Genomic DNA, 115,343 nt, shown 5'->3' on the forward strand with positions numbered 1-115,343 from the left:
ATTGCTGGTTGTTTATGACTTTTCTTACGACATGACCACCATGCTCACACGCGCTGAGCGAGAGGCAATGCGAAAAGCGGTAACCAATGATCGCAAGCAATGGGCTGAAAATACATTCAGTCACTATGACGGATGCCCGGTAAAAGTGTCTGTCGTCTGGAATGACAAAAGATACGAAGCCATTATTCGCTTTGCGGTAGAACAAAATATTGATCTTGTAGTTAAGTCAACCCGGCAGCATCACGAACTCAGCACCGTCATTTTCACACCCACAGATTGGAACTTACTCCGTAAGTGCCCCACCCCAGTGTTGCTGGTAAAAGACCATGTGTGGCCAGAAAATGGCACTGTGGTTGCAGCAGTCAATGTAGGTACTGAAGATAAAGAACATGCCGAACTGAATAACAAGATTACGGTTGTCGCCACCGACTATGCCAACATGCTAAGTGGTCAGGTGCATTTGGCAAATGCTTACCCGTCTACACCGTTGAATATTGCCATTGAAATCCCGGATTTTAACGCCCAAACCTATCAAAATTCCGTTAGGGATCATCATCTTAAAGAAATGGAAGCCCACAGTGCAAAATACGGTATTGGTATTGCCAACTGTCACGTTATTGAAGGCCTGCCAGAAAAAGCGGTATCACGCATCAGTGAACAGTTAAATGCTGAGCTGGTGGTTATTGGCACGGTTGGCCGCACCGGATTATCTGCAGCGTTCATTGGCAACACGGCTGAACACGTACTCGACAGCTTAAATTGTGATGTCCTCGCTATTAAGCCCGACGGATTTGTCTCGCCTATCAGGTAAGGTATTCACGCTGCCGCACGACTCTCTATGGCGGCAGCGCCCTTCGTTTTGTATAATGCCACTTTTATTTTTCCCATCGTCAATTCTGAAGTGTCATGAATCAATTAACATCAGCCGAATCCGGTACATCGAGCCACAGCGCCGAAAGCAAACAGAAGTACAATTTCAATAAGTTGCAGAAGCGCTTGCGTCGTAACGTGGGTAAAGCCATTGATGACTTCAAGATGATTGAAGACGGAGATAAAGTCATGGTGTGTCTGTCAGGGGGTAAAGACAGCTACACCATGTTAGACATTCTCCTTTTTTTACGAAAAATTGCGCCGATCCACTTTGATATCGTGGCGGTGAATCTTGACCAAAAGCAACCCGGCTTTCCTGAGCACGTTTTACCGGAATACCTGGCATCACTGGGCATCGATTATAAAATCGTAGAAGAAGACACCTACTCCATTGTGAAAGATAAGATCCCTGAGGGTAAAACGACCTGTTCTCTGTGCTCGCGGCTGCGCCGTGGCATACTCTATCGCACTGCCAAAGAATTAGGCGCAACCAAAATCGCATTGGGGCATCATCGTGACGACATGTTGGAAACTTTGTTTTTGAATATGTTCCATGGTGGAAAACTCAAAGCCATGCCACCGAAGCTTGTTAGCGATAATGGCGAACATATTGTTATCCGTCCTCTTGCCTATTGCAGTGAAAAAGACATTCAGAAATACTCAGACGCAGCATCATTCCCAATCATTCCCTGTAATCTCTGTGGTTCGCAAGAAAACCTACAAAGACAGAACATTAAAATGATGCTTCAAGACTGGAATAAACGTTTTCCTGGCAGAATTGAATCCATGTTCAGGGCGATTCAGAACGTTGCGCCGTCTCACCTGGCCGATAAAAACCTGTATGATTTCGCAGCTATTCAGACAACAGGTGCGCCTGTTGCCGATGGTGATACCGCATTTGATGCGCCTGAATTTAAAGACGAGCTGGCAGAAGAAAATCGTTCAGACGTGCAAATTGTCAACCTGGCGGATTAACACATGAAAATAGGACTTGCCCTGGGTGCTGGCGCGGCCAGAGGATGGACACACATTGGCATCATTCAAGCGCTGGAAAAGCTGGGTGTAAAGATTGATGTGGTTGCAGGATGCTCCATCGGTGCCTATGTGGGCGCGGCCTATGCCAGTGGTAAACTAGAGCCACTCAAAGAATGGGCTTGCTCGCTGACTGAATGGCAGATTTTAGCCTTAATGGGAGTTGGCATTCGAAAAGGTGGTATTGCCAGCGGTGAAAAGGTATTTACCAAACTCGCTGACGAATTTTGTGCCCCGACCTTTGAAGAAATGCAAAAACCGTTCGCGTGTGTCGCGACGGATTTATATTCCGGTCGTGAGGTTATGTTCTCTCAAGGGCCGTTAGATAAATGCGTACAGGCGTCGTGTGCCATCCCGGCTTTGTTCAGTCCGGTGTCTTATCAGGATCGCTGGCTGGTGGATGGTGCTGTAGTGAATCCGGTTCCAGTAAATCTTTGTCGACAGTTGGGCGCTGATTTTGTTATCGCGGTCAATCTGAACGCAGACTTTAAACCACAACGGCTCGATAAGCCTGCCGAAGAACATGAGAAACTGCAGAAGAAAAATGATGATTTCTTCTCTAAAAGTACCAGCATGGTGAAGCAGTGGTTTTCTCACGACGAGAAAGAGACTGCGCCTCAGCCACCAAGTATTTTGGGTGTGATGACCAGTTCTCTTGAGATCTTACAGGCAAGAGTGACCCGCTCACGCCTCGCTGGCGATCCACCCGATGTTCTCATCGAACCTTATCTTTCCGATGTGGGATTGATGGAGTTTCATCGTGCAGAAGAGTTGTGTCAGGAAGGCGAACGAACTGTTGCCCGGCTTGCAGAGCAGATAAAGTATCAGCTTGTCATTGAAAGCAAAGAAATCGAAGTAGAAGATCTTGATAATATTGAGAACGCCGAACAATAAGGTTTGGCGTTATTAATACTGCTTATTTTGTTGCTTTTGCCGTAATTCGAAACGGCTTTTCGGGCAGAACTAATCCTTTACTGCTCTCAATCCATTCGGCTGACAGCATTTGTGTTCCCATATTGATGTTCGGTGCATCTTTCACCGGCATACTAATATTGTCATCAGCGAACTGGATATTTAGTCCATCTACAGTTGGCATCATAAAAGACAAGAAACTGCCCATTTCATTGAAAAAAGAACGGTATTGTTCAAGCAAATACGTCAACTCTTCTTTGCTATAGCGCGTCTTCAAATATGCGGTCTTTGTTTCAAGCTGTACAGACATATCACATAAATTGGCGGCCTCAGCCAAATCGATTTCGACAAAGGCTTCAGCCATTTTTAACACTTTTTCCGATGGTACCGTGAAACGATATTCCTCAGAAACCTCAAGTGGCAGTGTCTGTTTATCGGTAACAATCTTCGCGTTATTTATTTCGCACAAGCGCCCTTCACCCACACGCTGAAAACCAAATGCAAACTGCAATGCTTGCGTGTCTTCGCCGTCGAGCTTTTTAACATGACTATAAAACCGACTATATTCAACCTGAATGACTTCGGCGTAAACATTACCTGCAAAGAGCAGCACTAATGCTGCAGACAACACCATTTTCACTACATGTAATCCCTGTTGTAACGAATCATAGCCTGTAGCTCCTCTACGTAAGCTATGCCCCGCTCTGAGTAATTCATCAGCCCTTCGGCTAACGCGACACCTGTCACTGGTAATTGATTCGATCTGAGTGTACTTCGAATAGTACGCAGCTCTTTATAGGCATTGTGACGATTAATATTGCGCATGTAGGTATAGGTAGCCTTTGATAAATTAGGGAACTTGGCTACCTCGTGATCAGCCCCTTCAGTACGGCGTGCCGGGACAAATCCACAGCCTTTACGAAAACACCAGAGACCAAAAAAATTATAACCTTTGCGTGCAAAACGGCTGGTTCCCCAAGCCGATTCATTCGCTGCCTGAGCCAGTACCAGCGACACCGGTAATATATCAACCCGACGCAAGAGCGTCTGTAATTGATCATCAATTTCAGCATCTTCATCAACTTTATACTCATTAACCAACCAGGCAACCCGTTCTTGATCGTCTTCAGTTAACGTTTCGCCCAATGAAATTTGACGCTGGAGAGTTTGAATGTAGTGACGTAACGAAAGTAGGTACTCGTTTTGCTTTTCTACTTCAGGACGAAGATAATTGAAAAAGGCTTCTTTCTTTTCCTGTACGTTTTCGATATCTATGAAGTCAGGTACAGGCTCATCGGCCTGTTCGGTGATAGGAATATCAAGAATATCAGGCTCTCTAGACGACATGATCCAGGCGTTAATCACGATAACCAGTAAAATGGCAACGGTAATTAACACAATATTCATGGTTTCTCTTTTATGCATCGAAAGTCGACTCCTGTCTATCACCCGTCAATGCCTGTTGGTCTTCTGCTGTATCAAAAATGGTTGTGTAAAGCAGTCCGGTTACCACGAAGTACAGTGGCATGATCACCAAAAAACCCAGGCCAAAAGTAAAAATACTCAGCAGAAACAATACGAGAAAAATCACAAAAAGAACAATAAATGATAACAAATATTGATTAACTGCCCGGCAGGAAGCCATTACAGCCTGAAGCACGCCCATCTTTTTATCGGCAATAAGAGGCAGTGTGAACGTAGAGGCAACAAAAACGTAAAGCCCGGGAATGATTAATACGGCCAAACCGAGCTGTACCAGTACAGAAATAAGCAGTTGAGCGAGTGCTAAGGGCAATACCCAGGATACAAATTTAAAGATATCCGTCATGGTGACTTTTTGCCGTCTAGCGATGTTAATTCCCATCACCGAAAGTCCCGCTGATAGCGGCGCCACAATAATGATCATCGCAATATCAAGAATACCTTGCTGCTGTGCAGGCATCCCCGTGAGTTCTTCTAGGGGAAAACTATTGGCAATGAGTAAGGCAAACGCGAGCACAGTAAAAACGATCACCGAACTGGCAGAGATGAGCGGCCAGATGTTCGCTTTTAACAAAGCAATGGCAACCCGGGAAATCTGTTTGAAATCGAACTGCCCTTTTTCTTTAATGATTTTATAGCGATCGTTTAAAGCAGTATTAAATGGAGGTTTGTTTGATGCAGACACGAGACACTTCTTAATATTTTGATGGGCGGATTATACCGCAAGAGGCCGATTTGCCTACTAAAGCAGGACAAGTTTCATGGCCAAGCCGACGAGCAGTACGCCCATGGTACGGTCGAGCCAATAGCCCTTTTCACCGATAATTCTGGCAACACGACTGGTACTTAACAACCATGACAGCATACAAAACCACGCTGCCGTTGCCGCAGACAAATAAATGCCATATCCCAGTTTTATCATAACGGGGGTTTGAGGATTAATAATGACGGTGAAGAGCGAAAGAAAAAACAAGGTCGCTTTCGGATTCAGCCCGTTTGTCAAAAACCCGATTCGAAACGCTTTTGCTGCGGAAATATCTGGCGATGCAGCTTTATTCCTAGGATTCCCCGTTGGCGACGTTTTATCAGGCGGGCCGCTACGAAGAGCGCCTATAGCCAAATACAACAAATACGCTGCAGCTAAATAAGTAAAGGCACGATACAGCCAGGGTGTTGTGGTTAATAATACGCTTACGCCAATTAGGGAATAGGCAACATGAACAAGAATGGCAAGCCCTATTCCCACACTGGTAACCATGGCAATACGGCGACCATAAGTAACACTATGCCGAACAACAACCGCAAAATCCGGACCCGGACTTGCTACCGCGACTAAGTGTACCAGCGCGATAGTGATAAATTCTTCTAGATAGGGAAACATAAACTACAGGGTGGCGGCTAGAGATAACTCTTCAAGCAAACTCTCAACAAAATTCGGAACCACTTTAGACGCTGGACCATGATAGGACTCGTCGAACATATCGAAGCCGTCGCTCGGTTCAAGGTTTAACTCTACCGTGCGTGCACCGCTGTCTTTTGCTACCTGAACGAACCCCGCTGCCGGATAAACCTGCCCCGATGTACCAATAGAAATAAACAAATCGGCTTTTGTGAGAGCGAGGATGATGTCGTCCATTTTAAGCGGCATTTCGCCAAACCAAACGATATCGGGCCGTAATACGCCAGAGGGCTTGCAGCATGGGCACGGTGTCGTTTCGTCGAAGGATGCTTCCCAACGGTGACTTTCACCAGAGTTAATACACCTGGCTGACAATAATTTCCCATGCATGTGGATCATGCGCTGACTACCCGCCCGTTCATGTAAGTCATCAACGTTCTGGGTTACCAACAGAAAATCTTTGCCAATTTGCTTTTCTAACCGTGCAAGTGCTTCATGAGCTGCATTGGGAACAACGGAAGGCTCCTGAAGTTGTGCTCTGCGTGCATTGTAAAACTTGTAGACCAGTTCCGGATTCGCTGCGTAAGCTTCAGGCGTGGCAACATCTTCAACCTTATGGTTTTCCCAAAGGCCATTGCTGTCACGGAAGGTTCGTAATCCTGACTCAGCAGAGATACCTGCACCGGTTAACACTACAACCCGTGGCTTATTACCCATCCTTATACCTCCACAGGAAAGTGTGAATTTGCGCCCCATTCTGACCAGGCGCCATCGTAAACACGAACATCAGTGGCACCACATAGTAATGCAGCCACACCAATAACGCATGCGGTTACACCTGAACCGCAGCTACAAATAATTGGTTTATCAAGGCTAATCTGAGTTTCAGCAAACAGTGCTTCTAACGCCGACACCTCTTTAAATTTACCATTCTCAAGTACAGACTGGAATGGCAGATTATATGAACCGGGAATATGCCCACGTCGAACGCCAGCTCTGGGTTCGTCGACGTTGCCATGAAAACGTACTGCACTGCGCGCATCAACAATTTGTGTTTCAGTGTTAATTGCCGCAAAAACGTGTTCTGCATTCGCAAACCAGGCTTTGGCTGGCACAATGGCTTGATAATTACTCGTACTGTGCTGGGGCGAAACATGCTTTGATTCTGAGAACCCGGAGGCTTCCCAGGCAGGCCAGCCGCCATTGAGTAGTCTCACGTTCTGATGGCCCAACGCTTTCATCATCCACCACAATCTTGGCGCGCTAAAAATACCCCGGTTGTCATAAATGACTACGTCGGAATTATTGTTTAACCCCAACTGACTCAACAAACTCGAAAAAGCGTCTGCCGATAAATTTGTATGTGGTAGTCCGCTGCTGTGGTCGCTCCCTTCGGCATCGATATCGACATCAATGGTGCCGGGAAGAAGTTGGGAGTCTCTGATATCTGCCGTTCCGTTAATCGGATCGGACATCAACGCGCGGAGTATAGTAATTGGTTGTTCAGATAACTGCTGCTGTAAATTTGCTGCCGACACCAATATTTGATTCATTCAGACCCTTCTCAGAACGGCTGTACACAAAACTGCACGATTTCCACACTATACGAAGATTCATCCTAAAAATACAGCCAATTATCGTCAAAAAAGCGAAAAATATAGCGGATGTTGCTTGTAAGACACTGAAAATATGATTTTTCCCATGACTTAAACAAGTGTAAAATATGTACAGAAATATCAGGATTAGATTTAGGTAAGATAAATGGTGCCCGGGGCCGGACTTGAACCGGCACGCTGTTACCAGCGAGGGATTTTAAATCCCTTGTGTCTACCAATTTCACCACCCGGGCATTGGGTTGTCGCTAGGACAGGTACAGGTTGGACCCTGCTGTTGCGTGAGCAACGAATAATGGAGGCGGAACCCGGAGTCGAACCGAGATCCACGGATTTGCAATCCGCTGCATAGCCATTCTGCCATTCCGCCATTTTGGAGCGGGAAACGAGATTCGAACTCGCGACCCCGACCTTGGCAAGGTCGTGCTCTACCAACTGAGCTATTCCCGCTAAGTCTGTATGATGCTATTTCTAGCTTCATCAGCGTTTTACTGAGGTGCTCCGTAAAACGTGGGGTGCATTCTACCTACCCGGATAAAACTGTCAACAGCAAAAACCATCAAAATACACCTAAATACCTAATTTCCTGTCTGTTTGCTTTTTTTTTGCCCGCATTGTGCAAGAGACAAACAAACGTAATCAGCCCTGACGTCCAGCAAGGTGCTTCCAGGCCGCGGAGGTGTATACCAGCATAGACCAAATTGACAGCACTGCGGCAATATAAAGCAGGATGTAACCTAGTGTAACCCAATAAATTGGAAAGCCCATGAAAGTTTCAAGACCAGATAATAGCCCTATCAGTGCTAACATCTGCGCCATGGTTTTCGCTTTTCCAATAAAACTGACTTTTACTGTATCACTATAGCCACGCTGGGCCATCCACTCGCGCAAGGCTGAAATATAGATTTCACGTACCATCAGCACAATCGCCGGAATCGTGATCCATAACGTTCCATATGTATGGGTAATCATGATCAGCGCCGTAGCGACGATAAGTTTGTCTGCTACCGGGTCTAAAAACGCGCCAAATGGCGTGCTCTGCTTCAGTTTACGAGCAAGATAACCATCGAACCAATCGGTTATGGCCGCCAGCCAGAAAACAAATGCGCCGGCCTCTTTTGCCCACTTCCAGTCAAGAAAATACACCGCGACAAACACTGGAATAAGCACAACACGAAAAATCGTGATGATATTAGGTACCGTCCACATAAATTACTTCTCGTTTAAAAATAATGACATCACGTAATGGAGGCATGTTACCACGCCTGCGATTTTACACATCCTCAAAGATGCAGGTGATCGTATATTGTTTCAGCCAGCTCCTGGCTAATACCAGGCACATTGGCAATTTCATCTTTGCTGGCTTTTTTAAGCCCTTGCAAGCCACCCATGTATTTGAGCAAACTCTGACGACGCTTGGCGCCTATTCCTGGAATATCTTCCAGGCTAGAGGTGTTTTTCACCTTTTGTCGGCGATTCCTGTGGCCGGTAATGGCGAAACGGTGTGACTCGTCACGTATGTGCTGAATCAAATGCAGGGCCGGCGAGTGACTTTCCATAGGCAAAGTTTCATGGGAACCAGCAAGAATGAGCGTTTCAAGACCCGGTTTCCGCGTTGTCCCTTTCGCTACCCCTACCAGTAACGGCTTTTTATCGACAGGCCAGTCTTCAATAAATGCTTCTGCCTGTCCCAACTGTCCTTTACCCCCGTCGATAAACAGAATGTCTGGGATCTTACTCACTTCCTGTACATTCTTATATCGGCGTTTCAGGGCCTGAGCCATGGCAGCATAATCATCGCCAGGGGTGATCCCTTCGATATTGTATCGACGGTAATCACTTTTCAGCGGGCCTTCGCGATTGAACACCACGCAAGAGGCCACGGTTTGCTGTCCCGACGTATGGCTAATATCAAAGCATTCCATGCGTTGGATGGGTTCATCCCGATCAAGTATGTCTTCTAAGGCCAGATATCGAGCATGCACGGATTTCTGCTGGCTGTATTGGGCATCTAACGCATTTTCAGCATTAGTTTGCGCCAAACTCAGGTAGCGACGTTTTTCTTCCCTCGCCCCTTTGAACAACTTAATCTTGCGTTTGGCTTCTTCACTCAACACTTCGAGTATGCTGTGTTCTTCAGATAACGTACGAGGGATAACAATCTGCTTGGGAATGATCTTATTGCCAGACAAATAAAACTGGAGGAAGAAAGACTCAAAGATCTCATCTTCGGTTGCCGCAGCAGGCACCTTGGGGAAATACGATTTGCTCCCCAGTAACTGGCTGTCACGGATAAACATCACTTGAATACAAGCCATATTGCCACGTACCGCAAAACCAAATACGTCCATTTCGTCCTGGGTACCCGCAACCCATTGTCGCTCTTGCACTTTGCGTAAAACGTTAATTTGGTCTCGATAGCGAGCCGCAGCTTCAAAATTCAACTGCTCACTGGCCTTTTCCATTTTATTAACCAGTGTGCCAATGACCTGTTGATTTTTGCCATTAAGAAAGAGTCGGGCAAGCTGCACCTGCTCTTGATATTCCTCGTCGCTGACATAACCTTGTACGCACGGGGCGCTACAACGCTGCATCTGATATTGCAGACACGGACGACTTCGTGCGCGGTAATAACTGTCTTCACACTGACGAACGGGGAAAATCTTCTGCATGGTTCGCAGGCTTTCCCGTACCGCCCAGGCGCTAGGATAAGGACCAAAATATTCGCCCTTTTTCTTCTGCGGACCACGGTGAAATGATAAACGTGGGTGTTTATGATCAGACAAAAATATAAACGGGTAAGATTTATCATCCCGCATCACCACGTTATATCGCGGCTTATATTTCTTAATAAAATTGTTTTCTAGCAGGAATGCTTCGGTTTCACTATTCACCACCGTTACATCCATGCTGGCGATGTTCGCTACCAGCGACCGGGTCTTGGAATTATCTACATTTTTTCGAAAATAACTGGAGACCCGATTTTTAAGGTTTTTAGCCTTACCAACGTATATCACCTCGCCTTCGGCGTTGTACATGCGGTACACGCCAGGCTGGCTAGTAAGGTTTTTCAGGAAATCATTGTGGTCGAATTGTGACATTCAGCAAATCAAAGCATATTGGGATCGATGAGTTTGTGCCTGAGTGCCAAGTGCGTCAGCTCAACGTCGGTTTTTACGTCGAGTTTTTCGAACATACGATAGCGATAAGTATTGACTGTTTTGGCGTTGATACTGAGCTCGTTAGCAATTTCAGGCACCTTCTGTCCTTTTGTAAGGCGCATCGCGATATTTAGTTCACGACTGGACAAATTATCGAAAGGGTTATCAGCATCTGGCGCTAACTTACTTATAGCAATACTTTGCGCAATTTCAGGCGGGAGGAACTTTTGACCTGAATGCACCTTGTAAATCGCACGGATCATTTCATCGGGATCGGCATCTTTAGTCAGAAAACCAAAGGCACCAATTTGCATAACCTGCGAAGGAATAGGGTGTTCTTTATGCATGGATAAACAAATAACACGCGTGTTTTCGGACATGCGAACGATTTTTTTTGTGGCTTCCAATCCGCCCATGCCGGGCATATTGACGTCCATTAAAACGATATCCGGGGCATTTTGTCTGCAATATTTAACTGCATCTTCCCCGTTTTTTGCTTCCGCTACGACTGAAAAGTCGGAGACATCGTCCAGGATGCGTCGAATCCCTGTTCTGACCAACTCATGGTCATCTGCCAGGATAATCTTTATCACGTTTGTGCTCACTGAATAATCGTTATTATAAGTATTGAACGCAGCCACTAAACTGCGGAGGTCATAATACCATTTATTCAGTGAGAGTGAAGATAGTCTTACTACAAACACTTTTAAAGCTGTGGCAAATCAAACCAGAGCGCTTCGGTATCGTCGTGTGCATGTATTTGCAGGGTGTCGTCCTGGTAAACACCAAGTCCATCACCAGCTTCAAACGATTGGCTGTCGATACTAATCTCCCCCTTTATTACGTGCAAATAACCCATGCGTTTTTCAGTCGCGATAGAAATCGATTCATTTTCTGACAAGCGCAGGCGCGATAGGGTCATATCCTGATGCACTTTTACAGTGCCTGCTCGTCCGTCTGGTGTAACCATTGGCGTAAGCGCCCCTTTCTGCTGAATTGTTTTTTGCTCATAACCTGGCGTTAACGCGTTTTGGGCCGGTAGTACCCATATTTGTAGAAAATGGACTTCATCTTTATCAGAACCGTTAAACTCGCTGTGCATGATACCGCGCCCTGCCGTCATGCGCTGAATATCACCCGCCGGGATCACATCGCTGTTTCCCGTACTGTCTTTGTGTGCCAATTGACCTTCTATTACATATGACAAGATTTCCATATCTTTATGGCCATGAGTTTCGAACCCTCTTCCAGGCGCGACGCGGTCATCGTTAATAACCCGAAGTATAGAAATTCCCATATGTTCAGTGTCATAATAGCGACCGAACGAAAACGAATGATGGGAATTGAGCCAGCCAAAATTGGCGTGCCCGCGCTCACTGGCCTTTCTGATATAACGCATGTTTTTCTCCTGCAAAGGTAATGTGCGTATTTTAATCCTGTAGAGACGGATTAATACTTCAGAAACTAGCGTTGACTGTTCTATTTCTTAGAATCTATTAATGGCGTAACGCGCACCATCTTGGTGGCGTCGCAGTGCGATGAAGGAAATGATTAGAAAACAAAACAGCAAGCCGGAGGCCCGGCTTGCTTTCACATTATAATAAAGCTAAACGTGAAACATGAAGGAAATAAACTATTTCACACGTTCAAATACGTTAAATTCTGATAATGAATGCTGAAATTTACGTTTCGTTTCACGAATGACAAAAGGCAGCTCCTGTGGCGCTGCAACGCGGGCAAAATGGTCACCAAGTGCCTGTTCAAGGGCAGCGGTAGAGGTAAGGGTTTCACCGTTTTCATCTTTGTATCCACCCAACCAGTTTTCTCTGGCGGTATATTCTTCCAACCATGTAAACGGCGATGCCACCACCAGAATGCCACCAACATTTAATCGCTCTCTTATTTCATTAAGCAGTTTTTTCGGCTCGTAAACCCGGTCGATCAGGTTACTCATTAAAATAAAGTCGTAGCCGGTGAATTGGGGTTTGAGGTTGCATGCATCCCCCTGAGCAAATTGGCACTTGTCTGCCGTTTCACTCAATCCTAAATCTGCCAGGCGCACCACCTTAAATGTCGTGAGATCACCTTCGTCAATCAGGTTATAACGTACTTCTCCGTGTTGCTGCATGGCATACGCCGTTTTAATAAAACGCGCAGAAAAATCGATGCCGTCAACCACATCGAAGTATCTTGCCAGTTCAAAGCTTGCCCGACCAACAGCACAGCCTAAATCCAATGCTTTTGCAGTGGGTTTGTCTTTCACAAACTGCATTGCGTAAGCCACGGAAGCAGAAGCAAAGTTCGGCACGCCGTGGTAGTTCGCTCCATAGTGGAACTCACTGTACTGAGAAACCTGTGTATCACTCTCGTAATCGAGATCGTTCACTTTAATTACCTCGTCAGACTCAACATAACGGAAGCCTGCATGTTGAAAGAAGTGACGGCGAAATGCATATCGACTGTGTTTCATGGCTTCGTTGCCAGTCGATACCCATGAGCCCCCTTTAAACAGATTATGTTTGTTATCGAAAGTTGGCGTGGTGAAATCATCGTACAAGGGGTGCACCTGAAAACCATCAAAAGGATAAATCGGGGTTTCGGTCCATTGCCATACATTACCTACAACGTCATAAAAGCCATTTCGTTGAAATCGATTAACGGGTACCGACGACGCGGGCCCATTCAGACCAATATTCCAGCTATCGTTATACAGGGTTTCATCTACACCGGCCTCATCACGCAAGCGACACCATTCATCTTCAGTGGGTAATTGAATATTTTTCCCAGTTTTACTGCCAAGCCAATTACAAAAGGCCTTTGCTTCGTGATAGTTCACATCAACAGGCCAGTCCATAGGAAGCGGCATCTCCTGGGTCATTGCGCGATAAATATAGCTATTGCCTTCTTTTCGCCAAAATACGGGATGGGCAGCCTTGGTGTAAGCCAGCCACTGCTTGCCTTCTTCTTCCCAGTATTTTGGCGAAGCATAACCGCCATCGGTGACAAAGCGAAGAAATTCGCCATTACTTACAAGAAACTGCGACGCTGAGAAAGGTTTTACTTCAGCATGATGTTCACCATATTCATTGTCCCAACCGTAATAGGCCGCGCTGAAAGGTTTACCGGCGGTTATCTCGCCGCCTTCAACAGGTAAAAGTGTATTTGCAGGTGCATCGCCGCTCTCTGCACAAGGAGACCAATCAAGCTGTTGTTGGACAAACGGGAGCGGTAACTGGCGGATTAACACGGAGGACGTTTCCAGATGAATGCCTTCGTGCTCAATGCCCATGATAATTGGCCACATGGGGCTTTCCCAGTCAATGGGTAAACGGAAATCAAGCGTGGCAATTAAATCGCTAACTAATCGGCGAACCTGGGCACGATACGCTCTGACTTCAGAAACCGCTGGCCACGCATAATTGTCGTCGTTGAGGTCATCCCAACTCATTTCATCAACGCCAATGGCGAACAGCGACTCAAAATGCGGATTGATGCGGTCGTTTATTAACTTGGCTAACACTAACTTATTTATAAAGAACGTTGCCGTATGCCCAAAATAGAAAATGAGTGGATGACGTAACTTTTCAGGGCGTTGATAAAACGCTTCGTCATTTTTTAATACCGAAAACAGGCTTTCGTAACGATCAAAAGACTGATGAAAATACGCCAAGATCTCTTTTCTTTTTTCATCTACGGTGCCTTCTTGCAGATGTGGTGTGTGCAGGACGTCCATAGCAACCCTTTTTTACTTTTTAAAATGCTCAATTGAGGAGAATAATGCGGATGGCAGATAACTGATGAACTATCTGGTTATATTAGGAAATATGACCTGCCCCGACTAAATTATCTTTCATAACGAAATATAATCAATTTTCTACGTGAACAGATTAAGTCAGATCAATGAAGGAAATGTAATGTTAACTGAGAACGGCACAAAAAAAACACCGCCTGAGAGGCGGTGTTTTCTAGAATGTGGCGGAGAGAGAGGGATTCGAACCCCCGGAAGGTTTGACCCTTCGCCTGATTTCAAGTCAGGTGCATTCAGCCGGACTCTGCCATCTCTCCGTAAGTGCTGCGTATAATAATGATTTTTTTCGCTGTGAAAAGTCTTTTTTCTCACAAAATCAATCGAATGCGCAATCAATAAACAATGTGTGCAAATTTTGCCATATTGGCTGATAAAGCGACCAATATGCCACCAGTTTGCTGTCGTCTATCGTCACCGCTAAATCTAATTTTAAAGAAGCGATGACAAACAACATGCTATGGCTATTTGGAAGCGATCAATCTGCACAAACAAAAACACCGCCTGGGAGGCGGTGTTTTGTAGAATATGGCGGAGAGAGAGGGATTCGAACCCCCGGAAGGTTTGACCCTTCGCCTGATTTCAAGTCAGGTGCATTCAGCCGGACTCTGCCATCTCTCCGTAAGTGCTGCGTATCTTAATGATATTTTTATGGCTGTAAAGGGATAATTTTAAAAAACTGTTCAAGCGCTTATGTTTTAAACAAACTGGTCTGGATTTACCCCAACTTGCGTATTAATTAAACGTAAGATGTTACAAGGGGTGTCTTTGATGTGGAAAGCACTTGAAATATTGAACCAAAACCCATACAAATGACCTAAGATTACATCACCATATTTTTTTGGTTTTTAACGATATCCTTCTGGAGGAAACAATGGATCAACGTTCGATGTATGCAGGTGCATCTCAACAGTCAGTATTGCAAACCAATAAGGTGCTTCGCAATACTTATATGCTGCTTGCCATGACCCTGGCTTTCAGTGCTGTTTGTGCCGGCATTGCCATGGCAGTAGGTATTTCACCTATTATGTCTCTGGTAATGACCATCGGCGCTTTCATCACTTTATTCGTAGTTCAGAAAAAAGCGGATTCAGCTTCCGGTATTTACTGGGTATTTGCTTTCACCGGCTTGATGGGTGCATCTTTGGGTTATACATTGCAGTTTTATCTCGCAATGGGTGGTCCGGGCCTTATTATGCAGGCTTTAGGTGCAACAGCACTGGTATTCTTCGCGCTTTCTGGTTATGCACTCACCACTAAGAAAGACTTCTCATTCCTGGGCGGTTTTCTGATTGTTGGTTTGGTTGTAGCCATTGTTGCTGGTATCGCTAACATATTCTTTATGGTACCTGCGGTTTCACTGGCAATTAGTGCAGCAATTGTTTTCATAATGTCTGGTTTCATTCTGTTCGATACCAGCCGTATCGTTAACGGTGGCGAAACTAACTACATTCGTGCAACAGTATCGATGTACCTGAACATCTACAATCTGTTCACAGCGATTCTGCATCTGTTAGGTGCGTTCGGTAGCGACGACTAATCGTTACCCGTGAGTCTGGAGAAAACACCCCAAACGGGGTGTTTTTTTTATTTCTATGTCTAATTACACCGTCCTTGTTACATCAGCGCCTTATGACGATCAGGGAGCGTCTACTGCCCTTGCCTTCTGTCATCAGCTCTTGGCTGATGGGCATCATATTGACCAAATATTTTTTTATCAGCGTGGGATTTATAATGCGATGCCCGCAATGGCCCCGCCGAATGATGAAACCAATTATTTCGCGGCATGGAAAACACTGAAGCAAAAACATAATGTAACCTTACGGGTTTGTATGACCGCTGGCGAAAAGCGCGGTATAAATGCAAATGACATTGTACCGTTTGAACAGACGGGGCTGGGTGAATTTTTTGCCGATTTACACAACAGCAAACATCTGGTGCAATTCTAATGGCTAAACTATTGATTAGATTGACCAGCGCACCTTATGGTACCAGCGATGCATCTGACGGATTGGATTTTGCACTTGCCGCTACGAACTACGGTCATGAGGTAGTGATAATATTCGAAGGGAATGGTCTGTATCAGCTATTGCCGCAAAAGAAAGTCAACGGGGTTAAAGATCAAAGCAAGCGACTTAAATCATTACCGTTTTTCGATATTGAGGAATGCTATTACGCGCAAAGCGATATAGAACGCCAGGGCATGGGCGCACAAAACTATTCGTTAGATATCGTATCAGACTTAGCTGAGCCTCTCGACGATGCAGGAATTATTATGCTTATCGAACAAGCCGATCACGTGGTGACATTTTAATGATAGTAACGATTAATACGGCCACAGAAACCCCGCAAATGTATCGCTACCTCGCTGCGGCGAATGTGGCAGGATCACCGGTGATATTGTTAGAAGATGGCGTGTATCAGATATATAAACTAGCCAGTTTGTGCTCAACACTGAAAGTACGTCAACTCGACGCCGAACAACGTGGTGTGCAGGTAGAAGACGCAGCCTTGTTAACAGACAGTGAAATTGTAGCGCTCATAGAGCAATACGGTAAACAGGTAGTAGTGAAATGAGTGACACCCATTTTTTAGAATATAACGGCGCGCAAATAGCGGTAGACAAAAACGGCTATCTTTTGGACCACACACAATGGGACGAAGGCATGGTGCCGCTATTAGCTGAACAAGAAAACATTGAACTGACGGATGCGCATTGGGAAGTGGTGCGATTCGTTCGCGCGTTTTATCTGGAATACGACACCAGTCCAGCTATTCGCGCACTGGTGAAAGCCATTGCTGCTGAGCACGGACCAGAAAAAGGCAATAGCCGCTATCTTCAGCGCCTCTTTAAGAAAGGACCCGCAAAGCAGGCTACGAAGCTGGCGGGACTGCCGAAACCGGCAAAGTGTTTATAATTTTCTACCAGACACAAAAAAGCGGAGTTAACATCTCCGCTTTTTTTACAGCTGCCAGAAATTATCAGGAAGGTTTAATTTCTGTTACGCCAGCCATGTAAGGAATCAATACTTCCGGCACTTTCACACTGCCGTCAGCTTGCTGGTAGTTTTCAAGAACCGCTACCAATGTACGCCCTACCGCTAAGCCAGAACCGTTTAATGTGTGCAGTAATTCTGGTTTATTAGTTTCAGGGTTACGGTAACGTGCTTGCATTCTGCGCGCCTGGAAATCCAGCATGTTTGAGCAAGATGAAATCTCGCGATAAGTATCCTGCGCCGGTAGCCACACTTCCAGATCATAGGTTTTGCACGAACCAAAGCCCATATCGCCGGTACACAACAGAACTTTACGGTATGGCAGGCCCAATTTCTGCAGAATAACTTCAGCATGACCGGTTAGTTCTTCCAGCGCATTGAAGGAATCTTCAGGCTTCACCAGTTGCACTAGCTCAACCTTCTCGAATTGATGCTGACGAATTAGGCCACGGGTATCGCGACCATACGAACCGGCTTCACTGCGGAAACAAGGTGTATGTGCGGTCATTTTTACCGGCAATTGCTTCGCATCAAAGATTTCGTCACGGGCAATATTAGTCAATGGTACTTCGGCAGTTGGGATTAAAGAAAGCCCCTGACCTTCTTCCGTGGCGGGTTTGGTGTGGAAAAGATCTTCACCGAATTTTGGCAGTTGCCCAGTACCGTACAAGCTGTCATGGTTTACCAGGTAAGGCACATACATTTCCTGATAGCCGTGTTCGCCGGTGTGGGTGTCTAACATGAATTGCGCGAGTGCACGGTGTAAACGCGCCACCTGGCCACGCATTACCACAAAGCGGCTTCCAGTGAGTTTAGTTGCCACTTCGAAGTCGGCGCCCTTACCCAAACCTTCCGCGACATCAACATGGTCTTTTACTTCAAAATCGAAAGAAGCAGGTGTGCCCCACTTAGTAATTTCAACATTGTCGTTTTCGTCTTTACCCGCAGGAACAGAAGCATCCGGTAAGTTAGGAATACCCTGTGTCAATGCACTGATCTCGCTAAGTAATGCATCAAGTTCGGCTTTTGCGGCATCCAGATCATCGCCTAACTGCCCGACTTCAGCCAACAGTGGTGCGATGTCTTGACCCTGTGCTTTCGCTTTACCGATAGATTTACTACGAACATTACGCTCGTTTTGCAATTCCTGCGTTTTGGTCTGTAAACCCTTACGCTTATCTTCCAGTGCGTTAAATGCATCTACGTCCAGCGTGAAACCACGCTCTGCAAGACGCTTCGCGGTGTTATCGATGTCTGCGCGAAGTAACTTTGGATCTAACATGTAATTCTTTTTATCCTTTCATCATTGCTATGGCTGCCCAGCCTGCTAACAGGCAAAGGCAGACATTCAGTAACACATTGGCAACAGCTTTCATGATCAGGCCGTTTTCCAGTAGTGTCAGCGTTTCAATTGAAAACGTGGAGAAGGTGGTAAAGGCGCCTAATAAGCCCACACCGATAAGCGCCCGATACGGTGATTCCACCAGTTCGTTCCGCTCTATGAATCCATATAAAAGTGCCAGGCTGAAAGAGCCAACCACATTGACGGTGAGTGTACCAAACGGTAACGCTTTTCCAAACCAGGAATCGATGTTTGAACTAACAAAATAGCGCAAGCAGGCCCCCATGGCACCGCCAGCGGCAATATAACAGTAAAGTACAATCCCTGTTGGCATTGTGTTATCCCTTTTTATTCCATGCTTGTTGATTGAGTGCGTCGAGAAAATCCCGCTTCGCTTTTAGTTTTTGTTCCAGCCCACGCTCGGAAGGCTCGTAGAACCGATTCCCAGCAAGTTCAGGTGGCAGATACACTTCACCCGCCGCAAAAGCGTTTGGCTCGTTATGGGCATACCGGTACTCATCACCATGGCCGAGCTCTTTAAGCAGTGCAGTTGGGGCGTTACGCAGGTGAATGGGAACAGGATAATCAGGTGCTTTCGCGGCCAACTGCTTCGCCTGCGAAAACGCCATATAAACCGCATTGCTCTTTGGCGCCAGGGCACAATACACCGCGGCTTGAGCAATAGCCCGTTCACCTTCTGCGGGACCAACACGATGATAACAGTCCCATGCAGTTACGCAAAGGTGCAAGGCTCTGGGATCAGCGTTACCGATATCTTCAGACGCAATCGCCAGCAACCGCCTTGCTACATACAGTGCATCGCCGCCACCATTAAGTATTCTGGCGTACCAATACAATGCGGCATCAGGATCAGAGCCCCTTACCGATTTATGGAAGGCAGAGATGAGATCATAAAACGCATCACCGCCTTTATCATAGGCTGCGACTTTTTCGCCTACAGCCTGTTCAATATCGGCTAGGACAATTTCATGACCTTCAGCAAAATCACTGGCTAATTCGAGGTACGTAAGCAATCTACGTCCATCGCCAGCACATAACCCAATCAGTGCACTGCGCGCTTCATCAGTAAGCGACAAACCACGACTGCCAAGACCTTTCTCGGTGTCGTGCAATGCCCGTTCGAGCAAACGATTCAGCGCCTCGTCGTCAAGCGCTTTGAGTACGTATACCCGGGTCCGAGACAGTAAAGCATTATTCAGTTCAAACGATGGGTTTTCGGTGGTAGCACCGATGAAAGTCACCACACCAGATTCAACAAAAGGCAAAAAGGCATCTTGTTGGCTCTTATTGAAGCGATGTACTTCATCGACAAACAACAGGGTTCGCTGACCATGACGTTTATCTATCTCTGCCTGTTCCATGGCCGCACGTACATCTTTCACACCCGCCGTTACTGCTGACAACCGGACGACTTTTGCATGAGTATATTGTGCAATCATTTCCGCCAAGGTGGTTTTGCCGGTGCCGGGTGGTCCCCACAAGATCATCGAGTGACACTGTCCCGCCTCGAGCATTTTTCTCAGCGGTTTACCCTCGCCTAATAAATGCTGCTGGCCTGCATATTCATCAATGCTGACAGGGCGCATCCGCGCCGCAAGCGGCGCGTAATCATCCTGAGAAAATAAACTCACCGCTGGTCATCAACTATGTAAGAATCAGAAAAAGAAGGCGTAAAGGCATCGGCTGCCAGAGGGAATTGGGTCTCAACGGCACTGAATTTTAGACTGCTAATTTGCTCCTGTGCATCTAGTGTGGTTAAGCCAACTAAGGCGTCATCACTGAAAATAAGGGTAAGTTCACGAATCTGTCCATCCTGGTTCACCGGCGTAACAAAGTACTCGTCGCTAACCGCATCCGCTTTTCTCACCACGAACTTCGCCCAGGTCTCATCGTCCGTAGCAGTGATCAACATAATAGGGTTATCTTTAACCGCTTTTTTCTGATCGATAATCGTGACTTGCTCGACGAAAGGGTCGATATTCCAAACGGTTTCACCATCGGCCACCAAGGTATTTTCGTCTGGTGATACCGTTTCCCAGCGTAATTTATCTGGACGAGCAAGCATAATATTTCCATTGGTTTCATGAACCACATTACCTTCGGTGTCAGTAATGGTTTGTTTGAACCTCGCTTTATACTGACTGATATGAGAGAGCAAGGTGCGCAGTTCTGTGGTGGCCTGATCACCAGCCATCGCTACAGATGAAAAACTAAGAGAACATACCATTGCCGATAATGCTAAAACCTGACGCATACTAATTACTCCTTCGGTGCAGGTGGTGCCAGAACTTCCCGGTTACCGTTGTGGCCCGGTGAAGATACGACACCGTTTGCTTCCATTTGTTCTACCAGGCGGGCAGCGCGATTGTAACCAATTCTGAATTTGCGCTGCACTGAGGATACACTGGCCCGTCGTGTTTCCGTAACAAATGCCACGGCTTCATCGAAGAAAGCATCGTATTCCTCGTCGGTATTCTCTGACGCCTCACCGGGTAACAGAATTTCGGCTGACGATTCACCGTTTAGAATTTCATCGATGTAATTGGGTTTACCGCGCTTCTGCCAGTCGCTAACCACCGCGTGTACTTCATGATCGTCAACAAATGCACCATGCACCCGGGTAGGAACAGGGCTGCCTGGCGGCAAATAAAGCATATCACCCATGCCGAGAAGGGCTTCTGCGCCCTGTTGGTCAAGGATAGTGCGGGAATCAATTTTACTGGATACCTGGAACGCAATACGGGTGGGAATATTGGCCTTAATCAGACCCGTGATAACGTCTACCGATGGGCGTTGAGTCGCGAGGATAAGATGTATTCCCGCAGCACGGGCTTTCTGTGCAATCCGGGCAATCAGTTCTTCTACTTTTTTGCCGACGATCATCATCATATCAGCGAATTCGTCCACCACCACGACAATCGCAGGCAATTTCTCGAGGTCAGGCGCTTCCTGTTCCATACTGTCTTCGGTACGCCACAGTGGATCTTTAATCGGCTCGCCGTCTTCAATGGCTTGCAGCACTTTGGCGTTATAACCTTTGAGGTTACGTACGCCCAGCGCAGACATTAGCTTATAACGACGCTCCATTTCGCCCACACACCAACGCAAGGCATTGGCGGCTTCTTTCATGTCAGTTACCACTTCAGCAAGCAAATGCGGAATGCCTTCATATACCGAGAGCTCGAGCATTTTCGGGTCAATCATTATCATGCGTACATCTTCTGGCTTAGACTTATACAGCAAGCTCAGAATCATTACGTTTACGCCTACCGATTTACCTGAACCTGTGGTACCGGCTACCAACAAATGTGGCATTTTCGCAAGATCAACCACCACAGGTTTTCCGCTGATATCCGCACCTAATACCATGGTTAGCGCCGATTTATTACTCTGGAAAGCGTCGCAGGTGATCACTTCTTTTAAACTTACCATCTCGCGCTTTTTGTTCGGTAACTCAAGACCAATAACCGACTTACCAGGAATAACTTCCACCACGCGTACTGACATTGCAGACATAGCACGTGCTAGGTCTTTTGAAAGACCAGTAATCTTACTGACTTTCACACCAGGGGCTAAATCAAGTTCGAATCGGGTAATCACCGGGCCTGGATAAACACCTACCACGTTCGCTTCAATGTTGAAGTCTTTCAATTTGTCTTCAACCAGGCGGGAAAGCATATCCATTTCCTCCTGGGTGATGGGGTTTTCTTTCCGATTCGGGCGATCCAACAGTTCAAATGAAGGCATGGGACCAAGTGCAGCAATTTCAGCTTTTTCTGCTTCTTTTGCAGCCACGGCCTCTGCCAACGTGGTAGGCGCTTTCGACTTTTGCGAAGCTGCAGGCGCAGTGCCCGACGTTTCAGGCTGTTGGGCAGCCGTTGGTTCTTCTGTCCACGGTGGCGTATTGATTCCACTTTCCGTACTTGTGTTGTCGGTTTCTGAGACATCATCAAACGCAGAGAAAGTAGGTTCCGATTTTTCTACTTCGGGCTCTGATGGGGCTTTCTCTTTTGTTGGCATGACTTTTTCTTTTAAGCTGCTAAAAGAAAATCCTGAAGATTTGCTATCAACTTTGTCGCTGCTGCCTTCATTCAGGGTATATTCGGGTTCTTCTTCGTCAGCAAACACTTCATCTGGAATACTAAAAGAAGGTTCGTCCCTGTTTGAACTGCCATATGTACGGCCAGTGGACGTCTTCGTGGGCTTTTCATCATCTGCAGGAGGGGCAGCCCTCAACGTTGTCACATCGAGAGAATCGTCACTCCCCTGCCCCGCTGATTTTTCCGGAGAAGAAAGCGCAAGACGTGGCATTTCAAGACCAATGAGTTGCTGTGGTACCGTAATCGTTTTGCGTCCAAACCATATGGTGGCACTTCCCAGACCATCAATTATGTCCAACCAGCTGATGCCGGTTAGCAAGGTGAAACCGGTGCAGGAAAAACAAAGCAGCAGCAGAATGGTTCCGGCAGTATTAAAATACGGAATGAGCGCTGAACTGATGACATCACCGACAAAGCCGCCGGCAGAAAAGTTATACAAATCGTTGAAATTAATGCTGGCGATGCCTGTTACGCCCAACGCAATCAGCAAGCCGCCGATGATACGCAATCCGATAGTAAGATAATCGAACTCATCAAGATCTTTCACATGCTGGAAAAGAAACCAGCCAATGAAGGCAAAACAGAAAGGTAATAAATAGGCCAGCCAACCAAAGCTAAACAATAACAAATCGGCAACCCATGCCCCGGTAGCGCCAACCCAGTTATGTACATCGAGTTGCAGCCCGGCCTGACTCCACCCCGGATCGCCGGGATGGAAGGAAGCTAATGCCAGTAGAATGAAGAAAGCGAACACACTGGCGACAATCATGCCGGCCTCGAGTAATCGCTGAACACCTGTTAAACGCGCCATAAACCCTAATCACTAATATCAGCCAGGCGTTTGTGTAAAGGCATTTCCCTGCACACGGAAGACAACGCCGGCCTGTTTGAAACATTCATTATTATTTGCAACCCTGCTGAATCATGGCTGAATACAACCTGAAATTCCCTCGTTTCAACAGGTGTTTTTATAGCAAAAGCCTACCATAAAGGTAGCTTAGTTACCTATTTTAATCTGCCTACGGTACATCTGCATGACGACTTTCTAATCGAAATTGACCGACTCACAGCTCATTTGAGGTTTATACGTAAAGAGGTAGTACTTTTTACTTCCTCCATCACCACGTAAGTACGAGATTCACTCACGCCAGGAAGCCGTAATAATGTATCGCCAAGTAACTTTCGATAACTCGACATGTCAGCCACTCTGGCTTTCAACAAAAAATCAAAATCGCCAGAAACAAGGTGACATTCTTGAATGTCTTCCTGATCTTGAACGGCAGCAGAAAATTCTGCAAATATATCCACTGAAGTCTTTGTTAAGGTAATCTCAACAAACACCAACATAGCTGCGCCTAGCTTCTCAGGTTCGAGTGTTGCGTGATAGCCCTTTACGTATCCCTGCGCCTCTAGCCGCTTGACTCTTTCCAAACACGGACTCGGACTCAACCCCACTGATTTTGCCAATTCAACGTTAGAAATTCTGCCGTCTTTCTGAAGTTGAATGAGTATATTCCTGTCTATTCGGTCAAGGTGTTTCGGGGTTTTTACCAGCATATTATATTCCGCAATTTGGCTATAACTCAGAATATAACATGGCATCTCAGAAATCTTCAGCACAAACTTCGTTTTTTCATCACGTATACTGCGGCACTTCAAAACACAATAAAACAGCAATGATTGAGGGTTCTATGTTAGTAGGTGTACCAAAAGAAATTAAAAACCATGAGTACCGTGTTGGCCTGACGCCAGCCGCAGTGAAGGAGTTTGTCACAAACGGTCATAGTGTCGTTGTGGAAACCAACGCAGGTACAGCGATTGGATTTACTGATGATATGTATATCGCTGCTGGTGCACATATCGCTGCAACAGCGGAAGAAATTTTTGCCGAAGCAGAAATGATCGTTAAAGTGAAAGAGCCACAGCCAAACGAATGTAAGATGCTGAGAAAAGGCCAAACCCTGTACACTTACCTTCACCTTGCCCCAGACCCAGTGCAAACAGAGCTTCTCATTGCCTCAGGCGCAACGTGTATTGCTTACGAAACAGTGACAGATGACCGTGGTGGTCTACCTCTGCTAGCACCAATGAGTGAAGTTGCAGGTCGTATGTCTGTTCAAGCAGGTGCGCACTACCTTGAGAAAGCGCATGGCGGCAGTGGTACGTTACTCGGCGGTGTACCAGGCGTAGCACCAGGAAAAGTATTAGTAATCGGCGGCGGCGTGGTAGGCATTAACGCGGCGAAAATGGCTGTGGGTATGGGGGCAGATGTCACTATTCTGGATCGCTCTCTACCTCGTTTACGTCAGATTGACGATATCTTTAATGGTCAGGTAAAAACAGTATTCTCAACAGTAGATGCTATCGAGCAATATTCTTCAAAAGCTGATTTAGTGGTTGGCGCGGTACTTATTCCGGGTGCGGCTGCTCCTAAACTGCTGAACGAAGAACACATCAAAGCGATGAAGCCAGGCTCAGTCGTGGTTGACGTTGCAATTGACCAGGGCGGTTGTTTTGCGACCTCTAAGGCCACCACTCACCAAGATCCTGTATACATTATTGATGACGTAGTTCATTACTGTGTAGCAAATATGCCGGGCGGTGTTGCTCGTACATCAACCATGGCGCTGAACAATGCAACGCTGCCGTTTGGTCTGGCATTGGCCAACAAAGGGCCTAAGAAAGCCATGCTCGATGACAAACATTTGTTGAACGGACTGAACGTTCACGAAGGTAAAGTGACTTACAAAGCCGTAGTTGATGCTTTAGGTGAAAAGCTGGGCCTCACCTACACACCAGCAGAAGAAGCGTTGAAATAATCAGTAGTAGTTACTGAAAAAGCCCCGCGGTGTGCGAACACAGCGGGGCTTTTGTTTTATAAACCACAATATATTTAAAGTGATGCGTTTACTTCTTTTAATACGGTAATGGGCTCGTCTGCCTGGGTAATAGGACGGCCCATCACAAGGTAACTCACGCCGGCTTCCATCGCATCGACGGGTGTCATCACACGTTTTTGGTCGCCAACATCACTGCCAGCAGGACGAATACCAGGCGTGACCAACAAGAAAGGTGCCTTCATGGTTTTCCGTAGAAGCACGGCTTCTTGTGCCGAACAAACAACACCATCCAGGCCCGCTTCAAAAGTGAGCGCCGCAAGCTTCTCAACCTGTTGGGCAGGTGTTACACCAGGAACAACACGTTGAAGTTGTGCTTCATCCATACTGGTTAATACTGTTACGGCGATCAGTTTGGTTTGTGGATGAGAGCTGGATTCAATGGCCAGTTTCGCTGCTTTCATCATTTCCAGGCCGCCACTTGCATGGACATTTACCATCCACACGCCCATTTCTGCTGCCGCTTTACATGCTTTGGCAACCGTGTTCGGAATGTCGTGGAATTTGAGATCAAGAAAGATATCAAAGCCTTTATTCTGAAGCTTTTTAACCAGTTCTGGGCCGAATAAGGTAAACATTTCCTTACCGATTTTCAGCCGGCACAGGCTTGGGTCTAGCTGGTCAACAAATGCCAGGGCATTGTCTGCATTGTCGTAATCGAGAGCGACGATGACTTTAGGATCTTGCATGAGAGATTTATTCTCCGTCTAAGCCTTTGATGGGTTTTACTACATTCCATTTCTTACAGGATGGGCATAGCCAATACAGTTTTCTTCCAGAAAACCCGCAACTTGCACAGCGGTACTTGGGACGCTGCTTGATCTGTTCTTCAACTAAACCTTTCAACAAACGTAAACTATCTGCGGATTCAGTATCGTTGATTTGGTCTATATAAAGCCCCATGAGGGTTTTGAACCCTTTCATGGTAGGACGCTTGCGCAATTGATCAAGCAAATATTGGGCAGCTTCGGATGTTTTACCTTGGTGAATTTTAATATCGACCATGGCGAGATAAGACGTTGCACATTCTTGCCAATGCGAAGCCAATGCTTTCTCGAAACCATCCCAATCTCCGGTTTCGTTAGCGATGACTTCTAAACTTGGAACCGCTTCACTAAACCAGTTCAGGTCGTGTTCTGCAACTTGAATAAAATAGGCATTCGCGTCGGAATATCGTTTTTGGTCTAACGCAATATGTCCCAGCATAAGCCAGGGACGTACAGCATGCTCATCAGCGTTTACCGCTTTTTGAAGCAATATCAGTGCGTCGCCCTGCTGACCATTGCTCTGTTCTATTTGTGCCTGCTCGCAATAAAAATGGGCAAGCCGTTCACTCACATCATCTGTATCGCCATGGCACTCCACCATACGCTCAGCAAGCTCGATGGCGCGCTCCCATTCTTTGGTTGTCTGATAAATGCTGAATAATTGTTGTTGAGCGACCTGATAGTGCCTATCGCTATTCAATAATTGCAGATAAGCACCTTCAGCACGTTCCAGAAACCCGGCCTGCATGTAATCTTTGCCTAACTCTTTGAGCGCGTTTTCTTGCTGTGTTCCCTGAATTTCCTCTTTTGAAACCAGGTTTTGATGAATTTTGATGGCGCGATCTATTTCTCCGCGATGTCGGAAAAAGTTCCCCATGGCGATGTGAGTCTCCACCGTATCGCTATTGAGGTTGATCATCTTGATGAGTGTATCGACAGCTTTATCAGGCTGGTCGGATAAAAGAAAATTGAGGCCTTTATAATAATGACGGGATAAAATGCTCGATTGTTTCCGCTGCGCTTGACGCACACTGTTGCGGCCCATTATCCAACCGTAGCCGGCCGCAACAGGCAAAAGAAGAAACAACAATTCCAGCATATTTTATTCTTTCGTCGCCTTGCGTAACCGGCCCCGCACCGCAACGAGCTGAACACGCAAGCTCAGCCAGCTAAGAAGCATCATGAGTAATCCTATAAGGATACCAATGGATAACGTAATAGCGATTAGCGTAGACATCCGGAGTTCAGACTGCGCTATCAAATAATTAACGGTCACTAGCGTTTCGTTCTGCGAGCCAATGGCGAATGCCATCACTAACAGGAAAACGATAACAAGAAGTGTGATTATTCCTTTCAACGTAAAAACCTTTGTTTTTCAACTAAGCAAAAGGATAGCAAATTGAAGGAAAACATAATATCAGAATCAGTAAAAATCTACGTTATGCTGTCGCTGCAGCCTGCTTTTGCTCAGCTTTAGCTTTGACCGGACGCAATTTTGCGCGCATCACTGCGCTGTGAAGAGCAGATTCGCTAGTCAAATACAATACATGACTATAAGAGGTCTGCATTACGCTGAAGCGATCGTACATGGGTTTATCGATACGAGAAAGCTGAGCCAGGCGCTTTTTAGACATAGTTGTTTCGTGATTTTGGCATCGGCTTACGTCAACCTTGGTTACGCATAACTCAATTTTGTTTTCAGTCAAATGGTTATGCACCTGCTTTCTTAACACACCGAAGAAATACTCTTGTTCTGGAAGGTAAACCAGCTTGCTATCGCTTTTACGCACGCAATGCACGACATTCGCGGAGGTTACTTTTCCCTCGAACATTTCCGATAGCAAACGAGACTTAGGCTTATCCGCGTTTTTATCGGCGAAAAAGCCATGCATAGGCACCACATTTTCGATAACAGAAAATGGATATAAATCACTGCATTCACTGGCCTGATAAAGTGTTTTCAGACGGTTGATTAAATAACGGTTATTAATACACAAAATGCTGGCAGAGGGATGATGACGAACAGCCAGTTCCCAGGCAAATCGGTGGCTTCTTCGCTGAATTACCGTTAAATCGCGAGATTTAAAGTAACTGATATTTTTATTTACTAACTGATTAATGCTTGCACAAACTGTCTCTCGTTTTGCAAACAGCTTTAGCCGTATTACCTTCTTGCAAGACGAAACACCGACAACGCGGTAACGCTGAGACTTGAGTTTGAACTCGGGTACGGAAACCTTCAGTTCTTTCTCAGCCGACGATAGTGGTTCAGGCAGCTCAATACACATGCCATTGGGCGAGATGTCTTTTACGAACACCTGTTGTGATTTTAACAACCCCGTTTTAATTGCCCCTTCCTTCTCCAGCAAATATCGGGTTTCGGCACGCCGGTTAAGTTGCTCATCAAAAAGCAGCGAAATTTTCGCTTTCGCGGTGTCTTGCAAGAATTCATCGGGGATTGCTGGCATCGGCAGTCGCTGACTCAGAGCCAAGCCAGTCAAACTTTCCGTCGCATTTCGATAAAACATGACATGGGAAATCTGCATTAGCTGCTCGTTCTCGTTCGAGACAATGTCATGAATGGCAAACGCTTTTTGCTTATCTACGTTACCAACCTGCTGCAAGCGACAGTGTGCGCAGTACATCGAGTTATTCGCATTGAGCAAGTGAACAACCTGAGCGATTATGCCAGCTTTCTCGAGCTCACGAATTGTCGCGGCAATTCTTACCTCGCCCTGCTTTGTTTGTATTAACCCTGTTATGACAAACGACTCAGAGTACGTCGTCATCTCAGCCATGACTCGTGCGATAAGCTTTGGGCGAGTGAGATCATGAGTGGCAGGAATTCCGCCACTAAACTGTTCGTTAGCGGCCGTGAAAAGCACCGAGAGCGGTGTTACACCTTGCTTATTCACTTGCAAAAATACCGGAACCCACGGGCTATTATCGAGAATACGATCACGCTCAAGATCTTGCATGGCTCGTTCACTTTCCAGTTCACGCTGCAAAGGCTGTTGAAACGAAGCCATGTTCACATATTTTTTTAGTGCTGCCACTATTTTTGGGTCGGTAGTCGGGTGAAGTCGAAAGTGCGTTTCGTATTTTTCGGTGTGCTTATTGAATTTAATCGCACTTACCATGTATCTAACAGCCTGCTCTTTGGGTATGCCTGGTATCTCGGGTAAATGAAAACTAAATACCTCTTTCGAGCTTACTTTCGGCGGGCGCTTGCTCTCAAGCGACATACTGTTACTGGCAAACGAAGATACCGTACAGCTACGCCCTTTTTCGAACTCAAGTGAAGACACGGGAAAATGGGGTGTAATTGCCAGTTCATCACCAAAATTAATGTCGTCTAACGTTTGGCTTTCGATTGTGAACGCATCAACGATTTTTTTATGATTTTCCTTCTTAAGGTGTTCTTTATAAAAATCAGAATTAGTGATGGTTTCAAAAACACCAACCGTATAACGCTCTCGATAAAGTTCGGACTCTTTTTGCAGTATTTGCGCCCCCACTTTATCGAGCCGCATTTCGACCCCAAAATGGGAAAATTTGAAAACAGGAAATTGTGCAAAGGAGGAATTGTCCGCTGGCGCGTCAGTCAGTGACGTGAGCCTGATGACTTCTTCTTTAATTGTTTTGCGAATAGAAGCCGAAACACGACCCGTGAACTTGTTCAGGCCTTCGAGCAGTCTATTATCTTGCTCGTAAGGAATAAGCGCTCTAATGAGCGGCTGATACTGTTTTATGACCTGTTGTTCTTCGGAAGCTGGCATTATTTTTATTATTACAGCAAAAAAGTATTAATTAGCACCTTTCTAATATATCGATTATGAGATCGTGGTCAAGTTTTAATCTTATAAATTAGACTTATTGATAAAGATGGTCTACCGCGTTCTTATTATGCTTCTTACGGAATGGGGATACGTAGTTATGCGATTGCAGAAATAACAAAGAGCAGAAATAAAAAAAGCCGCAGAATGCGGCTTTTTAGAATTAAGCGCTGATGGCGCTATCTACCCGTTCACGTAATTCTTTACCGGGTTTAAAGTGTGGAACATATTTACCATCAAGTTTAACGGTATCTCCGGTTTTAGGGTTACGCCCAACACGCGGAGCGCGGTAATGCAGTGAAAAACTACCAAAACCACGAATTTCGATACGCTCACCCTTTTGCAGAGTTTGCGCCATCTGTTCCAGAATTTCTTTAATCGCCAGCTCTAAATCTTTTGCCGGGATATGTCGCGCCTGGTCCGCGAGCCGTTCAATCAGTTCCGACTTGGTCATCTAAAACCTCTCTCGTAAAAACATTATGGTACAGCTACTACGGAACGGGTGTGGGTTTAGCACACCCGTATTTGCATTATTCGCCTTTAGCAGCTTTAAATGCTTCTGCCATCGCGTTTGCGAAGCCAGCGTCTTCCTGCTGGTTAACTTTGTCGATAGCTTCTTTTTCGTCAGCCTGATCTTTCGCTTTAACAGACAGGTTAACAGTGCGGTTTTTACGGTCTACGCCCATAAATTTCGCTTCGATGCTTTCGCCTACGCTAACAACTTCAGAAGCGTCTTCTACACGGTCACGAGACAAGTCAGCAACACGGATGTAGCCGTCAACTTCTTCAGACAGGTTAACTGTAACGCCTTTCGCGTCAACAGCAGTAACTGTACCGTTAACGATAGCACCTTTCTTGTTATCTGTCAGATACTTGTTGAAAGGATCTTCTTCGATTTGCTTAACGCCAAGAGAGATACGCTCACGCTCTGGGTCGACTTGCAGAACAACGGCAGAGATTTCGTCGCCTTTCTTGAATTCACGAACTGCGTCTTCGCCAGTTTTGTTCCAGCTGATGTCAGACAGGTGAACCAGACCATCGATGCCGCCGTCAAGGCCGATGAAGATACCGAAGTCAGTGATTGACTTGATCTTACCAGACACTTTGTCGCCTTTCTCGTGAGACTTCGCGAACTCTTCCCAAGGGTTAGCAATACACTGCTTCAGACCCAGAGAAATACGACGACGCTCTTCGTCGATTTCCAGAACCATAACTTCTACAGTGTCGCCTAAGCTAACAACTTTAGATGGGTGGATGTTCTTGTTAGTCCAATCCATTTCAGAAACGTGAACCAGACCTTCTACGCCGTCTTCGATTTCTACGAAGCAACCATAGTCAGTCAGGTTAGTTACCTGACCAGAGATCTTAGTGCTTTCTGGGTAACGCTGAGAAATGTCGTGCCATGGATCGTTGCCCATTTGCTTCATGCCCAGAGATACACGTTGCTTGTCTTTGTCGAACTTCAGAACTTTAACGTTGATTTCGTCACCAACGTTTACGATTTCACTTGGGTGCTTAACGCGCTTCCAAGCCATATCGGTGATGTGCAGAAGACCATCTACGCCACCCAGATCTACGAACGCACCGTAATCAGTCAGGTTCTTAACAATACCCTTGATTTCGTGACCTTCTTCCAGGTTAGCCAGCAGAGTTTCACGTTCTGCGCTGCTTTCTGCTTCGATAACTGCACGACGAGAAACAACTACGTTGTTACGCTTCGCATCAAGCTTGATTACTTTAAATTCAAGCTCTTTACCTTCCAGGTGAGTGGTGTCGCGTACTGGACGTACGTCAACCAGAGAACCTGGCAGGAACGCGCGTACACTGTTAACTTCAACAGTGAAACCGCCTTTAACTTTACCGTTGATAACGCCTTTGATAGTGGCTTTATCTTCGTAAGCTTTTTCCAGCTCAACCCAAGCTTCATGGCGCTTAGCTTTCTCACGAGACAGGATAGTTTCACCGAAACCGTCTTCTACTGCGTCGAGTGCTACGTCTACAGAATCGCCAACAGCGATTTCTAATTCGCCTTCAGCATTTTTGAATTGATCAGCTGGGATAGCACTTTCTGATTTCAGGCCTGCATCAACAAGAACGATGTCTTTGTCGATAGAAACTACGGTACCTTTAACAATCGAACCAGGGCGTGTTTCTAATTCCTGGAGGCTTTCTTCAAAAAGTTGTGCAAAATTTTCAGTCATAAGTTCAGTTAATTTATTCAGTTTAAAACCACATTACAGTCCGGCTAACGTGGGGTTACTAACAAAAGTCGTCACATCCTGTGTCGACATATCACAAAAAACGGAAATACAAATAAAGGTAACGCTGTTAATCAACGTACCTTTGTTCTTACAATTTCCATCGCTTTTTCAAACACCTGGGTAATATCCAGATGCGTGGAATCTATTACTACAGCATCTTCTGCCGGTACCAATGGCGCTACTGCGCGTTGGGTGTCTCGTTCGTCCCGAGCTTTGATATCGGTTAAAAGGCGCGCAATGTTAACATCCATGCCCTTATCTTTCAACTGACTATATCTACGCTCCGCGCGGGCTTCGGCGCTGGCAGTCAGAAAAAGTTTTACCTGTGCATCAGGAAATACAACAGTACCCATATCGCGACCATCTGCGACCAATCCAGGTTCTTGCTGAAACGCTCGTTGACGTCGAAGCAATGCCTCGCGTACACGAGGTAATGCTGCTACCTGTGAGGCAACCGCCCCAACCTGCTCGGTACGGATATCGTCTGTGACATCCTCGCCCTCAAGGATGATGCGACTGCTTTCGCCGTCGGTCTCGAAACTCACATCAAGACCTGTTGCCAACGGCACAATAGAAGGCTCATCGTCTACCGGGATGTCATGATGAAGTGCGGCTACAGCCAGCACGCGATATATAGCACCACTGTCGAGAAAGTGCCATTGAAGTTCTTTTGCAAGCAAACTGCTCAGGGTTCCTTTACCAGCTCCACTCGGTCCGTCAACCGTGACGACGGGGATCAGTTGCATAGCTGCTCCAGTTATAAGTTATAAAAAGGTTATAAAATCGCGCGCAATTATACCCGCCCTGAGTAGATTAGCAATGCCGCCTTCCAGGAAGATGGCATTGCGTTTCAGGGCGTTTAGTTAGAATGACAGAAGATGTGGAACACTTAGTGACAGATTGTTGCGAATCTGTCGAAGTAGTCAGGGAACGTTTTTGCTGTGCAGCCAGGATCGTTGATTGTCACAGGCGTATCACTCAGCGCAACGAGTGAGAAACACATGGCAACGCGGTGATCGTTGTAAGTATCAATGGCTGCGTGCTTCAGCGTCGTTGTTGGCCATACCGTTATGTAATTATGGCCCTCTTCTACCTTTGCACCTAACTTTTCAAGTTCTGTTGCCATCGCATTCAGACGATCCGTTTCTTTTACCCGCCAGTTATAGATGTTACGAATGGACGTCGGCCCTTCTGCGAAAAGCGCGGTAGTAGCAATGGTCATCGCTGCATCTGGGATATGGTTCATATCGAGGTCGACACCTTTCAGCGGTGCACCAGTCACAGTGATAGATTCATCATCCCACTCCACCTTAGCGCCCATAGCCTCAAGCACATCAGCAAAACGAATGTCACCCTGTATACTTTTGCTACCAATACCCGTGACTTTTACCGTCCCGCCCTTAATCGCGCCTGCAGCAAGGAAGTAAGACGCTGACGACGCATCGCCCTCAACCATAAAACGTCCTGGCGCTTTATAAGTTTGATTGCCCTTCACTTCAAAACTCGCGTAATCGTTGTTAACCACGTCGATACCAAATTTCGCCATGGTATCTAAGGTAATATCGATATACGGCTTAGAAACAAGTTCACCTTTAATTTTGATTAACGTATCAGATGCAAAGAGCGGCGCAGCCATCAGAATCGCGGTAAGAAACTGACTGGAAACACTCCCGTCCACCGACACTTCATCTGCCGATAAACTACCGCCGGCAATACGCAGAGGTGGGTACCCCTTGTTTTTCAGATAGGTAACATCTGCACCGGCTTCAAGTAATGCATCGACAAGATCGCCAATCGGGCGTTCTTCCATGCGCGGCTCACCAGTAAGGGTAACCAACACATCACTGGCTGCCAGTACCGCACAAAGCGGACGCATCGCGGTACCTGCGTTACCTAAAAATAACTCTGTTTCGCCGGTCACTTTAAATTTACCGCCGATACCCTGCACTTTGCATTCGGTTTTACTGTCGCTCAGTTCATAACGCACACCTAGCTTTTCCAGTGCCACGAGCATATGACGAATATCGTCGCTGTCTAGCAAATTGGTGAGTGTCGTTTCACCATCAGCCAAAGCAGCAAGTAACAAAGCGCGATTAGACAGGCTTTTAGAACCAGGGACGTTAACTTCACCGTCAATACGGGAAATCGGTTGTAAGGTTAACTGCTCCATAACTTACCCGTTTTCCTTTTCAAACTGTTTCATAAATTCAACCAGCGCAGCAACACCTTCCACTGACATGGCGTTATAAATACTGGCACGCATACCACCTACAGAACGGTGGCCTTTCAGTGCTTTCAGGCCAGCAGCATCAGATTGTTCAAGGAACTTCTGGTTCAGCGAGTCATCAGCTAAGTGAAATGGCACGTTCATGATAGAGCGGTTATCAGGATGTACTGGGTTGCTGTAGAAGTCACTACCATCGATGGCTCCATATAACAGCGCCGCTTTTTCTTCGTTGCGCTGCTGCATGGCAGTTAAACCACCATTGCTTTTCAGCCATTTGAATACAAGACCAGCCAAATACCAGGAGAATGTCGGCGGCGTGTTATACATGGAGTCATGTTTCGCCATCAATTCATAATCGAAAATTGATGGTGTTTCCTTACGGGCTTTACCAATCAGATCGTCACGCACAATTAACACTGACAAACCTGATGGACCGATATTTTTTTGTGCGCCAGCATAGATGATACCGTGTGCAGACACATCGAGAGGTTTTGACAAAATGCAAGAAGACATGTCTGAAACCAGTGGTACGTTTCCAGATTCTGGTAACCAGTCAAAGGCAACACCATCTACTGTTTCGTTAGGGCAAAAATGCAGATAGGCAGCTGATTGGTCAACGTTAGCTTCCGTCACTTTCGCCACAGCCTGTAGGCCGTCTACTTCAACGGTTTCCCCAATGACTTTGGCGTTGTTGTATTTGGCAGCTTCGGCAACGGCACCTTTAGACCATGAACCAGTAACCATGTGTAAAGACGTGTCTGAAGAAGTCGAAATGTTAAGCGGTACAGAGGCAAACTGTCCACGGCCACCGCCGTGTGCGAATAACACTTTATAATTTTCAGGTACATTGAGAAGATCGCGCAGATCTTGCTCTGCCGTAGCGGCAACCTCGATAAAGTCTTTACCGCGGTGGCTCACTTCCATTACTGAACAGCCTGAATCGCGCCAGTTAAGGAATTCCGCCTGTGCTTGTTGCATGACCTCTGCAGGCAGCATGGCTGGACCTGCACTGAAGTTAAATACGTTACTCATAGATTTTTTCAACACCTGTAAACACAACAAGCGGCAAAAGCCGCTTGTTGAATAAGAGTTAAAACGCGTTTTTTACAAAGCGCGTAGACTTATTCTTCTGTCGTTGGCTTATCGCTGTCAGAAACAGCGGCATCATCGGTTGCTGATGCTTCAGCGTCTGCGGTGTTCTCTTCACCGTCTTCAAGATCGATGTCTTCGTCGATCACTTCTTCAATGCGTTGCAGCCCTACGACTTTTTCTTCATCAGCTGTACGAATAAGACGTACACCCTGGGTGTTACGGCCTACCGTTGAGACTTCACTCACACGCGTACGTACAAGCGTACCCATGTTGCTGATCAACATGATTTCGTCAGACTCATCTACCTGAACTGCACCAACCACTTTACCGTTACGCTCGGACACCTTAATAGATACCACGCCCTGAGTCGCACGACTCTTCGCTGGGTAATCTTCAAGCGGTGTGCGTTTACCGTAACCGTTTTCTGTGGCTGTCAGAATAGCGCCATCACCCTGTGGCACAATCAGTGATACAACGCGCTGGCCTTCTTGCAGTTTGATACCGCGAACACCCGTTGCAGTTCGGCCCATTGGACGTAGTGCCTGGAGTTCTTCACCGGTTTCAGGATCACGCTTGATTTCGCCAGTTTCTGAATCGCGAAGTTTTTCGTTAAAACGAACCACTTTACCTTCATCAGAGAACAGCATGATGTCGTCATCACCATGGGTGATTGCGACACCAATCAATTCGTCACCTTCGTTCAGGTTAACGGCAATAATACCACTGGATCGCGGACGGGAATACAGGCTAAGGTCAGTCTTTTTCACGGTACCGTTAGCGGTAGCCATGAGTACGAATTTACCTTCCTCGAATTCTTTAATCGGCAGAATGGCTGTAATACGCTCGTCATTCTCCAGCGGAAGAATATTAACGATAGGTTTACCGCGAGCATTACGGCTGGCGAACGGCAATTGATATACCTTCAACCAGTACAGGCGGCCGCGGGTAGAGAAACATAGAATGTGGTCATGGGTATTGGCTACCAGTAGACGCTCGATGAAATCTTCATCTTTCATCTTGGTCGCTGACTTACCTTTTCCACCACGGCGCTGCGCTTCGTATTCACTGAGTTTTTGATATTTCACATAACCTTCACGGGAAAGCGTCACTACCACGTCTTCCTGTTCGATGAGATCTTCAATATCGATGTCGTGACTGGCTGCGGTGATTTCTGTACGACGTTCATCACCGAATTCATCACGGATTTTTTCAAGTTCTTCGCGAATCACTTCCATCAGGCGCTCAGGGCTTCGCAGAATATGCAGAAGCTCAGCAATGACCGCCAGGAGTTCTTTGTATTCGTCGAGAATTTTCTCGTGTTCCAGACCTGTCAGCTTGTGCAGACGCAGGTCAAGAATGGCCTGGGCTTGTTGCTCGGTGAGGAAGTATTTGCCGTCGCGGATACCGAATTCTGGTGTTAACCAGTCAGGACGCGCTGCATCATCACCCGCACGTTCCAGCATGTCTGCAACATCGCCAAGGTTCCAACCCTGTGCAACCAAGGCTTTCTTGGCTTCAGACGGACTCGGCGAGGCTTTAATAAGCTCAATGATCGGATCGATGTTGGTCAGCGCAATGGCAAGACCTTCAAGAATGTGCGCACGGTCACGGGCTTTACGCAGCTCGTAAACGGTACGGCGAGTTACCACTTCACGACGGTGAAGGATAAACGCCTCAAGCATTTCCTTGAGGTTGAAAACTTTAGGCTGGCCGTTATCCAGCGCCACCATGTTTATACCGAATACCGTTTGCAATTGGGTATTAGCATAAAGGTGGTTAAGGAGTACTTCTGCAGATTCGTTGCGTTTCACTTCCACAACAATACGCATACCGTCTTTATCAGACTCGTCGCGCAGTGCTGAAATACCTTCAATGCGTTTTTCTTTAACCAGCTCGGCAATTTTTTCAATCAGACGGGCTTTGTTAACCTGATACGGAATTTCGTTGACAATAATCGTTTCTTTGCCACTACTGTCCGTTTCGATTTCCGCTTTAGCACGCAGATAGATTTTGCCGCGACCGGTGCGGTAAGCGTCATCAATGCCCTTACGGCCACTGATCATTGCCGCGGTTGGGAAATCTGGTCCAGGGATGAATTGCATCAGATCTTCGATTGTTACCGACGGATTTTCAATTAATGCAATACAGCCGTTGATAACTTCAGTCAGGTTGTGTGGCGGAATGTTAGTCGCCATACCAACCGCAATACCAGAAGAACCGTTAACCAGCAGGTTAGGTACCTTTGTTGGCAGTACATCAGGAATTTGTTCTGTACCATCATAGTTAGGTACAAAATCAACAGTTTCTTTATCCAGATCCGCCAGCAATTCGTGGGCGATCTTGGCCATGCGCACTTCGGTATACCGCATTGCAGCGGCTGAGTCGCCGTCTACCGAACCGAAGTTCCCTTGCCCGTCGACGAGCATGTAACGCAGCGAGAATGGCTGTGCCATACGTACAATGGTGTCGTATACCGCACTGTCACCGTGAGGGTGATATTTACCGATGACATCACCGACCACACGGGCCGATTTTTTGTATGGTTTATTGAAGTCGTTTTTGAGTTCGTTCATCGCGAAGAGTACACGACGGTGAACCGGCTTGAGGCCGTCTCTTACGTCAGGCAATGCACGCCCAACAATAACGCTCATCGCATAATCGAGATAAGAGTTCTTCAGCTCTTCCTCAATATTTATGGGCAGAATTTCTTTAGCGTTATCAGTCATAAACTGCTATGTCCCTTGATTCAAGTTCAAGCGTATCCAATATCACGCACCACCAAGTGTTGAAACCTGGTAATAAATGCAGCTAAGAACAGCGCTTTCTTATTATGGGTTTATCTTGAGGAGCCGGTTGACCCGCTCATAACCTCCTCAGGTAATCATTGAGTGTATCACTGGATGACAGATTTATGTAGCGCTTAATCAGTGCAATCAGGACAGTAGTGCCTGAGCGTCTACTTTTCGTTCAGTTAACGATGTTTCACTGACAAAACATGCCTTTTCACTAACGGTTGATGTAACCTATTACGCTGATTGTTTTCTTTCTTTTATATTCTTTAATAACGGTATAGAGCGTTTTCATGAGCAACGTCGACGAGCAAGAAATTGCCAAATTCAGTGAACTGGCCTCGCGCTGGTGGGACACAGAGAGTGAGTTCAAACCACTGCATCTAATTAACCCTTTACGTTTGGACTTCGTTCAGCAACATTGTGACGGCCTGTTTGGTAAAAAGGTGGTCGATGTGGGCTGCGGTGGAGGTATTCTTGCAGAATCCATGGCAAAACTAGGTGCCGAAGTCTCTGGTATTGATTTGGCTCAGGCGTCTCTTGAAGTGGCGAAACTTCACGGTCTCGAATCTGGTGTGTGTGTGGATTATCAATGTATCAGTGCAGAAGAGTTCGCCGCCCAGCATCAAGGTGAATTTGATGTAGTGACTTGTATGGAAATGCTTGAACACGTACCGGACCCCGTCTCTATTGTTGCAGCGTGTGCGCGCCTGGTTAAACCAGGAGGCCATGTTTTTCTGTCCACATTAAACCGTAACGTCAAATCTTGGTTAATGGGTATCGTGGGTGCAGAATACATTTTAAATCTGGTACCGAAAGGCACACATCAGCACGCCCGCTTTATTAAGCCTTCAGAATTAATGGCGATGACCGATAAGGTAGATCTGCTACCACGAAACACCACAGGCTTGCATATGGATCCCTTAAGCCGTCAATTTTATCTTTCAGATAAAAACGTCGACGTTAACTACATCGTTCATACGCAAAAAGCTGACTAGAAAACACAACATGTAGTGCTGATGAACATAATCTGCGCTACATGTCGTATTTGTGAGCAGTCATAATAGTAGCAGTTAAAATTTTTTAATTGCAGATCAAAAAAGTAAAAAACGGTTGCATTTGGCTGATTTGCCATTTGATTGCCTGTACTTGGTTAGTCTTCACTAACCATTTTTATTGCATAGTTTGATCGCTGGATTTACCACCAGATATTGGGTTGCATTAACGCGTAAACCTCACTATCTTGTGTCTTGTCCGACGGGTGTTTTATAACGAAAAGTGAGCAACAAAACACAGGATCCCGCCAGGCAGTAGGGATCTCTGCTGGATCAGGCTTTCAGAGCCAAATTACGTCAAATAATTACAGTGAAAATGGGTATTCATCCCGTCATTCATGCGCTAACAAACTAACGGCCAGTACAAATGAACAATAACTTGTATGTCACTAAACGCAATGGCGAAAAAGAAGCTATTGAGTTAGATAAGATCCACAAAGTCATTACGTGGGCAGCAGAAGGACTCAACAATGTTTCTGTTTCCCAGGTAGAACTCAAAGCCCAGATCCAGTTTTACGACGGTATTAAAACCGGCGAGATCCACGAAACCCTGATCAAATCAGCGGCAGATCTTATCTCTACTGATGCACCTGATTACCAATATCTTGCTGCGCGACTCGCTATTTTCCACTTACGTAAAAAAGCATACGGCCAGTTTGAGCCGCCAAAACTTTTCGACCATGTGAAGAAAATGGTTGAGCAAGGTAAGTACGACGAGCACCTGCTGTCTGACTACACCCAGGCCGAATTCGAAGCGATGGACGATTTCATCGACCACTGGCGCGATATGACCTTCAGCTATGCGGCGGTTAAGCAACTGGAAGGCAAATACCTGGTACAGAACCGTGTGACCGGTGACATTTACGAAAGTGCCCAGTTCCTTTACGTACTGGTTGCGGCATGCCTGTTCGCTGAATACCCGAAAGAGACGCGTCTTGATTATGTCCGTCGTTTCTACGATGCAACATCAACATTTAAGATTTCTCTGCCAACACCTATTATGTCTGGTGTGCGTACGCCTACCCGCCAGTTCAGCTCATGCGTACTGATTGAAACCGGTGATAGCCTGGATTCTATCAATGCCACAGCCAGTGCTATTGTAAAATACGTAAGCCAACGTGCCGGTATTGGTGTGAACGCGGGTCGTATCCGCGCATTGGGAAGCCCAATTCGCGGTGGTGAAGCATTCCATACTGGTTGTATTCCATTCTACAAGTATTTCCAAACGGCAGTGAAAAGCTGCTCTCAGGGTGGTGTTCGTGGTGGCGCAGCTACCCTGTTCTACCCACTCTGGCACATGGAAGTAGAATCTCTGCTGGTACTTAAAAATAACCGTGGTGTCGAAGAAAACCGTGTACGACACCTCGACTATGGTGTTCAGTTCAACAAGCTGATGTATCAGCGCATGATGAAAGATGGCTACATTACTTTGTTCAGCCCGTCTGACGTGCCGGGCCTTTATGATGCTTTCTTCGCTGATCAGAACAAATTCGAAGAACTGTACGTTAAATACGAACAGGACGACTCCATCCGCAAGAAGCAAATTAAAGCCATGGAACTGTTTAGCCTGTTCATGCAAGAACGTGCTTCTACGGGTCGTATTTACCTGCAAAACGTTGACCATTGTAATACGCATAGCCCATTTGATCCGGCTGTTGCTCCAGTGCGTCAAAGTAACCTGTGTCTTGAAATCGCCCTGCCGACCAAGCCACTGGAACACGTGAACGATGAAAACGGTGAAATTGCCCTGTGTACGCTGTCTGCGTTTAACTTAGGTGCAATTAAATCGGTAGATGAATTTGAAGAACTGTCTGACCTTGCCGTACGTGCCCTCGACAGTTTGCTGGATTACCAGGACTATCCTGTTCCGGCGGCATATCACGCAACAATGAATCGTCGTACGCTGGGTATAGGCGTAATTAATTTTGCTTACTATCTGGCGAAAAATGGCGTTAAGTACTCTGACTTCAGTGCAAATCCGTTGATTCACCGCACATTCGAAGCCATGCAGTATCACCTGCTCAAAGCCTCTGTGAATCTGGCAAAAGAGAAAGGTGCGTGTCCGAAATTTAACGAAACCACGTACGCAAAAGGTATTCTGCCTATCGATACCTACAAGAAGGATCTCGACGCCATTTGTAACGAACCGTTGCATATGGATTGGGAAGGCCTGCGTGCAGAAATGATGGAGCACGGTCTGCGTAACTCTACCCTGTCTGCGCTGATGCCGTCTGAGACGTCTTCTCAGATTTCTAACGCGACGAACGGTATTGAACCACCACGTGGTCACATCTCAATTAAGTCAAGCAAAGACGGTGTGCTTAAGCAGGTTGTACCTGAATATGAAAACCTGAAAGATGCTTATGAGCTGCTGTGGGATATTCCTTCGAACGACGGTTACCTGCAACTGGTAGGTATCATGCAGAAGTTTATCGACCAGACAATCTCTGCCAATACCAGCTATGACCCGGGCAAATACGAAAGCGGTAAAGTACCGATGAAGCTGTTGCTGAAAGATCTATTGACAGCCTACAAGCTGGGCGTAAAAACCTTGTACTACCACAATACCCGAGATGGCAACACAGACACCAGTTCTATGGAAGTGAAGCAGAGCCAGGCTCAGCCTAAGAACCAGCAGGCCCAGACAGCCGTTATCGAAGAAGATGACGACTGTGCCGGCGGTGCATGTAAAATCTAACGGTATTAGCCAGGGCGCCCGCCCTGGCATTCGCTTTCTAACCGGTAATAAATCGAGCTAAATTGCAGTTATGAAATATACAACGTTTAATCAACAAAGCGTCAATCCTCTTGTAGAACCTATGTTTTTCGGTAACCCTGTTAATGTGGCCCGTTACGATCAACAAAAACACAGCATCTTTGAGAAATTGATTGAAAAGCAAATCAGTTTCTTCTGGCGTCCTGAAGAAGTCGATGTAACTCGTGACCGCGTGGACTTTCAAAAGCTGACTGAACCAGAGCAACATATCTTTATTTCAAATTTGAAATATCAAACACTGCTCGACTCAGTGCAGGGCCGCAGTCCTAATATTGCATTTCTGCCCATCGTTTCATTACCGGAACTGGAAACCTGGATCGAAACCTGGTCTTTCTTTGAGACTATTCACTCCCGGTCTTACACGCACATTCTACGTAACCTGTTTTCTGATCCCAGTTCAATATTTGAAGATATTGTGGTTAATGAGCAAATCAAACGCCGTGCCGCAGATATCTCCCGTTATTACGACGACCTCATCTTCCACACCCAGCTTTGGCAAACCCAGGGCGAAGGCGTTCATACTGTCGACGGTGAAGTGTACGAAGTGAATATGCGCGTACTGAAGAAGAAAATGTACTTATGTATGAACTCGGTTAACGCGTTGGAAGCTGTGCGTTTCTATGTATCATTTGCATGTACCTTTGCGTTTGCTGAACGAGAGTTAATGGAAGGTAACGCGAAAATCATCCGTCTAATTGCCCGTGATGAGAACCTGCATTTGTCCTCCACGCAGCATATACTTAATCTGTGGGCCCGAGGCAAAGATGATCCTGAAATGGCTGAAATTGCCGCAGAGTGTCATGAAGAAGCACGTCAAATCTTCATCAGTGCTGTAGAGCAGGAAAAGGAATGGGCCGATTACCTGTTCAAGAACGGCTCCATGATTGGCATGAATAAGGAAATTTTGTGTCAGTACGTGGAATACATTGCGAATCAGCGAATGACTGCCATTGGCTTTGAAGCGCCGTATGAGATAAAAAGTAATCCACTACCCTGGATGAACAATTATCTCAATTCGGATAACGTTCAGGTAGCACCTCAGGAATCTGAAATCAGTTCCTATCTGGTAGGACAAATCGACTCTTCCGTAGGTGAAGACGATTTCGCCGATTTCGAACTGTAAGCTTCCCATCGCGAATGGGAAAACCCGACACCACACTTCGCATCGACGTTGTCGATGTGGGGTGTGTTGATGCCATTTCCGATAAAACTCTGCTTGAATGTTTAGAACATGCTGGCGTGGAATGTCACTTTAATTGTCGTGATGGATTTTGTGGTGCCTGCCGCACAAAGCTAATAAGTGGTGAAGTCAGTTATACTGTCGATCCCCTCGCCTTCATCGATGACGATGAAATTCTTCCCTGTTGCTGCAAGCCTCTGACCAATTTGAAAATTGACGTACCACTATAGTCAAAAAAAAAGCCCGCAATTGGATGACAAATGCGGGCTTTTTTCATTAATGGCAGCAAAGATTATTAGCAATCCTTGTCTTCTAAGTCCATTTTCTCTTTCATTTTTTCGCAATTGTCTTCAATGGCGTTGCCTGCGTCATCAGCCCAGTCTTCTGCCTTATCCGCCGCATCTTCAGCAAAATCTTCAGTTTTATCCGCTAAGTCTGACGCGGCATTTTTTGCGTCATCCATCATATCACTGGCTGCACCTTTCATTTTGCTCATTGAATCTTCAGTTTGCTCTTGCTTCTCTTCACTACAAGCACCCAGTACACAGGTAAACAAACCAATACAGGCAATCGTTGATAACTGTTTTACTATTTTCACAGAAATTTCCTTTTACTCGTTAAAATTAAGCAGAAACCGTTCGTGGATCCTGCCGTTAAGATACGTATGGTTAAAATGATTACTTATCAGCCCGACTCTGAAACTTACGTTCTTCGGTATTGATCTTAATCCACTCACCAGTACTGATGTACTCAGGGACTTGCACGACTAAGCCCGTAGAAAGTTTGGCCGGCTTGGTACGCGATGTAGCTGATGCACCTTTAATTGACGGATCGGTTTCAACCACTTCCAACTCCACACTCATTGGTAAGTCCAACGCTACTGGCACTTCACTGACAACCAATACTTGAATACCGTCTGTTTCTTCATTAATAAATAATGCTTCATCAGCGATGCTGTCTTTATTCAGATGGTAAGGCGTGTAATCTTCCTTATCCATAAACACATATTCTTCGCCATCGATATACGAAAACATGGCTGGGCGTCGAACTAAATCAGCCATTTCCAGCATGTCTGAGTCCTTAAAGGTCTCATCGTACTTGGCACCGCTCACTACGTCGTACATGCGCATACGATAGATACTGCCGCCGGCGCGGCCCTGTGGTACGGAACGCTCGATGTCACGAACAATGCAGGTCTTTCCATCGAAAATAATCGTATTATTCTTTTTTATTTCACTTGCCTTAGGCATGGCGATTTCCTGTAAATGAGAGTCAGGCGCAAATACCTGATAACAATTCCAGTTGGTATTTTCCGCCATTTCGCTTTGCTTAGAAAGCAGTTTTATTATTATCAATCCTTAATACTGTTTTAACCACATTGGATTTTCAATATTACACATTGATAGCAGAAATTAATCAGAAATATTTTTGCCTGAATGGTCAAATTCTGGCATCGTCTACGCCCGTTAATTAAGGAAATCTGTTTATGACCTGGGCCGTCTTGTCCGTTTTTATCCCAACATTCTTCTTTGTGTCTATTACACCGGGTATGTGTATGACAATGGCCATGACATTGGGAATGAGTATTGGTGTTAAGCGTGCACTGTGGATGATGCTCGGCGAATTAATTGGGGTTGGTTTAGTCGCCACACTTTCTGCTATCGGTGTAGCAGCATTATTATTAAATTACCCTACTGTATTTTCTGTTCTCAAACTCATTGGTGCCGCCTATTTGGCTTATACCGGTATTCAAATGTGGCTGTCCCGCGGAAAAATGGCCCTTACATCAGAAGAAACCCAGCCCGCAAGTCGTACAGCGTTAATCTCTCAAGGGTTTATCACGGCCATCGCCAACCCCAAGGGGTGGGCATTTTTTGTCGCATTATTGCCTCCGTTTCTTAAATCGGAGCAGCCGTTAGCCGAGCAACTCATAACGTTAGTCGCCATAATCCTCACTTTAGAATTTAGCTGTTTATTAATTTACGCGTCAGGCGGCCGCTCGCTACGAACGTTACTGCTGCAAAGCGGTAACGTACGTGTGATGAACAGAATTGCCGGCAGCCTAATGATTGGCGTAGGTGCCTGGTTAGCGCTTAGCTGATTTCTTTATCTAACTGATAAATCGACTTAATTATGTGTGCGGATACTTGTAAACGTGTCTGCATAACTGTCACACCGGTTTTCAGATTGCTCACAGAAAAACATTAATCTACGATTAAAGCTCCTGAATTATTACGAAAATATCATTTTGAAAACAAATCGTTATGCCCAGGGCTTTACCCTCATAGAACTCATTATTGTCATTATTATTCTTGGTGTTCTTGCCGTTACTGCAGCGCCTCGCTTCATTGACTTATCTGACGATGCCAATGATGCTGTAACGAATTCAATGATGGCGGGTTTCAAATCTGGCCTAACCTTAATGAATGCGAAATATATAATCAGACGCACATCGCCCATTATAATCAATGGCCAGTCTGTAACGTTCTCTGATAATGGCTGGCCTAAAGGCTCGACAAACGACAGCGCGGGTTGTGCTGAATTATGGTCAAACGTGTTTGCTGATCCGCAGCCTGTAAACGTAATGAATGATTTCGGTTCAGCAATGACAGCAGGTTGGAATACGGTTTATTATGCTGATTCCAGTGCTGAAGTGTGCGCGTACTTGAAAAGTAGTTCAGGGGGAACGCTTTCTGGCTATTCCGACCCTTATTTCGTTTACTTTATAAGCGATACTAATTATGCCGCGTATGGCTATGAAGGTAGTCCCGGCCAGGTGCAAATGTACAACTTATAACCCCACTTGCTCAGAAAGCATGAATCAAAGCATGTCAATTTACGCTTCTTTTGCTTTTAATGACTAGCACGATACCACCGATTATCGCCAAACTGGCAAGAACTATGCGCATTGTGATGGTTTCGCTAAGGAACAGCCATCCCATGAATGTGGCGATTACCGGTACACTGAGCTGCAACGTAGCTGCATTTGTGGCTTCTAGCTCGGGCAATACAAAGTACCACAACGCATAGCCCAAGCCCGAGGCAATGGCGCCCGAAAGAACGCCATAAATGATGCCTGGATCTGACATGGAAAAAGGTTCAGCCATCACTAAAAATAAGACAACTGCAAAAGGTGTCGTACGCAAGAAATTCCCTGCTGTCATCAAAAGCGGCGCAGCAACCCCCTTACCCAAAATAGAATACACGCCCCAACTCACGCCCGCCAGGATCATAAGTGATGCAGATACGAGCGGTGGCGCAGTAACACCTGGCAATACCAGATATACCAGCCCGCAAAATGCGATGAGAAAGCCTGCTGATTGCGCCATTGAAAACCGTTCACCGCGGAAGAAGCCAATTCCAATCATGCTAATTTGTACCGCACCAAATAGCAGCAGTGCTCCCGTGCCCGTCGTTACATGTTGGTAGGCGAATGAAAAACCCGCTGCATAGCAAAACAGTGCAATAGCGCCTACCCAGCTACCCTGCCTTGCCGGCTTATGCCCTTTGAAGTGGATAAGTAGACTGAGAATAAGTGCACCGCTGAGCAGCCTGACAAATGTGAATGTAGCGGGACCAATATCGGTCTCGACCAGCGCCATACGACAGAGTAAAGAATTAGCGGCGAACGCTATCATGGCAAGACAGGCAAACATGTATGTGGATACTGGCATGTAAATCTCCCTAATATTTTACTCACCATCCCACGAAGAAATAATAATGACAATGCTACTAAGGCACTGTTTGCTAAAAAATTGTAAAAATAAAAAAGCACCCGAAGGTGCTTTTTTCAAAATTGCTTTTATTAAAGTTTCAGGCCTAAACGCTCAGCAACTTCGATATAGGTTTCAACAACTGAACCTAACCCTTGACGGAAACGGTCTTTGTCCATTTTCTTACGGGTTTCTTTATCCCATAAGCGACAACCATCCGGGCTGAATTCGTCGCCGAGAATAATGTTGCCATCGGCGTCGAGACCAAATTCAAGTTTGTAGTCGACCAGAATCATACCGCCTTCATCGAACAATGCTTTAAGCACATCGTTCACAGCGAATGTTAAGCGCTTCATTTCAGCGATTTGCGCTTCAGTGGCCCAACCGAATGCTGTGATATGGTAATCGTTGACCATAGGGTCATGCAAAGCATCATTTTTGAGGAAGAACTCAAAAATTGGCTTATCATTCAGCATTAACCCTTCTTCAACACCCAGACGGCGAACCAGTGAACCCGCTGCAACGTTTCGTACAACACATTCAACCGGAATCATATCCAGTTTCTTAACCAAAGAGTCGGTGTCAGACAGCAGTGCTTCTACCTGGGTAGAGATACCCGCTTCTTCCAGCTTGGTCATGATGAAGTGATTAAATTTGTTGTTCACCTCGCCCTTACGGTCGAGTTGCTCAATCTTTTCACCGTCAAATGCCGATGTGTCATTTCTGAACTCAAGGATCAGTTTTTCACTGTCGTCAGTGAGGTATACCGTTTTCGCTTTACCGCGGTACAGTTCTTCGCGCTTTTCCATCATCAATCTCGAAATTTAGATATCCAGGTTATCTTCTGTCATTACACGAGCAAATTGGTCGTATAAGTCAGCAACCTGATTAGGTTCAAACGGTTCACTCTCATCGTTCATGAAAGTAATGCTCGTTTTGTTTTCGCCAATGGCCTGAACTTTCAAACGATACTCACCCTCTTCAAGCAAATCTTTATCGTCAGAAAATAATCCACTCCACCAACCGCTGTCTTCATCATTATAGGAAACAAACAGCAGTCCAGTTGATTTGTCTAAATCTTTAACGTCGAAGCCCATCTTACGTAAAACGAGTAACATTCTGGGCCACGCAATATCGTATTGTGCATCAACAACGTAAGCTGGCGCGCCATCGCCGTCGAAGCCCATTTCAATGTTTAAACCGCTGCGGATTTGCGCAATACGTTTGCTTTCGTCTAATTTAATCTGATACTCGTAGTGACCAAGCACTTCATTAAGAATACCAATCTCTTCACGGCGTTCTGTCATTTCGTTGATCGACGCGAGTGTTTCGGCATCACCAGACGAAGACTTCATTTTGTAGTCATCTAAGCTAGCGCTTAACGCTGCAGAGCGACCATGCGCTTTTACGTCGAGTTGGAAAACAAATCGGCGAGAAACTTCCGATGTTTTAGCATCAGAAAAATCGTACCAGGAGTCATCAGAAACGATACGCTCTACCGTCCAGTCGGTCACCAGTTTTCCTGCTGCTTTATCGAAGCTTTCGACACCTATTTGCTTTTCTTCTAAAAAGCTAAGTACGGTGTCCCAGATAGCATCTTCTAACGGCTTGCTGTCGTCGACCTGATCAAAAACCACGACGGCTGAATCGCTGCCTTCTTCAACACGTGAACCAGCAACGAGGGGCAAAACCAGTGCGGGTGATTGCACTGAAAGACTACGTCCAATCAAATTGTTGTCTGCACCGTCACCGACATTGGGTAACTCATACTGCTGACTAAATTCAGGTGAATCGAGCCCTTCCGGCACCTTTACAGAAGCGCGTTGGGATACGTCAAGATAGTCATAACTGCCTGAAGCCGTTTGATAATCTTGTTGGCTTGAACAACCAGCTAGGGCCAATACAGACAGGCCACTTAGCAAAGCCAGTGTGTTTTTCATCGGAATTCCTTCTTAACCAGAAATCAATGCGTGTTTTTTTAGTAGTTCTTCGAGTGCTTTTTGGCTCGCAAGTTCCGGTAAAACCATCGGTAATCGTAATTCGGCGCTATTTATTAGCCCCATTTTGTATAAAGCCCACTTTGGCATGACAGGATTTGGCTCGATAAACATGCCGTTATGGAGCGATGCAATACTAGCATTAATTGCGCGACATTCCTCTGCATTTCCTGCCAGACCTGCTTCACACATTTTTGAAATGGCGCCAGGCACCACGTTGGCTGTCACCGAAATAACACCGTGGCCGCCCTGACATAAAAATTCTGCACTGGTACCATCGTCGCCGCTTAACAGCACAAAGTCATCGGGTACCAACGCCTGAGTAGCTTTAAGACGCTCTAAATTGCCGGTGGCATCTTTCAGACCAACAATTTTCTTGTGAGAGGCCAGTTCTGCAACAGTTTCAGGCAGCATATCGGCAACGGTACGACCAGGTACATTATAAAGCAGTACCGGTAAGTCAGTCGCATCGGCAATCGCATTAAAGTGCGCCACCATGCCACGTTGCTGTGGTTTGTTGTAGTAAGGTACAACGCTGAGGAAGCCGTCAATTCCCAGACCCGCCATTTGTTCACTAAGGAAAATAGCTTCGTCGGTGGCGTTTGCACCACTGCCTGCTATCACCGGGATACGACCCGCGGTAACAGCAACTGTTTGTTTGACTACTTCAATATGTTCTTTAAATGGCAACGTCGCAGATTCACCGGTAGTACCCACTGAAACAATACCATGTGTGCCCTGCTCGATATGAAACTCTACAAGTTTCTCAAGCGCAGGATAATCTATCTCACCAGTCTGAGTCATTGGTGTGATTAGCGCAACGTAACTGCCTTTAAACATATTATCTCCCACATTTTGTGAGCGCACATGGTAATGAGGTAAAGGGGTAAAAACAAGTTATCGGGCGGGCTTTTTAGCAGGAAATCGCCATCGTTATCCTAAATACTGAATATTTTATGAAAGCCGCATTGTAAAACCCTTACTATTGACGGTTTTCTGGGCAAGCGTTCGACAATGACTCTTAATCGCCGCGGATAAGAAACTGGCATCGAAATTTTAGGATGTGTTACCATTCAAAAGGTTAACAGAATAATAAGCCACCACATGAATCATCAACTCATTGTCACTATTCTTGGTACAGATCGCAGCGGTATTCTCAGTGAAATAGCCGATACGGTTTCCGATGCTCACTGTAATATCCTCGATAGTCGGCAAGCTATTTATGGCAAAGAATTTTCACTGACGATGATAATTGAAGGGTCGCATCAAGCTATTACCCGCGCCGAACTGGCTATTCCGCCGGTTTGCCAACGTCTTGATTTGCTCTCGATGATGAAGCGTACAAGTCATCATGAAAAACAGAATCTCGACCACCTTTATGACGTGGAATACAGTGGTGTAGACAGTCACGGACTTTTACGGTCTGTTACCCGCTTTTTTGCAGAAAGAAATGTGTCTATCAGCGCATTCAGACAGCGTACATTCACCAATAAACAAAGCGGTCAGGAAATGATGCGCTGTAAGTTTATTGTCAACACACCAGATACTCTTGATATTGCCCTTTTGAGACAAGAAGCTGACGAACTGTTTTCTTCCATTGGTCTCACCGGCAGTATTACCAGGAAAGATTAATCCGCTAGATTTAAGGAGCGTTATGAATACCTTGGCGGCCGGCGATAAAGCGCCAGCATTTAGTTTACCCGATCAAGACAATAACCCGGTAAATCTCACTGACTTTGTCGGAAAAAAAGTTTTAGTTTATTTTTACCCCAAAGCGATGACACCCGGTTGTACCGTCCAAGCGCAAAATCTGCGTGATAGCAAATCCGCGCTGGATGATAAAAACGTGGTGGTATTAGGAATAAGCCCTGATGCGGTTAAACGTTTGCCAAAATTTATTGAAAAAGAAGGCCTTAACTTTACCTTATTGTCTGATGAAGACCACGCCGTTGCAGATGCGTTTGGCGTATGGGGGCCGAAGAAGTTTATGGGCAAGGAATATGATGGCATTCACCGTTTAAGCTTCCTCATTGATGAACATGGTACGGTTGAACATGTTTTCAATAAGTTTAAGACAAAAGATCACCATCAGGTCGTGTTGGATTACCTCGGAGGTTGAACTTCACTTAACCGTAGTCACATAACAAAAATCCCCCGAGTTCGGGGGATTTTTTTATGCTTTTATTGCTCTGGCAATATCACTTCCGGGCCTGACCAGGCAGTAATGACGGCTTTCACTAGCGTTGCCAGAGGTATGGCGAAAAACACGCCCCAGAACCCCCACAGACCACCAAAGAAAAGCACCGCTACAATAATGTAAAGAGGATGCAGGCTCACCGCTTCAGAGAACAATAACGGCACTAACAAATTACCGTCCAGTGCCTGAATAATACCGTAAGCGATCATCAGGTAATAAAAGTCCGGGGTTAGCCCCCACTGAAATAAAGCAACGACGGCCACAGGGATGGTTACCACGGCTGCACCAATGTATGGGATTAGTACAGACAAGCCGACTAAAACCCCAAGCAGAATTGAATAGCGTAAATCCATTAACGCAAAGGTGACACAAGACACCGCGCCGACAATAACAATTTCAATTACCTTACCGCGTATGTAGTTAGCAATCTGTGTGTTCATTTCATGTCCCACCTGGGTGATGAGACGCCGCTCCGCCGGGAGCAGATTGGAGATACTGTCAAGAAAGAACATTTTGTCTTTGAGCATGAAAAATACCATTAACGGTACCAGTATCATGTATACCAAGAGTGCGGCCACATTGCCCAGCGAACTTACCGATGCAGACAAGACTGTCTGACCGAACTCCACCATGTGATCGTTAAACCCTTCCATCATCTGTTGAATTTGATACACCTGAACGTAATCAGGATAGCGATCGGGTAACCGCAATATCCACTCCTGCGCGTTTTGCCAAATGAGCGGCGTTTCCTGAATCAAATTCACGCTTTGCTTACTGATAGTCGGCACTAATCCAACCAATAACAAAATGGTAATCGCCACAAAAGCGATCATTACCAAACTACATGCCAAGGTTCTGCCCACACCCACGTTTACCAACCGTGTAACGGGCCAATCAAGCAGATAGGCAATCACAGCCGCCACTAAAACAGGCATTATTAGGCCACCCCAGACAACCAAAACGGTGGCAGATAATAGGATCAAGATGAGCAACATTGCTGCATCAGGATCAGAGAATTTTCGGCGGTACCAGCGGCCGAATACACTGAATAAACTCATAAATTCTGCTCAACAGGAACAAAAAGGAATCGCATCATAGGAGATATCAACCGTCGCCCGCAAGGGCAAACCATTGATGTCGCACACTAACTACGGGATTTATCGCTATATTATACATACCGATTTATAGCATTAACCGGTATTGTACGGCACAATAGTTAAATATTGCGATGGATAATTGAAACTTATCTATCCGGTCACCACTCTATGTGTTAACGCTTTGGTGGTACTCTACAGTAAAAGGTTCGATGAGATATTTAGCGCGCAACGGAATGAAGTTAGGTCTGTTTCTTCTGGCAATGAGTTTTTCAGTTATTGCACAGGAGAGTAAATTCAATGATCGTAATGCCCTGCCTGAAATTGGCGTGGTAGCCTCTGACGTTCTTTCTTTAGATAAAGAGATGCTGATTGGCGATGCCGTTATGCGACAAATGCGTGGCGGCGCCCCTGTTATAGGCGATCCTGTACTCGACGAATATCTACAGGATTTAGGGAATCGTCTGGTCGTTGAAGCCGAGAACACGAAATTTCCATTTGAATTCTTTTGGGTGAATAACGACGCCATCAACGCTTTTGCATTTTACGGTGGTCACATCGGTGTACATACCGGCCTCATTCACAATGCGAAAAACGAAAGCGAACTGGCCTCTGTTTTGGCCCACGAAATTTCACACGTTACCCAACGTCACCTTGCCAGACATATTCAAGCCCAACAACGGGCCGCGCCAATCGCCATCGCGAGTATGCTTGGTGGTGTGTTGTTAGCCATGGCCGACCCGCAAGCAGGCATGGCAGCAATTTCCGCTGGGCAAGCTACGTCAGCGCAAATGTCTATCGACTATACCCGTTCTAACGAGCAGGAAGCTGACCGTATTGGTATCGGAATGTTAGCCCGCGCAGGTTTTGATCCGGAAGCAGCGGCGACATTTTTCCAAACCCTGACAGCGCAATACCGCATGGTATCCAGACCGCCTGCACGATTAATGTCTCACCCACTGACCGAAACCCGGGTTGCCGATGCGCGAGCCCGAGCAAGAGACTTTCCGCGAGTGCACATACGCGAGAGCCTCTCATTTCATTTAGCCAAAGCGCGCGTTATGTCTCGCTACACGTTCGATAAAAATTACAGCTTGGATTACTACCAGGACGTATTGCGAAAGAAAGACTACGTGATGAAAGAAGCCGCTGAATATGGCCTTGCACTCGCTTATCTGCGGAATGAAAAGGTGGTTGAAGCGAAAGAAATTATCGATGCGCTACTGGCAGGTAACCCGGAAAATCTGTTTTATCTTGATGCGGCAACGGATATTTCGCTGGCACAACACAATGCCGACGAGGCCGTGGCAAGGTTAAAACCTCATCTTGCACGCACGCCGCGGAATCAGGTACTCGCTCTAAATCAAGCGAATGCAATGATTGCCGCCGGTGATAATACTGACGCCATTATTATTTTAAAAGACTTCCTGCTGGTACACCCAGACTACGAAATTGCGTATCAATTGCTTACAGAAGCTTATAAAAATGAGAAAGATTTTCAAGGCATGCATCAAAGTAAAGCTGAGTTAATGGTATTAAATGGCGCTTATAAGCCGGCCATTGATGAATTGCAGTTTGCTTACAATTTTACTGCTGATAAACACCTTGCAAAGCAACGGATACGCGCTCGTATCAAACAGCTTCGAGAACAACAAGAACGACTAGAGCGTTTGTAGCTTAGTGCTCATCTGCTTAGTGCGCGCCGGCTACTTCTTGCTTTAAGTGATTCAGCCGCTCGCGCAGAGCCGTCTCGGTTTGCTCCCCGTAAAGCGTTTGGGCGACCTCACCCGAAGGCGATATGAGGTAGGTAGCAGGTAAATAGCCAGGGAAAGCCATAGGTAGCGTAATGTCGTCGCTAGTATTTAGCACGTCGAATTCAACGTTTAAATCAATCACCAATTGCTGCAGTACTTGCAAACTTCCCCCATCATAACTCACACCAATAATCTGTACGTCATTCTCAAGGGAACGATGCAATCTATTGAGTGCCGGTATTTCGCGTAAACAAGGCGCACACCAGGGCGCAAAGAAATTCACCACTTTCCAATTTTCGCTTTGCCAACGGATCGGCTTTCCCGTTAGCGTTGTGGCATCAGCCTGCATAAAATGACTGACCGCAATACCCGCCGTCATCGCCAACAGGCAAAGGAAGGCAACCATAAATAAAAAAACCGTTTTTTTTACGCTATTTTTGTTTTCGGTCATGTGAATATCCAACCTATCCTTGCTAGAATTCCTGATAACGAAACTATAACACAAACAAAGTGATGCCAATGTCTACCATTCAGATCCTCCACAATCCGCGCTGTTCTAAAAGCCGTCAAACACTGTCTTTATTACAGGAGAATGGCGTTGAGCCCGAGGTCATTGAGTACCTCAAAAATCCACTCAGCAAAACTGAACTTGAAGCGTTGGCAGAAAAACTAGGCGTAAATTCTCCCCTTGAAATGATGCGCACCAATGAAACTGAATTCAAAGAACAGGGTCTCAAAGCAAAAGATATCACAGCGGACCAGCTATTTTCCGCGATGGCAGATACGCCTAAGTTGTTAGAACGGCCGGTTGTGATCAATGGCAATAAAGCCCGCATTGGCCGTCCCCCTGAATCCGTGCTGGAAATTATCTAATGACAAAAATTCTGGTGCTGTATTATTCCCGGACCGGTAGCACTAAACTGCTCGCCAACCAGATAGCAAAAGGAGTAGAAAGCACGGGGGCCGAGGCCATGCTACGCACCGTTCCGCCAATGCCTGATTATTTGTCGACCCAACCCGCAGTACCAGAATCTGGTGCACCTTATGTTGGTCAGCAGGATCTCAGCGACTGTGATGGGTTAGCATTGGGCAGCCCTACCCGATTTGGCAATATGGCTGCACCGTTAAAACACTTTCTCGACAGTACCAGTCAGGCATGGCTGAAAGGCACGCTAATTAATAAGCCCGCCAGTGTTTTTACCTCCACCGGCAGCATGCACGGGGGACAGGAAACCACGCTACTTACCATGATGCTGCCTTTGCTGCATCACGGCATGGTGCTGTGTGGTTTACCCTACTCTGAAGCCGCACTCCATGACACAGAAACCGGTGGCTCTCCCTACGGCGTTTCGCATGTAGCAACGAATCACCAACAGGCCTTGTCAGAACATGAAAAACAACTGGCATTTGCCCAGGGTAAAAGACTAGCCCTACTTGCGAATCAATTGAAAGGAAGTTAGCCATGGCACCCATGTCATCGAAAACCCGGACATTTCGCTACCTTGCGTTAACCTGCCACTTATTGCTGCTGGCTTGGGTAACACTGTGGCAGTTTTCATTGGTTAATGAGCGGGTATACAGCACAACATTTATTGCCGTAGTTTACATTCTGCCTTTATTGCTGCCGCTGCGCGGTATAGTTGCGGGCAAACCTTACACCCATGCCTGGGCTAACTTCATTGTCCTATTCTATGTCATTCATGGGTTCACCGCAGGTTACGCGGCACCAGATGAGCTCGCCTACGCGATTATTGAACTCATACTCGCCACCGGTATGTTTATTGGGTGCAGTGCCTTTGCCCGAATGCGAGGCCGCGAATTAGGAATGGGTTTAAAGAAATTAAAAGATGTTATGCAGGAAGAAAAAGACCGTTTCGAAAACCACTCTTAATTATCTATTCCCAGCTCTCGTTTTATCATCGCCACCGAGAGCTTTTTCTGCTCCTGCAATGAGCGGGTATCTAACCTCGCCAGCAAATTCATCAACGTAGGTAAATCACGCTCACAATGGTTCATTAAGAACATTAACGCTTGATCTGAGAAGCCCATTCCTCGTTGTGCAGCACGATGTTTCAAAATGGCCAAACGATTGTCGTCACTCAGTGCGTGGAGTTGATACGTTATACCCCAGCTTAATCTCGAACGTAAATCAGGTAGTTGAAAGGCAGGATGATTCGGGCCCATGGACGAAGCCCACAATAAGACCGATGTGTGATGATCGACCACCCGGTTGATAAAGTGAAATAACGCCTCTTCCCATTCCGCAATACCCGCAATGGTATCGATATTATCGAGACACACATAAGGTAATCGCTCTAAGCCATCGAAGATAATTGGCGTCCACTCTTTGTGATCACGGAGGTTAAGATAGATATGCGATGTGTTGCGTGCAGCAAGCTGATGACAAACCGCATAAAGCAAGTGGCTTTTTCCTTTACCTGGCGCACCAATTATACCTACCGCAGCGAGAGGACTTTTATCAAGTGAGCTGAAAGCCGGGTTACTGCGCCATTCACTACCGCTTTGACTCAAGGCACTAAGAAAATCTGCCAAATCCTGATTATCACCGCCGACATAACTTCCGAACGTTTCATCTACGGGCAGAGAGACTGGAAGCGGTAACTGCATAGCGGACTTATTCGTTCCAGTAGAAGTTCTGCCCTTCCAGTCTATTTCCTGCCGCATCTGTAACAGGTTTTAGTCTGGAGTCGAGCTTGATGACTTTGTAAAAGTCTTCTGGCCGAGACAGTAAAGTTAATGAGAATGTGGCAACAGACCCTTCTTGTTCAATCAAAGAGACGGCTTTCACCATACTCATTTGTGTCATGTACTCTCGTGCATGCACATACTTTTCTAATGAGTCCACATTGGCAACAGAAATGGTCATCAGATCTTCGGTAATGTTCTCTTCAGTGGTGTTTACCGAAAAATGCTTGCCGAGAAAATCGCTGTAATCTTCGAGAAAAAGCGCGGCCAGTTCTGCCGGATCATCCGCGTAAACGCTGCCAAAATTGATATCAGTATTGTCGATAACTACCCAATCCAATGCGTAAGCGCCATCCTGACTCTGATTACCCATTTCCTCAAATTCGCTGCGGGAAAATGCTGGCGCTTTTACTGCCTGTACCAGATCGTCGACCAAATACGTATTTAAATCTTGTAAACCATTATTGGAAAATGCGGGTCGGTAGCTGTCATATTTGAGCTTTCTGACCTGTTCCTGGGTCTTTTTCGCCTCTTCGATATCGGGAACGGCATTTTCTTCTACTTTATAAAGACGCGCCCCTACAATGTAATCTGGCTGATAGCGCGTTGATGCTTCCTTGAGACTAACGGCAAACCGCCCCCATACGTCGTAAACACTAATACTTAAGCTATCATCCAGGTCCATTAACGGGAACACCACCGGCACACCGCGCTCCATGGCGACTTTACGTAATGCTTCAGTGATGTCGTTGGCAGTACCGTCACTGATAATCTCGCGATTTGAATTATCATCCTGGGTAGCCAACCACATAAGGGTATCTGGGCGACGCTGGCCCCATATGGGTAATCCTGCCTCACGCAATTCCTGAATAACGGTTTGCGAATCAAATTCGCCCACATAAAACAGTTCGCCGTTATTCATTTCGAATCGATAGGCCCGCAAGTAGCGTTGCGGCTCGGATAGCATAGCCCTCACCGATGCCTGTTTTAGCGCATCCCTTTGTCCTGTAATTTTCACAACCACTTGTTCAAGGGCGGTTCTCGTTGCAGCACGCTGCGTGCGGGAAGACTGATTTTCCACTGCCACACTGGCTTCGTTAACGGATACGGTTGTACTGGCAATAACACTCACACAGGCAACTGAGGTAAAGACCAATACACAAGCTGGAATAAAGCGAAGAATAATACGTTGAAAAAACATGAAGATTTAGCGTCGCTCCGGGAAAGTGAAAGCTGATGAACTAAAGAAATCGTATTGTGAGTTATTTGACAGAATTTTTCACCACTAAAATGTAAAACTTTGACAGCAACTGGTTTTGCCACAACAATTTCGTAACCCGTCGCTGTTGGACTTACCGCAACTTGCTGGTAGAATCCGCGTCTTTCAAACCACCGCACCAGGGCCATACTCGTGAGCGAAAATAAACAGTCACTTAGCTATAAAGATGCAGGCGTAGATATCGATGCCGGAAATCAATTGGTTGAACGAATCAAATCCGTTACCAAACGGACTAGCCGTCCTGAAGTTCGTGGCGGTTTAGGTGGCTTTGGCGCCCTGTGCGAATTACCAGCAAAATATAAGCGCCCGTTACTGGTTTCTGGTACCGATGGTGTGGGCACTAAATTACGTGTAGCGATGGATGCCAAGCGTCATGACGGCGTGGGTATCGACCTGGTAGCCATGTGCGTTAATGACCTGATTGTACAAGGTGCTGAACCCTTGTTCTTCCTCGATTACTATGCAACAGGTAAGTTAGATGTTGATGTTGCTGCTGACGTGGTTACCGGTATCGGTGAAGGTTGTGTGCAAGCCGGCTGCGCATTGATTGGTGGTGAAACCGCTGAAATGCCTGGCATGTACCACGACGGCGACTACGACATTGCGGGTTTCTGTGTGGGCGTGGTGGAAGCCGATAACGTTATCGACGGCACAGGTGTAAAACCCGGTCAGAAAATTATTGCGTTGGGCTCTTCTGGTCCGCACTCCAATGGCTATTCGTTAATCAGAAAAATTATTGAAGTAAGTGGTGCAGACGTCAATGCAGATCTCGACGGCAAGCCGTTAATTGATCACCTTCTTGCCCCTACCCGCATTTACGTAAAAGCCGTATTGGCGCTGCTTGAAAAAGTAAAAGTAGAAGCGATTTCACATATTACCGGTGGTGGTTTCTGGGAAAACATTCCGCGCGTTTTACCTGACGATGCCAAAGTGGTTGTCGAGGAAAACAGCTGGGAATGGCCAGTAGTGTTTGACTGGCTGCAGGAAAACGGCAATGTCACCCGTCATGAAATGTATCGTACCTTTAACTGCGGTGTAGGTCTGATTATCGTGGTTGACGAGAAAGACGTAGACGAAACCATTGAGATCCTGACCGCTGGTGGCGAAAAAGCCTGGTTACTGGGTCACATTGAACAACGTAATGACGGTGAGCAGGTAGAGATCAACTAATGTCTGCAGCAAAACCACGCATTTGCGTACTAATTTCCGGAAACGGTTCTAACCTTCAGGCAATGATAGATGCTGTTGAAGGTGGCCAGTTAAATGCCGAAATTGTGGCGGTTATTTCAAACCGCCCTGGCGTTTTCGGCCTGGAGCGCGCTGAGAAAGCAGGTATACCTGCACATTGTCTCGACCACAAAGACTACCCGGTACGTGATGAATTTGACGCAAAACTGCAATCACTGATTGATAGTGTAAAACCTGATGCTGTTGTACTGGCAGGATTTATGCGCATTCTGACTGCAGAATTTGTCGAACATTTTTCCGGTAAACTATTGAACATTCATCCATCTTTGTTGCCAAAGTACAAAGGGTTAAATACCCATCAACGTGCTATAGATAACGGCGACAGCGAACACGGTGTCAGCGTTCATTTTGTTACCCCGGAACTCGATGGTGGTCCGGTCATCATCCAAAGCCGAGTACCGGTGTTTGAAGATGACGCCGCCAGCGATTTGGCTGAACGGGTGCAGGAGCAGGAACGCCGCATTTATCCACTCGTATTACAGTGGTTTGTAGCCGGTAGACTGACGATGAAGGACAATAAGGCTGTACTTGATGATCACATTCTTCCGCCACAAGGCTACGCCAGCGAATAATTATATTTCTTTCACTGTATCGTTGTTTATGCTGCTGATGACATCATCAGCAGCATTTGCTGACGATGGTCCGGTCATCCCACCGTTTGAAGCAGAGTATACCGCTTATAAATGGGGTGGGGATGTAGGCAATGTCTCTATCAAACTTGAATATCTGAAAGATGAGCAGTATGTCCTCACCTATCATTCAGATGTGTCAAAGTTTTTCCTCTCTGACGAACGTTTCGAACACTCCGTTTTCTTCGCCTCTGAACAATTCATTCACCCGTTTTCTTACTACTATAAACGAACAGGAACCGGTCCGGATAAAGAGCTTGAAGTAAAGTTTGCCAGCTATCCGGAAAAGCAAATTGAGATTAAAGGGAGCGAGACTCTGCCTTGGAATGGCGAAACTGATAACCAACTCTACCGTATCGACTTAGCCCGAAAATTGGCCGCCGGTGAAACTGAAGTCAGTTATGACTTCGTCAACTATCGCGGCGAACTCAAAAATTACGACATTAAAGTCACTGGCAATGAAACCCTCGATTTACCTTACGGCAAACTCGAGACCATTAAAGTTAAATTACTTCGCGACCACAGCAGTTCTCGGGAAACCTTTGCTTGGTTTGCCCCCTCGTTGGATTATAACCTTGTTCGCTTGCAGCAATTTAAAGATGGTGACGAACAGGGCGATATTCGTCTAAAAAGCTACCGTCATCTTTAATTGACTGACTTCTTTTATTATTCATCTCTCGTTCCTTGACCTTTTTTCATTGAGGGATTAGCTTAAGGTTATTGGTCTGGTCTGACCTCATAGTGATGCTTCCTAAAAGCATTACATTCTCATACGGTAAAGGAGCTTAATATGGGTGAACTCGTCTGGTTATTGGTTTTCCTGCTGACAGCCAGTATCGCAGCATATAAACGGATGACGTTGTCTAACACTGTTTCACTTTTAGCCGGCGTGATGGTACTCGGAACCTTATTCGGTAGTATTGGTTTTTTCAGTTGGTTGGTTTTTCTGGTTGTCGCCGTACCACTTTCAATCCCGGATATTCGTCGACCTTATATCACTAAACCCATACTGGCTTTCTATAAAAAAGTCAGTCCTGAGATGTCAGCCACTGAGCAGGAAGCCATCGATGCAGGTACCGTGTGGTGGGATGGTGAGCTGTTTTCTGGTAAACCCAATTGGGACAAGCTTCACGCAATTCCTAAAGGACGACTAACACCAGAGGAACGGGCGTTCCTTGATGGGCCAGTAGATCGGGTCTGTCACATGGTTAACGAATGGCAAATTAACCATCAGAATGCGGATTTGCCACCAGAGATTTGGGCCTACCTGAAAGAGCACAAATTCTTCGCCATGATCATTAAGAAGAAATACGGTGGCCTGGAATTTTCTGCTTTTGCCCAATCAAGAGTAATTCAGAAGTTAGCAGGCTGCTCAGCCGTGCTATCAAGCACTGTAGGCGTACCCAATTCACTGGGTCCGGGCGAGTTATTACAGCACTATGGTACGCCAGAGCAACAAGATCATTACCTGCCGCGGCTGGCAAACGGAGATGAAATTCCCTGTTTTGCATTAACCGGCCCGGAAGCCGGCTCCGACGCCGGTGCGATTCCAGACGTAGGTATCGTTTGCAAAGGAGAATGGGAAGGCAAAGAAGTGCTTGGTATGCGCCTGACATTTAACAAACGCTACATTACCCTGGCACCGGTTGCCACCGTGGTAGGCTTGGCGTTTAAATTAGAAGACCCTGATGGTTTGTTAGAGCACGATGCCTCAGGTATCACCTGCGCCTTGATCCCACGAGATACCAAAGGGCTCGAAATTGGGCGCCGTCACTTTCCATTGAATACCCCTTTCCAGAATGGTCCCGTCAAAGGCAATGACATCTTTGTGCCGCTTGATTTTATAATCGGTGGTCCGCGAATGGCTGGTAAAGGTTGGCGAATGCTCATGGAATGCTTGTCTGTAGGACGTTGCATCACGTTACCCTCTACCGGTGCAGGTGGCGCGAAATCTGTGGCCCTTGCTACCGGAGCGTATGCCCGTATTCGTCGTCAGTTCCGCATTCCTGTTGGGAAAATGGAAGGCGTTGAAGAAATGCTGGCGAGGATCGGAGGTAACGCTTACCTCATGGATGCAGTAACACGCTTTTCCACTGTTGGCGTTGATTTAGGCGAAAAGCCCTCCGTCATCTCAGCCATTGCCAAATATCACTTAACCGAAAAGATGCGCCAGGTGATTAATGACGCCATGGATGTTCACGGTGGTAAAGGCATCATGCTCGGCCCGAACAACTACCTTGGTCGTGGTTACCAGGGGGCGCCTATTTCCATTACGGTTGAAGGGGCCAACATTCTTACCCGCAATATGATGATATTTGGTCAGGGGGCTATGCGTTGTCACCCTTATGTGCTGGCCGAAATCCAAGCCGCAGGCTTAGAAGATAAACGCGAGCAGTTACGCGCCTTTGATAAAGCCGTTTTTGGCCATATTGGCTTTGCTATTGCTAACAAGGTGCGTAGCTTCTGGTTCTCTATAACTGGGGGTATTTTCCATCGTGCCCCATTTAACGATGACACCGCGCGCTACTATCAACTGTTACAAGGCTACAGTGCTAACCTTGCCTTTCTGACCGACATTTCAATGGGAATGCTCGGTGGCGACCTGAAACGTCGAGAACGACTCTCTGCCCGCCTTGGTGATATTCTCAGTGGATTGTATCTGGCCAGTGCCACGCTCAAGCGTTTCGACGAAGACGGCCGCTTGTTTGAAGATGCGCCAATGATGCATTGGGCGATGCAGAATACACTGTTTGATATCGAAGAAGCCCTCGATAACTTTATCGCAAACTTCCCCAGTAAACCCATGTCTGTGGCAATGCGGCTTCTGGTATTGCCTTTCGGACGTCGTTGTAAGCGACCTGATGACAAACTGGAACACAAGATTGCCACTGTACTACAAACCCCTGGTACAGCGCGTAGTCGACTAGGTGACGGACAATATTTAACACGAGAAGAAGGCAACCTGTTTGGCGACCTCGAACAAACTCTTGACGACATTCTCGAAGCGGAACCTATTGTTGAACGCATTAGTAAGCAGAAAAAAGCCCGTCTCTCTTTCACCAACCTCGATGCGCTGGCGAATGAAGCCTTGGCTGCAGACTGGATTGATGAAGAAGAAGCTGCGCTATTGAAACGCGCTGAAGCGGGTCGATTACGCACGATAAATGTGGATGACTTCGACAACGAAGAATTGGTGGCGAAAATCAATACATTGTAATGTCGATTTCCAGATACAAAAATGCCGCTTTAATATGAAGCGGCATTTTTTTGTACAGCAGTAAAGGTTAACTAAACTGAAGTTTATCCATCAGCAGTACGGCTTGAGTACGGGTGTTAATCTCAAGCTTTCGTAGAATGGCACTAATATGCGCCTTAATGGTGGCTTCAGTTACATTCATTTCATGGGCAATTTGTTTGTTCATCAAGCCTGCCCGTAAGAAGCTTAAAACCTGAATCTGCTTTGGCGTGAGTTCGCGGAATCGTTTCAGGAGAATGGTCAACTCCTCATCTACGTTCTGCAAATCTTCTTTCATTTCTTCAGGCACCCAATTCTCACCGCTTTTAATAGCGACAATTGCAGATGCAATTTCTTTCGTCGGTGAGGATTTAGGGATAAAGCCTTCCGCCCCAAGCCCCATAACCTGTGCAACCACATCAATAGATTCGTTTGCCGAGATAACTGCAACGGGTAAATCTGGATATTCATCTTTAACAGTGATCAATCCATTGAAATATTCACCACCAGGCATGTTTAAATCTAATAACAATAAATCAATCTGCCTGTTTGCAGCCAGTACAGACATCATTGCTTCAAGACTGCCAGCTTCGAGAATTTCAGCATCTTTAAAGTACGGCTCAAGGGCTGCGCTAAGTGCTTCTCTAAACAGTGGATGATCGTCTGCGACTAAAATACGGGTCATAAATGCGTGCTCGATCTTTTATAGAAATTTGCTAATCTGTATAGCCTAATACTTTAGGCTAAGGATATAAAGTCAATTTAGCGCACACGGCTTGATTATTCATAATATTTTTCCTTTTATGTGAAAAAATTCTGCCAATCCTTTAAAATCGCCGCCTGTTTTTTTCAATTTTTCCATCCGGACAGCTTCTGTGCAAAAATCAGACACTATATTTGCGAATCACATGACCCAGGTCAGTGACTTCCGTTTCGATGAACATGTTGCCGATGTTTTCCCAGACATGATTCAGCGCTCGGTACCGGGCTATCAAACCATTCTTCATACTATTGGCGAACTAGCCCGGGAACGGGTAACGAATAACAGCAACGTGTATGATTTGGGTTGTTCATTAGGCGCTGCCAGTTTATCTGTGGCCAGAAGCACCGAGCACGTTAAGTGCAATATCATCGGTATTGATAATTCCCAGGCCATGGTTGAGCGATGCGAACGTGTGGTCTCCAGCTTTAACTTGCCTAATCCGGTTTCCATTCGTTGTGAATCAGCATTGGAAACTACCATTGAAAACGCCTCAATGGTGATCATGAACTTCACTCTCCAGTTTATTCCGCCTGCCGAACGAGAAGGGTTACTTGCGACTATTTTCGCAGGGCTCAATCCCGGCGGTATTTTGGTGCTATCAGAAAAAATTCAGCATCCTAGTGAAGCCGGGAATCATCTGCTTATCGATTTGCACCATCAATTTAAACGCAATAATGGTTACAGCGAATTAGAAGTGAGCCAAAAGCGAGCTGCTTTAGAAAACGTCATGCTTACCGACACCTTTAAAGTTCACGAAGACCGCCTCAAAGGCGTAGGCTTTACTGATGTTGTAATGTGGTTCAAGTGTTTTAACTTTACTTCCTTGGTGGCGATTAAAGCCCCACAGGAGTCTGGCAATGAATAAGCTTGCCGATAGCTGGTTCAAAGATTGTTACGAGCAGGTATTACACTCGCCGCTGTCACATTGGCTGGAAACATTACCTGCCCAAATTACTCACTGGCAGAAAAACGATTTACATGGTGAGTTCAATAAATGGTGTAAGTTGCTGGAAAAGTTACCTGATGTACCTGCTAGTAATGTTGACTTACTCGACTCGGTAACGATTGGCGATGCCAACAGCGTAACAGACTATCAACAAAAGCAAATTGAAGGGTTGCTAAAGCAATTCATGCCATGGCGAAAAGGCCCCTTTCATCTGCACGGTATTCATATCGACACTGAGTGGCGTTCAGATTGGAAATGGGATCGCGTGCTACCGCACATTAGTCCATTACAAAATCGCTACGTACTCGATGTGGGTTGTGGCAGTGGTTATCATATGTGGCGGATGCTCGGTCAAGGCGCGACAGGGGTATATGGTATCGACCCCTCTCAGTTGTTTTTGATCCAATTTCAGGCGATTAAACACTACAGTCAAAATTCAGCAATTCATTTCCTGCCACTAGGCATCGAACAAATGCAGCCAGTGAAAGCCTTCGATACCGTATTTTCAATGGGTGTGCTATACCATAGAAAGGATCCAATGCTGTTTCTTGCTCAACTGAAAGATCAGCTACGTAAAGGCGGTGAGCTGGTACTCGAAACGTTGGTGGTAGACGGTGACGAGCAAACCGTGCTGATGGCCGGTGAACGCTATGCGCAAATGCGTAACGTATGGTTCTTACCGAGCGTGAATGCACTCACCTTATGGCTTGAGCGACTCGGTTTTGAAAATATCTGCGTTGCCGATATTAATACCACCTCGCTGGAAGAACAACGTACCACCGAATGGATGACCTCTCAGTCTTTGGTCGATTTCCTCGATCCTGAAGACAATAGTAAGACCATTGAAGGCTATCCTGCACCACAACGTGCCGTTTTAGTCGCCACGAAAAAGTAGCTTTTACGCCAACATAGTGACCTATGTTGGCATAATTGTTGTAGTTACTACTCTCATAAGATTGTGCTGAGATGCACGCCACATAGGTAGTAACATGGATATTACGGGCTTTCTGACCGAACACCAATTACCGGACAGCTATCGCACCACTGCACTAAAGTGGTTCATGCCGCTCGCAGAGGAAATTGCAGAGCACCAAAAGAGTGCAAACAAACCTTTCTTTGTTGGCGTTAATGGCTGTCAGGGTTCAGGAAAATCCACCTTATGTGATTTTCTGGTTCATTATTTTACTTCTAAAAACCTCACCGCCGTGACGGTGTCTCTCGACGACTTCTACCTTTCAAAACAGTCCCGCGTTGAGTTAGCTGAATCTGTACACCCGTTGCTTAGGACCCGGGGCGTACCTGGCACCCACAACACGCAACTCGCGCTGCAAACATTTGCTGCATTAGGTAAAACAGGTGACGTTGCCCTTCCCCGGTTCAATAAAGCCATTGACGACCCTTTCCCATCGGCGCAGTGGCCGGTTATTCAAGCCCCCGTAGATATAGTACTTATGGAAGGCTGGTGCTGGGGCGTAGATGCACAAGCGCCAAAAGCACTAAACGAACCGGTTAACACCCTAGAGTCAGAGGAAGACCCGGACGGCACGTGGCGCAGCTTTGTTAACGATAAAATTACTGACGATTATGAATCTTTATACCGATTTATGCAGTATTGGGTAATGTTGAAAGGTCCATCGTTTGAACACGTGTATAAATGGCGATGCGAGCAAGAACATAAACTTGCAGCAAAAACCGGGAAGCACAGCGCTGGCATTATGTCTGATGAACAAATTCTACGCTTCATTCAGCACTATCAACGACTTACCGAACATGCATTTGCCACGCTGCCAGATAAATGCAATCAGGTATTTGAACTCGACGAAAACCGAATAATAAAAGACGTAATCAGGAAGTAGTAATGAGCAACGCTAACACGCTAATTTTCACTGATATGGACGGCACTCTGCTGGATCACAACACTTACAGTTTTGCCGCCGCCGAACCCACGCTAATAAAACTAGAAGGCGCAAACATTCCGGTGATCCCAACCACCAGCAAGACATTTGTTGAATTATTGGAGCTACGCCAAACATTGAGTCTGAACGGACCGTTTATCGTCGAAAATGGCGCTGCGGCCTATATTCCTCATGGTTTTTTTAAGAAGAAGCCAGCAGGTACGGTTTGGCAAGATGGATTTTGGTGCAAATCCTTTACTTCATCAAAAATGTACTGGCTGAAGTTACTTGAAAAAGTGAAACCGGATTTTCAGGATGAGTTCACCCATTTCAGTGAAATGACTATTGAAGATATTTGTGAAGCAACTGGCCTAGACGCTGCCGACGCCACACGTGCAGCGCAGCGTCAATTTGGTGAACCGGTTTTATGGAAAGGTTCTGATGAACGCAAAGAGGCATTCATTAAATCGGTAACCGAGCGCGGGGCCTACCCTCTCGAAGGCGGGCGCTTTATTCATATTTCCGGCGACTGCAATAAAGGGGCTGCTTTGGAATGGTTTGTTGATGAGTACCGTCGACAAAGCCAGGAAAACGTATCCAGCATAGCCCTGGGTGACGGTAAAAATGATATTGCGATGCTGGAAGCGGCGAATATAGCAGTAAGAATCGCTTCTCCCAGCCATCCACCACCACCATTACAAAAAGAAGAAAATGTATATACCAGTACCCTACATGGCCCCGAAGGCTGGACTGAAGTATTGACCCAATTACTTTTTAAATAGGACACGGAGAACACATGGCTGATTTTTATCAAAATGGCGTAGTGACCACGTTACACAACTTATCTAGACGCCCCACAGAGGAACTTGAGGCTGAACTTTTACGATTTTCGCAGAAGCGCCCAATGGCTCTTATTTTACCTTCGCTGTATTCTGAACTTGAAGGTGAGGCACTCCCTAACATCGTTACCGAACTGACCCAAGTTCCTTATCTTTCTGAAATCGTCATTGGTTTAGACCGCGCCGATAAAGAACAATACAAGTCTGCACTGAAGTTCTTTGAAAAGCTTCCACAGCATCACCGTGTTTTATGGAATGATGGCCCCCGTTTAAAAGCCATCGATGAAGAATTATCTGCTCTTAACCTGGCACCTAAAGAGCTCGGCAAAGGCAGAAACGTATGGTATTGCATGGGTTACATTCTGGCATCTAACCGCTCAGAATCTGTTGCGCTACACGATTGCGACATTGTGACTTATACCCGCGATTTACTTGCGCGCCTGATTTATCCGGTGGCTAACCCACAATTCAACTATGAATTTTGTAAAGGCTACTATGCCCGTGTTGCTAATGGAAAAATCAATGGTCGGGTTTCGCGACTGCTGGTTACTCCATTATTGCGCGCGCTTAAGCGTACACTAGGCGACCACGAATACCTCGAATTCATGGACAGCTTCCGTTATCCGCTAGCAGGTGAGTTTTCTTTCCGTCGCGATGTATTAAGCGATATTCGAATTCCAAGCGACTGGGGTCTGGAAGTGGGTGTACTTTCTGAAATGCACAGAAACTATAACCATAACCGTTTGTGTCAGGCAGACATTGCCGATAACTACGATCACAAACACCAGGATCTGTCTTTTAATAACGACCAAGGCGGCCTGTCCAAAATGTCTATCGACATTACCAAGGCACTGTTCCGCAAACTGGCGACACAGGGCTTTACGTTTAGCAACGAAATGTTCCGTTCGATTAAAGCGACATATTACCGTATTGCGCTGGACTTCGTTGAAACCTACCACAACGATGCGGTAATGAATGGCCTTACGTTAGATATTCACAACGAAGAAAAAGCCGTTGAATTATTCGCCAGTAATATCATGAAAGCAGGCACTAGCTTCCTGGAAAATCCGATGGAAACACCGTTTATTCCAAGCTGGAACCGTGTCACCAGTGCGGTTCCAGATATTCTTGACCGCCTGCTGGAGGCTGTTGAAGCAGACACCGCTGAACTACTAGGGTAACGCATGACGACAAGTTGGGATCAATTACACGAAAAGGTTTGTAATCAATTACAGGCTATCTATGCGGATGTGCATCTGGAAATCCCGGTTGGTGAACTGGCCACGGAACTATTAGCAACCATGCGCCTGAAGGCTGACGAAGATATCGTTCAGCCAACACCTTACTGCAATTACTGGGATGAAGAAGACATCATTATGATCACCTATGGCGATAGTGTGATCAGTGAAGGTGAACAGCCATTGTTCACACTCGATAGATTTCTCCATACCTACTGTAAGAACACAATAAACAAAGTACACATGTTGCCGTTCTTCCCCTATAGCTCAGATGATGGTTTTTCTGTTATCGACTACTCCAGTGTGAATGAATCACTTGGAGACTGGGGTGATATCGAGCGATTGGCTAAACACTACGGACTGATGTTCGATTTAGTGATTAACCATTGCTCAGCTCGCAGTGCCTGGTTTGAGAATTTCCAGAAAGGAGAAGGGATCGGTAGCGATTTCTTCTTCACCGCTGATCCCAGCGATGATTTATCTATGGTTACCCGCCCCCGGGTTTCTCCTCTATTGCGAGAAACCCAAACAGCCACAGGTACGCAATATGTTTGGTGTACCTTCAGTCATGATCAGGTCGACTTTGATTTCCGCAACCCCAAGGTGCTCCTGGCGTTTGTGGAAATCATTCGACAGTATCTGGACAAGGGCGCGAAATTGTTCCGTTTGGATGCTGTCGCTTTCCTATGGAAAATAATCGGCACCTCATGTATCAATTTGTTTCAAACTCACGAGTGCATTCGCATGCTTCGGACGCTGATTGAACATGCCGACCCGACCGTCATTATCATTACAGAAACCAACATCCCAAACCGGGAAAACCTCACCTATTTCGGGAATGCTAACGAAGCCCATGCCATCTACAATTTTTCGCTGCCGCCTTTGCTGGTAAACACCTTGGTTACCGGAAATTGTGCCTATTTGAAAAACTGGATGATGAGCATGCCACCGGCGCAGAACGGCACCACGTATTTTAATTTTATTGCGTCTCACGACGGCATTGGTCTGCGCCCTGCGGAAGGCCTACTCGATGACGAAGAAATTTCTACCCTGGTTCACACCATGCAGAATTTCGGCGGAAAAGTGTCCTGGCGGGCATCCGACCACGGTCAGCAAAAGCCTTATGAAATTAACATCACGTTGTTTGATGCTCTGCAAGGTACCACGGCAGGGCCAGACAAATGGCAGATAGACCGCTTTATCTGTGCGCATGCCATCATGCTTGGTATGGAAGGTATTCCAGGGCTTTACATTCATAGTCTACTGGGTACCAGCAACGATTATGAAAAGGTGGCCAACACCGGGCAAAACCGCTCTATTAATCGTCATCGCTGGAATTTTGAAGAACTCGCTGCCCTGCTCGATTCGCCCTACTCCCAGCATCACAAGGTACTAACACGCATTTCGCAGTTAATTCGTATTCGTAAAGCACAACCGGCCTTTCACCCGAACGCCACACAGTTTACTTTACAACTCGGTGACACCTTGTTCGGATTCTGGCGACAGAGTCTTGATCGCCGGCAGAGTGTGTTCTGTGTAAGTAATGTGACTAACGAAGAACAGTCTATTTTGCTATCAAGTATTAACTTGATTGGTACCGATAAATGGATGGATCTCATCACCCGTGATGAGCTTGAAGATGTGGGTGGCTTTCTGCAGCTTAAACCCTACCAAACAGTGTGGATTTCAAATATGGAGTTTGAAGACTAACACTGCTATCTACCCCGAAAAACCAGCACCTTCCAGCACATGTTGTTGTGGGTGTTGGTTTTTTTATTTTGTTAAGCAATAATTCCTCTTTTCACCTGCGGTATACACATAATGACTATCTCGACTTCTGCCCCCAATGGTTGGCTTCCCTTGGAAGATGCACTTCATAACGCGCTGTCACACGTTCAACCTGTAGTAGAAGCTGAAGCCGTAATGGTTGGCGACGCATTACACCGGGTGCTAAGTAAAGATGTGGTTGCTGGTGTAAACGTGCCCCCTGCCGACAATTCGGCAATGGACGGATTTGCGCTGTACGCCAGTGATTCGCAGTCGACACTGCCGTTACAGGTTGTAGATACGCAACTTGCAGGCATGCCGTTAAGAGAAGTGAAACTGGAAAAAGGTCAGGCAGTGCGTATTATGACGGGTGCGCTGGTTCCCAGTGGCGCAGATTGTGTTGTCATGCAGGAAAATACCTCGCGTACAGACACTGAAGTGGTCATTAATAAACCCGCCATGCCAGGTGAAAATATCCGTCGCGCCGGTGGCGACATTGCAACAGGCGCGACCGTTATAACAGCAGGCACCCAGCTCACCGCCAGTCACCTTGTTCTACTTGCTTCAATGGGCATTGCTTCTGTTCAGGTTTTCCGCAAACTTCGGGTGGGTATTATTGCCACAGGCGATGAACTAAAAACCGCCGGAGAAACGCTGGCTTCAGGTCAAATTTACGAATCCAACCGCACGGGTACCCGAGCACTGCTTGCCGCCGAACCGGTTGAGATCACAGATTTCGGGATTGTTGCAGATGATAAAGCGGCGTTAAGTGAAGTATTTACCAACGCTGCTCACACTCAGGATTTAGTGATCAGTAGTGGTGGCGTATCGGTGGGTGATGCCGATTTTGTTAAAGAGCTGGTAGCAAGTCAGGGTGACATTGGGTTTTGGAAAATAGCCATAAAACCTGGAAAGCCCTTTGCGTTCGGCAGATTAGGTAACGCAGTATTCTGTGGCGTACCGGGTAATCCTGTATCTGCATTTGTGACCACCCAACAATTGGTACTGCCTATTATTAAGCGCATGGTGGGAGCGGCGTCAAAACAGACTATCAAGCCCCTTACGATTAAGGCAACTCTCACGACATCTGTGCGTCGCAGAGCCGGTAGAAAGGAGTTTGTGCGAGCGCACATGCAAAAAAACGCGCATGGCGATTATGACGTGGTACCGCTGGCCAAGCAAAGTTCAGGTGTAATGACCACGGTCACGCAAGCCAACTGTTACATCATTTTACCCGCAGAATGTTCTGAGATTCCTGAAGGTAATAGTGTTACTATTCAGCCGTTTTCATTGCTAGAGACCCAGTAACCTTCCATGCAAAGCTTCTTTTCCCCGCATTTTGTTCTTGAGGGCAAACGCCTGATTAAACTCGCCTGGCCATTACTTATTGCGCAAATCACGCAAATGCTGATGGGCGTTATTGATACGATCATGGCAGGTAATTACAGTGCCATAGACATGGCTGCGGTGGCGCTAGGGTTCAGTATCATTATTCCTTTACAGTGTTTTATTCAGGGCTTGGGCCTTGCCATGCCCCCCATATTGTCTCGACTTCACGGTAAAGGAAATACTTCTGATGTAGCTAACGCCGCGCAGCAGGCTGGTTATCTGCTATTAGCTTGTAGCCTGGTCATCATGTTGCTATGGCCCTTTGTTGAGTCACTGGTAGCGCTGTTTCCAATGGACCCGCAACTGTTTGCCATTACAGTAGACTATGTACAGTTTGTGCTTCTCTCCATGCCCGCATTTGCCTTATATCAATGGCTGAGAAATTTCTGTGAGGGTCTGGGTACTACCAAGCCAACCATGCTTATTACACTGGTGGGGCTGGCATGTAATATGGTAGGTAATTACATTTTTATCTACGGTGCCGGTCCCATTCCAGCATTTGGTGGCGCAGGTTGTGGCATAGCCACCGCAATCGTTATATACACCATGTTTTTTGCCACTGCGGTATACGTGGCGCTTTCAAGCAGACTCAAAAAATACCATTTGTTCACCCGTACCTATAAGCCTGAATTCACCATGGTATGGCGAACCTTTAAGCTTGGTCTGCCGGTGGCAATGACACTGTTGTTTGAAGTCACACTCTTTGCCGCTGTTGCGCTTCTGTTAGCCCCTTTTGGTCCGAGTACCGTTGCCGCCCACCAAATAGCCCTGAACTTCAGCGCGATTATGTTTATGTTTCCCATGAGCCTGGGCATGGCGTTATCGATACGCGTAGGATACCGCGCTGGCCAGAATAATCTGACCCAAGCAAAAATGGTGGTGAAAAGCGGGCTGACTATCGGCCTGTTTGTCGCTGTACTCACTGCCAGTTTTACTGTTTTGGCAAAAAGTACCATTATCGCGCTCTATACACAGGATAAAGCCGTATTCGACCTCGCCAATTCGTTGCTGGTCTACGCCGCGCTATTTCAATTTTCCGACGCCATTCAGGTACTCTCTGCTAATGCGCTACGTGGGTATAAAGATACCACTGCCATGTCGGTAATCACTTTTACTGCCTATTGGCTTGTTGGCATGCCCACCGGGATTATACTGGGCCGCACAAATTGGCTCACTGACGAACCCATGTCAGCAGCTGGATTCTGGATTGGTATTATTGTTGGTCTCAGCGCTGCAGCTGCATTACTTCGCGCCCGCGTTCGTTATATTCAGCGACGACTTTCGTGATCAATCGGCGCTTTCCACTGATCGCCAATGACCGGGTCGTCATCTTCCAGCACTTCCCATGTGTAGACTTTGCGCACCGGTTTTGGGTCCTGCTTTCCAAATAATATTGCCGCGATTGCACCGCCTAATGCACCAAAGAAATGTGCCTCATAAGATATCTGCGGATCTCTAGGGAAGATTGACATCATCATGCCGCCATAAAGGAAAAAAGCGATCATCATGAGGCCCACCGAGCGCTTATCTCTGCGCAATATGGCAACGACAAACAAATAGAAAAATAATCCATGGGCAACACCACTGGCACCCAGATGCATTGATGGACGACCGAATAGCCAAACGCCAATACCGGAGCCCAGCCAGGCAAACAATACTACTTTAATACGGGTTTTTGGGTAACCGTATATCAACGCAGATCCAAGGACTAAGAGCGGTAATGTGTTATGGAAAAGGTGCTCGTAGGAACTATGCACCAGTGGTGCAGTAAAAATACCGTGCAGTCCCGCCATGGATAATGGCGTGATACCAAGTTCTCTTAAAGGTAAATGAAAAAGCACGCCAGCCGATTGAATTACCCAAAGCAACGCAACGAATACTGTGCTTAATTTGATGGCCTGAATTAGCGCATCACGATTGAGTTTTCTGTTCATCCAGAAAATATGAGGGCGCACAGCAATAAAACAATCGAACCCGCCACTTTGAGAATGAAACGAACAGATGACGTGAAGCTTAGCGCCCTAATGCCCGCCAGTCAGATGGCTCATCGATATCTATTGCGGCTTCCTTGAAAGGGACTGCAATACAGTGAGGCGCGGCGGCATTAAGTAATTTTGCAGCGCCCTTTTGCCCGGTTAAACCAGCAAGTGCATCTTCATCGCTGAGTGGGAATATGGCAGGTGACATACGCACGCCTTCAGCTTCACTGGCTATACGCGCGTTTGGAAATATACAGGCCTTGTCCACCAGATCTTGCAAACCTTCTGTGCTTACAAGCGGTGTATCTGCTAACCCAACCATGAAGTGAGTAGGATAAAGCGAAGCGGGAGTAGAATCAGCCAACGCTATTGCCGCTCTTATTCCTGTACTGATGCTCCCGCCCATACCTGATTGCCAATCTTCGTTTTTTGCGATTCGTATAGCATGCCCTGTCGACAGTGCTTGTCGGAGTTCATCATCAAAACGCCCGGTAACCACCGTAATTGGTAAGGCCGATAACGGCTGATACTGCGAAATAACATAGTGTAAAAGGCTGTCACCGCTTGGATGCTCACTCAGCAACTTGTTACTACCGTATCGACGGGCTTCACCCGCTGCCAAAACAATAATCGCTAGTCTGACTGACATGGCCGCCCTTTAAGCGATGAACCGGACTTACCGTGCAACACTGCATGAGCTTGTGCCAGCATCGATAACGCGATTGATTCCGGGAGTTCACCACCGATAGCCATTCCCGCTGGCGCGTGCAGCGTTAGCGGGAGTGAAGATTCAGTGAGATCAGCTTCAGATAACACGCGCTCTGCACGGTGAGACGGCCCTAAAAGTGCCAAGTACTTCAATGACGCTGGCGTATCATTTACCAAAGCATTAAGCGTTTCACCGTCCATGCGTACCTGGTGGTGCATAACGATGAGCGCATCGAGTTGGTGATACCATTCTGCCTGAGCAATGTCGCCGGCAGGTAAATCAGTTGTACAGGTAGCCGTTTTGAAGTCGTCGGCACGGGCATAACGGGCCCTGCTGTCGTTCACAATAACGCGCCAGCCAAGACGAGCCGCCATGTCACACAGGGGCATTGCGTCAACACCACCACCCGCAATACCAAGGGTTGGTGGAGGCAAAAGCTCACAACAGAAATCTTCCGGGTTGCTCGGCTTTGCAGTGCTGACCAGTCCGGCGGGTTGACCCGCTCTGGCTGGCTGCGAATACCAGATAGATTGTTGTTGCTGCAAGCTATCAAGCACGCTCTGTAAACCTATATAGTCATTGTCGGCATTTACCGGCTGAAGCAATAAGGTCACTTCGCCACCACAACCAATGCCCAGACGCCAGGCGATATCGCCTTCTTCTTGCATGTCATATGTGACAATGCGACTTTCACCGGTTTCCCAACAGCGCCTGGCCTGGTGCAGTAAATCGCTTTCCAAACAACCGCCGGAAACCACGCCTAATTGCGCGCCTTCTTGGCTAAAAAGCATCATCGCCCCCGCTTTGCGGTAGGACGACCCTTCAGTACTTATAATAGTGGCAAGTAACCAGTTACCTGCATCGCGCTGTCCGGCCCACGCCGACAACACATGGTAAATGTGGTGATTCATATACCTTCGCCTGATGTTCCGGCCTCGCTCGCTTTAGGAAGTACCTTAACCGAATGCCTGACCACCAATGTTTCTGCTATTTTATCTTGAATAGATTGTCTGTTTGCATCCCAGAAAATCTGCAGGAAGCCAAGCATGCCTGTGGCAACACCTGCTCCATATCCGCCATATCGGCCGAAACTTTCCCACAATGAAGGAGGTCTGCCGTCGAGCCTGAGTACCCGTATACGGGTGATCCACTTACCGGGAGTGCAGCCTTGCATGTATGCGGTAAACGCACTGTAGTAAAGTGCCGCCCAACCAAGACCGAGCCCCAACTCACTTAAGAATGCTTGTCCATCATGGAGAAATTCGCTTAAGGATTCAAAGAAGTTTGCCTCGGCTCCTGACTCATCTGCCTTTTCTAGCGGCTCCTCGTTGTCGTCCAGAGTTGTATCGCTACTATGGCTGGCCTGGATCACTTTATAGTCGGAGGTGTCAGGCGGCCCGTCAAAGAGGGTAAAAACCATAAAACCCAACAAGCAAGCTGCGCCTAGCCGTAAGAACTTACCTTTAGATGTGCTTCCCTTACCTTTAATCACGTTACTCCCGGCTCGCATAAACGTAAGCGCAGCCAATACACCCAGTACCACTGCATTGGCGTGAGAGATAAAGTACAACAGTATCAAATCGATACACTGCGCTGTGGCCCTTCGTGAAGGCGTAGCCAAGGGTTTACCGAGCAGCTCCGGCGATACCTGAAAGGCATACGGGGTAACGATCGTATTGTCTTCTTTTTCAGTACTAGACTGTGGTGAGGGTTCGTTAAGTGTGTTGTTTTCTTGTTTTTCTGCCATGTCGCAATCCTTGCCAATCGCATTTTTTAGTATTTATTCAAGTTTCAGCGCAAATAAAAATAACTTATATCGAAAAAGCACTTTTCATTTTGCAGAATGACACCAATTATATAACTGTACGCAAAAACCTGTACGGGAAAGATGCTGAATCTACACTGATTCCCGTAAAAATTGTCTGCAGGTATTTTTAAACACTTAAGGAATAATAATGCAAGTATTTGACGACGCCTCTTTATCTATCGGCAACACGCCTCTGGTTAAACTTAATCGTGTTACTGGTGGTAATGTTTATGCCAAAATCGAATCGCGTAACCCGAGCTTCAGTGTTAAGTGCCGTATCGGCGCGAACATGATTTGGGATGCAGAATCACGTGGTGTACTCGGCCCAGGAAAAGAGATTGTTGAGCCTACCAGTGGTAACACCGGTATCGCACTTGCGTTTGTTGCCGCTTCACGTGGCTATAAACTGACACTAACCATGCCTAGCAGCATGAGTCTGGAACGCCGCAAACTGCTTAAAGCACTGGGCGCAAACCTGGTACTCACAGAAGCACCTAAAGGTATGAAAGGCGCAGTGGCAGCCGCTCAGGAAATCGTTGCATCAGATCCTGAGAAATATGTATTACTGCAGCAGTTCGACAACCCAGCTAACCCGGCAATTCATGAGAAAACTACAGGTCCTGAAATCTGGAACGCCACCGATGGTAAAGTCGATGCGTTTGTTGCTGGTGTAGGTACCGGCGGTACTATTACAGGTGTTAGTCGTTACCTTAAAAACACCCAGGGTAAAGCCATTACCTCTATCGCGGTAGAACCTAAAGACTCTCCTGTCATCACACAGGCGAAAAATGGAGAAGAACTCACACCTGGGCCACACAAAATCCAAGGTATTGGTGCAGGCTTTATTCCAGGTAACCTGGACTTAGACTTAATTGACGAAGTTGAGCAAGTTTCCAACGAAGAATGTATGGAAATGACCCACCGCCTGATGAAAGAAGAAGGTATTCTGGCAGGCATCTCTTCAGGTGCGGCCGTGGTTGCAGCGAAGCGTTTCGCTGAAAAGCCAGAAAACAAAGACAAGATTGTGGTTGTTCTGTTAGCGAGCGGTACCGAACGTTACCTGAGTAGCCCATTGTTCGCCGGTGAATTCAGCGATCAAGAAGAAGTTCAGTAAGCATTTGTAAATTAAATAGAAAAGCGAGGTTCACACCTCGCTTTTTTTTTGTCATTATTTTCTGCTATTTTTACTTGTAGCATTTATAAATACCGGAATTATTATGACAATCACCCATTTCACCCTCAGCCGATTTACGCTTATCAGTTTATTGGCAATTGTGCTGTGCGCCTGTGGTGAAAAGAAAGAAGGACTTGGTCGTTATGGCATGATGGACGAGAATACCCCTGATTATGCCGCCCTCACCTTTATGCAAAGTATTTACGAAGGTAAAAACATTTCAAAAGCCATAGAACTGAGTTCAGATAGCATGGCTAGAATGCTTAAGCGCTATCGCACCAATCGTAACGTGCAACGTTACATTGTAAATTTGCGATATGACACCGTTACGATAACCCCTCAAGGTGGTAATGGTGTAGGACGCAGTGAGTTTTCAGAAAGCGCCAACGTGACGTTATTTTTTAGCGGCATGTACGGCGATGATAAAGTGGAAGATTTACGTACAGTGAATATGATCCGAGAAGACGGCCAATGGAAGGTTGACCGTATCGCCCCGGATCATTTTATGTAATTACTGGCCGACGGCCACCCCTTCACGACGAGGATCGGCGCCGCCAATAAGTTTACCGTCTTTAACCTGAATTCCGTGCAGGCCAGAGTTGAGATCCATGATTTTTACATCATGCCCTAACGCTTCCAGCGCCGGTTTCAAGCTTTCAGCCTGAGTACCTGCTTCAAGAGCAGTATAGTCATTGCGGTTGGTCATGCGCGGCAGATTAATAGCTTGTTGAATATCCAACCCAAAGTCTAATACACCAAACAGCGTCTGCGCCACGTAATCAATAATACGACTACCGCCGGGAGAACCCACAACCAGTTCCAGTTGATTATTATCGTCGAACACCATGGTGGGGCTCATTGCACTGCGAGGCCGCTTACCAGGCTCTACGCGGTTAACAACTGGCCAGCCGTTGATATCTGGGTTAAATGAAAAGTCAGTGAGCTGATTGTTCAACAGGAAACCCTCGACCATCAAGCCCGAACCAAACATAAATTCAATGCTGGTGGTAATGGAAATGGCATTGCCGTCTTTGTCAACGATGGAGAAATGGCTGGTATTAGGCTGCTCGCGGTTCATACCCAAATGTACATTTGCGTTGGTATAAGGCTTACCGGCTTTCGCTTTTCGCCAGGATTTGTCTGCGCCAATACTGTCTGCCCGTCGCTTCAAATACGGTGCATTAATAAGGGAGGCAAATGGAATATCGTTAAAATCGCTGTCTGCAATATACATTTCGCGGTCAGCAAAACTGAGTGCACTGGCTTGAGCAAACAAATTGGCAAAAGCTGCACTGTCAGGTGTTAACGCAGCAATATCCTGCCCTTCAAGCAACTTCATGATCTGATAAACATTCACGCCACCGGAACTGGGTGGTGCCATACCGCAAATTTTGTGATCGCGGTATTCACCACACACTGGCTTTTTCTCCAATGGCTTGTAACTGGCAATATCTTCCGGTGTGATTTGACCAGGGTTAATAGACGCACTGTTTACCGTTTTAGCGATCTTTTCAGCCACAGCTCCTTCATAAAAATAGTCTGCACCGTCGTTAGCAATACGCGTCAGCGTATCCGCCAGTGATTTGTTTTTCTTAATCATGCCTTCCTGCAGAGGCTTACCTGCCGGATAAAAATACGTCGCACTGGAAGGAAAGGTCTTGAGTCCCGGATGTTTTTCAAGAGCAACCAGATGTGCTAAACGTGCAGAAACACGAAATCCATTGGCGCTGGTGTTAATAGCATCGTCGAACAGCTCTTTCCATTCCAGATTACCAAATTTTATCTGCGCCATTTCCAAAGCGCGAAGGGCGCCAGGAACACCCACTGATTTACCGCCAACCACAGCCTCAATCCAGCTCATTGGCTTTTTGCCTTCGTAAAACCAGTATGGAGATACGGCGGCAGGCGCAGTCTCGCGCCCATCGAAGGTATGCAGTGTTTTGGTTTTATTATCCCAGTACAGAATAAATGCACCGCCACCGATCCCCGATGACTGTGGCTCCACCAGCGTTAACATGGCCTGAACGGCTACCGCAGCGTCGATGGCCGATCCACCTTTTTCAATAATATTTTTACCTGCCCAGGATGCATAAGGGTTTGCAGCAACAACCATATAATCTTCAGCAATATGCGCCTTTTTCTGCTCGAAACCAGTTGCAGCCTCAGGCTCATTGCGCTCTACCGCATAAGAAGTCGCGGTAAGTGATACGGATAAACAAACGACTTTAATTGTCGTTGCAAGGATTCCCTGACTAAACTTCAATGTTCGATTTCCTCTGGGTTTATTTGAACTTGTCCCGGTTTACAGGACGCTTATTGATGAATGCATCGAAGGCTTCTTTGGCCGCTTCAGACCCAAGGGCTTCGAGAAAAATATCTAATTCAGTGCTGATCTGCTGTTGTATGGCATCGTGCTCGTTGTTCATAAGTAGCTTGGTTTGCTTTAAGGCAAACGACGGCTTCTGCGCCAACTTCTTACACACGTTGCTTACGTGCTCATCAAGTTGGTTTGCAGGCACAATGCCTGTAACCACACCATAATCACAAGCTTCCTGCGCCCCAAACGTTTCTCCGAGCATCAACCATTCACTGGCTTTACGTTTGCCCGCGATGCGCGGCAGAATGTAACTTGATGCATATTCCGGAACCAGTCCAAGGTTAATAAAAGGCAGGCAGAAAACACTTTCTGGCGCACTGTATACCAGGTCGCAATGTAACAATAAGGTAGTACCAATGCCAACAGCAACGCCATGAACTTGCGCTATAACGGGATTAGAGCATGCGCAAAGGGCGTTCATGAAAGCCACCACCTCAGCAACATTATCGCCTTCATTGCGATGGGCAAAATCAGCTATATCATTTCCAGCGGTAAAACCGTCTCCCTCACCTTTCAGTAAAATCACTTTGACTTCGGGATCTTGCTCTGCAGCGATAAGCGCATCAGCAAGTTGCTGATACATTTCTCTTGTCAATGCATTTTTTTTATCAGCACGATTAAAACTGAGTGTCAGTACGTGGTTGTCAAAATGACTAAGAATGGATTGCATTGGGTACACTCCCTTAAAAATTCAGGCAATTTGTAGTGAGTTTTCTGTATCATAGCGACTTAATGACAAAAACTACAAAACTCCATGACAGATAAATCCAAACAATTCATTACTGCTTATGGCGGTCCTGTCCTTCTTGCGTTGATTGCACTGCTCGCACAGGCATTCGAACCCCTCTCAGGACAATGGCTCGCTTACGATCGCTACGCTGTTGAAGGTATGGAAACCTGGCGTCTCCTTACCGCAAACATCGTCCACACTAACTTTTATCATACGCTGCTGAATCTCATCGGTTTACTCCTGCTCAATCTGCTACATAGTCAGCACTACCGTATTATTCGCTTTTGGAAAGTGTTCTTGTGGTGCGCAGTACTCACCAGCGTGGGCATTTACTTTTTCTCCCCTGGCTTAATTTGGTATGCGGGTTTGTCTGGCGCCCTTCATGGCCTGTTTATCTGGGGCGCCTGTATGGACATTCGCGCCGGCATGAAGTCAGGCTTTCTGTTGTTGGCAGGTGTGCTATTAAAAGTATGCTATGAACAAGTTTATGGAAGCTCAGACGAACTGGCGTCGCTGATAGATGCCACAGTAGCAGTCGATGCGCATCTATACGGAGCAATAGCGGGGATGATCATTTTTGTGCTAATGATAATCCCCGCCCGCCGTTCACGTTGATGACGAGTTAAGCGGGGTCTGTCCAGGTATAAGCCGACAATCCAAGTTCATCAATCACTTGATTAATATGCGCCAAGGCCTCATCGCTAGGGCCAGGATAATCACCGGCAATGGCAACATTGCCCTGGTAACCAATATCCTTTGTGCCCTGTGGCGAACTAAAGTACCCCGCGAGTACCAGTGCTCGTAAACGGGCAAATGACTGAGCGGGACGTTCAAACGCCGCAGGGGTTTGCGCATTTAGTGTCGCTATATCATCTAAGATTAAACGTTGTAGCTCAGGCGCAAGTGCGACAAATGACTCACCACCTCTAATGACTGCCTCATCATTTAGCCAGGTTAAAAGCGGTAAAATCATCTCACGGTCTCGCTGTTGAGAAGCGTAAGGCGCACTTACCCACTCATCAATCACGTCGGGTACTTTCACTTGTGTGGCAGAGGGATACTCTCCTTCTGCTGGTACAATTAAGTCAGACAAAATGGCCACAACGTTTAACTGATCAGCAGAAAGCGTGCGCGGCCAAATCTGTGACGGAGGAGAAATAAGATCAGGATCTTTTCCATATCCCGGTGCTGTTACTGGTTTGAGCGCTAACTCTGGCCAATGTCCGGCTGTAGTACCAACCTGCTTGGCTTGCCCTGCCCCCGATGAACATGCACTGAGACCAGGTAACGCCACGCTCGCCGCCATTATACCCATCCATTTCAATGAATCGCGACGTGTCATTGAAGGCGCGTAGGGTCGATTTTTGTTCGTGTTATCACCCATCATTACATTGCTCCCTGCTTGATTTGCTTAGCCAGCCAGTCTGCGTTCCGCATCGCCAGTGTCATAATGGTCAACGTACAGTTCTTATGAGGATTCGATGCAAATACGCCAGCATCCATGACAAACAAGTTGTCACAATCCCACGTTTGCCCCCACTGGTTGGTCACTGAGTTTGTTGGATCGTCACCCATTCGCGTAGTACCCACTTCGTGAATGATTTGCCCCCCTTTCAAAATCGCCTCTTCGGGATCAGGCAACGCGCCTACCTCGGCGCCCATGTTGGTGAGAATTTTCTTCGCCGTTTCCAAACCATGCCGAACCTGATTAATTTCATTTTCCGACCACTTCCAATGGAAGCGTGCAACCGGAATGCCCCATTTATCCGTTACGGTTTCGTCTATGTCCATGTAGCAATCGTCGTTGGGCAGCATTTCACCGCGAAGTGCGAAGCCAATATAGCTACCATAAGCAGCGCGTGCTTCTTCTTTCACTTCGACACCATACCCCTGAAAATCACCGGCTACCCAGGCGCCGGGCTCGCGAAAGCCACTCCCTATTTCAAAGTGATACCCACGTGGAAAATCAAGCTCACCTTTCGCCTGTGCATCGTGTCCCCACCAAGGAATAAACAGGTGGTTAGACGTATGTCCATCTTCATTGTAGCGAGGGCGATTACGCAACGCGGGGATATATGCGCCAAGATTGGCACCGGTTGAGTCCATCAGGTTTCGTCCAATCTGACCGCTTGAATTGGCCAGCCCGGCTGGGTGTTTATCAGAACGTGAATTCAACATAATACGGGCTGATTCACAGGCACTGGCAGCCAATATAACCACAGGGGCATCCAGCGCAACGTTTTCGCCACTGGATTTATTCACATAAGTTACGCCGATCACTTTTCCAGTATCATCAGTGCGTACTTCCCGCACCATGGCATCGGTGATGACAGTAAGGTTTCCGGTGGCTTTTGCTAGGGGAATGAGTGATGTGGTTGTTTGAAAGGCCGCCCCAATTGAACAGCCACGTCCACAAGAGGTAGCGTATAGACATTTTTGCCGTATATCCTGAGCACGGGTTAGCACCGCACGGTGCATGGGTGCCATGCGAATACCTTCTTTACCGGCAGCCGCCGCAACCAGTAATTCTGTTACTCGCGCTTTAGGGGGTGGCTGCAGTACACCCGGCGCTGAGTCTGGCATATCCTCGTGGCCTGTGTTCGCGCCACACACCCCCACCAAGGTTTCTGTTTTGTCGTACCAGCTTGCAATATCCTGGTATTCGAAAGGCCAATCAGCACCATGACCATCACGGGTTTTGCCCTTAAAATCATGCTCGGAAAAACGCAAAGAGAAACGGCCCCAGTGATTAGTTCTGCCACCCAGCATTCTTGCACGCCACCACATGAATTCGGTGTCTTCATCCATGGTGTATGGTTCATCTGGCACAGACCACCCGCCGTCTACGGTGGCATCGTAGAAACCAAAATCTTTATCTTTATTACCCGAGCCCAACAGCGGTGCATCGGCATTGCGATTGAACATGGGCGTTTCAGCACGGGGATTGTAATCACGGCCTGCCTCGAGCATTAATACCTTGATGCCCTGGCGCGTAAGCTCGTAAGCCGCCATGGCGCCACCAGCACCAGACCCAACAACCAGTACCTGGAAACCTGTATTCGCCATGATTACAGCTCCTTGATACGCATGTTCTTAAACCACACAACATTGCCGTGGTCTTGCAGACCTAAATGCCCCGTTTCGTTGGCCGCAAACCCGTTCCAGTTTGCAAATTTACTCGCTGCAACTAGATTGTCCCAGGTCGAGGTGCCGAGAACCACATTGGTGGTCATGACATCGTTTTGCCAAATTTGTAGCAACTTATCCTGCAGCCTTATCCGCACGGTGTTCCACTCGCCAGCGGGTTTTAACGCGGATGAATGCACGGCCACCATGTCGTAGAGAGATCCTGCAAGATGGGTATCGATTTTATTGTCGTGGGCTTTTTCGTTATCCAATATCTGAATTTCTGGCGCATGGGAATAAATCATTTTTCCTTTTTCATCGGCCAGAATGAAAATCCCGCTGTTGCCAGCTTCACTGATTTTCCAGTCGATATAAAGGTCGAAGTCGCCAAATGCCTGCTTACTGATGAGATCCCCTGCACCGGCTTTTTCCAATTTAAGCGCACCGTTTTCGACTACCCAACCTGGCTGAATATCGCTCTTTTGATAATTACGCCATGCCGTCGGGGCTTTTCCATCGAATAACGATATCCATCCCTGTGCTTTTTGTTCAGCGGTGAGTTGATTATCCTGTGCAAGCGCAGTGGTCGTGGTGGTGGTACTGACTATCAATGCAGATAGAAGGGTCTTGAAACGATTCATTTCCGTTACCTGTTCGTTAAATTATTGTCGTTATAGTGTTTTTATCCTTCAACACTACGTTAACGCGAACAGGGGATGGTGTACAGATGACAGAGGTGAAGAGGATAGCTGTCATCGACATCAGCTATCCTGGGTGCGGTGAATTACAGATTTGTCTCAAACAATTTGTAGATCCGACGGTATTCGTCTAACCAAGAACTTGGTTGTACAAAACCATGAGGCTCTACGGGATATATCGCCGTTTCAAAGTTCTGCTTCTCTAGCTCGATAAGGCGCTGCACCAAACGAACAGAATCCTGGAAAAACACATTGTCATCGACCATAGGAGATATGATCAGCAATGGATTCTGTAGCCCTTCAGCAAAGTAGATGGGCGAGCTTCGTTCAAATGCGAGTGGATCGACATCTGGCGTATTGAGGATGTTTGCAGTATACGGCGCGTTATAGTGAGCCCAGTCAGTAACTGGACGTAGCGCTGCACCAGCTGCAAACAAATCAGGATCGGTAAACATAGACATAAAGGTCAGGAAACCGCCATAGGAACCACCGTATGTACCAATTCTTCCGCGGTCGACGTTGGCATTATCAACCAGCCAATTAACGCCATCGTTAAGATCTTCTACTTCGGGTTTCCCCATTTGACGGTAAATCGCGGTGCGCCAGTCTCGTCCGTAGCCTTTAGAGGCGCGGTAATCCATGTCCATCACCACATAGCCTTGCTGCACAAGCATGCTGTTAAACATGTATTCGCGGAAGTATCCCGACCATCCAAGGTGAGCATTTTGCAAATAACCAGCACCATGGTTAAACACCACGGCACGTTTTTTCGCGCCTGCATTTTCGCTCATCGAAGCAGCGTCGTTGGGCAAATATACGCGGGCGTATATGGGCTGATCAGTATGGCTGGATGGAACGGCGACCACTTGTGGCGTTGCCCAAGGCATAGACAAGAACTCGTCGCTAATAGTATCGGTGATTTTTTTCGCTGCGGCGGTTTGCCCCACTTTCTTTATATACAGCTCTGGTGGACGATTAACCTTACTGTGCGTCAACAGTAATGTTTGTTGATCCGGACTTAACACGTAATCCGTCATGCCGTTTAGTTCAGTAAGCGCTTCACTGGCACCGGTCTCTACGTTCACGCGGTAAATTTCGTAGATTCCAGGATGTTTCTTATTTGCACGGTAATAAACATACTTATCATCGTCAGACAAGGTAAGGTCTTCGACTACGAATTTCCCCGCAGTTAATTGGCGTGCGGTTTGGCCAGGTTGCTGAACATAAAGATGCGAATAGCCATCTTTTTCCGACTGATAATACAAGGTATTAGAATGATTCAACCAACCCATTCTATTGTGGCTATAGTTGATCCAAGCATCGTCGTGAAGCCTTTCCTGCGTGACCAGCTTTGCGTTGTCAAAATCGACGGTAACAATCCAACGATCTTTGTTATCCCAGGCTTCGAGCATGAGCGCTAAACCGTTGCCGTCATTACTCCAACTCACAGAAGGGTTGTTGGCATCCCAACTGCTCATCAGGGTAATGTCGCGAGGCAAACGATTAACCTGGTAGTCCTTGCCTTTGGCTTTGGCATTTTCTGTTTTTACAGCAGCCAGCACATCATCGTTGTAGCCAGGCAGACTCACATAAGACAGTTTCGTTTTCTTATTGGTTTTCAGGTCCACCAGCCAGGCATCGTGATTAGTCGACTTTACATCAGCCACGCGTGCCCGGGCACGAACCGGTTTGATGCGTGCATCTTCTTGAATGTAGTGCGGCATGATGTCAGTGTCATCACGATAAGGCACATCTTTCGTTGTCACTACTACAGCATATTGGCCATTTGGCGATACCGATGCCGTGACCAACCGGTCACCTTTGTCAAAATAAACAGGCTCAGCGACAAATGCCGGACTGACTTGCTTAAGGGTTTCAGTGCGGTCAGCGGAAGCCTGACGTTGCTTGCGCTTTTTATCAAGGTAACGAATGAGCGAAAGCTGTTCTTCTGCGATGTAATCGTTCGGCGCAGATACCGCTTCGGGTTTATCTGCAAACTTCCACTCCATAAGCTGTTCACGTTTACCGTTGTCTAAATCGATGGCGACGATATGTGAACCTGCTGAGAACATCAGTCGACCATCGGTCATAAAACGTAACGCACGCAACGACTCGCCGCCACGTACTAACTGTTCAAGCGGTTTACCGTTGCGTTTCACAAACAGGCTGTCGCCAACTCGAAATGCGGTAACGGTACCGTCAGCATTGGTGGTCTTCTCATCGAATCGATAAAGATACTGCTCTGAAAGTGGTACTTGCTCAGCATTGCCAGGATTATTAATAGACGCGGTATACACATCACGCAAATGGCTATTTTCACGCTCCTGTTCATACACCAGTTTGCTGCCATCTAGGTTCCATCCAGGACGACTGGGTGAACGTCCCATCCACTGCGGATCAGACATAATTTTCTTAAGGGTAATCGTGTCGTCAGAATGCGTATTTTCAACAATAGGATTGACCACTGCAGCCGGTGCTGGCGATTGCACAGAGGTAGAAGTAGCAACAGGGTGTGTTTCGCTAGTCGTAGACGCACAACCAGAGAGCGAGCCACCTAAAGTAGCTGCAATTACGAGGCTTAACATTTTTTTCATTATAGATCTGTCTTTAGTATGTTATTTATAAGCAGGTTAATTATACGCAACAAGCCATGTTCGACAGCGGGATTCATCGAATTAACTTGTGAGATCATCCCAGCCTAACGGTGTAAAGTCGGGTTAGTCAACCCAACCGCCACAGCGGTTTCCGCTTTGCTGAGACTGTGCGACACTTCCTTCACATCATTGAGGATATTATGAAAAAAACACTTTTGTTCGCCACGCTCGCCATGCTTTCAGGGTCAGCGATTGCAGATTCCTGCCCTTCTGTACTTAAATTCGTAAAGCGTAAACTGAACTCCCAGGAAACCGTCAACCTCTGTGAAGCATACCAGGGCAAGGCGTTACTTATCGTAAACACTGCAAGCTATTGTGGTTTCACGCCACAGTTTGAAGGCCTTGAGGCAATGTATGATAAGTATAAAGATCAGAATTTTGCGATTCTTGGATTTCCCTCGCACGATTTCAACCAAGAAGCCAACGATGAAGGAAAAACCGCTGAATTATGTGAATTGACGTACGGTGTGAAGTTTCCCATGTTCGAGCCTACCGTTGTGACCGGCGACGATCAGGACCCACTCTATCGCATGTTAACCAATGCAACGGGTGAAGAGCCAAGCTGGAACTTCAATAAATACCTGGTAGATAAAAACGGAAAAATTGTTAAGCATTATGGCAGTCGCGTGAAACCTTCCGACGATGAACTGGTTGCCGATATCGAAGCGGCCATGTAATTCCCTTTGCATCGCCCATAAAAAAGCCCCGCAGAATCTGCGGGGCAATCAAGCACACTCAACTTGGAACACACTTTAGCGGTAACGTTATAAGCTGTTAAGCTCTCCCTTAACGTTAATTGCTAACTGCATTAATTTAGTCAATGGTATTATTCTTTAGTTCAATTTTATCAGAAAAATTTTGAAATATTTCTCATTTTGGGCTGAATTTTTTCTTAAGTAGTTGAAATAGAATGAGAATAAAATATAAGAATTAAGAGAAGTAAAGCAAGCAGCGGACTATCAAACATCACCCGGTATCGAAGTTCGCCAAAACGCCAAACGAGAAAAACGATTATCCGCTTACTTGCTGAAATCAGCTTAACAGAGTTGTAGCAATATAGCTTCTAAAATAACCACATATTTACAAATCTGAGCAGCGTGGCACGATAGTGTCATCACGCCACTGAATTAAACCGTTCTATTAAGAAAATTTGCTGAATGCCTGTTTAAAGTCATTAACCAGATCATCGGTCTCTTCAATACCAACAGACAGTCTAATCATACCTTCGGAAATACCCATCTTCTGGCGTTCTTCCAGTCCATTCTCATAAAAAATTGTTGAGGCAACGGGTAGCGCCAGTGTGCGATTGTCGCCAAGATGCGTTGCACAAATCACCAACTGAAGGGCATTAATGAAATTACGTGGGCTGATACGGTCGACTAAATCTACGCTAAGTATTGCACCGTAGCCACCGTGCATAATTTCGCGGGCAATAAAGTGCTGAGGATGCTCAGACAAGCCCGGATAATGCACTTTCTCGACTAACGGATGATTATCCAGGAAAGTCGCCAACTTCATGGCGTTTTCACAGTTTCTGTTCATGCGCAACGCCAACGTTTCCAAGCCTGTAGCAATGGTAACAGCTGACGATGGTGCAAGTGTCGCCCCCATGTCGCGCAGCCCTTTCTTCTTCACCTGCATCAAACCCCATTGCGCGGTATCTGCCACCTGGTAATTGGATTTGATATTTGGAAATTGCGTCCAGTCGAAAGTACCTAAATCGACTACTACGCCACCAAGGACATTCCCGTGACCAGATACATACTTAGTCAGCGAAGAAATCACCATAGAGGCACCGGCGGCTTTGGCATCAAACAGCGGCGGCGGGGTCATGGTATTATCAAGAATAAATAACAGCGACTTTTCTTTACAGAATTGACCGATGGCCTGTACATCTGCCACCTGTGTTGCCGGGTTCGCAACCGTTTCGGAAAACACGGCACGGGTATTCGGTTGATAGAGCGCTTTTACATCGTCTACTGATGTCACATCCGCAAAGCTAATCTGAATACCTAAATCGGCCATGGTGTCGGCAAAGCAGCGGGTATTACCAAACAGGTACTGACTCATAATAATATGGTCACCGGCTTTTAAGAGAGACAATAACGTCCCACTGATGGCTGCCATACCCGTTGCAAAGCACACCGCCCCTACACCGCCCTCAAGCTCATTAAGAATATTCTGCAATGAAGCAATTGATGGCGAAGACGAACGAGAATAAACGTGGCCGAGAACTTTGCCCTGAAACACGTCAATGATGCCCTGCGCATCATCGAAGGCATAAAGTACAGAATTGGTAGTCGCCGTATGTACGGTGCCATCAGCTGGTTTGTTAAGCACACGGTCGGCATGGACCTGACGGGTAGTGAATCCCTGTTTATTCACGCTGAAACTCCACGTTTGAATGGTATTGGATTGTGCAGAATCACTTCGAAGATGATGAGTAGTGTCCGGGGGCAGAACGCAAACAGCACAAGTGACTATGCCAGTGGGACTGAATATTAACTTAATCAGCGGCTTTCGCCCAGTGTCAATTCAGACTATGAGTGCAAGTATACGCTTAGAGGTAAAAATACAGCATGTGATTAACCGTGCTATTTCAATAAATTCGTCTATACATTATGTTTTATTCCAAATTGTCAGCATAAAAATTGTTATTAAGTCTCGTATTTTGCGCGGGCAGTGGCATAATGCCGTCCTCGCTTAATTATCACGCAACGTGAGGAACTATCGTGTTTGAAGTGTTACCCCAACTATCCCCAGATCCAATTCTTGGTTTATCCGCCTCTTTCCGTGAAGATACAAATCCGGCTAAGATTGATTTAGGTGTTGGCGTTTATAAAGATGAGCAAGGCAAAACTCCTATCATGTCTTCTGTGGCTAAAGCCCAGAATATTCTGTTAGAAAGAGAAACCACTAAAACCTATATCACGCCACAAGGTCATCAAGGTTTTATCGACGGCCTGCTGAAACTGTTGCTGGGCGAAAACAGCAAAGTGATGATGGCTGACCGTGTAGCGGCTGTAATGGCACCAGGTGGTTGTGGCTCTTTGCGCATTCTTTCTGAACTACTTGCACGTTGCGGCGACAATCTGAAATGCTGGGTGAGCGATCCTACGTGGGCCAACCACATTCCACTGATTGGTTCAGCTGGCCTCGAAATTAAAACCTATCCGTATTTCGATAAAGAAGCCGCGGGTATCAATTTCGACGCAATGATGGAAACCCTTAAGCAAACGGGCAAAGGCGACATCGTGTTACTTCACGGTTGCTGCCACAACCCAACGGGGGCTGACTTAACTAACGCACAGTGGGATGAAATCCTGGTTCTGGCACAAGAACGTGGTTTCCTGCCATTTATTGACGTTGCTTACCTAGGTTTTGGTGACGGCCTGGAAGAAGATGCTTACGGTATCCGTTTGCTCGCTGAAAACCTGCCAGAAGTTATCATTGCTGCATCTTGCTCAAAGAACTTTGGTCTGTACCGCGAGCGCACAGGTTTAGCTGCAATCGTTACTAACGATTCAGCAACCCGCAAAATTGCTCAAGGACAAATTCAGTCTGTAGCCCGAGCAATCTACTCTATGCCACCAAGCTGGGGCGGCGCTCTGGTAGATATCATTCTGGCTGACACGGCACTGAAAAACGAGTGGATGACAGAAGTGAATGAAATGCGTAACCGTATGTCTTCACTGCGTACGATGCTAGTAGATAAACTTACCGAAAATGGTGCAGATAAAGATTTCAGCTTCTTAAATACGCAGAAAGGGATGTTCTCTTACTTGTGTATTACCCCAGAGCAAGTTCGCGAGATTCGTGCGAAGCACGCGGTTTACTTTGTGGATTCAAGCCGAATTAACGTTGCAGGTATTAACCAAAACAACGTTGATACGCTAGCAAAAGCACTGATTTCAGTACTGTAATTTAAGACAGTGATGAAAACGAAAAGGGTGACATTGTGTCACCCTTTTTTTATTTAAAAATACTCTAACCCGCTAAGTTCATCGTCTATTTCGGTTTGTCCGAAATCACGTGGATGGATGGAGAATGCCCGTAGCCGGGTTTCCATTCTGCCAATAATTCCTGCAGCAAGGGATTCGAGATTGATAAAAGCGTCTTCCGTATTACTGGTTTTAAGTTCCTGCTGAACAATCTCTACCAGATCTTTTCTTAAGTTGGGCTTTAATTCACTGAACGATGGATTTTCTAACACTTTACTTGCAACAGCTTCGCTCAATGCAAGACTACCTGCTCGGCTTGAAAGAAAGGCATCGTGTAGATGATTTTTCATTTGTACAATATCATGGTTCGATTCTTTAAGTGCATGCTCCTGCATCCAGGCCAGAAAACACATATTCAACGCGGGAAGCAGTTTAGTGCCCAAATCAATAAGCAAACTCTGACTGACAAGCTCTGCAGATGCTACCTGTTTAACAAGCAATGAAACATGCTCCGCGTTAAACATTACTCGCTCACCGAAGCAGAACACCGGGCCTTGTTTGCGCAGCGTGGTAAATACTTTTACTGTGGTTTCGTCGCAACCTCCGGCGCGATTATCAAAATACAATGGCCTGTTTTGATGACGGAACTCCAGGCAGGCGTAAATGCCCCGCTCTTTCAAGGCCGACAAGGTAATACGCGCAATATCACTGACATCCTCAGCTTCATTGAGATGTGATAATAACCCCATTCCCATACTATAAAGTGCAGCCTGATTAACGGCTTGCCGGGAAGCGAGTTCTGTTTGCTCATTACTCAGCTTTAAACGTTTTAGCGTTTCAGACTGACTTTGAATGGCCACCAGGGTTTCATGCAGCGGTACAACGTTATATGGCTTAGTAAAATAGTAAGCCACCCCCTGTTTGTACGCGTCTACCATGACTTCTTCGTCTTTAATGTGACTGACAACGACAACAGCAGGCGTGGTGATGGTATCTGGATCGGATTTCTCGGGTACCAGGCAGACTGCCACTTCACCGCCAATTTCCCATTCACTCACCACAATCAAATAACTTTTTTGCTCAAGCATAGATTTAGCCTGAGCAAAGGAGTTTGCTATATCAACGGTGAAGATATCCGACAATGACAACTGATGTATTTCTGCCTGTATCTCATCGGGTTCGACGACGAGTAAATTCAACGGTGCCTCCGGTGCATTTTTGCCATATCAACTAAGGTATAGCTTCTGAAAAGCAATCTTGCACGGAATGCCCTGAAATAAAGGGAAAAAAGCTACCCGCCCCGTTGGGTCGAAGGCCAGGTAGCGGGGAAATTAGGCCGCGAGCACGCTTGGCGTATCAGCAATCTGCCGATACGTTCGGCTGACCATTTTTTGAATTCGACGGCAAGCCTCGACATGCCTGGCATCACGCTGGAAATACACCTGCTCGATCACAGCGCCGGATTCATCAATGAGAAAACTGGCTAGCCGGGCTTGCTTGTGAGGTAAAAACCACTGCAATAAACGCAACTGCTTTTCTTGTGGTGTCTGCAAAATCTTCTGCATAATGCAAAACGGCATTTTCACGGTGTTAACCCGAAAATCGCCACCACAAAATGTGGTAAGTGATTGAGATTTATCTTCACCTTCCTCAGTGCGAACACCAAAGGAATGGATTAAATTGTCGATAGTTTTTAGGCCTGTGTTCATAACACCTCCAAATACTGTACAGATAAACAGTACTGTATAAACGAACACATATCAAGCAAATTGTATAAAAAAAGCCCGAATCGGGCTTTTTTTAATTTATTGCTGATCGACCGCTTGCGGGTCGCTCGGCTGATAATGCCCCACATGCTGTTGTTTTTTGCGGCCACGTAGCAAGTTGCGTACGTCGTGCATCATCATGTACAGACAAGGCACCAGCAACAAAGTAATCACAGTGGCAAATAAAATACCGAATGCCAGCGATACTGCCATCGGGATAACAATTTGTGCCTGTAAACTTTTTTCTGCCACGATGGGCATTAAGCCCATAAAGGTAGTCAATGACGTTAATACAATGGCGCGGAAACGTTGTGTTCCTGCCTGAACGGCAGCATCAATCAATCGGTGCCCTTCTTGTCGTGCCCGGTTTACAAAATCAACCATAATAAGGCTGTCGTTTACCACTACGCCAGATAACGCAATAATGCCGCATATCGACAATACACTCACCGCCAAGCCGAGTACCAGGTGGCCAAAAATAGCGCCAACAATGCCAAATGGAATAACCGACATGATAATAAACGGCTGGCTATAAGACTTCAGAGGAATGGCTAACAGCGCATATATCGCAAACAGCGCGAAGATAAGCCCCTGCGCAAGCCCCAACATAGCGTCTGCTTCCTCTTTTGAGTTACCTTGTAACTTAAAATTCACCCGTGGATAGCGTTCAAGTAAATCTGGCACAATGGTCATCGTGACTTCACGGGTAATTTCACCCGGCTCAATGAGATCTTTATTCACTTTGGCGGTAACCGTAACCGAGCGATTTCCATCAACCCGAAGAATCGAGTCGTACCCTTTGCCCAGGGAGATCTCGCCCACTTCTTCGAACGGAATATCATCGCCATTTGCCGCGCGTACTCGCATTTCTTGCAAATGACTGATAGAGGAACGCTCTTCTTTGGGATAGCGCACCATCACCTTCACTTCTTCTTCATCACGCTGAATACGTTGCACCTCAGCGCCGTAGAAGCCGTATCTTACCTGCTGTCCAAGTTGCTGCAGCGAAATACCCAACGCATCTGCCTGTGGTGTCAGTGATAGCTGAATTTCATCACTGCCCCCAGCAAAGGTATCATTAATATCGGTTACACCTTCGAAGGTCGACAAACGCTGTTTTAACTCAGCACTGATAGACCGTAACGCGTCGATATTGGACGAAGTAAATTCAAAACTGAGGTCGGCACCGCCGCCGAACCCACCGCCAGCGCCGATATCCAGTGTTTTCATTCCAGGTATTTCAGGCAGCTCATCACGCCAGCGTTGATGGATCTCAAAGTCCTTCATTTCACGGCTTTCACCTTTGGTCAGTTCCACGAAGATCTCACCCCCTGTGGAACCGCTGTCAAATGCTACGGCATGTTTGACGATGGCGGCACCAGTTTCGTCAGTGATGGTTTTATCCATACGGCTCATGGCTTCGAGAAGCGTATTGAGAGTTTGGTCACGCTGCTGGATTGACGAACCCGGCTCAAGCTCGAAGGAAGCCTGCATAAAATCGCTGGGAATATTGGGGAAAAACACAAAGCGAACCAAGCCACCCGCAAACAGACCAATGGTGAGTATCATCATTGCCACAAATACAGACAGCGTTAAATAACGATAATGAATAGCTTTTCGTAAAAACGGTGCATATTTTTTATCGACAAAGGTTTTAATGCCTTCAGCAAAGAAGTCTCTGAAACGCTGGAAACGATTCGCTTTTGCCGGGTCGTAAGGCTTGAGCTTCATGTGCGCCAAGTGAGCAGGCAGGATAAGTTTGGATTCCAATAAAGAGAAAAGTAAGCAAACAATCACCACCCACCCGATTGTATTCCAAATTACGCCCATTGGTCCGGAAACCAGAACCATTGGGGTAAACGCAGCTACCGTGGTTAATACGCCGAAGGTGGCAGGCATTGCCACTTTCTTCACGCCGACAATCACGTTCTCGGTAGAGTGGCCTTTTTTATCTATTTCCGAATACGCGGATTCTCCCATGATAATGGCATCATCCACCACAATCCCGAGCACCAGAATAAACGCAAACAAACTCAACATATTGATAGAGACATCGATAGCGTCTGTTGGCATCACCAGCAACGTGCCTAAGAAGCACACGGGTAGCCCCCATATCACCCAGAACGCCAGTTTAATTTTCAGGAACAACGACAGCACGATAAACACCAATAAAGCGCCGAAGAACATGTTCGACAACATCATGTTTAAGCGGTCTGCTAAATAAAACGAACTGTCACCCCACGAATCGGCTGAAATATTCCCCGGGAAGCTGTCGCGGTTTTCGTCGAGGTATTGATTAACCTGCTTGGAAATTTCTAATGCGTTTTGATCGCCCACGGCTCGAACGCGAATATGCACTGCATCTTTGTGATCAAACTCAGAGAACTGATTGTCTTCAACAAAACCGTCGTTGATCTCAGCCACATCACCTAAGGTCACCCGACTGCCGTTGCTGTCGGTGAGCAGAATAATACGGGCGAATTCGTCGCCGCGGTAAGCCTGCCCTTTGGTGCGCAGCAGAATGTCGCCATTTTCCGTTTTTATCGAGCCACCAGGTAAATCAACACTAGAAGCACGTACCACATTTACAACTTCTGAAAATGTCAGGCTATATTTTTGCAATGCAACTTCAGACAGTTCAATAGACACTTCATAGTCACGGGCACCTTCAACAGACACGCTTGAAATACCCGGCAAATTTGCAATGTCATCTCGCATGCTTTTGGCAAATTCTTTTAGCTCACGCTCGCTGGCATCACCGTACACCGACACCCATATAACGTCCTGCTGAATTTTTTGCCGGTACACGACGGGCTTTTCAGTATTGTTAGGAAAACTGGGAATGGCGTCGACGAGCACTTTTACCTCGTCCATCACATCCTGTACGTCGTAGTCGTCTTCTACCTCTATGCTTACCGTGCCCATGCCCTCCACGGCGGTTGAATTAATCTGCTTAATACCTTCAACTTCTTTGATGGCTTCTTCAATTTTAAGGATGACGCCCTCTTCCACTTCCTGTGGGGCGGCGCCCAGATAAGGCACGCGAACGTTAATCACATTAATTTCAAACGCAGGAAAAACCTGTTTCTGAATTGAAAGGGCGGAAAAAATGCCGCCGATGATCAGTATGATCATCAATAAGTTCGCCGCTACACTGTTTCTTGCGAACCAGGCAATGACGCCTTTTTGCGTGTCGACTCTACTCATCGCTACCACCTGTAACATTCAGTTCAATAGCGTTAGCGTCGGTATCGTCTTCCTGTTGTAATTCTTCTCCCGAAATTCTCACTTTCATGCCTTCATAAGGGTTTGGCACTACGCTGAATACCACTTTTGGCTGTTCGGGTAATCCGTCGTTGATATACACATGTTTAGCGGTGGCACGAATCACTTCGACTTCGTTTATTTGTAGCGTGTTCTCATCAGAAACAGTGAGAATAGAATTGTCTAGTCGTAAGACACTGCGAGGAAGTACATAAAGGGGTTGTGACTGGGTGCCTGTTATCTCTGCCTCAGCAAACTGGCCAAAACGCAGTGTGGCGCGGGCAGGATCTTTATTCATATTGTACGGGTCGTTAATCTGAGCCACGGCATAAATAACCCGGCTACCTGAATCGAGAATACCTTCGGTACGCACTAATTTAGCTTGCCAGTGTTGACGTTGTCCCGCCACTTTAGCTGAAAGCACAACCTCAGTGTTGTTGGCTAATTCAGCTTGCAAATCAATATACGCCAATTCAGATTCCGTAATCGGTAAACGCACTTCTGCCACATCAGTGGAATACAGCGTACCGACTTCGCTACCCGATGATACAAATTGCCCCAAATCGATATTGCGAGCAATCACAATACCGTTGTACGGCGCCTTAATTTCAGTTCTGTCGAGATTACGACGTGCTCTTTCGAGTTTGGCTTCTGCGGCTTTAACGTTCGCCTGCTCACTGGCGAGTTGCGGTTTCCGTAAGCCCAATTCTGGCGGTACTTTGGAGTTCACCGAGCGCCATTCCGTTTCAGCCACCTTGCCGCGGGCAATCTCTTCCTGCAACGCTGCCACAGCTTGCGCCAATTCAGCTTCAGCGAGTTTTAATTCGGTTTCATAATCGGTTTGTTCCAGTACCGCCAGTACATCCCCCTTCTTAAACATGCCACCCACTTCAAACACGTCTGCAAGCGACACAACCTGGCCACTTACCTGGGCACTAATTCGCGTCTGGTTTTTTGGCACCACATTACCCTGAGAACTCACCACAAAAGCGGTAGCCTCACGATTCACGACTTGTGCTTCTACCAGAAAATCTTTAGTCACCACCTTTTTTTGCTCAGGTGGCTTTTTCGATGCAATGAAAATGATGGCCAGCAATACGGCGATTAAAAGTACAAGTAATGGTCCGATAGATCTGACCCAACCGCTTTTAGACATGGTGCTTCCTTTATGGGATATCGTTTTGACAGGTAAAGACGCAGCCTCAAGAAGAATGCAAATTACCCTTATAATAATGATGGCGCTAAGTGTAACCGCCTTCCGTAAAGCTGACTGCTTTTAGATTGTTAAATTTTATTTCTAAATCTATAAACCTGTTACAAATAATGTATAGCCTATAAATGACGTTTTAACGCACGGGTTCAGCCTGTCGCTCGCCGCTAAAAAACGTTATATAGCTGATGCGGTTAAAATATCTGCAAAACACCTTGAACTGTTGATATTTTAGACTTAAGTTGTATAGGTATTAGTCGTTTAGCACGAGGGATCCCATGAGTCTAAAAAAACAGTATTTGAAATCTAAACCAGCTTGCAAAGTCACTTTCAGATTAAATGCCAATGAAGCCAAGGAAGCAGAAACCGCGAAACTTATCGGCGATTTCAACGAATGGGATTTAGAAGTCGCGCCTATGAAGAAACTGAAAAACGGTGACTTTACGCAAACGGTAACGTTGGAATCGGACAGCGAGTATCAATTTCGCTATCTGTTAGACGGTGATGTTTGGGAAAATGATTGGGAAGCAGACGCTTATACTCCCTCCCCTGTCTCTCTCGAAGAAAACTCTGTGGTCAGAGTTTAAATACGATTAATCACGGGTAAAGCTCCTGATCATGCAGGAGCCTTAACGGATTCACTGAAAAAGCGCTGTTTAAAGCGCTTTTTCCAGTTCCGGCAGAATTTCAAATAAGTCGCCTACTAACCCGTAATCAGCGACCTGAAAAATCGGGGCTTCTTCGTCTTTGTTTATCGCAACAATGACTTTGGAATCTTTCATCCCGGCCAAATGCTGAATGGCGCCAGAAATTCCTACTGCAATGTACAAATCAGGGGCGACGATTTTACCGGTTTGCCCCACCTGCATATCATTTGCCACAAAGCCTGCATCTACCGCGGCTCTCGACGCGCCAATGGCCGCACCTAATTTGTCAGCGATGGCTTCCAACAGCTTAAAGTTTTCACCATTTTGCATCCCCCGGCCGCCGGAAATAATCACGTTGGCCGCGGTCAATTCAGGCCTTTCCGATTTTGCCATTTCGGCACGGATAAACATCGATTTATCTTTGCCTGCTGGCACCGCCACCGACTCGACAGGCGCGCTATTTCCTTCCACTACACCTTCAAATGCCGATGTACGAACCGTAATAACGTGCTGAGTTTCATCTGACTCAACAGTAGCTATGGCGTTTCCAGCGTAAATCGGACGAACAAATCGGTTCGGCGTTTCAATGGCAATAATGTCGGAAATCTGTGCAACATCGAGTAATGCAGCCACCCTTGGCATAATATTCTTGCCCGTAGTGGATGCGGCGGCCAGAATATGACTGTAATCGCCTGCCAACGTCACTATCAATGCGGTAACTTCTTCCGCCAGCTGGTGACCTAACGATGAACCGTCTGCTAACAATACCTTTGCGGTAGACTCAAGCTTCGCCGCTGCATCTGCTACAGGCACACAGTTTTCACCCGCAACAAGAATATGAATCTCGCCGCCCAACTTAGCGGCAGCCGATACCAGTCTTGCGGTTTCCGGCTTCAGGCTCTGGTTATCATGCTCAGCAATAATCAGTGTTTTCATGAGATCACCTTCGCTTCGTTTTTCAGTTTATCCACCAGTTCAGCCACGTCCGCCACTTTAATCCCAGCACTACGTTGAGCCGGTGGCGTTACTTTTATGGTTTTGACTTTGGATACCAGTGAAACACCCAACTCATCTGCCTCAATGGTATCCAAGGGTTTGCGCTTGGCCTTCATAATATTGGGCAACGTGGCATAGCGGGGTTCGTTCAGTCGAAGATCGGTGGTAACCACAGCAGGCAAATTCAGGCGCAGTGTTTGCAGCCCGCCGTCGACTTCACGGGTTACGGTTATTTGGTCATTTTCTACAGAGACTTCAGAGGCAAAGGTGCCTTGCGGCATATCTGCCAACGCTGCCAGCATTTGTCCGGTTTGGTTATTGTCTGAATCGATGCTCTGTTTACCCAGAATAACCAATCCAGGCTGTTCTTTTTCAACCACCTTATTGAGTAATTTTGCGACCTGTAAGCTATCGAGACTCAGCTCGGTGTTAACATGAATGCCTCGGTCTGCCCCGAGCGCGAGCGCCGTTCGGATTTGCTCATGACAGGCTTTTGTTCCAATGGAAACCACCACAACTTCAGAAGCCATGCCCTTTTCTTTCAGGCGAATCGCTTCTTCTACTGCAATTTCGCAAAATGGATTCATCGCCATTTTAGCATTGGTCAGATCAACCCCGGATTCATCTGCTTTAACACGCACCTTTACGTTGTAGTCCACAACGCGCTTTACGGGAACGAGTATTTTCATTTTGCACCCCATTCTGTCGGTTAATTTATCGCCATGTAACGTGTGGGCCTTTACTTCTTCGACGACAAGCAATAATGCACTGTCAGCATTTGTTACCACTTTTCAAAGCAAGCCTTCTTTCTGTTACCTGACTTTATCTTTACGTTAACGTAAACTTATCATGCAATTTACTTTCTGTTGACGTAAACGTCAACCTGATTACAAAAACAAGCAATGCGGAGGAGTCATGGAAAGAGAATCGATGGAATTTGACGTTGTTATCGTTGGTGCTGGCCCAGCAGGCCTTTCTGCTGCGTGCAGATTAATGCAGCAAGCTTCATCTTTAGCTGAACCTCTGAAGGTGTGCGTAGTTGAAAAAGGTTCAGAAGTCGGTGCGCATATTCTTTCCGGCGCTGTATTTGAAACAACGGCATTAAATGCGCTTTTTCCTGACTGGAAAGAAAAACATGCACCACTGCATGTGCAGGTAACGGAAGATGATATTTACTATCTTCGCGATAAGCAGCGAAGTCATAAAATCCCCAACAGCCTTGTTCCCCGCACGATGCATAACCCTGGGAACTACATCGTCTCTATGGGAAATGTTTGTCGGTGGCTGGCAGAACAAGCGGAAGCCTTAGGTGCAGAAATTTTCCCGGGTTTTCCGGCAGCAGACATTCTGTATGATGACAATGGCGCCGTGGCCGGTGTGATTACCGGTGATATGGGCGTTGCCAGTGACGGTAGCCATAAAGAGGGGTTTATGCCCGGCATGGAACTGCGGGCAAAATATACCCTTTTTGCCGAAGGTTGTCGGGGACATCTGGGAAAGCAATTAATTGAAAAATTCAGTTTAGATAAAGATAGCCAGCCTCAACATTATGCGCTTGGATTTAAAGAAGTATGGGATATCGATCCTGCGCTTCATCAACCTGGCAAAGTTATTCATACCACGGGTTGGCCACTTTCAGAAGCCACTGGCGGCGGCTATTTATATCATGCCGAAGATAATCAGGTATTTGTCGGATTAATTGTAGACCTTAATTACACCAATCCAACTTTGAGTCCTTTTGATGAATTTCAACAGTTAAAACACCATCCTGTATTTAAACGCTATCTCGAAAATGGAAAAAGGGCTTCTTATGGTGCCAGAGCCATTGCGAAAGGCGGCTTTAATTCCTTGCCAGAAATGGCTTTTCCTGGCGGTATGTTGGTGGGATGTAACGCGGGTACCTTGAATTTTTCTAAAATAAAAGGAAATCATACGGCAATGAAATCCGGTATGCTCGCCGCGGACACCCTAATTAAACAAATGACTCAAAGCTCCCAACAGTCGTTAGAAGCAGAATTTAGCCAGCAATTTAAACAAAGCTGGTTATTTAATGAACTACATAGTGCAAGAAACTTTGGTGCTGCAATTCACAAATATGGTGCATTCTGGGGCGGCGCATTTAATACTTTTGAACAGAATGTACTGAGTGGTAATTCAAAATTTGAAATTGCCGACAGGAATGCAGATTACGTTTCAATGAAAAGTATTCAAGATAGCGAAGTTCACACGTACTCTAAACCCGATGGCATTCTTAGTTTCGATAAGCTTTCATCGGTGTACCTGTCGAATACAAATCATGAAGAAAATCAGCCTTGTCACCTTAAACTTAACGATGAATTAATTCCAATCAAGGTGAATTTGCCAAAGTTTGACGAGCCAGCACAGCGCTATTGCCCTGCGGGTGTTTATGAAATTGTACAAGATGGCACGGGCAAAAGTTTACAAATAAATTCACAAAACTGTATTCATTGCAAAACCTGCGACATTAAAGATCCTTCACAAAATATTCAATGGGTAACACCTGAAGGGGGTGGCGGTCCAAACTATCCGAATATGTAAGCGCTCTTAAATAGTGATCTATCTCATTTTTTGTGAGTATTTATCGAATTAAATAAAAAAAGCAGTGTCACGCTGCTTTTTTTAGACTAAAATTCAAATACCCGTTTAATAACATAGAAAACTAACACAAGGTTGATTAATGAGCGACTTTTTAGAAATTTTAACTCACGGAAGACGTTTACAAGGTGCAGTAAAGGATTTAAGCACAGCCGAATTAGAATCTGTACAGGAAAAATTAACCAACATCATCGAGAAGCGTAAAGAAAAAGATCTCGAAGAACAGAAAGAACAGCAAGAAAAAATGCAAAAAATTGCAGACATTCAGAAGCAACTCCAAGAAGCTGGCCTTGATGTTAGTGATTTAGAATCCGCACCTGCAGAAAAGAAATCTACTGGTAAGAAACGTCCCGTTAAATACACGCTAACAGACAGCGATGGTAAAGAGCACCCATGGACAGGTATCGGTCGTATGCCTCGCGTATACAAAGATGCCCTTGAAAGCGGTAAATCTCTCGAAGATTACGCGATCTAATTTCTAAATTTACGTTAATTTACAAAGGCGACATTGGTCGCCTTTTTTAGGTTATGACATGCCCTCCCCGCTAAATTACTCTTATTTTGAAAAAAACGATTCCGATGTACTTTTAGTCGTTATTCACGGTCTATTTGGCACCATGGATAATTTGTCTGTGGTAAGACGCCATTTTGTCGATTCCATGAATGTACTCACCATCGACCTGCTTGATCACGGTGAATCCAAACACATTGATAATTTTTCACTCGACGCCTGTGTGGATGCGTTACTTCCCCTTGTTCAGCAATACAAAAAATCGAAAGTGGCTATCGTTGGTCATTCTCTTGGCGGTAAAGTAGCCATGCGGATTGCACTGCGTTATCCCGATGCGCTGGATTCGCTGATTGTTGCAGATATCGCTCCAGTGACCTACAAACCGCGACATGACGACATATTCAAAGGGCTGAATTCGGTTGATCTCGGTGAAGTAAGCAAACGCTCTGATGCAGATGCTGCAATGAAACCCTTTATCCCGGAAGCAGGCGTACGACAGTTCCTGTTGAAAAGCCTGTATCAAAACGAGCAGAAAAACTGGCAGTGGCGATTTAACCTTGCTGGTCTGGAAGCAAATTATCAGGAAATTATTGGCTGGCAGACTATTGATGCCGTATTTGATAAGCCAACATTGTTTATCAAAGCGGGTAATTCAGATTACATCGATATGAATATGCAAGGCACCATTGCTGATTATTTCCCAAAAGCACGTGCTCACGTTATTGAAGGTGTTGGCCACTGGTTGCACTCTGAGAAGCCTGATGCATTCAATCGGATTATTGAAAAACAGTTGGCGCGCCCATAACAACTGATATAGCGCAAAAATGTCATTCATTTCACTGCGAGTGAGATAAATTGTGTGCTATAGTTTGCGCCGATTTTGGACTAAGTAAAACTATGCTTGCTGAAAATTACGAAACCATCGAATCCATCATGTTCACTTTGGGCCTGATTGGCCTGTTTCTGTTAATGGGCTACGCCGTGCATGATGTTTTGAAAAGTAATGATGTACCGTTGATTGGTCGCGTGGTGGCCTACGGAGTACTTGGCCTGGGTGCACTGGGTTTCGTTGCCAAAGGTATCATTGAGTTGTTCTTCCTGAACACTGGCGTGTAATTTCACAAGACATATCGGACAGAGGTTAATTATGGCAAGTGTTGGCTTGTTTTTCGGTAGCGACACAGGAAATACCGAACACGTTGCGAAAATGATTCAAAAAGAATTAGGTAAAAACCTGATTGATGTTCAGGATATCGCAAAAAGTACTAAAGAACAGATCGCAGAGTTTGATTTGCTTATTTTCGGCATTCCAACCTGGTATTACGGCGAAGCACAATGCGACTGGGATGATTTCTTCCCTGAACTGGAAGAGATTGATTTCAATGACAAACTGGTTGCGATTTTTGGTTGCGGAGACCAGGAAGACTACGCAGAATATTTTCTAGATGCCATGGGCATGGTACGCGATATCGTAGAACCACGTGGTGCTATTCTGGTTGGTCAGTGGCCTACTGAAGGTTACGATTTTGAAGCCTCTAAGGGCATGGCAGACGATGATCATTTCGTTGGCTTAGGTATCGATGAAGATCGTCAGCCTGAACTCACTGAAGAGCGTGTTCGCGCCTGGTGTAAGCAGCTTCACGAAGAGTTATGTTTAGCTGAATTGGCTTAAAGCATATACTTTTAAAAGAAAACGGGCTGCAGCCCGTTTTTTTGTACCTGTGTTAAGTTGTTTTAACTTAAACCTTAAAGCGCTCAATTACCGCCCTCAAGCCCTCCATTTGTTTGTCTACACGGCCACTCGACTCATTGGCCTGGCGTGTGCTTTGCGCACTTTCGTCTGCCAATTTAACAATCGCATCAAGATTACCTGCCACTGCGGTTAGTAATGCGTTCTGCGCATGGGTATCTTGTACAAAAGATTCATTGAAAGCCTGTAGCTTGGCGATAACATCGCTAATGTCGTTCACTTGCTGATAAACCTGCTCACTCACCGACACGCCCTGTTCTGCTTTTTCTTTACTGATGTTAATGGCTGTTACCGCGTTTTGCGCATCACGCTGTAAACTACCAATCATACTCTCAATTTCTTCTGTAGAATTCTGGGTACGGTTGGCCAGAGTCCGTACTTCATCAGCCACCACCGCGAAACCTCGCCCCTGCTCTCCTGCCCGAGCTGCTTCAATGGCAGCATTCAGCGCAAGCAAGTTTGTTTGTTCTGCAATGGTTTTAATGACATCAAGAATAGAGCCGATATTTTTACTGTTTTCTTCAAGACGACCGATAATAGTTGCAGATTCCAGCGCCTGCGCAGATTGCTCTGCGACCTGCTGACGATTTTGCTTCACCATATCAGACGTTGCCCTTGCTTGTTCGGCCACGCCATTTAACTCATTAAGCGCTTGTTCAATCATCGCCAGGTTTTTCTGACTGGTTTCACGGACATTATCGGTGTCAGCTGAAGTTTGGTGCACCCGATCTCGTTGTTGATCCACCAGCGACAAACTGCGTTCGCCCATTTTCATGCTTTCCTGAGCAACGCTAAGTACGGCACGCTCTTTATCCTGAATGTTACCGATAAGTTCTCGCAGAGCATCAGCCAAGCTGTTTACCTTTGCAGCGAGATCAGCAAATTCATCGTTACCATCTTGTGCCAAACGATAAGATAAATCCCCCTGACTCAAGCGCCCGAGCCCAGCGTTAATTCTGCCCAGTGGCCCCGCGATGCTCTTTCTCACGGTTAAGGTAAGTACGACAGCTGCCAACAGGCCAATACCGCACACAATGAGAGTATCGAGTAAACTATCCTGAACCGTGTCGAGAATAAGGTTTTGTCCTTCGAGGGTTTCTGCAGACACTTCATCATAGAGCGTATTAATTGTCGCCATGGCGTCGGTGAAGGCATGATTGGCAATAAGTCTGCTATTTGCTGCAAGCTCGATACGCGCTATTTTATTTTCTTGCAGAGCAATTATGCCGTTGTCACCTTCAATAAATCGCACTACCTCGGCATATTCAGATTGAAATTTCTCTACAATGCCGTCTGTATCCATGCCGTCGGCTGAGCGTAAAAAGTACGCTTTATCAACATCCAGGTTGCTCAGTTGATAATTGAGGTCTGATAATAATTTAGCGGACTGGTTTGGTTTAACCGATTCGACAAGTTCACCCACTAACGCACTGAGCGTAATGAGCTTGTTATCGATGTTCGTCCCCAGGCCCGCTAGCGCATCAAAACCAGGCTGGTCCGACTCAAGAAAGCTTAAATCCATCATCAACGCACCAGCTTCATTGATGTGCGCCTGGGCACTGGTTAGTTTCTTAGCCAAAGCAAACTGGTCTTCTTTGCTCTCTTCCAGGGCAGCATACATTTTCATGCTTTCACTAATAAATAACTGAGTGGACTCTACAGCCTGTGCAGCTTCCTGATTATTCGAAAAGTGCGTGTCGAACACCGACATCTCTTCAGCCAATACTTCACTTAGTGCAGCGAATTCCGCGTGGTTTTCTTTGAGCGCTGTGGCTTCTTCGGTGAAATAACCGTTTACCGATATGTTGGCCAATAGCTGGCTATCGGTTTTAAGCGACATCATACTCGTTTGCAGCGGCATTTTTTCTTCTACCACGGCACGGGCAGATTGCCGAATGTCGGTTAAACCCAGGTAAGCAAGCAAGCTGGTAGTAAGGAGCAGGCAGCCAAATAAAGCAAAACCCAATGTGATTTTTTGAACTACTGTTAAGCGCATTAGACGGTCTCAACCCTTTGTAATCATGAAATCAGTGCATTGCACTGATAATCTTAATTTATATTGTTATTTTTTGCGTAATTCAGTCGAAAATTAACATCGCCTTTTGACCTGCATATTGACTGAATTACAAGAGGTCATACCTGTCTTTAAGATTAACCTTATTAATCTGATAATAAAATAACATGTTTTATTTTTGTTAAAATACTGAGGGAAATCGTTTTACTCTCACATCGTTATCACTGGTGAAAAAATGAATAGTGCGCATCAACAAGCGCAAATAAATGTGAAGAATTCGTCGGCATGTACTTTCAAATGAAAACAAAGTACCTATAATGAGCGATTAAATAAAAGTGCGTATAGAAGTGGTTATCTATGGATCAAAATAAAGAACTGAAAAAAGCGGGCCTAAAGGTCACGCTTCCTCGTTTAAAAATTCTGCAGATACTGCAGGAGCCGGCTAATCAGCATATCAGCGCTGAAGACGTGTATAAGATCCTGATTGATCAGGGCGAAGAAATTGGTCTGGCTACCGTGTATCGCGTCCTTAACCAATTCGACGATGCGGGCATTCTTAACCGTCACCATTTTGAAGGCGGTAAGTCAGTTTTCGAAATCAGCCATAAAGAACACCACGACCATCTCGTTTGCCTAAAGTGTGGCAAAGTTATTGAGTTTGAAGATGAGCTTATTGAACAACGTCAGATCGAAATTGCTGAACGGAACAACATAAAGCTAACGCATCACAGCCTCTATCTTTACGGTGAATGTAAAGACGGCAACTGTGACAAAACAGAATAAGAAAAAAGCCTGCTTTGAAGCAGGCTTTTTTTACAACTCAAATTTGTGGCGATTAAACACGCGAATAGCTTGTAGCCAAATATCCCCGACTTTGCCGCTACCTACCGGTTTGTCATCTACCGATGTCACAGGCGCGATTTCTTTGCTTGAACTGGTCAACCAAACCTCATCGGCATTATCCAGTAAGGCTTTCGTTATGGGCTTCTGCTGCACCTCAATCCCCTCAAGCTTGAGGCTGTCGATCACCAGTTTACGGGTGATACCCGGTAGAATTTGATTATCGAGAGGTGGGGTCATAATTACGCCGTCTTTTACGACAAATACATTGCACGCACTTGCTTCGGTAACTTCGCCTTTGTGGTTCAGTAAGATTATTTCCTGCTTTCCGGCACTTTTGCCTTGCTGAAAATGCATTACGTTACCTAGCAAAGAGGTCGATTTAATATTGCAGCGTTGCCAGCGTTTATCTTCACCGGTGATCACGGAAAAAACAGGCACTTTGTTTATGTCTTCAACTGGCGGCGCAGCCGTAGCAAAAGCAAAGGCAAACACCGTTGGCGGAATATCTTCCGGATACCCATGCGCCCTATTCATCACGGTGCCTCGGGAAACCTGAATATAAATTCCAACAGAGTCAGACTGAAGATGTTGTGCGTTTTTCTGCACCAGCGCAGAGACCAGTTCACGCCATTCTATTTCGGATTTAGGATTGGTAATAGACAACGCATCAAGACCGTCTTGCAGTCGAGACAGGTGTGCGCCCATGCCAACGGGCTTGCCGCCAAGAGTGGGAATTACTTCATAGATACCGTCGCCAAAGAGAAAACCACGGTCCATAGGAGATATTCTGGCTTCTTCCAGCGGAAGATACGAATCGTTTAAAAAAGCCGTTGTCATCAGTAACACTTATTCCTGAAAAAATCGTTTAATCTTAGTTTCTTTGAGAAGCCAGATACTTCTGGCATTGTTTGCATCGACAGGTGTAAAAGCAAGTTCACTTCCTGCCACGGCCTGGGCTAATCGCGGGATGTCGTAACTGGCAACAACGCCAATTTTGGGATAACCGCCCAAGGTTTGCCGATCGGCGAGCATTATAATTGGCTGACCATCGGATGGCACCTGTACAGAACCGAAATTAATCCCCTCTGAACGCATCGCCGTTAACGAACTTGGCACAGCGGCCCCCGACAACCGCATGCCCATACGATCGCTTTGCGGCGCAACGGTATAAACAGATGAATAGAAGGTTGCTTGCGTCACGCTGTCAAAGGCAAGATGCTGATAACCCGGAATAATGTCGACAGCTGTGGATAATGAAAAATCAGGACGTAACGAAGACGGTATTTTTCTGGTCGGAGTTATTGCTCTTGCCTTCATTGGCAAATCATCTCCCGCCTTCAGCGGCGAACCGTCCCCTCTAAGCCCACCCAGTTTTTCTCGCATTACGGTACAAGCCGAACCTGCCACTGTGGGAACCTGCCAATCCGCCGACACCGCAAGATAATAGCGCTGCCCTATTTGCTCAGCCGATACTTGAATAGTTTGCCCGGGCTTTACCGTTACCGCTTGCCAGGTCGGAAATTCGCAGTCATCAATGGTGAGGTGAACATCGGGCCCGCATAAGGCAATGGTAGCCGCCATATTAAAACGAAAAGCGGCATTCCCCACAATTTCGATGGCTGCGGTGTCGATAGCATTACCACACAACCACTGAGCAAACCGAAAACTCATGGGGTCCAACGGACCAGAGCCTGAGAAACCCTGGTCCTGCATACCAATTCGACCGCCATCCACCAGCAGACTCACAATTCCAGGGCTGATTACGTTAAGCGCCGTCATGCTTGTATATCCCACTGTCGAAATGTGTCTTCGTCGATACCATAAAACGATACCGTATCGCCCATGTTTAATAGCGCCGGTTGCTCTGCCCCAGAGCGAAACATGGCTACCGGCGTAAGTCCGAGTAACTGCCATCCGCCGGGCGAGCGCTGCGGGTAAACCGCACTTTGTTTATCGGCCAGGGCCACAGCACCAACGGGAACGGCGGTACGAGGCGATTGTCGTCGGGGCACGTTTAAGGTATCAGCACTGTCACCCAGGTAAGCAAAACCTGGCGCAAACCCCACCGCGTAAACACGATATGTGGTGGCTGTATGGGTATTGATAATGCCATCTTTACTGAGGCCGGTTAAACGAGCAATATCTTCCAAATCATTGGCTCCAGGCGCGCCGTACCACACGGGAATACGGTGGTGTTTACCGGCAATGACATTATCCTGGCTAACGGGTAATTGGCGAATAAACTGATACACACCATGATCATCAATAGCGAATGGATCGAAGATGACTAGCAGAGAATCAAACGACGGTATGGCTTCACGAAGCCAAATTGGCGAGGCGGCTTTCAATGCCTGATGACAATTCGACACTCTGGCACTGGTTGCCTGAGTATCGTTGTCTGAGAAGTATAATATCAGTCCATCCAACCCGGCATACTCAATACGGCTGACGGCATTAAATGGCTGCATCATTTAGCATCGTCCTGAAGGTTTTTACCATTTCCACAGCGCCGGTTGAATCGCCGTGTACACATAACGTATCGACTTCCAGCGGTAGCTGGCGGCCACTTTCTGTTGTCACAGTGCCATCGGCAAGTAGTTGACGCACCTGTGTTTCAGCTTGTTGCGTGTTAAGCACAGCCCCCGCGAGTCGCCGAGACATCAGATAGCCATCATCGGTATAGCGACGATCGGCAAACGCTTCAAACATCAACGGTAGTGAAAACTGCGCCGCTTCTTCACGCAACAGATTTGCCGAAGGGTGCGCTTGAATCATCAATGTCAACTTGCCGTTGCCGATTTCAGCCACCGCCTCCATCACGGTCTGACGGATGCGCTTGTCTTGCATCAAATCGTTATACAGTGCGCCGTGGGGCTTAACGTAGCGCACGGTTTCACCTTCACACACTGCCATGCCGCTCAGGGCCGCCACCTGATATTGAATACAGGCTTTGAGTTCTAAAGGGGACATGGCCATTGAGCGTCGGCCAAAACCTTGTAAATCAGGATAAGAAGGATGCGCACCTATTGTTACACCAGCGCTAGCTGCGGCTTTAATTGCCTGTTTCATAACAACCGGATCGCCAGCATGAAAGCCACAGGCAATATTGGCCTGGTCGATATAATCCATTACCGAGGCATCTACCGGCATGGTCCAGGCCCCAAAACTCTCACCCAAATCGCAATTCAACTTCATAATGGTTTAGCTAACTCCGACAATTCGTTATCATACTACCTGTATTTACTTTTACAGTCAGTCCCTGATGATAGACATTGGAAAAATCAATCTTTTACGCGTTGCCGAAGAATTACCTTTCGGCTTTCACCTCACTACCGGTGACGACAACGATCCCCTTGTACTGCTTTCTCACGAAAAAGCCACAGATTTAGATCAGCCTGTTAAGCCAGGAGACGAGCTTAGTGTGTTCGTTGGTCTGGATGAAACCGGCAATCTCGAAGCCTGGCCCAATGCTCCCATAGCGAATGTGGGCGAAACGGTGGTACTTAAGGCCGTGGGTGCGACACATTTTGGCGGCTTCTTCGACTGGGGTGCAGACCGTGATTTGCTGGTACCATCAGGGATGCAGGAAACGCCGGTAAATGAAGGCATGCACTATGTAGTGCATATTTATATTGATGAAAGTACTAACCGTATTTTAGGTGCCACCAAGCTGCATCGATTCCTGAAAGAAAGTGCGCCTTATTTGAAAGCCGGCGATGCGATTAATTGCATTGTTTACGGAAAAACCGAACTGGGCTTTAAGGTTGTCATCGAGAAGCAATATCTGGGACTTATTTTTCACAGTGATGCCTACAAGAAATTACGCATCGGCCAGGAATTGGAAGCGTTTGTAAAAACGGTACGTGAAGACGGCAAAATTGATGTTGCCCTACAGCGCACCGATAAAGCCGGTCGTAAAACGTTGGAAGAAGCCATTCTCGACGATTTAGAGGCGCATGGCGGCGTTTCCACGCTAACCGACAAAAGTAAACCAGAGGAAATTTATTCACATTTTAATGTGAGTAAGGCCGCTTATAAAAAGGCGCTGGGGGCACTGTATAAACAGCGTCGTATTTCCATTGATAAAACTGCCATTAGACTGAACAAATAAGGTTAAGGACAAGGTATAAATGAAAGCAAAAGTTATCTGGGACAACGACCTTACGTTTACCGGTACAACAGATTCCGGATACAAAACGGTGATGGATGGCAATGGCCAGGCTATTTCCCCCATGGAATCGGTGTTGATTGCGGCGGGAAGTTGTTCAAGTATTGATGTTGTGGATATTTTAAAGAAAGGCCGTTTTGAGATTGAGCACTGTGAATGTGAGCTCAATGCAGAACGGGCTGAAAACCCACCTCGGGTATTCACTAAAATTCATGCTCACTATGAAGTGAAAGGCACCGGTATTACCGATAAAGCCGTTGCTCGTGCCGTACAGTTATCAGCAGAAAAATACTGTTCCGTGATGCTTATGCTCGCCGGCAATGTGGACATTGAAACCAGCTACGAAATTCTCAGCTAAAAAACGAATACCAAACATGTGAAGACGCCACTCTGGCGTCTTCGTTTTATTTCTCTCAATCGCTTAATTCCAAAAGGTAAACCAGATTTTGACCTGGATATTTCTTACCCTGGGCGCTGTCCTTTTTCAAACGTTCAGAAATGCCTTCCAAAGCAAGCTCGGTGCAAAAGTAAATACCTCCGGCGTTACCCTCGCCCGCTTTCTTTTTGCTCCACCTATCGCGCTTGTATATCTTATCGGCCTGTATCAGTTTTATTCGGTATCGGTACCTTCATTTTCAATGAAGTTCATTGGGTTTGTTTGTATATCTGCAGTGATGCAAATTGTCGCCACCTTCTTAATGGTGACGCTGTTCAAACAAAAGAACTTTGCCGTAGGCGCAGGGCTGGCAAAGAGCGAAGCTTTGGTGGCAGCAGTCCTTGGCACGCTGTTTTTCGGTAGCCAGCTTTCGCTACTCGGTTGGGTTGGGATTGTTGTAGGCGCTGTTGCTGTTTTTGTATTAAGTGGTGCAACCCGAAAGGGTGAACTAAGCATCAAAACGGCGCTAATTGGTCTTGCTTGTGGCGGTAGCTTCGCCCTTACCTCATTGTATGTCCGTGAAGCTGCTCAACTTCTCGACGTACCGTTTCCGGTTAGCGCCGCCTGGGTATTGTTATGGGTGCTGTGTGTGCAAACCGCGTTACTGGCCGGCTACATCGCGGTAAAAGAACCCGAAGTGTTTGGCCAACTTCGCCGTCAATTACCGCTCACGCTGGCTGCCAGTACAACCAGTTGCTTTGGTTCTATGTGCTGGTTCAGTGCCATGAGTATTCAGTATGTGGCTTATGTGAAAACACTCGGTCAGGTTGAAGTGCTCACCACCATGTTGATATCCGCATGGATGCTTAAAACTCCGGTTAAACGGAACGAAATAGCCGGCTTGCTGTTAATTTCGGCAGCGGCCATTTGTGTCATGTGGACGTAACAACGCCTCGCCTAATGCCGCCATATAACAATGGCGGCATTCACCATTAAATAGTTATTCAGACCACATTTAGCGACTCTTCAAATTCACCACATCTTACAAATAAAAATAACATACTGATTTAAAACATATTATTTTGTTCCCCACACCTTGGCATGCACGATGCTCATAATCGCCTATAACTAATAACAGTTCACCTTGCGGGTTTTGACCATGGAAACGAAGAAAACACATCTCTTAGCTGCCTCTCTTACTCTAGGGATGCTCACCTCACTACTCACTGGTTGCGGCGATGCTGGCGCCGTAGACGATAAGAAAAAAGACGTTATTGTTGTTAGCATTCCGGTGGAAACCACCACCATTACGCGGGGTGTCATTTCTTCAAATTACGCCACCACAGCGATCCTCGAAGCCAAGGAAGAAGCGTTTGTGGTCGCCAGAGCAGCCGGGATCATTGAACACATTTTGGTTGAAGAAGGCGATTACGTCGAGAAAGGCCAGGTGCTGGCGCAACTCGATAAACGTCGATATGAATTGAACCTCGAAAAGGCTCGGGCTGATCTAGCTGGTATCGAGCAGGAACTGGCGAAAATTAACAAGGTTTACTCCCGTAAACTGGTGAGTGATGATGCATTTCAAAAGCTCACGGCACAGTATCAATCTGCACGCGCCAATGTAGAGTTAGCCGAATTGGATTTAAAAGAAACCACCATTACCGCACCAATCAGCGGCTACATTGCAGAGCGTAATGCCAAGGTAGGGAACCTCACAGAATCCTTCCAACGTGAACGCATGTTCCACATTGTTCAGCAAAAAGCCCTACAAGGTATTGTTTACCTGCCAGAAAGCGAGCTCTCTCGTATTAAAAAAGCACAAGCCGCTACCCTTACAATTCCAGCCCTGGCGAATGAAACCGTGACCGCCCGGGTAGAACGAATCAGTCCGGTCATCGATGCCACCACCGGCACATTTAAAGTGACGCTAACCGTTCCTAACGACAAAGAACAATTAAAGGCTGGCATGTTCTCCGAAGTTGCACTGAATTATGACACCCGTTCAGATACACCACTGTTACCGCGCCAGGCATTGATCAGTATTGATAATCAAAGCACTGTGTTCGTGGTGCGCGAAGGAAAAGCGCTAAAGGTACCCGTTACCTTGGGTTTCGAAAACAGCGATATGGTTGAAATTACAAGCGGCCTGGTAGGCAGCGAGACCGTGGTTACCGTCGGTCACCAGAACCTCAAGGACCAAACACCAGTTGAAGTTGTAAACAGCTGATTTGTTTTAAAAAGGACTGTTTACTATGAATATCGTAAAACTGGCGGTTAACCGCCCGGTAGCTATCGCCATGTTCACCGCAGCCATCTTACTTTTTGGTATGGTGTCGTTGAGCAGGCTTTCCGTTAACCTACTCCCTGAACTCTCCTACCCAACCTTAACCATTCGCACAGATTACGAAGGCGCAGCGCCTGCCGAGTTGGAACAATTGGTAAGCAAACCTATTGAAGAAGCGGTCGGCGTGGTAAAAGGCGTAAAAGATGTGCGATCCATTTCCCGGGCCGGACAATCGGATGTCGTTTTAAAGTTCAGTTGGGGTACTGACATGGACTTTGCTGCGCTTGAAGTCCGTGAAAAGCTCGACATTCTGCAATTGCCGCTAGATGTTGAGAAACCCCGCCTATTGAAGTTCAATCCAGGCATGGACCCGGTGATGAAGCTCGGTTTGTCACTTAATGAAAATGCCGCAAGCACCAATACTGAACAGCGAATTAGTCAGATGAAAACGTTGCGACTTTTTGCTGAAGAACAAATTAAACGCAAGCTAGAGTCGGTGGAAGGTGTCGCATCGGTTCGCTTGGGTGGCGGGCTGGAAAATGAAGTTCAGGTATTAGTAGACCCACGTAAAGCCAGTCAGCTCGGCGTAAGCGTGAGCCAGATCATTACCCGTCTACAAGAAGAAAATGTGAATGCCGCCGGTGGGCGCCTAAACGCGAGTTCACAGGCTTTCCTGGTACGCACACTGAACGAATTCGACAGCCTTAACGATATTGGAAACGTGTTTCTCAGCCAGTTCGAGGGCCGAAATGTTCAACTTAAAGACGTGGCAAGCATACAAAACAGTTACAAAGAGCGAGATGCTATCACCCGTTTTAACGGTGTTGAAGGTACTGAAATTGCCATTTACAAAGAAGGTGATGCCAACTCCGTAGATGTGGCTCGCCGTGTTAATCAAGAGCTCACTTCTCTGCATGACGCTCTGCCACAGAATTATTATCTGGAAACCATCTATAACCAAAGTACCTTCATAAAGCAGGCTATCGATGATGTAAAAACATCAGCGATTATCGGTGGCTTACTCGCCATGCTGGTCATCTACCTGTTCCTTCGAGATTTCTGGACCACCCTGATCATTTCCGTATCGATTCCTGTTTCAGTTATTGCCACGTTCAATTTAATGTACGGCAACGATATCAGTCTGAACATCATGAGCTTGGGTGGTATTGCCTTGGCAGTGGGCCTGCTGGTAGACAACAGTATAGTGGTACTCGAAAACATCGACCGTCACCGCAAATCTCAACCGGGTGACAATGCCCGGGCTGCCGAGCGAGGCACCCGAGAAGTAGCAGGTGCTATCGTTGCTTCAACCCTCACAACCATGGCTGTTTTTGTACCATTGATTTTTGTAGACGGCGTAGCCGGTCAGTTGTTTAGCGACCAAGCGATGACGGTGTCATT

The 115,343-nt window shown here is 46.5% G+C and carries 110 protein-coding genes and 5 tRNA genes (2 of these 115 cut by a window edge); 50 read left to right on the forward strand and 65 right to left on the reverse strand.

What is annotated here, in order from left to right:
• From uspE to rssA, 3 genes are all read left to right on the forward strand, one after another.
• A protein-coding gene (gene uspE / locus ACXAFQ_RS17260) for a universal stress protein UspE (protein WP_474824659.1) crosses the window boundary here: on the forward strand, nucleotides 1–811 show its 3' portion. The gene continues 110 nt to the left of window position 1, outside the view; only the last 811 of its 921 coding nucleotides appear in the window; its start codon lies beyond the left edge, outside the window; the stop codon is at nucleotides 809–811.
• Nucleotides 812–906: 95 nt separating this feature from the next.
• Nucleotides 907–1,845 carry a tRNA 2-thiocytidine(32) synthetase TtcA gene (ttcA, locus tag ACXAFQ_RS17265; protein ID WP_474824660.1) on the forward strand — a complete coding sequence of 313 codons (939 nt, stop codon included), beginning with the start codon at nucleotides 907–909 and terminating at the stop codon, nucleotides 1,843–1,845.
• 3 nt (nucleotides 1,846–1,848) lie between these two features.
• The gene (rssA, locus tag ACXAFQ_RS17270; protein ID WP_474824661.1) at nucleotides 1,849–2,796 is read left to right on the forward strand and encodes a patatin-like phospholipase RssA; all 948 of its coding nucleotides are present in this window, start codon (nucleotides 1,849–1,851) and stop codon (nucleotides 2,794–2,796) included.
• A gap of 22 nt (nucleotides 2,797–2,818) precedes the next feature.
• Here rssA and ACXAFQ_RS17275 read toward each other — a convergent pair whose 3' ends face one another.
• The 16 genes from ACXAFQ_RS17275 to ACXAFQ_RS17350 form a co-directional block, all read right to left on the reverse strand.
• A complete protein-coding gene (locus tag ACXAFQ_RS17275) occupies nucleotides 2,819–3,448 on the reverse strand; it encodes a DUF2987 domain-containing protein (protein WP_474824800.1) in 630 nt (209 codons plus the stop codon).
• Between the two features lie 5 nt (nucleotides 3,449–3,453).
• Nucleotides 3,454–4,239: a glucosaminidase domain-containing protein gene (locus ACXAFQ_RS17280; protein ID WP_474824662.1), complete on the reverse strand. Its 786-nt coding sequence runs from the start codon at nucleotides 4,237–4,239 to the stop codon at nucleotides 3,454–3,456.
• Nucleotides 4,232–4,981 (reverse strand): hypothetical protein, encoded by a 750-nt coding sequence (locus ACXAFQ_RS17285; protein ID WP_474824663.1) that lies wholly within the window; start codon nucleotides 4,979–4,981, stop codon nucleotides 4,232–4,234. Before ACXAFQ_RS17285 ends, ACXAFQ_RS17280 begins: the two co-directional genes overlap by 8 nt.
• 57 nt (nucleotides 4,982–5,038) lie before the next feature.
• Nucleotides 5,039–5,677, reverse strand: coding sequence for a LysE family translocator (locus ACXAFQ_RS17290; protein WP_474824664.1), 639 nt, complete (start codon nucleotides 5,675–5,677; stop codon nucleotides 5,039–5,041).
• A 3-nt stretch (nucleotides 5,678–5,680) separates the two neighbouring features.
• On the reverse strand, nucleotides 5,681–6,412 hold the full coding sequence (gene cobB, locus ACXAFQ_RS17295) for a Sir2 family NAD+-dependent deacetylase (protein WP_474824665.1): 732 nt from the start codon (nucleotides 6,410–6,412) through the stop codon (nucleotides 5,681–5,683).
• Nucleotides 6,413–6,414: 2 nt separating this feature from the next.
• A complete protein-coding gene (locus ACXAFQ_RS17300; RefSeq protein ID WP_474824666.1) occupies nucleotides 6,415–7,248 on the reverse strand; it encodes a sulfurtransferase in 834 nt (277 codons plus the stop codon).
• A gap of 209 nt (nucleotides 7,249–7,457) precedes the next feature.
• Nucleotides 7,458–7,544, reverse strand: a tRNA-Leu gene (locus tag ACXAFQ_RS17305).
• Between the two features lie 60 nt (nucleotides 7,545–7,604).
• Nucleotides 7,605–7,678 (reverse strand) — tRNA-Cys (locus ACXAFQ_RS17310).
• A gap of 4 nt (nucleotides 7,679–7,682) precedes the next feature.
• Nucleotides 7,683–7,758 (reverse strand) — tRNA-Gly (locus ACXAFQ_RS17315).
• Nucleotides 7,759–7,947: 189 nt separating this feature from the next.
• Nucleotides 7,948–8,517: a CDP-diacylglycerol--glycerol-3-phosphate 3-phosphatidyltransferase gene (pgsA, locus tag ACXAFQ_RS17320; protein WP_070123701.1), complete on the reverse strand. Its 570-nt coding sequence runs from the start codon at nucleotides 8,515–8,517 to the stop codon at nucleotides 7,948–7,950.
• Between the two features lie 74 nt (nucleotides 8,518–8,591).
• Complete coding sequence (gene uvrC / locus ACXAFQ_RS17325) at nucleotides 8,592–10,409, reverse strand: excinuclease ABC subunit UvrC (protein WP_474824667.1); 1,818 nt, start codon at nucleotides 10,407–10,409, stop codon at nucleotides 8,592–8,594.
• Between the two features lie 8 nt (nucleotides 10,410–10,417).
• Nucleotides 10,418–11,062, reverse strand: a complete 645-nt coding sequence (gene uvrY / locus ACXAFQ_RS17330; protein WP_070123744.1) for a UvrY/SirA/GacA family response regulator transcription factor — start codon at nucleotides 11,060–11,062, stop codon at nucleotides 10,418–10,420.
• 113 nt (nucleotides 11,063–11,175) lie between these two features.
• The gene (locus ACXAFQ_RS17335; RefSeq protein WP_474824668.1) at nucleotides 11,176–11,868 is read right to left on the reverse strand and encodes a pirin family protein; all 693 of its coding nucleotides are present in this window, start codon (nucleotides 11,866–11,868) and stop codon (nucleotides 11,176–11,178) included.
• Nucleotides 11,869–12,102: 234 nt separating this feature from the next.
• The gene (gene ovoA / locus ACXAFQ_RS17340) at nucleotides 12,103–14,202 is read right to left on the reverse strand and encodes a 5-histidylcysteine sulfoxide synthase (protein ID WP_474824669.1); all 2,100 of its coding nucleotides are present in this window, start codon (nucleotides 14,200–14,202) and stop codon (nucleotides 12,103–12,105) included.
• A gap of 240 nt (nucleotides 14,203–14,442) precedes the next feature.
• Nucleotides 14,443–14,534: transfer RNA gene (locus ACXAFQ_RS17345), tRNA-Ser, on the reverse strand.
• 269 nt (nucleotides 14,535–14,803) lie between these two features.
• Nucleotides 14,804–14,895: transfer RNA gene (locus tag ACXAFQ_RS17350), tRNA-Ser, on the reverse strand.
• Nucleotides 14,896–15,148: 253 nt separating this feature from the next.
• Between ACXAFQ_RS17350 and ACXAFQ_RS17355 the strand changes: the two genes are divergently transcribed.
• The 5 genes from ACXAFQ_RS17355 to ACXAFQ_RS17375 are packed head-to-tail and all read left to right on the forward strand — an operon-like array spanning nucleotide 15,149 to nucleotide 17,192.
• Nucleotides 15,149–15,814, forward strand: coding sequence for a Bax inhibitor-1/YccA family protein (locus tag ACXAFQ_RS17355; RefSeq protein ID WP_070127680.1), 666 nt, complete (start codon nucleotides 15,149–15,151; stop codon nucleotides 15,812–15,814).
• A gap of 55 nt (nucleotides 15,815–15,869) precedes the next feature.
• The gene (gene tusD, locus ACXAFQ_RS17360; RefSeq protein WP_474824670.1) at nucleotides 15,870–16,223 is read left to right on the forward strand and encodes a sulfurtransferase complex subunit TusD; all 354 of its coding nucleotides are present in this window, start codon (nucleotides 15,870–15,872) and stop codon (nucleotides 16,221–16,223) included.
• A complete protein-coding gene (locus tag ACXAFQ_RS17365; RefSeq protein ID WP_474824671.1) occupies nucleotides 16,223–16,588 on the forward strand; it encodes a DsrE family protein in 366 nt (121 codons plus the stop codon). Before tusD ends, ACXAFQ_RS17365 begins: the two co-directional genes overlap by 1 nt.
• A complete protein-coding gene (locus tag ACXAFQ_RS17370) occupies nucleotides 16,588–16,851 on the forward strand; it encodes a hypothetical protein (protein ID WP_474824672.1) in 264 nt (87 codons plus the stop codon). Before ACXAFQ_RS17365 ends, ACXAFQ_RS17370 begins: the two co-directional genes overlap by 1 nt.
• The gene (locus ACXAFQ_RS17375) at nucleotides 16,848–17,192 is read left to right on the forward strand and encodes a TusE/DsrC/DsvC family sulfur relay protein (protein ID WP_474824673.1); all 345 of its coding nucleotides are present in this window, start codon (nucleotides 16,848–16,850) and stop codon (nucleotides 17,190–17,192) included. The genes ACXAFQ_RS17370 and ACXAFQ_RS17375 overlap by 4 nt, the downstream gene beginning before the upstream one ends.
• Nucleotides 17,193–17,256: 64 nt before the next feature.
• On the opposite strand, the gene serS is transcribed toward ACXAFQ_RS17375, so the two are convergent.
• The 6 genes from serS to lrp all read right to left on the reverse strand — a co-directional run bounded on the left by serS (nucleotide 17,257) and on the right by lrp (nucleotide 24,290).
• Nucleotides 17,257–18,552, reverse strand: coding sequence for a serine--tRNA ligase (gene serS / locus ACXAFQ_RS17380; RefSeq protein WP_474824674.1), 1,296 nt, complete (start codon nucleotides 18,550–18,552; stop codon nucleotides 17,257–17,259).
• A 10-nt stretch (nucleotides 18,553–18,562) separates the two neighbouring features.
• On the reverse strand, nucleotides 18,563–18,946 hold the full coding sequence (crcB, locus tag ACXAFQ_RS17385) for a fluoride efflux transporter CrcB (RefSeq protein WP_474824675.1): 384 nt from the start codon (nucleotides 18,944–18,946) through the stop codon (nucleotides 18,563–18,565).
• 4 nt (nucleotides 18,947–18,950) lie between these two features.
• The gene (locus ACXAFQ_RS17390) at nucleotides 18,951–20,219 is read right to left on the reverse strand and encodes a replication-associated recombination protein A (RefSeq protein ID WP_474824801.1); all 1,269 of its coding nucleotides are present in this window, start codon (nucleotides 20,217–20,219) and stop codon (nucleotides 18,951–18,953) included.
• Nucleotides 20,220–20,260: 41 nt separating this feature from the next.
• Nucleotides 20,261–20,887 (reverse strand): outer membrane lipoprotein periplasmic chaperone LolA, encoded by a 627-nt coding sequence (gene lolA / locus ACXAFQ_RS17395; RefSeq protein ID WP_474824676.1) that lies wholly within the window; start codon nucleotides 20,885–20,887, stop codon nucleotides 20,261–20,263.
• Between the two features lie 5 nt (nucleotides 20,888–20,892).
• Nucleotides 20,893–23,544, reverse strand: coding sequence for a DNA translocase FtsK (locus ACXAFQ_RS17400; protein ID WP_474824677.1), 2,652 nt, complete (start codon nucleotides 23,542–23,544; stop codon nucleotides 20,893–20,895).
• A gap of 260 nt (nucleotides 23,545–23,804) precedes the next feature.
• Nucleotides 23,805–24,290: a leucine-responsive transcriptional regulator Lrp gene (lrp, locus tag ACXAFQ_RS17405; RefSeq protein ID WP_474824678.1), complete on the reverse strand. Its 486-nt coding sequence runs from the start codon at nucleotides 24,288–24,290 to the stop codon at nucleotides 23,805–23,807.
• A 134-nt stretch (nucleotides 24,291–24,424) separates the two neighbouring features.
• Between lrp and ald the strand changes: the two genes are divergently transcribed.
• Complete coding sequence (gene ald, locus ACXAFQ_RS17410) at nucleotides 24,425–25,552, forward strand: alanine dehydrogenase (protein WP_474824679.1); 1,128 nt, start codon at nucleotides 24,425–24,427, stop codon at nucleotides 25,550–25,552.
• 74 nt (nucleotides 25,553–25,626) lie between these two features.
• On the opposite strand, the gene pyrF is transcribed toward ald, so the two are convergent.
• The 10 genes from pyrF to gyrA all read right to left on the reverse strand — a co-directional run bounded on the left by pyrF (nucleotide 25,627) and on the right by gyrA (nucleotide 38,539).
• Nucleotides 25,627–26,319: an orotidine-5'-phosphate decarboxylase gene (gene pyrF / locus ACXAFQ_RS17415; RefSeq protein WP_474824680.1), complete on the reverse strand. Its 693-nt coding sequence runs from the start codon at nucleotides 26,317–26,319 to the stop codon at nucleotides 25,627–25,629.
• A gap of 7 nt (nucleotides 26,320–26,326) precedes the next feature.
• The gene (lapB, locus tag ACXAFQ_RS17420) at nucleotides 26,327–27,496 is read right to left on the reverse strand and encodes a lipopolysaccharide assembly protein LapB (protein WP_474824681.1); all 1,170 of its coding nucleotides are present in this window, start codon (nucleotides 27,494–27,496) and stop codon (nucleotides 26,327–26,329) included.
• Nucleotides 27,497–27,499: 3 nt separating this feature from the next.
• On the reverse strand, nucleotides 27,500–27,754 hold the full coding sequence (locus ACXAFQ_RS17425; protein WP_474824682.1) for a lipopolysaccharide assembly protein LapA domain-containing protein: 255 nt from the start codon (nucleotides 27,752–27,754) through the stop codon (nucleotides 27,500–27,502).
• 82 nt (nucleotides 27,755–27,836) lie between these two features.
• Entirely contained in the window at nucleotides 27,837–30,176 is a 2,340-nt protein-coding gene (locus tag ACXAFQ_RS17430) for a PilZ domain-containing protein (protein WP_474824683.1), read from the reverse strand.
• A 220-nt stretch (nucleotides 30,177–30,396) separates the two neighbouring features.
• Nucleotides 30,397–30,687 (reverse strand): integration host factor subunit beta, encoded by a 291-nt coding sequence (gene ihfB, locus ACXAFQ_RS17435; RefSeq protein WP_474824684.1) that lies wholly within the window; start codon nucleotides 30,685–30,687, stop codon nucleotides 30,397–30,399.
• Nucleotides 30,688–30,763: 76 nt separating this feature from the next.
• The gene (gene rpsA, locus ACXAFQ_RS17440; protein ID WP_070127696.1) at nucleotides 30,764–32,434 is read right to left on the reverse strand and encodes a 30S ribosomal protein S1; all 1,671 of its coding nucleotides are present in this window, start codon (nucleotides 32,432–32,434) and stop codon (nucleotides 30,764–30,766) included.
• Nucleotides 32,435–32,565: 131 nt separating this feature from the next.
• Nucleotides 32,566–33,240 (reverse strand): (d)CMP kinase, encoded by a 675-nt coding sequence (gene cmk, locus ACXAFQ_RS17445; protein WP_070127697.1) that lies wholly within the window; start codon nucleotides 33,238–33,240, stop codon nucleotides 32,566–32,568.
• A gap of 143 nt (nucleotides 33,241–33,383) precedes the next feature.
• Nucleotides 33,384–34,664, reverse strand: coding sequence for a 3-phosphoshikimate 1-carboxyvinyltransferase (gene aroA / locus ACXAFQ_RS17450; RefSeq protein ID WP_474824685.1), 1,281 nt, complete (start codon nucleotides 34,662–34,664; stop codon nucleotides 33,384–33,386).
• Between the two features lie 3 nt (nucleotides 34,665–34,667).
• Entirely contained in the window at nucleotides 34,668–35,753 is a 1,086-nt protein-coding gene (serC, locus tag ACXAFQ_RS17455) for a 3-phosphoserine/phosphohydroxythreonine transaminase (protein ID WP_474824686.1), read from the reverse strand.
• Nucleotides 35,754–35,842: 89 nt separating this feature from the next.
• Entirely contained in the window at nucleotides 35,843–38,539 is a 2,697-nt protein-coding gene (gyrA, locus tag ACXAFQ_RS17460) for a DNA topoisomerase (ATP-hydrolyzing) subunit A (RefSeq protein ID WP_474824687.1), read from the reverse strand.
• Nucleotides 38,540–38,895: 356 nt separating this feature from the next.
• Here gyrA and ubiG point away from each other — a divergent pair, with 356 nt between their 5' ends.
• The 4 genes from ubiG to yfaE all read left to right on the forward strand — a co-directional run bounded on the left by ubiG (nucleotide 38,896) and on the right by yfaE (nucleotide 43,843).
• Nucleotides 38,896–39,600, forward strand: coding sequence for a bifunctional 2-polyprenyl-6-hydroxyphenol methylase/3-demethylubiquinol 3-O-methyltransferase UbiG (ubiG, locus tag ACXAFQ_RS17465; RefSeq protein WP_474824688.1), 705 nt, complete (start codon nucleotides 38,896–38,898; stop codon nucleotides 39,598–39,600).
• Between the two features lie 424 nt (nucleotides 39,601–40,024).
• Nucleotides 40,025–42,355: a class 1a ribonucleoside-diphosphate reductase subunit alpha gene (gene nrdA, locus ACXAFQ_RS17470; protein ID WP_474824689.1), complete on the forward strand. Its 2,331-nt coding sequence runs from the start codon at nucleotides 40,025–40,027 to the stop codon at nucleotides 42,353–42,355.
• Nucleotides 42,356–42,425: 70 nt separating this feature from the next.
• Nucleotides 42,426–43,556 carry a class Ia ribonucleoside-diphosphate reductase subunit beta gene (gene nrdB, locus ACXAFQ_RS17475; RefSeq protein ID WP_474824690.1) on the forward strand — a complete coding sequence of 377 codons (1,131 nt, stop codon included), beginning with the start codon at nucleotides 42,426–42,428 and terminating at the stop codon, nucleotides 43,554–43,556.
• A 14-nt stretch (nucleotides 43,557–43,570) separates the two neighbouring features.
• Complete coding sequence (gene yfaE / locus ACXAFQ_RS17480) at nucleotides 43,571–43,843, forward strand: class I ribonucleotide reductase maintenance protein YfaE (RefSeq protein WP_083273229.1); 273 nt, start codon at nucleotides 43,571–43,573, stop codon at nucleotides 43,841–43,843.
• Nucleotides 43,844–43,908: 65 nt separating this feature from the next.
• Here the strand turns inward: yfaE and ACXAFQ_RS17485 are convergent, their stop codons facing one another.
• Both ACXAFQ_RS17485 and efpL read right to left on the reverse strand, forming a co-directional pair.
• Nucleotides 43,909–44,211 (reverse strand): hypothetical protein, encoded by a 303-nt coding sequence (locus ACXAFQ_RS17485; RefSeq protein ID WP_474824691.1) that lies wholly within the window; start codon nucleotides 44,209–44,211, stop codon nucleotides 43,909–43,911.
• Nucleotides 44,212–44,290: 79 nt separating this feature from the next.
• Entirely contained in the window at nucleotides 44,291–44,863 is a 573-nt protein-coding gene (gene efpL, locus ACXAFQ_RS17490; protein WP_070127705.1) for an elongation factor P-like protein EfpL, read from the reverse strand.
• Nucleotides 44,864–45,099: 236 nt separating this feature from the next.
• Here efpL and ACXAFQ_RS17495 point away from each other — a divergent pair, with 236 nt between their 5' ends.
• Together ACXAFQ_RS17495 and ACXAFQ_RS17500 are read left to right on the forward strand one after the other, a co-directional pair.
• The gene (locus ACXAFQ_RS17495; RefSeq protein WP_474824692.1) at nucleotides 45,100–45,714 is read left to right on the forward strand and encodes a LysE family translocator; all 615 of its coding nucleotides are present in this window, start codon (nucleotides 45,100–45,102) and stop codon (nucleotides 45,712–45,714) included.
• Between the two features lie 147 nt (nucleotides 45,715–45,861).
• Complete coding sequence (locus ACXAFQ_RS17500) at nucleotides 45,862–46,410, forward strand: prepilin-type N-terminal cleavage/methylation domain-containing protein (RefSeq protein WP_474824693.1); 549 nt, start codon at nucleotides 45,862–45,864, stop codon at nucleotides 46,408–46,410.
• 34 nt (nucleotides 46,411–46,444) lie between these two features.
• Here ACXAFQ_RS17500 and ACXAFQ_RS17505 read toward each other — a convergent pair whose 3' ends face one another.
• The 4 genes from ACXAFQ_RS17505 to dapA form a co-directional block, all read right to left on the reverse strand.
• Complete coding sequence (locus tag ACXAFQ_RS17505; protein ID WP_474824694.1) at nucleotides 46,445–47,287, reverse strand: DMT family transporter; 843 nt, start codon at nucleotides 47,285–47,287, stop codon at nucleotides 46,445–46,447.
• Nucleotides 47,288–47,418: 131 nt separating this feature from the next.
• Complete coding sequence (purC, locus tag ACXAFQ_RS17510) at nucleotides 47,419–48,135, reverse strand: phosphoribosylaminoimidazolesuccinocarboxamide synthase (RefSeq protein WP_474824802.1); 717 nt, start codon at nucleotides 48,133–48,135, stop codon at nucleotides 47,419–47,421.
• A gap of 15 nt (nucleotides 48,136–48,150) precedes the next feature.
• Entirely contained in the window at nucleotides 48,151–49,266 is a 1,116-nt protein-coding gene (gene bamC, locus ACXAFQ_RS17515) for an outer membrane protein assembly factor BamC (protein WP_474824695.1), read from the reverse strand.
• Nucleotides 49,267–49,278: 12 nt separating this feature from the next.
• On the reverse strand, nucleotides 49,279–50,163 hold the full coding sequence (gene dapA, locus ACXAFQ_RS17520) for a 4-hydroxy-tetrahydrodipicolinate synthase (RefSeq protein ID WP_474824696.1): 885 nt from the start codon (nucleotides 50,161–50,163) through the stop codon (nucleotides 49,279–49,281).
• A gap of 264 nt (nucleotides 50,164–50,427) precedes the next feature.
• Between dapA and ACXAFQ_RS17525 the strand changes: the two genes are divergently transcribed.
• Together ACXAFQ_RS17525 and bcp are read left to right on the forward strand one after the other, a co-directional pair.
• Entirely contained in the window at nucleotides 50,428–50,955 is a 528-nt protein-coding gene (locus tag ACXAFQ_RS17525; protein WP_474824697.1) for a glycine cleavage system transcriptional repressor, read from the forward strand.
• Nucleotides 50,956–50,977: 22 nt separating this feature from the next.
• Entirely contained in the window at nucleotides 50,978–51,442 is a 465-nt protein-coding gene (gene bcp / locus ACXAFQ_RS17530; protein WP_474824698.1) for a thioredoxin-dependent thiol peroxidase, read from the forward strand.
• Between the two features lie 62 nt (nucleotides 51,443–51,504).
• On the opposite strand, the gene ACXAFQ_RS17535 is transcribed toward bcp, so the two are convergent.
• The gene (locus tag ACXAFQ_RS17535; protein ID WP_474824699.1) at nucleotides 51,505–52,578 is read right to left on the reverse strand and encodes an AI-2E family transporter; all 1,074 of its coding nucleotides are present in this window, start codon (nucleotides 52,576–52,578) and stop codon (nucleotides 51,505–51,507) included.
• A gap of 248 nt (nucleotides 52,579–52,826) precedes the next feature.
• Between ACXAFQ_RS17535 and bepA the strand changes: the two genes are divergently transcribed.
• Nucleotides 52,827–54,290, forward strand: coding sequence for a beta-barrel assembly-enhancing protease (gene bepA, locus ACXAFQ_RS17540; protein ID WP_474824700.1), 1,464 nt, complete (start codon nucleotides 52,827–52,829; stop codon nucleotides 54,288–54,290).
• A 16-nt stretch (nucleotides 54,291–54,306) separates the two neighbouring features.
• Here the strand turns inward: bepA and ACXAFQ_RS17545 are convergent, their stop codons facing one another.
• A complete protein-coding gene (locus ACXAFQ_RS17545) occupies nucleotides 54,307–54,819 on the reverse strand; it encodes a TlpA family protein disulfide reductase (protein ID WP_474824701.1) in 513 nt (170 codons plus the stop codon).
• Nucleotides 54,820–54,887: 68 nt separating this feature from the next.
• On the opposite strand from ACXAFQ_RS17545, the gene arsC reads away from it, so the two are divergent.
• From arsC to ACXAFQ_RS17560, 3 genes are read left to right on the forward strand one after another with little or no spacing between them, the layout of a single operon-like run.
• On the forward strand, nucleotides 54,888–55,241 hold the full coding sequence (gene arsC, locus ACXAFQ_RS17550; protein WP_474824702.1) for an arsenate reductase (glutaredoxin): 354 nt from the start codon (nucleotides 54,888–54,890) through the stop codon (nucleotides 55,239–55,241).
• Nucleotides 55,241–55,828, forward strand: a complete 588-nt coding sequence (gene wrbA / locus ACXAFQ_RS17555; protein ID WP_474824703.1) for an NAD(P)H:quinone oxidoreductase — start codon at nucleotides 55,241–55,243, stop codon at nucleotides 55,826–55,828. Before arsC ends, wrbA begins: the two co-directional genes overlap by 1 nt.
• Nucleotides 55,829–55,839: 11 nt before the next feature.
• Nucleotides 55,840–56,259, forward strand: coding sequence for a DUF2069 domain-containing protein (locus ACXAFQ_RS17560; protein ID WP_474824803.1), 420 nt, complete (start codon nucleotides 55,840–55,842; stop codon nucleotides 56,257–56,259).
• Here ACXAFQ_RS17560 and hda read toward each other — a convergent pair.
• A complete protein-coding gene (hda, locus tag ACXAFQ_RS17565; RefSeq protein ID WP_474824704.1) occupies nucleotides 56,256–56,996 on the reverse strand; it encodes a DnaA regulatory inactivator Hda in 741 nt (246 codons plus the stop codon). The genes ACXAFQ_RS17560 and hda overlap by 4 nt on opposite strands.
• A gap of 7 nt (nucleotides 56,997–57,003) precedes the next feature.
• Nucleotides 57,004–58,275, reverse strand: a complete 1,272-nt coding sequence (locus ACXAFQ_RS17570) for a DUF2066 domain-containing protein (RefSeq protein WP_474824705.1) — start codon at nucleotides 58,273–58,275, stop codon at nucleotides 57,004–57,006.
• 210 nt (nucleotides 58,276–58,485) lie between these two features.
• Here ACXAFQ_RS17570 and purM point away from each other — a divergent pair, with 210 nt between their 5' ends.
• The 4 genes from purM to fadE all read left to right on the forward strand — a co-directional run bounded on the left by purM (nucleotide 58,486) and on the right by fadE (nucleotide 63,447).
• A complete protein-coding gene (gene purM / locus ACXAFQ_RS17575) occupies nucleotides 58,486–59,523 on the forward strand; it encodes a phosphoribosylformylglycinamidine cyclo-ligase (RefSeq protein ID WP_474824706.1) in 1,038 nt (345 codons plus the stop codon).
• Nucleotides 59,523–60,173 carry a phosphoribosylglycinamide formyltransferase gene (gene purN / locus ACXAFQ_RS17580; RefSeq protein WP_474824707.1) on the forward strand — a complete coding sequence of 217 codons (651 nt, stop codon included), beginning with the start codon at nucleotides 59,523–59,525 and terminating at the stop codon, nucleotides 60,171–60,173. Before purM ends, purN begins: the two co-directional genes overlap by 1 nt.
• On the forward strand, nucleotides 60,133–60,879 hold the full coding sequence (locus ACXAFQ_RS17585; protein WP_474824708.1) for a DUF3108 domain-containing protein: 747 nt from the start codon (nucleotides 60,133–60,135) through the stop codon (nucleotides 60,877–60,879). The genes purN and ACXAFQ_RS17585 overlap by 41 nt, the downstream gene beginning before the upstream one ends.
• Nucleotides 60,880–61,020: 141 nt before the next feature.
• Complete coding sequence (fadE, locus tag ACXAFQ_RS17590) at nucleotides 61,021–63,447, forward strand: acyl-CoA dehydrogenase FadE (protein ID WP_474824709.1); 2,427 nt, start codon at nucleotides 61,021–61,023, stop codon at nucleotides 63,445–63,447.
• A gap of 67 nt (nucleotides 63,448–63,514) precedes the next feature.
• On the opposite strand, the gene ACXAFQ_RS17595 is transcribed toward fadE, so the two are convergent.
• Nucleotides 63,515–64,150 carry a response regulator transcription factor gene (locus ACXAFQ_RS17595; protein WP_474824710.1) on the reverse strand — a complete coding sequence of 212 codons (636 nt, stop codon included), beginning with the start codon at nucleotides 64,148–64,150 and terminating at the stop codon, nucleotides 63,515–63,517.
• A gap of 190 nt (nucleotides 64,151–64,340) precedes the next feature.
• Between ACXAFQ_RS17595 and cmoA the strand changes: the two genes are divergently transcribed.
• The 8 genes from cmoA (at nucleotide 64,341) to ACXAFQ_RS17635 (ending at nucleotide 73,589) form a co-directional block, all read left to right on the forward strand.
• The gene (gene cmoA / locus ACXAFQ_RS17600; RefSeq protein ID WP_474824711.1) at nucleotides 64,341–65,093 is read left to right on the forward strand and encodes a carboxy-S-adenosyl-L-methionine synthase CmoA; all 753 of its coding nucleotides are present in this window, start codon (nucleotides 64,341–64,343) and stop codon (nucleotides 65,091–65,093) included.
• Entirely contained in the window at nucleotides 65,086–66,069 is a 984-nt protein-coding gene (gene cmoB / locus ACXAFQ_RS17605) for a tRNA 5-methoxyuridine(34)/uridine 5-oxyacetic acid(34) synthase CmoB (RefSeq protein ID WP_474824712.1), read from the forward strand. The genes cmoA and cmoB overlap by 8 nt, the downstream gene beginning before the upstream one ends.
• Before the next feature lie 94 nt (nucleotides 66,070–66,163).
• Nucleotides 66,164–67,030, forward strand: a complete 867-nt coding sequence (locus ACXAFQ_RS17610; protein WP_474824713.1) for a kinase — start codon at nucleotides 66,164–66,166, stop codon at nucleotides 67,028–67,030.
• A gap of 2 nt (nucleotides 67,031–67,032) precedes the next feature.
• On the forward strand, nucleotides 67,033–67,851 hold the full coding sequence (locus ACXAFQ_RS17615; RefSeq protein ID WP_474824714.1) for an HAD-IIB family hydrolase: 819 nt from the start codon (nucleotides 67,033–67,035) through the stop codon (nucleotides 67,849–67,851).
• 14 nt (nucleotides 67,852–67,865) lie between these two features.
• Nucleotides 67,866–69,089, forward strand: coding sequence for a glycosyltransferase family protein (locus ACXAFQ_RS17620; RefSeq protein WP_070127729.1), 1,224 nt, complete (start codon nucleotides 67,866–67,868; stop codon nucleotides 69,087–69,089).
• Nucleotides 69,090–69,092: 3 nt separating this feature from the next.
• Nucleotides 69,093–70,856: a sugar phosphorylase gene (locus ACXAFQ_RS17625; protein WP_474824715.1), complete on the forward strand. Its 1,764-nt coding sequence runs from the start codon at nucleotides 69,093–69,095 to the stop codon at nucleotides 70,854–70,856.
• A 111-nt stretch (nucleotides 70,857–70,967) separates the two neighbouring features.
• Nucleotides 70,968–72,221, forward strand: coding sequence for a molybdopterin molybdotransferase MoeA (gene moeA / locus ACXAFQ_RS17630; RefSeq protein WP_474824716.1), 1,254 nt, complete (start codon nucleotides 70,968–70,970; stop codon nucleotides 72,219–72,221).
• 6 nt (nucleotides 72,222–72,227) lie between these two features.
• A complete protein-coding gene (locus ACXAFQ_RS17635; RefSeq protein ID WP_474824717.1) occupies nucleotides 72,228–73,589 on the forward strand; it encodes an MATE family efflux transporter in 1,362 nt (453 codons plus the stop codon).
• Here ACXAFQ_RS17635 and ACXAFQ_RS17640 read toward each other — a convergent pair.
• The 4 genes from ACXAFQ_RS17640 to ACXAFQ_RS17655 all read right to left on the reverse strand — a co-directional run bounded on the left by ACXAFQ_RS17640 (nucleotide 73,571) and on the right by ACXAFQ_RS17655 (nucleotide 76,737).
• Nucleotides 73,571–74,236 carry a rhomboid family intramembrane serine protease gene (locus ACXAFQ_RS17640; RefSeq protein WP_474824718.1) on the reverse strand — a complete coding sequence of 222 codons (666 nt, stop codon included), beginning with the start codon at nucleotides 74,234–74,236 and terminating at the stop codon, nucleotides 73,571–73,573. The two genes, ACXAFQ_RS17635 and ACXAFQ_RS17640, sit on opposite strands and share 19 nt — an antisense overlap.
• Nucleotides 74,237–74,315: 79 nt before the next feature.
• Entirely contained in the window at nucleotides 74,316–74,930 is a 615-nt protein-coding gene (locus tag ACXAFQ_RS17645; protein WP_474824719.1) for a nucleotidyltransferase family protein, read from the reverse strand.
• Nucleotides 74,915–75,901 carry an XdhC family protein gene (locus ACXAFQ_RS17650; RefSeq protein WP_474824720.1) on the reverse strand — a complete coding sequence of 329 codons (987 nt, stop codon included), beginning with the start codon at nucleotides 75,899–75,901 and terminating at the stop codon, nucleotides 74,915–74,917. Before ACXAFQ_RS17650 ends, ACXAFQ_RS17645 begins: the two co-directional genes overlap by 16 nt.
• Nucleotides 75,898–76,737 carry an RDD family protein gene (locus ACXAFQ_RS17655; RefSeq protein WP_474824721.1) on the reverse strand — a complete coding sequence of 280 codons (840 nt, stop codon included), beginning with the start codon at nucleotides 76,735–76,737 and terminating at the stop codon, nucleotides 75,898–75,900. The genes ACXAFQ_RS17650 and ACXAFQ_RS17655 overlap by 4 nt, the downstream gene beginning before the upstream one ends.
• Before the next feature lie 208 nt (nucleotides 76,738–76,945).
• On the opposite strand from ACXAFQ_RS17655, the gene cysK reads away from it, so the two are divergent.
• Both cysK and ACXAFQ_RS17665 read left to right on the forward strand, forming a co-directional pair.
• On the forward strand, nucleotides 76,946–77,911 hold the full coding sequence (cysK, locus tag ACXAFQ_RS17660; RefSeq protein WP_070127737.1) for a cysteine synthase A: 966 nt from the start codon (nucleotides 76,946–76,948) through the stop codon (nucleotides 77,909–77,911).
• Between the two features lie 103 nt (nucleotides 77,912–78,014).
• Nucleotides 78,015–78,482, forward strand: a complete 468-nt coding sequence (locus ACXAFQ_RS17665) for a nuclear transport factor 2 family protein (protein ID WP_474824722.1) — start codon at nucleotides 78,015–78,017, stop codon at nucleotides 78,480–78,482.
• Here the strand turns inward: ACXAFQ_RS17665 and ggt are convergent, their stop codons facing one another.
• Nucleotides 78,483–80,201 carry a gamma-glutamyltransferase gene (gene ggt, locus ACXAFQ_RS17670; RefSeq protein ID WP_474824804.1) on the reverse strand — a complete coding sequence of 573 codons (1,719 nt, stop codon included), beginning with the start codon at nucleotides 80,199–80,201 and terminating at the stop codon, nucleotides 78,483–78,485.
• Between the two features lie 52 nt (nucleotides 80,202–80,253).
• A complete protein-coding gene (locus ACXAFQ_RS17675) occupies nucleotides 80,254–81,018 on the reverse strand; it encodes an enoyl-CoA hydratase (RefSeq protein WP_474824723.1) in 765 nt (254 codons plus the stop codon).
• A gap of 84 nt (nucleotides 81,019–81,102) precedes the next feature.
• Between ACXAFQ_RS17675 and rrtA the strand changes: the two genes are divergently transcribed.
• Nucleotides 81,103–81,693, forward strand: a complete 591-nt coding sequence (gene rrtA, locus ACXAFQ_RS17680; RefSeq protein WP_474824724.1) for a rhombosortase — start codon at nucleotides 81,103–81,105, stop codon at nucleotides 81,691–81,693.
• Nucleotides 81,694–81,700: 7 nt separating this feature from the next.
• Here the strand turns inward: rrtA and ACXAFQ_RS17685 are convergent, their stop codons facing one another.
• From ACXAFQ_RS17685 to ACXAFQ_RS17700, 4 genes are all read right to left on the reverse strand, one after another.
• Nucleotides 81,701–82,465 carry a gluconate 2-dehydrogenase subunit 3 family protein gene (locus tag ACXAFQ_RS17685; protein WP_474824725.1) on the reverse strand — a complete coding sequence of 255 codons (765 nt, stop codon included), beginning with the start codon at nucleotides 82,463–82,465 and terminating at the stop codon, nucleotides 81,701–81,703.
• Nucleotides 82,465–84,144 (reverse strand): GMC family oxidoreductase, encoded by a 1,680-nt coding sequence (locus tag ACXAFQ_RS17690; protein ID WP_474824726.1) that lies wholly within the window; start codon nucleotides 84,142–84,144, stop codon nucleotides 82,465–82,467. Before ACXAFQ_RS17690 ends, ACXAFQ_RS17685 begins: the two co-directional genes overlap by 1 nt.
• Nucleotides 84,145–84,146: 2 nt before the next feature.
• Nucleotides 84,147–84,845, reverse strand: coding sequence for a 3-keto-disaccharide hydrolase (locus ACXAFQ_RS17695; protein ID WP_474824727.1), 699 nt, complete (start codon nucleotides 84,843–84,845; stop codon nucleotides 84,147–84,149).
• Nucleotides 84,846–84,988: 143 nt separating this feature from the next.
• Nucleotides 84,989–87,496 carry a prolyl oligopeptidase family serine peptidase gene (locus tag ACXAFQ_RS17700; RefSeq protein ID WP_474824728.1) on the reverse strand — a complete coding sequence of 836 codons (2,508 nt, stop codon included), beginning with the start codon at nucleotides 87,494–87,496 and terminating at the stop codon, nucleotides 84,989–84,991.
• Between the two features lie 200 nt (nucleotides 87,497–87,696).
• Here ACXAFQ_RS17700 and ACXAFQ_RS17705 point away from each other — a divergent pair, with 200 nt between their 5' ends.
• A complete protein-coding gene (locus ACXAFQ_RS17705; protein ID WP_474824729.1) occupies nucleotides 87,697–88,233 on the forward strand; it encodes a glutathione peroxidase in 537 nt (178 codons plus the stop codon).
• A 463-nt stretch (nucleotides 88,234–88,696) separates the two neighbouring features.
• Here the strand turns inward: ACXAFQ_RS17705 and ACXAFQ_RS17710 are convergent, their stop codons facing one another.
• Entirely contained in the window at nucleotides 88,697–89,941 is a 1,245-nt protein-coding gene (locus tag ACXAFQ_RS17710) for a cystathionine gamma-synthase family protein (RefSeq protein ID WP_474824730.1), read from the reverse strand.
• A 347-nt stretch (nucleotides 89,942–90,288) separates the two neighbouring features.
• On the opposite strand from ACXAFQ_RS17710, the gene ACXAFQ_RS17715 reads away from it, so the two are divergent.
• Nucleotides 90,289–91,479, forward strand: coding sequence for an amino acid aminotransferase (locus ACXAFQ_RS17715; RefSeq protein WP_474824731.1), 1,191 nt, complete (start codon nucleotides 90,289–90,291; stop codon nucleotides 91,477–91,479).
• A gap of 53 nt (nucleotides 91,480–91,532) precedes the next feature.
• On the opposite strand, the gene ACXAFQ_RS17720 is transcribed toward ACXAFQ_RS17715, so the two are convergent.
• The 4 genes from ACXAFQ_RS17720 to ACXAFQ_RS17735 form a co-directional block, all read right to left on the reverse strand.
• A complete protein-coding gene (locus ACXAFQ_RS17720) occupies nucleotides 91,533–92,696 on the reverse strand; it encodes a hypothetical protein (RefSeq protein ID WP_474824732.1) in 1,164 nt (387 codons plus the stop codon).
• A 132-nt stretch (nucleotides 92,697–92,828) separates the two neighbouring features.
• Nucleotides 92,829–93,206, reverse strand: coding sequence for a hypothetical protein (locus tag ACXAFQ_RS17725; protein WP_474824733.1), 378 nt, complete (start codon nucleotides 93,204–93,206; stop codon nucleotides 92,829–92,831).
• 96 nt (nucleotides 93,207–93,302) lie between these two features.
• Nucleotides 93,303–96,470: an efflux RND transporter permease subunit gene (locus ACXAFQ_RS17730; protein ID WP_474824734.1), complete on the reverse strand. Its 3,168-nt coding sequence runs from the start codon at nucleotides 96,468–96,470 to the stop codon at nucleotides 93,303–93,305.
• Nucleotides 96,463–97,683 carry an efflux RND transporter periplasmic adaptor subunit gene (locus ACXAFQ_RS17735; RefSeq protein ID WP_474824735.1) on the reverse strand — a complete coding sequence of 407 codons (1,221 nt, stop codon included), beginning with the start codon at nucleotides 97,681–97,683 and terminating at the stop codon, nucleotides 96,463–96,465. Before ACXAFQ_RS17735 ends, ACXAFQ_RS17730 begins: the two co-directional genes overlap by 8 nt.
• A 332-nt stretch (nucleotides 97,684–98,015) precedes the next feature.
• On the opposite strand from ACXAFQ_RS17735, the gene ACXAFQ_RS17740 reads away from it, so the two are divergent.
• The gene (locus ACXAFQ_RS17740) at nucleotides 98,016–98,324 is read left to right on the forward strand and encodes an isoamylase early set domain-containing protein (RefSeq protein WP_070127753.1); all 309 of its coding nucleotides are present in this window, start codon (nucleotides 98,016–98,018) and stop codon (nucleotides 98,322–98,324) included.
• Between the two features lie 69 nt (nucleotides 98,325–98,393).
• Here the strand turns inward: ACXAFQ_RS17740 and ACXAFQ_RS17745 are convergent, their stop codons facing one another.
• Nucleotides 98,394–99,320: an electron transfer flavoprotein subunit alpha/FixB family protein gene (locus ACXAFQ_RS17745; protein ID WP_474824736.1), complete on the reverse strand. Its 927-nt coding sequence runs from the start codon at nucleotides 99,318–99,320 to the stop codon at nucleotides 98,394–98,396.
• Nucleotides 99,317–100,069, reverse strand: coding sequence for an electron transfer flavoprotein subunit beta/FixA family protein (locus ACXAFQ_RS17750; protein ID WP_474824737.1), 753 nt, complete (start codon nucleotides 100,067–100,069; stop codon nucleotides 99,317–99,319). Before ACXAFQ_RS17750 ends, ACXAFQ_RS17745 begins: the two co-directional genes overlap by 4 nt.
• Nucleotides 100,070–100,295: 226 nt before the next feature.
• On the opposite strand from ACXAFQ_RS17750, the gene ACXAFQ_RS17755 reads away from it, so the two are divergent.
• From ACXAFQ_RS17755 to fldA, 5 genes are all read left to right on the forward strand, one after another.
• Nucleotides 100,296–101,939, forward strand: a complete 1,644-nt coding sequence (locus ACXAFQ_RS17755) for an electron transfer flavoprotein-ubiquinone oxidoreductase (RefSeq protein WP_474824738.1) — start codon at nucleotides 100,296–100,298, stop codon at nucleotides 101,937–101,939.
• A gap of 139 nt (nucleotides 101,940–102,078) precedes the next feature.
• Nucleotides 102,079–102,471 carry an H-NS histone family protein gene (locus tag ACXAFQ_RS17760; protein ID WP_474824739.1) on the forward strand — a complete coding sequence of 131 codons (393 nt, stop codon included), beginning with the start codon at nucleotides 102,079–102,081 and terminating at the stop codon, nucleotides 102,469–102,471.
• Nucleotides 102,472–102,529: 58 nt separating this feature from the next.
• The gene (locus tag ACXAFQ_RS17765; protein WP_474824740.1) at nucleotides 102,530–103,312 is read left to right on the forward strand and encodes an alpha/beta fold hydrolase; all 783 of its coding nucleotides are present in this window, start codon (nucleotides 102,530–102,532) and stop codon (nucleotides 103,310–103,312) included.
• Nucleotides 103,313–103,404: 92 nt separating this feature from the next.
• Nucleotides 103,405–103,623 (forward strand): DUF2788 domain-containing protein, encoded by a 219-nt coding sequence (locus ACXAFQ_RS17770; protein WP_474824741.1) that lies wholly within the window; start codon nucleotides 103,405–103,407, stop codon nucleotides 103,621–103,623.
• A gap of 31 nt (nucleotides 103,624–103,654) precedes the next feature.
• The gene (gene fldA, locus ACXAFQ_RS17775) at nucleotides 103,655–104,179 is read left to right on the forward strand and encodes a flavodoxin FldA (RefSeq protein WP_070127759.1); all 525 of its coding nucleotides are present in this window, start codon (nucleotides 103,655–103,657) and stop codon (nucleotides 104,177–104,179) included.
• Between the two features lie 67 nt (nucleotides 104,180–104,246).
• Here fldA and ACXAFQ_RS17780 read toward each other — a convergent pair whose 3' ends face one another.
• The gene (locus tag ACXAFQ_RS17780; RefSeq protein ID WP_474824742.1) at nucleotides 104,247–106,253 is read right to left on the reverse strand and encodes a methyl-accepting chemotaxis protein; all 2,007 of its coding nucleotides are present in this window, start codon (nucleotides 106,251–106,253) and stop codon (nucleotides 104,247–104,249) included.
• Between the two features lie 375 nt (nucleotides 106,254–106,628).
• Between ACXAFQ_RS17780 and fur the strand changes: the two genes are divergently transcribed.
• Nucleotides 106,629–107,054: a ferric iron uptake transcriptional regulator gene (fur, locus tag ACXAFQ_RS17785; RefSeq protein ID WP_474824743.1), complete on the forward strand. Its 426-nt coding sequence runs from the start codon at nucleotides 106,629–106,631 to the stop codon at nucleotides 107,052–107,054.
• 30 nt (nucleotides 107,055–107,084) lie between these two features.
• Here the strand turns inward: fur and ACXAFQ_RS17790 are convergent, their stop codons facing one another.
• Genes ACXAFQ_RS17790 through ACXAFQ_RS17805 form a run of 4 tightly spaced genes read right to left on the reverse strand, consistent with a single transcriptional unit; the run spans nucleotide 107,085 to nucleotide 110,309 of the window.
• Nucleotides 107,085–107,951, reverse strand: coding sequence for an aminotransferase class IV (locus tag ACXAFQ_RS17790; protein WP_474824744.1), 867 nt, complete (start codon nucleotides 107,949–107,951; stop codon nucleotides 107,085–107,087).
• Nucleotides 107,952–107,960: 9 nt separating this feature from the next.
• Complete coding sequence (locus ACXAFQ_RS17795; RefSeq protein WP_474824745.1) at nucleotides 107,961–108,893, reverse strand: 5-oxoprolinase subunit C family protein; 933 nt, start codon at nucleotides 108,891–108,893, stop codon at nucleotides 107,961–107,963.
• Nucleotides 108,890–109,585: a 5-oxoprolinase subunit PxpB gene (pxpB, locus tag ACXAFQ_RS17800; RefSeq protein WP_474824746.1), complete on the reverse strand. Its 696-nt coding sequence runs from the start codon at nucleotides 109,583–109,585 to the stop codon at nucleotides 108,890–108,892. Before pxpB ends, ACXAFQ_RS17795 begins: the two co-directional genes overlap by 4 nt.
• Nucleotides 109,569–110,309 (reverse strand): 5-oxoprolinase subunit PxpA, encoded by a 741-nt coding sequence (locus ACXAFQ_RS17805; protein ID WP_474824747.1) that lies wholly within the window; start codon nucleotides 110,307–110,309, stop codon nucleotides 109,569–109,571. The genes pxpB and ACXAFQ_RS17805 overlap by 17 nt, the downstream gene beginning before the upstream one ends.
• 67 nt (nucleotides 110,310–110,376) lie before the next feature.
• Here ACXAFQ_RS17805 and ACXAFQ_RS17810 point away from each other — a divergent pair, with 67 nt between their 5' ends.
• From ACXAFQ_RS17810 to ACXAFQ_RS17830, 5 genes are all read left to right on the forward strand, one after another.
• Nucleotides 110,377–111,225, forward strand: a complete 849-nt coding sequence (locus tag ACXAFQ_RS17810; protein WP_474824748.1) for a CvfB family protein — start codon at nucleotides 110,377–110,379, stop codon at nucleotides 111,223–111,225.
• Nucleotides 111,226–111,244: 19 nt separating this feature from the next.
• On the forward strand, nucleotides 111,245–111,640 hold the full coding sequence (locus tag ACXAFQ_RS17815) for an OsmC family protein (RefSeq protein ID WP_474824749.1): 396 nt from the start codon (nucleotides 111,245–111,247) through the stop codon (nucleotides 111,638–111,640).
• A gap of 88 nt (nucleotides 111,641–111,728) precedes the next feature.
• The gene (locus ACXAFQ_RS17820; protein WP_474824750.1) at nucleotides 111,729–112,604 is read left to right on the forward strand and encodes a multidrug transporter; all 876 of its coding nucleotides are present in this window, start codon (nucleotides 111,729–111,731) and stop codon (nucleotides 112,602–112,604) included.
• A 213-nt stretch (nucleotides 112,605–112,817) separates the two neighbouring features.
• The gene (locus ACXAFQ_RS17825) at nucleotides 112,818–113,885 is read left to right on the forward strand and encodes an efflux RND transporter periplasmic adaptor subunit (RefSeq protein WP_474824751.1); all 1,068 of its coding nucleotides are present in this window, start codon (nucleotides 112,818–112,820) and stop codon (nucleotides 113,883–113,885) included.
• A 25-nt stretch (nucleotides 113,886–113,910) separates the two neighbouring features.
• A protein-coding gene (locus ACXAFQ_RS17830) for an efflux RND transporter permease subunit (protein ID WP_474824752.1) crosses the window boundary here: on the forward strand, nucleotides 113,911–115,343 show its 5' end (the start). The gene runs 1,861 nt beyond the window's last position; the window shows 1,433 of its 3,294 coding nt (coding positions 1–1,433); the start codon lies at nucleotides 113,911–113,913; its stop codon lies beyond the right edge, outside the window.

The sequence above is a fragment of the Alteromonas sp. ABH2_165 genome (assembly GCF_056159945.1).

Bases quoted from the DNA above. Each gene is read 5' to 3' on its own strand.
- bcp (WP_474824698.1), top strand. From the start codon at position 50,978: ATGAATACCTTGGCGGCCGGCGATAAAGCGCCAGCATTTAGTTTACCC.
- ACXAFQ_RS17740 (WP_070127753.1), top strand. From the start codon at position 98,016: ATGAGTCTAAAAAAACAGTATTTGAAATCTAAACCAGCTTGCAAAGTC.
- purN (WP_474824707.1), top strand. From the start codon at position 59,523: ATGTCTGCAGCAAAACCACGCATTTGCGTACTAATTTCCGGAAACGGT.
- wrbA (WP_474824703.1), top strand. From the start codon at position 55,241: ATGACAAAAATTCTGGTGCTGTATTATTCCCGGACCGGTAGCACTAAA.
- moeA (WP_474824716.1), top strand. From the start codon at position 70,968: ATGACTATCTCGACTTCTGCCCCCAATGGTTGGCTTCCCTTGGAAGAT.
- ACXAFQ_RS17770 (WP_474824741.1), top strand. From the start codon at position 103,405: ATGCTTGCTGAAAATTACGAAACCATCGAATCCATCATGTTCACTTTG.
- ACXAFQ_RS17430 (WP_474824683.1), bottom strand. From the start codon at position 30,176: ATGCCAGCTTCCGAAGAACAACAGGTCATAAAACAGTATCAGCCGCTC.
- ACXAFQ_RS17275 (WP_474824800.1), bottom strand. From the start codon at position 3,448: ATGGTGTTGTCTGCAGCATTAGTGCTGCTCTTTGCAGGTAATGTTTAC.
- lolA (WP_474824676.1), bottom strand. From the start codon at position 20,887: ATGCGTCAGGTTTTAGCATTATCGGCAATGGTATGTTCTCTTAGTTTT.
- cobB (WP_474824665.1), bottom strand. From the start codon at position 6,412: ATGGGTAATAAGCCACGGGTTGTAGTGTTAACCGGTGCAGGTATCTCT.
- ACXAFQ_RS17570 (WP_474824705.1), bottom strand. From the start codon at position 58,275: ATGTTTTTTCAACGTATTATTCTTCGCTTTATTCCAGCTTGTGTATTG.
- ACXAFQ_RS17525 (WP_474824697.1), top strand. From the start codon at position 50,428: ATGAATCATCAACTCATTGTCACTATTCTTGGTACAGATCGCAGCGGT.
- dapA (WP_474824696.1), bottom strand. From the start codon at position 50,163: ATGTTTAAAGGCAGTTACGTTGCGCTAATCACACCAATGACTCAGACT.
- ACXAFQ_RS17290 (WP_474824664.1), bottom strand. From the start codon at position 5,677: ATGTTTCCCTATCTAGAAGAATTTATCACTATCGCGCTGGTACACTTA.
- ttcA (WP_474824660.1), top strand. From the start codon at position 907: ATGAATCAATTAACATCAGCCGAATCCGGTACATCGAGCCACAGCGCC.
- efpL (WP_070127705.1), bottom strand. From the start codon at position 44,863: ATGCCTAAGGCAAGTGAAATAAAAAAGAATAATACGATTATTTTCGAT.
- serS (WP_474824674.1), bottom strand. From the start codon at position 18,552: ATGTTAGATCCAAAGTTACTTCGCGCAGACATCGATAACACCGCGAAG.
- uvrC (WP_474824667.1), bottom strand. From the start codon at position 10,409: ATGTCACAATTCGACCACAATGATTTCCTGAAAAACCTTACTAGCCAG.
- ACXAFQ_RS17375 (WP_474824673.1), top strand. From the start codon at position 16,848: ATGAGTGACACCCATTTTTTAGAATATAACGGCGCGCAAATAGCGGTA.
- ACXAFQ_RS17760 (WP_474824739.1), top strand. From the start codon at position 102,079: ATGAGCGACTTTTTAGAAATTTTAACTCACGGAAGACGTTTACAAGGT.
- ACXAFQ_RS17690 (WP_474824726.1), bottom strand. From the start codon at position 84,144: ATGGCGAATACAGGTTTCCAGGTACTGGTTGTTGGGTCTGGTGCTGGT.
- tusD (WP_474824670.1), top strand. From the start codon at position 15,870: ATGTCTAATTACACCGTCCTTGTTACATCAGCGCCTTATGACGATCAG.
- ACXAFQ_RS17705 (WP_474824729.1), top strand. From the start codon at position 87,697: ATGAAAAAAACACTTTTGTTCGCCACGCTCGCCATGCTTTCAGGGTCA.
- ald (WP_474824679.1), top strand. From the start codon at position 24,425: ATGTTAGTAGGTGTACCAAAAGAAATTAAAAACCATGAGTACCGTGTT.
- ACXAFQ_RS17390 (WP_474824801.1), bottom strand. From the start codon at position 20,219: ATGCGCCCTGTCAGCATTGATGAATATGCAGGCCAGCAGCATTTATTA.
- ACXAFQ_RS17300 (WP_474824666.1), bottom strand. From the start codon at position 7,248: ATGAATCAAATATTGGTGTCGGCAGCAAATTTACAGCAGCAGTTATCT.
- arsC (WP_474824702.1), top strand. From the start codon at position 54,888: ATGTCTACCATTCAGATCCTCCACAATCCGCGCTGTTCTAAAAGCCGT.
- ACXAFQ_RS17695 (WP_474824727.1), bottom strand. From the start codon at position 84,845: ATGAATCGTTTCAAGACCCTTCTATCTGCATTGATAGTCAGTACCACC.
- ACXAFQ_RS17370 (WP_474824672.1), top strand. From the start codon at position 16,588: ATGATAGTAACGATTAATACGGCCACAGAAACCCCGCAAATGTATCGC.
- ACXAFQ_RS17765 (WP_474824740.1), top strand. From the start codon at position 102,530: ATGCCCTCCCCGCTAAATTACTCTTATTTTGAAAAAAACGATTCCGAT.
- ACXAFQ_RS17645 (WP_474824719.1), bottom strand. From the start codon at position 74,930: ATGTCAGTCAGACTAGCGATTATTGTTTTGGCAGCGGGTGAAGCCCGT.
- ubiG (WP_474824688.1), top strand. From the start codon at position 38,896: ATGAGCAACGTCGACGAGCAAGAAATTGCCAAATTCAGTGAACTGGCC.
- cysK (WP_070127737.1), top strand. From the start codon at position 76,946: ATGCAAGTATTTGACGACGCCTCTTTATCTATCGGCAACACGCCTCTG.
- ovoA (WP_474824669.1), bottom strand. From the start codon at position 14,202: ATGGACGTCCTGCACACACCACATCTGCAAGAAGGCACCGTAGATGAA.
- ACXAFQ_RS17655 (WP_474824721.1), bottom strand. From the start codon at position 76,737: ATGGCAGAAAAACAAGAAAACAACACACTTAACGAACCCTCACCACAG.
- ACXAFQ_RS17545 (WP_474824701.1), bottom strand. From the start codon at position 54,819: ATGACCGAAAACAAAAATAGCGTAAAAAAAACGGTTTTTTTATTTATG.
- bepA (WP_474824700.1), top strand. From the start codon at position 52,827: ATGAGATATTTAGCGCGCAACGGAATGAAGTTAGGTCTGTTTCTTCTG.
- ACXAFQ_RS17700 (WP_474824728.1), bottom strand. From the start codon at position 87,496: ATGAAAAAAATGTTAAGCCTCGTAATTGCAGCTACTTTAGGTGGCTCG.
- ACXAFQ_RS17685 (WP_474824725.1), bottom strand. From the start codon at position 82,465: ATGATGGGTGATAACACGAACAAAAATCGACCCTACGCGCCTTCAATG.
- ACXAFQ_RS17810 (WP_474824748.1), top strand. From the start codon at position 110,377: ATGATAGACATTGGAAAAATCAATCTTTTACGCGTTGCCGAAGAATTA.
- ACXAFQ_RS17400 (WP_474824677.1), bottom strand. From the start codon at position 23,544: ATGGCGCGTTTAACAGGTGTTCAGCGATTACTCGAGGCCGGCATGATT.
- lapB (WP_474824681.1), bottom strand. From the start codon at position 27,496: ATGCTGGAATTGTTGTTTCTTCTTTTGCCTGTTGCGGCCGGCTACGGT.
- pyrF (WP_474824680.1), bottom strand. From the start codon at position 26,319: ATGCAAGATCCTAAAGTCATCGTCGCTCTCGATTACGACAATGCAGAC.
- bamC (WP_474824695.1), bottom strand. From the start codon at position 49,266: ATGAAAAACACACTGGCTTTGCTAAGTGGCCTGTCTGTATTGGCCCTA.
- ACXAFQ_RS17280 (WP_474824662.1), bottom strand. From the start codon at position 4,239: ATGCATAAAAGAGAAACCATGAATATTGTGTTAATTACCGTTGCCATT.
- ACXAFQ_RS17365 (WP_474824671.1), top strand. From the start codon at position 16,223: ATGGCTAAACTATTGATTAGATTGACCAGCGCACCTTATGGTACCAGC.
- ACXAFQ_RS17640 (WP_474824718.1), bottom strand. From the start codon at position 74,236: ATGAACAGAAAACTCAATCGTGATGCGCTAATTCAGGCCATCAAATTA.
- ihfB (WP_474824684.1), bottom strand. From the start codon at position 30,687: ATGACCAAGTCGGAACTGATTGAACGGCTCGCGGACCAGGCGCGACAT.
- ACXAFQ_RS17795 (WP_474824745.1), bottom strand. From the start codon at position 108,893: ATGACGGCGCTTAACGTAATCAGCCCTGGAATTGTGAGTCTGCTGGTG.
- ACXAFQ_RS17620 (WP_070127729.1), top strand. From the start codon at position 67,866: ATGGCTGATTTTTATCAAAATGGCGTAGTGACCACGTTACACAACTTA.
- purC (WP_474824802.1), bottom strand. From the start codon at position 48,135: ATGGAAAAGCGCGAAGAACTGTACCGCGGTAAAGCGAAAACGGTATAC.
- gyrA (WP_474824687.1), bottom strand. From the start codon at position 38,539: ATGACTGATAACGCTAAAGAAATTCTGCCCATAAATATTGAGGAAGAG.
- ACXAFQ_RS17535 (WP_474824699.1), bottom strand. From the start codon at position 52,578: ATGAGTTTATTCAGTGTATTCGGCCGCTGGTACCGCCGAAAATTCTCT.
- ACXAFQ_RS17755 (WP_474824738.1), top strand. From the start codon at position 100,296: ATGGAAAGAGAATCGATGGAATTTGACGTTGTTATCGTTGGTGCTGGC.
- ACXAFQ_RS17790 (WP_474824744.1), bottom strand. From the start codon at position 107,951: ATGACAACGGCTTTTTTAAACGATTCGTATCTTCCGCTGGAAGAAGCC.
- fadE (WP_474824709.1), top strand. From the start codon at position 61,021: ATGGGTGAACTCGTCTGGTTATTGGTTTTCCTGCTGACAGCCAGTATC.
- ACXAFQ_RS17610 (WP_474824713.1), top strand. From the start codon at position 66,164: ATGGATATTACGGGCTTTCTGACCGAACACCAATTACCGGACAGCTAT.
- rpsA (WP_070127696.1), bottom strand. From the start codon at position 32,434: ATGACTGAAAATTTTGCACAACTTTTTGAAGAAAGCCTCCAGGAATTA.
- ACXAFQ_RS17495 (WP_474824692.1), top strand. From the start codon at position 45,100: ATGACCTGGGCCGTCTTGTCCGTTTTTATCCCAACATTCTTCTTTGTG.
- nrdB (WP_474824690.1), top strand. From the start codon at position 42,426: ATGAAATATACAACGTTTAATCAACAAAGCGTCAATCCTCTTGTAGAA.
- ACXAFQ_RS17750 (WP_474824737.1), bottom strand. From the start codon at position 100,069: ATGAAAATACTCGTTCCCGTAAAGCGCGTTGTGGACTACAACGTAAAG.
- ACXAFQ_RS17735 (WP_474824735.1), bottom strand. From the start codon at position 97,683: ATGTCTAAAAGCGGTTGGGTCAGATCTATCGGACCATTACTTGTACTT.
- ACXAFQ_RS17585 (WP_474824708.1), top strand. From the start codon at position 60,133: ATGATCACATTCTTCCGCCACAAGGCTACGCCAGCGAATAATTATATT.
- pgsA (WP_070123701.1), bottom strand. From the start codon at position 8,517: ATGTGGACGGTACCTAATATCATCACGATTTTTCGTGTTGTGCTTATT.
- aroA (WP_474824685.1), bottom strand. From the start codon at position 34,664: ATGGAGCAGTTAACCTTACAACCGATTTCCCGTATTGACGGTGAAGTT.
- ACXAFQ_RS17560 (WP_474824803.1), top strand. From the start codon at position 55,840: ATGTCATCGAAAACCCGGACATTTCGCTACCTTGCGTTAACCTGCCAC.
- ACXAFQ_RS17825 (WP_474824751.1), top strand. From the start codon at position 112,818: ATGGAAACGAAGAAAACACATCTCTTAGCTGCCTCTCTTACTCTAGGG.
- ACXAFQ_RS17355 (WP_070127680.1), top strand. From the start codon at position 15,149: ATGGATCAACGTTCGATGTATGCAGGTGCATCTCAACAGTCAGTATTG.
- crcB (WP_474824675.1), bottom strand. From the start codon at position 18,946: ATGCCAACAGGGATTGTACTTTACTGTTATATTGCCGCTGGCGGTGCC.
- serC (WP_474824686.1), bottom strand. From the start codon at position 35,753: ATGAGTAACGTATTTAACTTCAGTGCAGGTCCAGCCATGCTGCCTGCA.
- cmk (WP_070127697.1), bottom strand. From the start codon at position 33,240: ATGCAACTGATCCCCGTCGTCACGGTTGACGGACCGAGTGGAGCTGGT.
- fldA (WP_070127759.1), top strand. From the start codon at position 103,655: ATGGCAAGTGTTGGCTTGTTTTTCGGTAGCGACACAGGAAATACCGAA.
- ACXAFQ_RS17650 (WP_474824720.1), bottom strand. From the start codon at position 75,901: ATGAATCACCACATTTACCATGTGTTGTCGGCGTGGGCCGGACAGCGC.
- pxpB (WP_474824746.1), bottom strand. From the start codon at position 109,585: ATGATGCAGCCATTTAATGCCGTCAGCCGTATTGAGTATGCCGGGTTG.
- ACXAFQ_RS17635 (WP_474824717.1), top strand. From the start codon at position 72,228: ATGCAAAGCTTCTTTTCCCCGCATTTTGTTCTTGAGGGCAAACGCCTG.
- ACXAFQ_RS17780 (WP_474824742.1), bottom strand. From the start codon at position 106,253: ATGCGCTTAACAGTAGTTCAAAAAATCACATTGGGTTTTGCTTTATTT.
- ACXAFQ_RS17625 (WP_474824715.1), top strand. From the start codon at position 69,093: ATGACGACAAGTTGGGATCAATTACACGAAAAGGTTTGTAATCAATTA.
- ACXAFQ_RS17815 (WP_474824749.1), top strand. From the start codon at position 111,245: ATGAAAGCAAAAGTTATCTGGGACAACGACCTTACGTTTACCGGTACA.
- ACXAFQ_RS17505 (WP_474824694.1), bottom strand. From the start codon at position 47,287: ATGCCAGTATCCACATACATGTTTGCCTGTCTTGCCATGATAGCGTTC.
- ACXAFQ_RS17615 (WP_474824714.1), top strand. From the start codon at position 67,033: ATGAGCAACGCTAACACGCTAATTTTCACTGATATGGACGGCACTCTG.
- nrdA (WP_474824689.1), top strand. From the start codon at position 40,025: ATGAACAATAACTTGTATGTCACTAAACGCAATGGCGAAAAAGAAGCT.
- yfaE (WP_083273229.1), top strand. From the start codon at position 43,571: ATGGGAAAACCCGACACCACACTTCGCATCGACGTTGTCGATGTGGGG.
- ACXAFQ_RS17595 (WP_474824710.1), bottom strand. From the start codon at position 64,150: ATGACCCGTATTTTAGTCGCAGACGATCATCCACTGTTTAGAGAAGCA.
- hda (WP_474824704.1), bottom strand. From the start codon at position 56,996: ATGCAGTTACCGCTTCCAGTCTCTCTGCCCGTAGATGAAACGTTCGGA.
- cmoB (WP_474824712.1), top strand. From the start codon at position 65,086: ATGAATAAGCTTGCCGATAGCTGGTTCAAAGATTGTTACGAGCAGGTA.
- rssA (WP_474824661.1), top strand. From the start codon at position 1,849: ATGAAAATAGGACTTGCCCTGGGTGCTGGCGCGGCCAGAGGATGGACA.
- ACXAFQ_RS17675 (WP_474824723.1), bottom strand. From the start codon at position 81,018: ATGCAATCCATTCTTAGTCATTTTGACAACCACGTACTGACACTCAGT.
- ACXAFQ_RS17665 (WP_474824722.1), top strand. From the start codon at position 78,015: ATGACAATCACCCATTTCACCCTCAGCCGATTTACGCTTATCAGTTTA.
- ACXAFQ_RS17725 (WP_474824733.1), bottom strand. From the start codon at position 93,206: ATGAACACAGGCCTAAAAACTATCGACAATTTAATCCATTCCTTTGGT.
- ACXAFQ_RS17335 (WP_474824668.1), bottom strand. From the start codon at position 11,868: ATGCGTTATATCAGAAAGGCCAGTGAGCGCGGGCACGCCAATTTTGGC.
- fur (WP_474824743.1), top strand. From the start codon at position 106,629: ATGGATCAAAATAAAGAACTGAAAAAAGCGGGCCTAAAGGTCACGCTT.
- lrp (WP_474824678.1), bottom strand. From the start codon at position 24,290: ATGCTGGTAAAAACCCCGAAACACCTTGACCGAATAGACAGGAATATA.
- ACXAFQ_RS17805 (WP_474824747.1), bottom strand. From the start codon at position 110,309: ATGAAGTTGAATTGCGATTTGGGTGAGAGTTTTGGGGCCTGGACCATG.
- ACXAFQ_RS17745 (WP_474824736.1), bottom strand. From the start codon at position 99,320: ATGAAAACACTGATTATTGCTGAGCATGATAACCAGAGCCTGAAGCCG.
- ACXAFQ_RS17730 (WP_474824734.1), bottom strand. From the start codon at position 96,470: ATGAGTAGAGTCGACACGCAAAAAGGCGTCATTGCCTGGTTCGCAAGA.
- rrtA (WP_474824724.1), top strand. From the start codon at position 81,103: ATGACAGATAAATCCAAACAATTCATTACTGCTTATGGCGGTCCTGTC.